This window comes from Cytobacillus purgationiresistens (genome assembly GCF_030813235.1).
Lineage (GTDB): Bacteria > Bacillota > Bacilli > Bacillales > Cytobacillaceae > Cytobacillus > Cytobacillus purgationiresistens.
The window spans coordinates 57,672-173,014 of the sequence record NZ_JAUSUB010000006.1 but is presented as its reverse complement, the minus strand read 5'-3'; the positions used below and the strand labels follow the sequence as shown (position 1 = coordinate 173,014).

Below are 115,343 nucleotides of genomic sequence, written 5' to 3'. Positions count from 1 at the left end.
AAACATGGGAATAACGTGGTAGTTGTTGTCTCAGCAATGGGGAAAACGACAGATAAGCTAGTAGGTATGGCAAGGGAGCTATCTTCCAATCCAAGTCGCAGAGAAATGGATATGCTTTTATCAACGGGGGAACAAGTAACCATTTCATTATTAACGATTGCTCTAAATGCAAAGGGATATGATGCGACCTCATTCACAGGCTGGCAGGCAGGAATTAAAACAGAACCGATTCATGGAAATGCAAGAATCACAGATATCGATACTTCAATCGTTGCGGCTGAGCTTGAAAAAGAAAAAATTGTCATTGTAGCAGGGTTTCAAGGATTAGCTGAAGGAGGAGTCATTACTACACTCGGCAGAGGAGGTTCCGATACAACGGCAGTAGCCCTTGCAGCAGCTTTAAAGGCTGATAAATGTGATATATATACTGATGTAACTGGTGTTTTTACTACGGATCCACGGTATGTGGACAACGCGAGAAAGCTGAGTGCCATCTCATATGATGAGATGTTGGAGCTGGCAAACTTAGGAGCAGGCGTGCTTCACCCAAGAGCAGTGGAGTTTGCAAAAAACTATGGTGTGTCCCTAGAAGTGCGATCAAGTATGGAAAAAGAATCGGGAACAGTCATCGAGGAGGATGTAGAGATGGAGCAAAATCTAGTTGTACGTGGCGTGGCATTTGAAGATGAAATTATAAGGGTGACCATAATAGGACTGTCCAATTCTCTAACTGGATTATCCTCTATCTTTTCTCTATTGGCAAAGAATCAAATCAATGTGGATATTATTATTCAAAGCATAACTGAGGGACAGCCTGCTAGTCTTTCATTCTCAATTAAAAACGAGGATTTGACAGATACAATTAAAATATTAGAAAAAAATCGTGAAGCACTGGAATACGACCGGATTGAATGGGAATCTGAATTAGCGAAGATTTCAATTGTTGGTTCTGGAATGATTTCTAATCCTGGCGTTGCAGCAGAGATGTTTAATGTCCTTGCTTTAAATGACATTGTCGTCAAAATGGTTAGTACATCAGAAATTAAGGTTTCTGCTGTAATTGATCAAGAAAAAATGCTGGAAGCAGCAAAGATTCTTCATGAAGCATTCCAATTGTCAGGGAATTTAGTAAGTCATAAGCATTCTCTTTGAAACCAAACAAAAAGCTTTCTGTTTTGAAAGCTTTTTGTTTGGGCCCATGATTATACAATTGCATCTTTTTTATCCCATTTTACTGTGAATAAAACCTTGCCGCCTTTTTTGCGAGGATGCTCGAAGGCTTCACAAACAACATCTTTTTTCTGTTCTATTTGCTGGGCAATAAAGCCGGCTTCAAGCTGAAAAGTTGCTTGAGCATTTTTTTTGCATCTTTCTGTAATCATTGAGCTTGTTAATTCAAACTCAATTTCTTTTTGGTTTTCACTTAATTTGCTTAAGTTTCCCCAACCGGCCTGTTGGAAGAATTCTCCTAGTGCTTCAGAGGATGTAATGGGATATTTACGGGCAAGTCTTTTTCCTGCCCAATACAATATGTCAGATGTATCTTTTCCTAAAAGGTCGGTTAAAAGCTCTTCGCGAATTAATTCATAGCCAAAAGAAGGCACTGTATCTGCTGTAATTTCTGTTAAATCTTCCGAAGATGGCATTGTAGTCATGTCTCCCCTCTTTCTATGAGTCTATTATATACAATTTACTTGTAATTTACTCATTCGTACAGTAAAAAGGGTAAGAATATTTTTGAGAAGGGTTATTGCTATTTTGATATATTGGGAGAACAATAAAATTCTGGAAAAAAAGACAGAAAGACAGGATTTGTCTGATATCTATATATTTAAAAAATTTTCGTAATATCGACAAAAACATGTATCCGTTTTCTTGACGCTCTATAATCTTGAGAGTAAAATGGACATGTCATATAAATGTAAGAAAATGATTTGCATTTTCTATTTGATGTGAGGGATATCACAAACTTTAACATCCAATGCATCATGCTACAAAATCAAGGGGGTAAACTTATGGCGGGTAATCGAGAGTTTTTTAATCGCAAACTGCATTCATTGCTTGGGGTAATACCTGTTGGTGTGTTTTTAATTCAGCACTTAGTAGTGAACCATTTTGCAACAAGGGGAGAAGAGGCATTTAATAGTGCATCACATTTCATGGAAAGTCTGCCTTTTAGATATTTACTTGAAATATTCGTTATCTTCTTACCGTTGCTTTACCATGCAATTTATGGACTTTATATTGCTTTTACTGCAAAGAACAATACGAGCAAATATAGCTATTTCCGTAACTGGATGTTTTATATTCAGCGTATCACAGGTGTAATTACGTTGATATTCCTAGTATGGCATGTTTGGGAAACACGTATACAAGCCGCTATGGGAGCAGATGTGAACTTCCAAATGATGGAGAATATTTTAGCTAATCCATTCATGCTTGCTTTCTACATTATTGGTGTTCTTTCAGCTATTTTCCATTTTGCGAACGGATTATGGTCATTCATGGTTAGCTGGGGAATCACTGTCTCTCCAAGATCGCAAGTTATTTCAACATATGTAACATTGGGTATTTTTGTTGCCTTATCAATTGTAGGTATTCGTGCAATTTTCGCATTTGTTTAAGAAACAGAATACATACATTTTTTAACGTTCGGATGATTTAGTTTTACTAGTATTAAGGGAGTGAACCTATATGGGTAAAGGAAAGGTAATCGTTGTCGGTGGCGGATTAGCCGGCTTAATGGCAACAGTTAAAATTGCAGAAGCGGGTAATCAGGTTGAGTTATTTTCTTTAGTGCCAGTTAAACGTTCTCACTCTGTTTGTGCCCAAGGCGGCATTAACGGAGCAGTTAATACAAAAGGTGAAGGAGATTCCCCTTGGATTCATTTTGATGACTCGATTTATGGCGGAGATTTCCTTGCCAATCAGCCTCCAGTAAAAGCAATGGCTGAAGCTGCACCAGGAATCATTCACTTGTTTGACCGTATGGGTGTAATGTTCAACCGAACACCTGAAGGATTGCTAGACTTCAGACGCTTTGGGGGAACACAGCATCACCGTACTGCATTTGCAGGTGCGACGACAGGTCAACAGTTATTGTATGCACTGGATGAACAAGTTCGTCGTTTTGAAGTTGCTGGTTTAGTAACAAAATATGAAGGCTGGGAATTCTTAGGATCTACTCTTGATGATGAAGGCATTTGCCGCGGTGTTGTTGCACAAAACTTAACAACAATGGAGATCCAATCATTCTCTTCTGATGCAGTTATTATGGCATCTGGCGGACCTGGAATCATCTTTGGTAAATCAACTAACTCTATTATCAACACTGGTTCAGCCGCTTCAATCGTATATCAGCAAGGAGCTTACTATGCGAATGGCGAATTCATTCAAATTCACCCAACTGCGATTCCAGGAGATGATAAGCTTCGTCTGATGAGTGAATCTGCACGTGGTGAAGGCGGACGTGTTTGGACGTATAAAGATGGTAAGCCATGGTACTTCCTGGAAGAGAAGTATCCTGCCTATGGAAACCTTGTACCTCGTGATATTGCTACTCGTGAAATTTTCGATGTTTGTGTGAATCAAAAATTAGGGATTAACGGTGAAAACATGGTTTACCTTGATTTATCACACAAAGATCCAAAAGAGCTTGATATCAAACTAGGCGGAATTATTGAAATTTATGAGAAATTCCAAGGTGAAGATCCTCGTAAAGTTCCAATGAAAATTTTCCCAGCGGTTCACTATTCAATGGGTGGATTATGGGTAGATTATGACCAAATGACAAATATTCCTGGGTTGTTTGCAGCTGGTGAGTGTGATTATTCACAGCATGGTGGAAACAGATTGGGAGCTAACTCCTTGTTGTCAGCTATTTATGGCGGAATGGTTGCTGGACCAAAAGCACTTGAATATATCCGTGGCCTTGAAAAGAGCTGTGAAGATATTTCTTCTTCTGTATTTGATCGTTCTGTTCAACAAGAACAGGAAAAATGGAACCATATCATGTCTCTTAATGGAACAGAGAATGCATATGTTCTTCATAAAGAGCTTGGCGAATGGATGACTGATAATGTAACAGTTGTTCGTCATAATGACAGATTATTAAAAACGGATGCAAAAATTGTTGAATTGTTAGAGAGATTTGAAAACATCAACATTAACGATACAGCTAAATGGAGCAATCAAGGTGCTGCATTCACTCGTCAGTTGCAAAACATGCTTCAATTAGCGCGTGTAATTACAATTGGTGCTTATAATCGTAATGAAAGCCGTGGAGCTCATTATAAACCGGAATTCCCTGAACGTAACGACGAAGATTTCTTGAAAACTACAATGGCGAAGTTTGTTGATAGCAAATCAGCTCCGGAATTCCATTATGAAGAAGTTGATATTAGCTTAATCAAGCCTCGTAAACGTGACTATACTAAGAAACATTAAGAAGAATTAAGAGAAAGGGGAGTAATTAGACATGTCAGAAGCAGCAGTTAAATCTAAAACAGTAAGATTCAGTGTGACGCGTCAGGATTCTCCAGATTCAGCCCCTTATCAGGAAGAATTTGAGGTAGAATACCGCCCGAATATGAACGTCATTTCTGCATTAATGGAAATTCGTCGTAACCCAGTTAATACAAAGGGTGAAAACACAACGCCAATCAATTGGGATATGAACTGTCTTGAAGAAGTTTGTGGAGCTTGCTCAATGGTTATTAACGGGAAGCCTCGTCAGTCTTGTACAGCGCTCATTGATCAATTGGAACAACCGATTCGTTTAGAGCCAATGCGTACATTCCCTGTTGTTCGTGACCTGCAAGTGGATCGCAGCCGTATGTTCGATTCACTTAAAAAGGTAAAAGCATGGATTCCTATTGATGGAACGTACGATTTAGGACCAGGGCCGCGTATGCCTGAGAAAAAACGTCAATGGGCATATGAATTATCAAAATGTATGACTTGCGGTGTATGTTTGGAAGCATGTCCAAATGTAAACAGCAAATCAGACTTTATCGGTCCAGCACCATTATCACAAGTTCGTTTATTCAACTCTCATCCAACTGGGGAAATGAACAAAGCAGAACGTCTTGAAGAGATTATGGGTGATGGCGGATTAGCTAACTGTGGTAACTCACAAAACTGTGTGCAATCATGTCCTAAAGGAATTCCTTTAACAACATCCATCGCAGCATTAAACCGTGACACTACATTACAATCTTTTAAAAACTTCTTTGGAAGTGACAGAGTTTAAACTTTACCAAGAGCAAGTCCTGCAATGGACCTGCTCTTATTTTTTTACCCTTTTTTACTGGTTTTTTGTCGATGAACCATGACTATTGTCCCTTTCATCCTTTTTGATAGCCCGAATTTTACTATATTGTTAAAAAAAGTAACTGATTCTATTTTCTTATTTTTGGAATTTTTCGTTAAATATCGCCAAAAAATGCACCACCAAATAGAAAAAACTGTTATAGTTCAAATGTTAAAAGATTCAAAAGTAATAGAAGGCGATTGGGGAAATTATAAAAATTGAGGAGGAGCAGAATGAAGCTCGCAAAAAATCGAATCATTGCTTTTTTGACTGTGTTTATGTTGGTTTTTTCAAGTTTTGGTCCGTTAATTGGACATGCATCAAATGATGTAAAAACTGTTGAGGATGCGATTGCAAATAACCAAGGGACAGCAACGGTTGAGGGGTACATAGTAGCACACACGGTTTCAACTAAATCTTATAAATTTAGCCCGCCCTTTAACAATGATTTTAATATAGCGATAGCAGATCATGCAGATGAGACGGATCCAGCAAAAATCTTGCCGGTACAACTCCCAGCTGATTTTCGCGCGGATTTTGGATTGCAAACAAACCCGGATATTATTGGTGAAAAAGTCACTATAACTGGGAAATTAGAAAGTTATTTTACTGTTCCAGGATTGAAAAACCCATCTGCAATGACATTTACAGAGGGAGAACCCGGGGATGGAAATGATGACCCCTTTGAAGGAATTGAAGGGTTGCGCATCCATGATATTCAAGGAGAAGGACATCAGTCGCCTTACGCAGATCAAAATGTGAAGGCTGTACAAGGCGTCGTTACTAAAGTGGTAGATTCTCGGAATTTTTATATGCAGGAACTAGAGCCTGATGATAATCCCAATACATCTGAAGGAGTTCTCATCTATAAGCCAACCCATAATATTCGTGTTGGAGATAAAGTTGAAATAGATGGAACGGTGAAGGAATGGGTATTGGATGGTTACGCTGAGAAACTGGAAACAGACTTGGCAATGACTGAAATCAATGCACAAAATGGCAACCTTCGTGTCCTTTCATCAGGAAACGAGCTGCCAGCGCCAATTATTCTTGGCAAAGATGTGCCTATTCCGAGTCAAGTGATTGATAATGATCAGTTCTCTATTTTTGACCCGGAAGAAGACGGAATTGATTTATACGAAAGCGTAGAAGGCATGAGGGTAGCAGTGGAAAACCCTCAGGTTGTAGCCCCGCAAAAATATGGTGAGGTTCCTGTTATAGCAGGCCAGGTAGAAGGTAAAACCTATTCTGAGCAAGGTGGAGTATTGATTTCAGAGGATAATCAAAACCCTGAAAGATTACATTTGCTCTTGGATAATACAAGCTTTGTTGCGAAAACAGGAGATAGCTTTCAAGGAACAGTTACTGGTGTAATGACTTATGGTTACAGCAACTATAAAATTCTTACAGACATGGATACTCTTCCAGCTTTAAATGAACGCGAAATTACTCCTATTAAAACAGAATTAGGCAATGATGATAGCAAGCTTACTGTTGCCTCTTATAATATTGAAAATTACTTTGAAGGCACAAGTCAGGATAAAACAAATAAGATTGCTTTATCTATGATTAATGAATTGAATACACCAGATATTATCGGACTTGTTGAAGTTCAGGACGATAATGGCCCAACAGATAATGGGACGACTACAGCTGAAAGAAGCTATAAAAAGCTTATTGATGCAATTGCGTCTAATGGAGGTCCAACCTATGAATGGACTGATATCGCTCCGTTAGATAAACAAGATGGCGGGCAGCCTGGAGGAAATATACGTGTGGGTTATATATATAACCCTGAAAGAGTGTCATTAAAAGACGCACCTAAAGGCGGCGCTACTGATAAGGTTTCATATGAAAATGGAAGCCTGACATTGAACCCGGGCAGAATTGATCCGGAAAATCCAATTTTTGAATCAACTCGCAAGTCACTTGCAGCTCAATTCGAATTTAATGGAGAAGATGTTGTCGTTATTGCCAATCACTTTAATTCAAAAACAGGTGATCAGCCGTTATTTGGAAAAAACCAACCGCCTTATTTAGGCAGCGAAGCAAAACGAATTGAAATTTCTAAAGTCGTCAATGGTTTTGTGTCAGATATTCATGCAGAAAACCCGAAAGCGAATGTTGTTGTTTTAGGTGATTTAAATGATTTTGAGTTTTCAAAGCCGTTGGATGCTTTGAAGGGTGAAGAATTAACTAATATGGTTGAGACTTTACCGGAAAATGAAAGATATACTTATAATTATCAAGGCAATGCGCAAGTGCTTGATCATATTTTAGTATCGAATCATTTAGCCGGGCAAACTGAGGTAGATATCGTAAACATTAACTCTTTATATATGGAGCAGCATGGTCGGGCAAGCGATCATGATCCATTATTAGTAGAACTTTCATTAGCTGCTGCTGAGGAAGAAAATGGTCCATTCAGCTTGAGTGTTCTGCATACGAATGATACACATGCTCATTTGGAGAACGTGCCAAGACTTTTCACAGCAGTTAACCAAATGCGCAATGAAAAAGAAAATTCATTACTTTTAGATGCTGGTGATGTATTCTCTGGAACATTATTCTTTAATCAATATCTTGGACAAGCAGATTTAGAGTTTATGAATCGTTTAGGCTATGATGCGATGACTTTTGGTAATCATGAATTTGATAAAGATTCCGAAGTATTAGCAGCATTTATCGAAAAGGCAGCATTCCCGTTTGTCAGCGCAAATGTGAATGTTTCCAATGAGCCGATCCTAAATAATCTGAAGGATGATCAAATTGGTAAACCAGGGGAAGCTGGGACAATCTATCCTGCGATTATTAAGGAAATTGATGGTGAAAAGGTAGGAATCTTTGGATTAACGACAGAGGATACATCCTTTTTAGCTAACCCTAGCGAGAATATTGTATTTGAGGATGCAGTTCAAACATCTATTCAAACTGTAGAGGCTCTAGAAGCTGAAGGGGTAAATAAAATCATTGCTTTGTCCCATCTTGGATTTAATCCAGATCAGCGTTTGGCTGAAGAGGTAAGAGGAATCGATGTGATTGTTGGTGGACATTCCCATACAAAATTAGAGAGTCCTGTAGTTATCAATGAAGACGAAGAACCTGTCTTGATCGTACAGGCAAATGAGTACAATAATTACCTTGGAACCCTAGATGTGACCTTTGATGAAGAGGGAGTCCTAACTGATTGGAACGGAGAACTTATAGCACTTCTAGCTAAAAATGAAAATGGCGAATTTGTTTATGGGGAAGACCAATGGGCGAAACAGAGACTGACAGAGTTAAGTGAGCCTTTAGAGGAATTAAAGAGACAAAAAGTCGGCTATTCAGATGTCCCGCTTAATGGTGAAAGAACAGATGTAAGAACAAAGGAAACCAATCTTGGCAATATGATTGCGGATGGCATGCTTGAAAAAGCAAATGAATCTGTAAGTACGCAAATTGCTATGCAAAATGGCGGCGGAATTCGTGCGTCCATTGCACAAGGTGATATTACTCTTGGAGATGTATTAACGGTAATGCCTTTTGGCAACATGCTTGTCACGCTAGATTTAACGGGAGAAGAAATTCTTGCAGCACTTGAGCATAGTGTTGCTCAAGTCGAAAATGGTGCAGGCCAGTTTATGCAGGTTGCAGGTCTCCGCTTCAAATATGATATGGCTGAGCCTGCAGGTTCACGTGTCCATTCGGTTGAAGTGAAGATTAATGATAAGTATGAGACAATTGACAAAGCACGAAAATATACAGTAGCTACAAATGCATTCACTGCTGATGGCGGCGATGGCTATGATATGTTTAAACAAGCAAAAGACGATGGCCGGATCACAGAGTTGTTCGAAGTGGATTACGATGTATTTGCAACGTATTTAGAGAAGAACAGTCCAGTATCTCCTGAAGTCGAAGGCAGAATCATGGAAGCGTCGAAGTCTGCTCCAGAAGAACCAGGTGGCAACGCATGTAAACCAGGCAAAGATATGGACTACCATAAATGTAAAGAAGAAATAATAGACAAAGTAAAAGATAAAATAAAAGAGATAATAGACAAAATCAAAAAATGGTTGAGACCATAATAAAAATAATCCAAGTAATAAAAACAAATTAAATGCAGTATGATTCTTAAATATGTCACATGAAGAGAGGAGAAATCCTCTCTTTTAATTTGTCGAAATTTGGCGGTGACAGGCACCCTTTACAATTTAAATTATTTTCACTTTTTAAATGATTGCAAAAGTTATATAATAGAAAAAAAGACTGAACGCTCATTCATAATGAAATAGGGGGATGGCAACATGAAGAAAAATGATTATATTGAGAATATTTTCGCTTGGGAAGAGGAGTTTGATTTTTATTATCCTGTGAAGGTCCGCTTTTCTGAGACTGATATGTTCGGGCATTTAAACAATACGATTCCATTTATTTATTTTGAGGAAGCACGGATTGAATATTTTAAAAGCATTGGGTTGATGAAAGATTGGGTAAGTCCAGAAAAAGAAACAATCATTGTAGTAGCAGATTTACAATGTGATTTTGCAAAACAAGTATTCTTTGATGAGAAATTGAATATATATGTAAAAGCGAATTCCATCGGTAATTCATCAGTAGATATTCATTATATGGCCAAGCGCGAAAATGGAGGGATTTGCTTTACGGGCCGTGGTACGATCGTGCAAATTTCCAAGGAAACCGGTAAAGGATTTCCTTGGACGGACGAGATGAAACAATCATTTCAAAAAAAAATAAATGTTAGTGTCTAACTTGGACAAGAGTACAATTTTAAAATAAACATTCTCCAGATTGGTATTTTCAGTCACTCCGAGTCTTTTCCGTACATATGATATGATGACTAATATACACCCACCCCGCGATTCATGGCTGGCGAAAAGGCAAGGAGGGTTACAGTACTTGAAGGAGAATGATTATACTCACAAGCCGTTACTCACTAAACGAGAAAGAGAAGTATTCGAGCTGCTAGTACAGGATAAAACAACTAGGGAAATCGCTGGTGAACTATTTATAAGCGAAAAGACAGTTCGGAACCACATATCTAATGCCATGCAAAAGCTTGGTGTAAAGGGGCGTTCACAAGCTGTTGTAGAGCTCCTTCGTATGGGAGAGCTAGAACTTTAATCTAGACCGGCAATCCATCTGGGTTGCCGGTTAACATATTTTTTTTGGCTTTTTTTGTCCTTTGCTTACAATTCACGCTTGAATTTTCTGCGAAAAAAGGTGAAAATTAATGGACAAGGGTATGAATTGAAAGAGATTTTTTTTAGAAAGAAGATGGGAACTAATAGGAGTGTAGATGATGGATCTTGAAGAACACAAAAATAAAGATGTAAATGAAGTCGTTGCAGACATAGAGAAGGATTTACGGTACATATCGGGAATCATCAAACAAAAGGGCCGGGAAATCTTAAGCAATTATACGATAACACCACCGCAATTCGTTGCCTTGCAATGGCTGCTGGAAGATGGGGATATGACAATTGGAGAACTCTCCACTAAAATGTTCCTCGCCTTCAGCACCACGACAGATCTTGTTGACCGCATGGAAAAAAACGATCTTGTCAAAAGGGTAAAAGATCCGAATGATCGACGAGTGGTGCGCATTCACCTTCTGGATGAAGGCGAAAGAATTATTGAAGAAGTAATTGATAAAAGGCAGCTTTATTTACATGAGGTCTTGAAACATTTTTCGAGTGATGAGGTTTTGCATCTTCGGGAGAATTTAAAACGATTGCATCAAGATATGCGGATAGAATGAGGCGGTAGATGTGAAACAACCAATAGGAATTATTGACTCTGGAGTCGGAGGCTTGACGGTAGCTAAAGAGATAATCAGACAGCTACCAAATGAAAATATTATTTATCTAGGCGATACGGCACGATGTCCATATGGTCCAAGGACAGGAGAAGAGGTTAAAGCCTTTACTTGGGAAATGACTGAGTTTTTACTTTCAAAAAATATTAAAATGCTTATTATTGCATGCAATACTGCTACAGCTGTGGCATTAGAGGAAATTCAAAGTGAACTTCCCATTCCAGTGATTGGTGTGATCTATCCAGGTGCAAGAACCGCAATTAAAGTTACGGACAATCATGTCGTTGGTATTATTGGTACGGTTGGCACGATTAAAAGTAAAGCATATGAAGTGGCATTGAAGGAAATCAATAACCGCACCGTCGTGCATAGTTTAGCGTGTCCTAAATTTGTCCCATTAGTAGAGAGTGGTGAGTACGAAAGCGTTTTAGCTAAGAAAATCGTCTTTGAAACACTTGCGCCTTTAACCAATCTTGGACTTGATACGCTTATTTTAGGCTGTACCCATTACCCTCTGCTGGAAAAGCTCGTGAAAAATGTGATGGGTAAAAAAGTGAAGGTTATTAGTTCTGGTGATGAAACAGCAAGGGAAGCAAGTACGATTCTTCATCATCGCGGTTACACAAATACAAGAGGAGAAAAGCCTCTGTATCAATTTTATACAACAGGTTCGACAGCTATTTTTTCGAAAATTGCTTCTAAATGGTTAGAGAGAAGAATTGATCATGTCGAAAGAATACAACTTGGAAAATAACTTGCTATCTGTTCAAAAGAAAAACACCATAGATGGACACGGTGTTTTTCTTTTTACACCTAATTAAACGGTCGCATAGTAATATTATTTATTAAATAAAAGAGGTGAGAATCATTGTTAGCAGAAGCTGAAAACTATTTACAGCAATATTTTGGATATACATCCTTCCGCCCTGGGCAAAAAGAAATCATTGGCAACTTACTTAATCAAAAAAACACATTAGGAATTTTGCCTACAGGTGGAGGTAAGTCACTTTGTTTCCAAATCCCCGCATTAGTAAACGAAGGCACAGCCATCGTTATTTCTCCACTTATCTCCCTTATGAAAGATCAAGTAGATGCGCTAACCACAGCCGGAATCCCTGCAGCTTTCATTAATAGCTCATTAAAAGATAAGGAATATGAAGAAACAATCAAAGCGATTCGACGCGGCGAGTATAAGCTTGTTTATGCGGCTCCTGAAAGATTTGAATCAAGCAGTTTCCTCCATTTATTGAATTCAATTCAAGTCTCGATGATTGTATTTGACGAAGCGCATTGTATTTCACAATGGGGTCATGATTTTAGGCCAAGCTATAGGTCAATCGTCAATAATCTTGATTCACTGCGGCAAAAACCAGTGGTAGCAGCGTTGACTGCTACAGCGACAAAGGATGTAGAGGAGGATATTTGCCGATTATTAAATATTAATGGAGATGATACTTTTATTACTGGCTTTGCCCGTGACAACCTTTCGTTCAAGGTGGTAAAGGGTATGAACAAGCGTGACTTCATTCAGCAATATATTAGAAAATATTCGCAGGAATCTGGCATTATATATACTTCAAGCCGAAAAGAAGCAGACCAGCTTTATAATTTCTTAAAAGCAGGGAAGCATTCTGTTTCCAAATACCATGCAGGACTATCTGAAAAGGCACGAAAACAAGCTCAAAATGAATTTGTTTATGATGAAGCTCAGATCATGATTGCAACGAATGCATTTGGCATGGGGATAGACAAATCGAATGTAAGATATGTTATTCATTACAATATGCCGCGTAATATCGAGGCTTATTATCAGGAAGCCGGACGTGCCGGACGTGATGGTGAGGAAAGCGAGTGCAGTTTACTATACTCGCCGCAGGATGTACAGCTGCAAAAATTTCTGATAGAAGAAACGAATCTAAATCAAGCCCTGCGAGACCAAGAGTACGCGAAGTTAAAGCAAATGGTGAATTATTGCCATACAGAAAAGTGCCTGCAAACCTATATTGTTGAGTACTTTGATGGAACAACTGTAGAAGTAGCATGCGGTAAGTGTTCAAATTGTGTGGATGATCGTGAATCCGTTGATATTACCAATGATGCGCTTATGGTATTTTCGTGCATTAAACGAATGGGCGAACGTTTCGGTGTCACATTGACAGCTCAAGTTTTAAAAGGTTCGAATAATAAGAGAATCCGGGAGCTTAGCTTTGATGGATTATCCACATATGGCTTAATGAAGCAACGGAAGGAAAAAGAAATCGTTTCAATGATTAACTACTTGCTTGCTGAAGGATATTTACAGTTAACGGATGGTAAGTATCCAGTTGTAAAGCTATCAGCAGCCTCTATACCTGTGTTAAAGGGTGAAGAAAAGCTCTTTATGAAGATGGCTGTGGAAGAGCAAGCGGTTAAGACAGAGAACAATGATGATTTATTTTCCATACTTCGTCAGTTGCGCAAGCAGTTGGCTGATGAAGGAAACGTACCGCCTTACGTCGTTTTTGCCGATACAGCTCTTAAGGAAATGAGCACTTATTTTCCTGTGAGCAAAGAGTCCATGCTGCGAATAAAAGGTGTCGGACAAATGAAATACGAAAAATATGGCGAGGCTTTTCTTGAGAAGATTCAAATCTTCGTAGAAGAGAATCAAATTGAAGTGGAGCCTGTGAAGCTGCAGGAGCGGGAAGTGAAGCCAGTTTCAAAATTAGATACACCCAGCTACATCCTTTCATATAAAGCATTTATCGAAGGAATGGATGTGAAAGAAATCGCAAAGCAGCGTGATTTTTCTCCAATTACAGTACAAAATCATATATTAAGAGCTGCCCAAGAAGGAAATCATCTTGATTGGGATACGATTTTTAATCCAAGTGTGGAACAGAGTGTACTAGAAACGGCAGAAAAAGTCGGAACAGATAAACTTAAGCCGATAAAGGAACAATTGGATGATGAAATTGATTATTTTATGATAAAAGCGGTGCTAGTCAAAAATGAAATAGGCTAGAAGGAATGTGTTTGTCCAAATTTGTCAAAAATCACTTCTGATTTTTCTTTCCAAAGGCGGTCTAATTTTTAAAAAGGCTCGTATACATGTAGTACAAACTGTCTTAGGAGGGAAAAGTCATGTCTATAAATAAAAAAGCAACGATTGTGTCAGCTGTGCTCGTATCATCAGCATTATTATCGGGGTGCGGTTTATTCGGGGGCGAGGATAAAAAAGAAAAAATCGACCCTCCGCAAACCGTTTCTTATGAAGAAGAGGATGTCGTGACGGAAGAATCAGCTGAGCTTGAGAATAAAGGTAAAGAAGAAGCAGAAGAAACGACAGCTAAAACAGATGTTTACTTAATTGATAGCAGCGGATACGTTGTATCGCAAACCTTGGAGCTTCCAAAAACGAATTCTGTGGCAAAGCAGGCGCTTGAGTATTTAGTAGTAGATGGTCCTGTTACTAATATGTTGCCAAACGACTTCCGTGCTGTGCTTCCAGCTGGGACAAAGGTATCAGTCAATATAAAAGACAATGTTGCCAATGTAGATTTCTCTAAAGAATTTAGCGAGTATAAGGCTGAAGATGAAATGAGGATTCTTCAAGCCGTTACTTGGACGCTCACGCAATTTGATTCTGTGGAAAAAGTGAAAATGACCTTAAATGGGAATGAAATGAAGGAAATGCCTGTGGAAGGAACACCAATTGGAGAAACTTCAAGCAGGGCAAGCGGGATTAATATTGATACATCTATGGTGACAGATATCACGAATACGAAGCCAGTTACAGTATATTACTTGGGCGGAGAACAAGACAGCTATTACTATGTACCGGTGACAAAGCGTGTATCAAATAAGCTGCAGGACAATGTTGAAGCGGTTGTGAAAGAGTTGGCAAAAGGACCAGGCATGGGATCGAAGCTATCCTCTTTACTTCAAAAAGATGCAGCGCTGATTGGCAAACCAGAAATGAAAGATGGAGTAGTTACACTTGATTTCAATGAATCGGTTTATAGCAGCTTCGAAGAAAAAATAGTTTCTGAGAATTTAATAAAGGCATTAGCGCTTTCATTAACTGAACAGGAAGGAATTGAAGGCGTAGCAGTTACGGTCAATGGAGAAGCCGATCTTGTAAACGAAGATGGCGAAAAAATCGAGGCTGTTACAAGACCGGAAAACGTGAATACGGGCATTTACTAATCGCAATCGATTTTTGATATACTATATAGTAATATAAACTTGAGGTTGGCTGATGCCGCCTCTTCTTTGTTGTATAGGTGAAAAGATGATGCCAATACATAATTCTCTTAGTTAAATTAGAACCAAAGGAAACAAGGCTAGAAAATAAATAATCAATTATACATAAAGGATGGTACGATCATGGCAGAAATTATTATTGCAACGAAAAACGCAGGAAAAGCAAAAGAATTCGAGCGCATGTTTAAACCGCTCGGCCATAAGGTTAAAACGCTTCTGGATTTTCCTGAGATTGCAGATGTAGAGGAAACTGGAACAACATTTGAAGGGAATGCCATTTTAAAAGCAGAGGCAGTCTCGCAGCTATTAGACAGAATCGTTATTGCCGATGATTCCGGACTTGCCATTGATGCCCTGGAAGGCCGTCCAGGCATCTATTCAGCAAGATATTCAGGTGCTGAAAAAAATGATGAAGCGAATATGGATAAAGTGTTAAATGAAATGCAAGACGTACCGGATGCCAAGCGCCAGGCTAGATTTCATTGTGCGCTGGCAGTAGCGATTCCCGGCGAGCAAACCTATACCGTTCACGGGATATGTGAAGGCGAGATCTTGCGCGAAAAACAAGGCAGCTATGGTTTTGGCTACGACCCGATTTTCTTTTGCACAGCAAAAGGGAAGGCAATGGCAGAATTAGAGCCTGAGGAAAAGAGCCAAATCAGTCATCGCGCCAATGCATTAAGAAAGTTAGAAGAGGATTTGGCTACTCTTTTTTCTGGAGAAGAACGTCCATGAAGCTTTTGATCGTCAGTGACAGCCACGGCTTGACGGAGGAGCTTGATGAGCTGAAGGCTCGGCATAAGGAAGAAGTCGATAAATGGATTCATTGCGGCGATTCAGAGCTTTCAGCTGCCGATAAGAGTATTAGCGGCTTCACGACAGTGCGCGGAAACTGTGATGCGGAAGAGAGTTTTCCAAATGATGTTGTAAAAAACGCTGGGGATTATAAATTACTTGTAACCCACGGACACTTATATACCGTAAAATCGACACTGATGAAGCTCTCCTACAGAGCGAGGGAGCTCCAAGCCAACATCGTTTGTTTTGGCCATTCCCATCTCCTTGGTGCCGAACGAATCGATAACACCTTATTTCTTAACCCAGGCAGCCTAAGATTGCCGAGGGGGAGGAAAGAAAAAACTTATATGATCCTGCATCTTGAGAAAGATACAGCAACCGTATATGTACATCAAAAAGATGGAAGAGAATTAGAGGATCTTCGAAGTACCTTTTCACTTCTAAAACGGGCATAGCTGCAGTATAATGTAAGGGGGGATGATTCCCCCTTCAAACAGAAAATATTCATGTTTGTTTATTGACTTTGCATCATTCTGTTAGTATAATAAATCTTGTCTTTGAAAATATACTAAACTGTCCCAGTAGCTCAGCAGGATAGAGCAACGGCCTTCTAAGCCGTCGGTCGGGAGTTCGAATCTCTCCTGGGACGTCAATTAATCGGCTATAAAGCCCGCTACATCAATCTCTTATATCGTTTAGTGAAACGGTCAGTATAACGGTCATGTAAGAAATTACACCGTATATCGACTTACTAACGATATAGGAGGTTTTTTGTATGACCAAAAGAAAAGGTTTGTTTGAAGTCGATGTTGATGTAAGAAGTTATTAGAGAATTTGTCTGTTTCTAGTTCAACCGCTTCAAAACCAAAACCAACAGTTGGATACTCTGAGGATCTTAGTGACTCAATTTTGATTTCACAGGCTCTAGACGTTATTACAAGGCAAATGAAGGTAAGCGGTAATAGAAGCCGTACAATAAGTGATTATGTCCTTCATGTAGAGCATTTTCGAAAAAGATGATAGTTCAAACAGGAAGTTAAGTCACGTCCAGATTTTGGCTTTATCTTCCTGCATTTATCTGCAGTTTATGAGTAATTCAAGTCCTTATCAACACAAGGGTTATAACCAGTCTAACTAGTCTTTTATTGTTTCCAAGAATAAGCTATTGATTGTGAAAGAATATACTTAATAACGGGGAAGTTTAGTTGAACAACAGATTGCATTAGTAATCGTTAAGTAGTAAATGAGGTCATTTGAAGTACAAAAAGGATAGATAAAGCTATTAGTCCGCTTTACCTACCCTTAAATCATTTGTTAATTAGAATCCCCGTCTTCTTCTTCTCTCAAATTCAAAACGTCTTCTTCTCTCAAGTTCGAATTCAAATTCAAAACGTCTTCTTCTCTCAAATTCGATTTCAAAGGGGAAAAAACGTCTTCTTCTAAAATCGTCCCGAAAAAACAAGTCTCTTCGACCAAATTCAAAAAATGGCATTTACTTCACTCTCCTTTCATTTCCGAAGTCTTAATGAAAAAGAGCAGTTAAACTAAACCTGCCCCTTGTTCCGTACAATTTAGTAGCCGCTCATAAAAGAAGCTCCTACAATGATGAGTAGAATGAACAACACAACGATTAAAGCAAAAGGGTTTCTTTCTCGATGTTCGTGTCTAAATTCTCCCATGTATAACACCTCCAGTACTTGATAATAAAGGACTCAACTCGTTCAAATCAAACGGTTTCGTTTATTAAACGAAGCTGGTCAGTACGATAATTAACAGAATGAACAATACTACGACTAATACAAAGGTGCTGCCGCCATAACCACCGCCATAGCCTCCGTCATATCCATATCCCATATTTTCACCACCTATTTATTCGAATATTTCATAGGAAAAGCACTCCTACAATGTATATATATTTTTTAAGACAAGTATTGATTGGACAAACATCATCGTGTTAGGGAAAAACCAGCGATTTCCTTAAATAATTTCTAAATATAAAAAAAAGCGTCTGCAATATATGCAAACGCCTTTTCTGAGGTAATTATATAAGTCTGGCGGCTTAATAATAACATATGCACTCAGAATAAAGCTGAATGGGACAAGTGATGATTAAAAGTAAATTTAAATAGAGAATTGACAAAACAGCCATATTTTTATTTTTTGTACAAGTGTCCACACTCGGAACAAAATCAATCATAATTTATCTAGAAGAGTTGAAAAGAGAGGAGGAAGAACTAATTGGCGGAGAATGATAATCAACAAAAACAAAAGCCAAATGGAGAAATTGACCATTTTTCACGATTCTTTTTTGGAAACAGTAAACATAGAGAAACTTACAAAAAAGGCGAAAATGATTCACAAGAATTGCCCGAACAAAAAGAGCAATCGTCTTACGATAGCAGATATAATCGGAACAATGATTGGTTTTTTGGCGTTAAGAGAAAAGAACATACACCAAGTCCTCAGACCAATCAAAATCATATAGAAAATATTCTTAACAATGTGGATTTTGAATTGCTTATGGAAACTTTCGATATGCTTGTTACAACAACTGAACCATTAAAACCATTAATTAAAGAAATAACCCCTTTTTTTCATCGATTTAGTAAGAAATTCAAATCCAACTAAAATGCCTAGTGTTGAGAAGATAATTGTCGTGTGAACAATAGTAAAATGAGGAGTATGACTATACCGTATACCGCCAATAAAATAACAAACAAGAATACACTTACAAATAGGCAAATATCTATTCCTCTTTGAAAAGGGACACATACACTATTTTTGAAACAATTTGAGGAGGGGATATATAATGGAAAGACAATTCTTTGGTGGCGGTATGGGTTATGGAGGTACTCCTTTCCATCATTATGGTTTCCATCACGGATACTGTTGTTATTCAACTACCATGAAAATAAACTTCTGTAACTGATAAAAAAACAATACCAAAGAGGACCCATCTCATTCGTTTAAAAAAATGAGGAGAGCGACCAATTCATAAAGACCTATGATTAAATTGACTGGATTAAGATCAGTGTTGACAGTTCCGTATATTTTCCTTAATGGTGAAACGCTGATTTTTGCGTTTCATGGGTGGTTAACGGTTAGCGAATTTATATAGGAGTTTTCACGGGACAGCTCCTTTTCTTATTGAGCTAACGATGTAGATTAATGCAATAAGAATAGGAATATGAAATGTTTGGAGTATAACAATAAAATGGGTTAGAAGTGGACCAGATGTTTCTTTTGTGGCAATAAAATTTAAATTAGGTTCATGAACTAGTGCAAACATAACTCCTCGTACATAGTCTAATAATGTGAAATAACTAAGTTGAAAGGGGGAAATATATGAACCTTTTTAAGCGAAACTCAGGGAGGGATTGTGGAACAACTTATTGCCCACCATCCAAGACTTTGATAAGCATTATCAACGATATATGAATCGTGAAGTATCAAAGTCTCAACTTGCAAAAGAACTAGGTATATCAAGACCAACATTAGATAAGTTAATCAAAGAGCAACAACAAGTGAGTTAATAAGGGATGCTTAAAGGGGTCTAATGTCATTTGCAATTAATGATATAGAAAAGGTGAAGTAGTTTATACCACCTCACCTAATACAGTATCATTCAATTGTAATGATGTATCGGGGTACAAAAGCACAAATTGACGGTACTTTTACAGCGGTTTCGACCGAGGTAGCTACTCGCACGTACCATCAAAAATTTCGATTCCTTCCATTCGAACCCTATCGAATCTCCAAGAAACCTTGATCGACAGGAGAATCGAAAAGTAGCATATTAACACTCGCTATGGCTATTTCGCATTTTAATCATTCAATTTTATCGATACTCTCACGTATTCCAACACGTTTACTAGGGATGAGGAAGGGATAACCCCATAGTAGGTTCATCCACACACCTATTACTTTTTAAAAGCATCGATACAATAATGTTTGCATATTATGGTTGTATTACAAAGCCTAAGTAACTATAATAGAAGTTAATCGGTCTAAGTTCGAAAAATGACCGCTGTACTGAATCAAAGAAAACTAAGCTATATAAGAGACTCAGCTGGATAGAGCATACGCCTTCTAAGCGTACGGTCGGGAGTTCGAATCTCTCCTGGCACGCCATTTATCTACATATCTATCTACCAACACTTTAACCTTTATTTTTAAGCCGAGCGCTTAAAGGTAAAGGTTTTTTTATTTCTAATTCCCCTTGATCAGAAATCTTAGGGTTTTTCTTTCTCCTGCTTATCAGTCTGATTATACTGGAAAAATTCTTCTTAAAATATCCCCGCAATTATTTTGTAAAAAAAGTAATATATGTCTGAAATAACGTTGAAAAATAATTTCTCACAACCACAATTACCCAACAAAGACAGAATTCTATCAACCCGAATTTTGATGTTCTATTTATCTATTGAATGTAAATAAATGGATTGTGAATAAAGCGATATCGAGATAAAAAACATATCCATTCATCCAAAAAGATAAAAAAAAATAATTTTTTTGTCCACAAAGAATGTGAATATATCAACAATGTAAGCGTATACAATAAAACTGACTAATCTAAATTATCTAATAATTCATAAAAAGGGTGTTGACGGAGGTGGGAAATGGGCGTAAGATAGTCCTCAACAAAGCAAACAACTTAGAAACGTATAAAAAACAAAAAAAGATTTTACAAGGCAGCTTAGAAAACTGATGCCATTCTTTTATTTAAAATTTTAGTGGTTTAAAGCGTGAATGTGAAAACGATTCTAAAACGTAGATGAGGATAAGTAGTTTTATAAGATGGGATTGACAGAGAGCCGGGAAAGCTGAAATCCGGTAGTTCCAGTATAAAATGAACTCACCTCGGAGTGCACTCTTGAAAGATTTCATTCTAGTAGAGCGTGCCGGGTGGCAAACCACCCGTTATCAAAAAGTAACAGTGACTTGCTGTTTATGAGTGCACGCTTTTTAAAGCGTGAATCAGGGTGGTACCGTGGAACAGGTTCTCGAAGCCTTTTCATCCCTTGGCCTAATCAATAGGCTATTGGGGATGGAGAGGCTTTTTATATTGTATTTAAAATAAGGAGGTTATAGTGCGATGGTGCGGGAAGCTGCCTTGACTGAAATGAAGACTGATACACTTACAGGTGCAGATCTGCTGATATCCGCCTTGGAAAAAGAAAAGGTGGAAGTGATTTTTGGATACCCAGGAGGTGCTGTTCTACCGATTTACGACAAAATTTATGATTCGAAATTTTTGCATATTCTGCCTCGGCATGAACAAGGAGGCATTCATGCAGCAGAAGGATATGCACGTATTTCTGGCAAGCCGGGAGTGGTGATTGCGACTTCAGGGCCTGGGGCAACAAATATTGTAACAGGACTTGCTGATGCGATGATGGATTCATTGCCAATCGTTGCCTTTACCGGTCAAGTGGCCACAAGCGTGATTGGGTCAGATGCCTTTCAAGAAGCCGATATATTAGGGATAACAACGCCAATTACAAAATATAATTTTCAAATTCGCAAGTTGGAGGATATTCCTCGAGTCATTAAAGAAGCTTTTTACATTGCTTCAAGTGGAAGACCAGGTCCAGTATTGATTGATTTTCCAAAAGATATTGCGTCGAGCTTAACGAAGCAGCCGGAAGAACAAGAAATGAATTTGCCTGGCTACCAGCCAACAGTCAAGCCTAACTTTTTACAAATTAGAAAGCTTGCTGAAGCAGTTTCAAGAGCAAGGAAGCCCGTCATTCTCGCTGGAGCAGGCGTCTTGCATGCCAAAGCATCTCATGAGCTTCTGCAATATGCAGAACAACAGCAAATTCCAGTCATTCATACGCTTTTGGGACTTGGCGGTTTTCCAGCAAACCATCCATTATTTCTCGGGTTGGCCGGAATGCATGGGTGCTACACAGCCAATATGGGCTTATCAGAATGTGATTTGCTTATCAACATTGGAGCCAGGTTTGATGATCGCCTAACTGGGAATTTAGATCACTTTGCTCCGAAGGCAATGGTTGCTCATGTTGATATTGATCCAGCAGAAATCGGGAAAAATGTTCCGACGCTTATTCCGATCGTAGCTGATGCAAAGGCTGCATTGACAGCATTGCTTACGCAAACGGATTCGCCGCCTGATCAAAAAGATTGGCTCAAGCAATTGCAGGAATGGCAGGAGAAGCATCCCTATCATTATGATGAGAAATCCGAAACGCTTAAGCCGCAGCAAGTGATGGAAATGCTTTTCTCAAAAACGAAGGGCGAAGCAATTGTCGCAACAGATGTAGGCCAGCATCAAATGTGGGCAGCGCAATACTATCGCTTCAATCAAGCGGATCGATGGGTAACCTCAGGAGGACTTGGTACGATGGGCTTTGGTTTACCTGCAAGTATTGGAGCGCAGCTTGCAGAACCGGGTGCATGTGTGATTGCGGTTGTTGGTGATGCTGGATTCCAAATGTCAACACAGGAACTGGCAGTTATCCAAGAGCTTAATCTTCCAATTAAAATAGCGATATTTAATAATCAATCATTGGGCATGGTAAGACAATGGCAGGAATTTTTCTATGAATCTCGTTTTTCCCATAGCAAAATACCTGTTCAGCCATCCTTTGTCAAACTGGCTGAAGCATACGATATCAAGGGATATACAATAACGAATGCAGAGGAAGCACATGAGATATTAGATGAGGTGCTTCATAATCGGGAGCCTGTCCTGCTAGATTTTAGAGTGGATGCAGAGGAGAATGTGTATCCGATGATTGCTCCTGGCAAAGGGCTGCATGAGATGGTAGGTGTGAAAGAGTGAAAAGGATTATCTCCTTAACAGTGATGAATAGACCAGGTGTGTTAAATAGGATTACCAATCTTTTTTCTAAAAGAAATTACAATATTGAGAGCATTTCAGTAGGGTTATCCGAGCATGAAGGCATGTCAAGAATCACTTGTGTCATTCACGTGGAAAATGAAAAGTTAAGCGAACAAATAACCAAGCAGTTAAATAAGCAAATTGACATTATTAAAGTGACAGATATTACGGATCAAGCGATTGTGGCAAGGGAGCTTGCACTTATTAAGGTCCAATCCAACCCGCAAACACGAAATGAAATTTACTCATTGATTGAACCATTCAGAGCGTCTGTCATCGATGTCAGCAAAGATAGCATCGTCATACAAATAACTGGCGAGTTTGAGAAAATTGAGGCTTTCGTTGAGCTGATTAAGCCTTATGGCATAAAGGAAATGGCTAGAACAGGTACAACGGCATTTCCAAGAGGAACACAGCGACATGTAAATCAAAAAACTTTTTCAATCGTTTAATCCAATAACCATATGAGAAGAGGAGAATGAAAAATGGCAAAAATGTACTATAACGGGGATGCAAACTTAGAATATTTAAATGGAAAAACGGTAGCAGTAATCGGGTATGGCTCTCAGGGCCATGCGCATTCACAAAATATGAGAGACAGCGGAGTAGATGTAATCATCGGTTTAAGAAAAGGAAAGTCTTGGGATCAAGCGTTAGAGGATGGCTTCAATGTTTATTCAGTTGCTGAAGCGACTGAAAAAGCTGATGTGGTTATGATTCTCTTACCAGATGAAATGCAAACGAAAGTATATAAGGAAGAAATCGAACCTAATTTATCGAATCAGGCTCTTATGTTCGCACACGGTTTCAATATTCATTTCAACCAAATTGTTCCTCCGAAGGAAAGCGATGTGCTGCTCGTTGCCCCTAAAGGACCAGGGCATTTAGTAAGAAGAACATATGAAGAAGGTGCAGGTGTTCCAGCATTATTCGCTGTACATCAAGATGTATCAGGTGAGGCGAGAGAACTTGCATTAGCTTATGCCAGAGCAATTGGTTCTTTAAGAGCAGGCGGACTTGAAACAACCTTTAAGGAAGAGACAGAAACAGATTTATTCGGTGAACAAGCGGTTCTATGCGGAGGATTAACATCCCTTGTAAAAGCTGGTTTTGAAACTTTAACTGAAGCTGGCTATCAGCCTGAACTCGCATACTTTGAGTGTCTTCATGAGCTCAAACTCATCGTTGACCTGATGTATGAAGGCGGACTTGAAGGAATGAGGTATTCCATCTCTGATACTGCGCAATGGGGCGACTTTGTCAGCGGACCTCGCGTAGTGGATGAGCGTGTAAAAGCAGAAATGAAAGAAATCTTAAAAGATATCCAAGAAGGGCAATTTGCCAAAGGCTGGATCATGGAGAACCAGGTGAATCGCCCAGTGTTCAATGCCATTAACTCACGAGAAAGCGAGCATCAAATCGAAAGGGTTGGCCGAGAGCTGCGCAAGATGATGCCGTTTGTCCAAAATAATAAAAAGAAAGAAGTGGTGATCAGTGCAAACCATTAATATATTCGATACGACTTTGAGAGATGGAGAACAATCAGCTGGCGTCAATCTCAATTTTTCGGAAAAATTAGAAATTGCTAAACAGCTTGAGCGCCTGAATGTGAATATCATTGAAGCGGGATTTCCCGCAGCTTCTAAAGGTGATTTCTCCTCTGTGAAAAGCATTGCTGAAACGGTGAATAATGCTTCAGTAACTGGATTGGCAAGGGCGGTATTAACCGATATCGATGCGGCATGGGATGCGTTGAAGGGAGGAGCAGAGCCAAGATTACATACTTTCTTGGCAACCTCTCCTATCCATAGAGACTACAAGTTAAAAATGTCAAAAGAGCAAGTAATTGAAACAGCAGTAGAAACGGTCAAGTATGCAGCGCAAAGATTTCCTATCGTTCAATGGTCAGCAGAAGATGCTTCGCGGACGGAGCTGCCTTACCTTGCTGAAATCGTAGAAAAAGTGATTCAAGCAGGTGCACGGGTAATTAACATACCAGATACGGTTGGGTATGCTACGCCAGCGGAATATGGAGCTATTTTTAAATATTTAAAAGAAAATGTTCCTTCTATTAATAAGGTTTCACTTTCTGCACATTGTCATGATGATCTAGGAATGGCAACAGCCAACTCGCTTGCAGCGATTGAAAATGGCGCAACCCAAATTGAAGGAACAATCAATGGTATCGGTGAAAGAGCCGGGAATGCTGCTCTAGAAGAAATCGCTGTCGCTCTCTATATTAGGAACGATTTTTATCAAGCCAGTACTAGATTGAACTTAAGCGAGATTAGCCGCACGAGCAGCCTTGTAAGTAAATTAACTGGAATGCCGGTACCAGCTAATAAAGCGGTTATAGGCGCAAATGCATACGCGCATGAATCTGGGATACATCAAGATGGTGTGCTGAAAGAAAAAACCACGTATGAAATTATCTCACCTCAATTAGTGGGTGTCCAAACCAACTCTTTAGTACTTGGCAAGCATTCCGGCCGACATGCATTCAAAAATAGATTAGAAGAACTTGGTCTGGATGTACCAGAAAGGGACATTAAAAATCTATTTACCGTATTTAAGGATTTAGCTGATCGCAAGAAAGAAATGACAGATGAAGATTTAGCAGCTATTGTCTTAGAGGAAAAACTATCAAAAGATGAGCGGTTCTATGAACTCATTCAAATTCAAATCCAATACGGAACAAATCAAGTGCCGACAGCAACAGTCACTTTGTCAGGCAGAGAGAATGAAGTCATCCAGCAGGCCGGTACAGGTGCAGGAAGCATTGAAGCACTTTATAACACATTGGAAACGTGTGTGAATGGTCCAATTAGTTTATTAGACTATCGCATCCAATCGGTTGGCGCCGGCAGAGATGCACTCGCACAAGTTTATGTAAAGCTAACTTATCAAGATATGGAGACAAGCGGTCGCGGCCTTGCTCAAGATGTGCTTGAAGCCTCAGCAAAAGCATATTTAAATGCTATCAACCGTGTTATATATATGAGGGAAAAATCAACACCAGTGATGCAAAGTCATTAAAATACTTATAAAAAAATGAACCGGAGGGATAGAAATGAATAAACGTATCGCAGTACTTCCAGGAGACGGAATCGGTAAAGAGGTAGCAAAAGGAGCGGTAGAAATCCTTCAAGCAGTTGGAGAGCGCTTCGGTCATCAATTTAGTTTTGCATATGGGAAAATTGGCGGAGAATCAATTGATGAGTTTGGTACACCACTTCCAGATGAAACCATTCAACTTTGCAAAGAAAGCGATGCGATTTTACTCGGAGCAGTAGGTGGGCCAAAATGGGATCAGACACCAGCTCATATTCGTCCGGAAAAAGGGTTACTTAAGCTTCGCAAGGATTTAAATTTATATGCTAATTTACGCCCGACTATGTATTATGAGAGTCTTGCTGATTCTTCACCACTCAGAAAAGAGGTCATTCAAGAAGTCGATATGTTAATTGTAAGAGAGTTAACTGGAGGGCTTTATTTCGGGAAGCCGAGTGAACGTGTACAGCACAATGGTGAGGATGCAGTTGTAGATACTTTATACTACGAAAAAGCAGAAATGTATCGTGTGATCAAACTAGCATTCGAGCTTGCAAGAGACCGCAATAAAAGAGTTACATCTATTGATAAAGCAAATGTATTAGAATCAAGCCGAATGTGGAGAGAAATTGCTGAGGAAGTAGCAAAAGACTTCCCTGATGTAAAACTTGACCATATGCTGGTTGATAATGCAGCAATGCAGATGGTGATGAATCCGAAGCGGTTTGATGTTGTTGTGACAGAGAATATGTTCGGTGACATTCTTAGCGATGAAGCGTCTGTATTAACTGGCTCTTTAGGCATGCTGCCTTCAGCTAGTCTTTCGGAAAATGGACCTTTTCTTTATGAACCGATCCATGGCTCTGCTCCAGATATTGCAGGGAAAAACATGGCGAATCCATTAGCGATGATTCTGTCAGCGGCCATGATGCTTCGCGTATCATTTGGTCTGGAAGAGGAAGCGAATGAGGTTGAACGAGCGGTGAATCAAGTATTGGATGCTGGTATTAGAACGAGTGATATTGCTTCCTTTGGCAGCCCTCATACTTCAACTTCGAAAATGATTGATGAAGTGAAAGCTGTGTTGTTGGATAATGAAGCGATCATGCATATCATGAGCGCTTATGCATAAACCAATATGTCGAAATAAAACAAAAAAGACACGGCCGACTGGTCGTGTTCCTTTTAAAAAAACATGTGTATAAATTTTTCAATTAGGAAATTGTCTAGCTCAAGCGTCCTATCGCCTATCAAACTTCAGGTCTTCTCTCTAAGATAAGTCAACATTGGTTCGCTCTCGCTCACCGTGTTTCCTTTATCGAAGGAACAAGCTCTTCTTAGTGTGATAGAGCAAGGCGCTTGTGCTTTTCTTGAAAGGTGTGAATTCAATGGGAAAATCGATTATAGAAAAAATATGGGAAAGGCATTTGGTTCATCAGGAGGACGGGAAACCTGACTTGCTCTATATTGACCTGCATTTGGTTCATGAAGTCACGTCACCACAAGCCTTTTCTGGATTAAGAGTGAAAAATAGAAAGGTCAGGCGTCCAGATCGTACATTTGCAACGATGGATCATAATATTCCGACAGATAATCGCAATGTCATCAATGACAAAGTCGCCTTGAATCAAATGACAACATTAGAGAAAAACTGCCGTGATTTTGAAGTCCCACTTGCAGGGATAGATAGTCCTGATCAAGGGATTGTCCATGTCATTGGACCTGAGCTAGGGTTAACACAGCCTGGTATGACTATTGTTTGTGGGGATAGTCATACATCAACACATGGGGCGTTTGGCTCACTGGCTTTTGGCATTGGTACAAGTGAAGTTGAACACGTATTAGCTACGCAAACATTATGGCGTACAAAACCTAAAACATTAAAAATTGATATAAAAGGAGAAAGGCAGAAGGGTGTCTCTGCCAAGGATATTATTTTATATATTCTAGCTAATTATGGTTTTGATTTTGGTACGGGTTATGTCATTGAATATAGTGGTGAAGCGATTCGTGAAATGACAATGGAAGAGAGAATGACAATTTGCAATATGTCGATTGAAGGCGGGGCAAGAGCAGGGCTTATTAGTCCGGATGAAACGACTTTTTCCTATTTAGAAAATCGGAAATATGCACCAAAAGATGAAGCATTCAATACTGCAGTTGAAGATTGGAGAGCATTAGCGTCTGATGAAGATGCTGCTTATGATCGTGTGATTTCGATTGACACGAATGATGTTGCGCCGATGGTTAGCTGGGGAACAAATCCGGCAATGACTTCTAAGGTTCATGAGAGCATTCCGAAACTTGCTGATTGTGAAACAGAGATAGATAAAAAGTCGCTAGAAAGAGCATTAACATATATGGGATTGCAAGAAGGGCAAAAAATCGAAGACATTGAAATTCAGCATGTATTTATCGGTTCATGTACAAATTCCCGCTTGGAGGATTTAAGACAAGCGGCTGATATTGTTAAGGGGCGGCAAGTACATCCAAATGTAAGAGCGCTTGTCGTGCCGGGCTCACAGCAAGTTAAATGGCAGGCCGAGCAAGAGGGAATTGATCTTATATTCAAAGAAGCTGGCTTCCAATGGAGAGAATCTGGGTGCAGCATGTGCCTAAGCATGAATAATGATATTGTACCAAGCGGTGAACATTGTGCCTCCACGTCTAATCGGAATTTCGAAGGACGTCAAGGCTCAGGTGCAAGAACACATCTTGTTAGCCCGACCATGGCAGCAGCAGCAGCTATTCATGGCCATATTGTTGATGCGCGTAAGTTAATGGCAGCAGAAACGGTTCAATAAGGGGAGGGAACGAATATGAGCGGTTTTAAGACGTTAATGGCTAAGGCGATTGCATTTGACCGTGCGAATGTAGATACTGATCAAATCATTCCTAAGCAGTTTCTAAAAAGAATAGAAAAAACGGGATTTGGCAAATTTTTATTTAATGATTGGCGTTATCAGGCAGACGGAAATCTTAACCCTGATTTTGAATTAAATAAAGAAGAGAATCAGCAGGCTGCAATACTCATTGCTAATGAAAACTTTGGCTGCGGTTCATCAAGGGAGCATGCACCTTGGGCGTTGATGGATTATGGATTTAAAGTAATTATTGCGCCAACATTTGCTGATATTTTTCATCAAAACTGTTTGAAAAACGGATTATTGCCAATCGCACTGCCAAAAGACCAGGTGCGATATTTATTAGATAGTGCAAAGGTACAGCCATATCAATTAACAATCGATCTTGCAGAAGAGAAGGTTACAGATAATAAGGGGTTTTCCACTGAATTTACGATTGATCAGTATTGGAAGTCGATGCTTGTGAATGGCTGGGATGAGATTGAGATTACCATGCAATTAGACGATAAAATTACTGAATATGAATATGCGATACGATGAAAACCAAGAGGATTCATGGCTTTTAAGCTGTGAATCTTTTTGATTTTTTCTAGTTTCATGCTAAACTAGCTTCAAACTAAGAATAAGGACGGAATACATATGAGAAAACGGGAGAAACACAAGCGCGAAGATAAGGTCATACGGTTTCCCGATTTAGAAAAAAGGCTGTTGGAGCGAGGCCTTGAGTCTCTGCAGGAGAAAAAGTTTAAAGATGCCATTCATTTTCTTGAAGAAGCATTAAGCATCTCTAGTGAAAATGAAGAGGCAAATATCGCCTTAGTACTAGCCTATTTTGAAACAGGCGACCTCACTCCTGCTAAAGAGCATGCAGAGAGGATGCTCCAAACAGGCATAGGTGATTATATTCAGGTGATCGATATTTATTTAATGATTCTCATCCAGCTGCATCAATACGAAGAAATTGTTACTGTAATAGAAGGTTTAATGGAGGACAAAGAGGTTCCAAAGGAGAAATTCGAGCATTTTAACCGCTTGCTTGAGTTTAGTAGAAGAATGTCTGAATCAGCAGTAAACAAGGGTGTTGAAGAGGAATTTGAAGAGGAAGATGATGCAGATCATAGCGTGTTGGATCTTCAATCTATTACCAATCAAAAGGATCAGCTAATCGTGGCAGGCCAGCTGGCGAATCGGAATATTGCCCCATTAATAGAAGATATACAGGCCTACTTAATGCTGAGTAATGGACAACCTTTTTTTAAAACCTTATTGATCAATGTCATGAAGGAGCATGCGTATAATAAGGAAGTAACTGTCGGAAAAATGGATAAAAATGATTCTTTTGTTCCTGAAGATTTGCCGGAAATTGACGAAATTCCTCAGCAGAAAAATATTGAGAATATCCTAAAAGAACAGGTAGAGAATGATGATCCTGTTTTATATGAGCATATAAGAAGCATAATCGAGCGCCATTTTTTTATGATGTTTCCGTTTAATTTGGATGGTTATGAGGATGAGGTTTGGGCAGCTTCCTATCATTTTTTAGCTGCAGAATATCTTGGCTTTGATGATTTGACAGACGAAATGGTTAATCTTTATAACATTAGTAAAGAAGAATTACATGAAGCATTGGCCTATATTAAAAAGATAGAAGAATTTTCTTATTCTAAAATATAGCATCAATGTTGAAAGCTTAAGCTGGTGTGTTATAATATAGTGGTTGTATTATGTATATAGGTATTATATTAAAATTACTCAGGTGAATTATGACTTGAATGACAAGACATATTCATTCCATTTCGTGATGAATGAAATGATAATAGATTTTGGAGGGAAATAATTGTATGTCTGCTAAATTTGAAAAGTTAGAAGGGAACCAAGGGGTTCTTACAATTGAAGTAGATGCAGAAAAGGTAAACGAAGGTTTAGACGCTGCATTCAAAAAAGTAGTTAAGCAAGTAAATGTTCCAGGTTTCCGTAAAGGGAAAATGCCGCGCAGCTTATTTGAAAAGCGTTTTGGCGTAGAATCATTATATCAAGATGCGGTTGATATCCTTCTTCCTGAAGCATATGCAAATGCAATTGATGAAACTGGAATCGAGCCAGTTGATCGTCCTGAAATCGACGTTGAACAAATTGAAAAAGGCAAAGTCCTTATTTTCAAAGCAACTGTTACTGTAAAGCCTGAAGTTACATTAGGTGACTATAAAGGTATCGAAGTTGAAAAAATCGAAACTGAAGTAACGGACGAAGATGTTCAAAACGAATTAGCTGGAATGCAAGAAAAGCAAGCTGAATTAGTAGTTAAAGAAGATGCGAAAGCTGAAAATGGCGATACAGTTGTTATGGACTTCGAAGGCTTTGTTGACGGTGAAGCATTTGAAGGCGGAAAAGGTGACAACTACTCTCTTGAACTTGGTTCAGGTCAATTCATTCCTGGATATGAAGAGAAACTAGTAGGAGTAGCTGCTGGTGAGTCTAAAGATGTAGAAGTAACTTTCCCTGAAGAGTACCATGCAGCTGAATTAGCAGGAAAATCTGCTGTATTCAAAACGACAGTTCATGAAATCAAAGGTAAGGAACTTCCTGCTTTAGATGATGAATTTGCAAAAGATGTCGATGAAGAGGTTGAGACTTTAGATGCACTTAAAGAAAAAATTAAAGCTCAATTAGTAGATAGCAAAAAACATGAAGCAGAGCACCATGTTCGTGATACTGTAGTTGAAAAAGCTGCAGAAAACGCAACAATCGAGGTACCATCTGCAATGGTGGATACTGAAATCGATCGCATGATGCAAGAATTTGAACAACGCCTGCAAATGCAAGGTATGAACCTTGAGCTTTACTTCCAATTCTCAGGCCAAGATGAAGCAGCTTTACGTGAGCAAATGCAAACGGATGCCCAGAAGCGCGTTCGTGTGAATTTAACTCTTGAAGCAATTGCTAAAGCTGAAAATATTGAGGTTTCTGAAGAAGAAGTAAATGCAGAGCTTGATAAAATGGCTGAAATGTATAACATGACTGCTGACAATATCAAAATGGCGCTTGGTGGAAGCTTTGACGGTCTTAAAACTGATGTTCAAGCGAAAAAAGCAATCGATTTACTTGTAGAAAATAGCAAAACTGTTTAAAATAAATATAATAAAGACAGGGATACCCTTCTTTAAGGTAATAAATAACAAGGCGCGATGATATCGTGCCTTGTTTTATACAATCAAGACATACATAATAGCATAAAGGTTTACCCTTAAGCTTTTTAGGAAATGAAGATATACATATTGTAAAACGGCCTTTTATCACGGCATTGTGAGAAGAGCAAAAACTTCCACTTATGGATGGTTTGTTTTCTGGTTATCCTTAATTAAGTACCTGTTTTTTTTAGCGAAAAAGTTTCTGTGAATCATGATTACATGCAAAACTACATATTCTAGTTTAGAGAAGAGTTATCATTTCCTGTCTTTTGTAAATATGTGTTACAATGCAATACATAACTGTTGGAGATTTAAAGAAAGAAAAGCGGGTAAACAGTGAATAAAAGGCTCATCCTGGAATGTATGAGTGCATTTTTATTTACACAAAAATTAAAACTTGCATGTGATTCACAGTCTATATATCGCTTAGAAGTTTGATCAAGGGGTGAAGGATTTGTTTAAATTTAATGATGAAAAAGGTCAGTTAAAGTGTTCCTTCTGTGGGAAAACTCAAGACCAAGTACGAAAATTAGTTGCCGGTCCAGGTGTCTATATTTGTGATGAATGTATCGAATTATGCACTGAAATCGTTGAAGAAGAGCTTGGCACAGAAGAAGAAGTTGAGTTCAAAGATGTACCAAAGCCGTCTGAGATTCGTGATATTCTAGACGAATATGTAATCGGTCAAGATCAGGCGAAAAAATCACTTGCTGTAGCAGTTTATAATCATTACAAACGTATTAACTCTAATAGCAAAGTGGATGAGGTTGAGCTTTCTAAGAGTAATATCGCGATGATTGGACCAACAGGAAGCGGTAAAACATTGCTAGCTCAAACCCTTGCTCGTATCTTAAATGTGCCGTTCGCGATTGCAGATGCTACATCGCTGACAGAGGCGGGTTATGTAGGTGAGGATGTTGAAAATATCCTTCTAAAATTAATTCAATCTGCTGATTATGATGTAGAGAAAGCTGAAAAAGGCATTATCTATATCGATGAAATTGATAAGGTTGCACGTAAATCTGAAAACCCATCTATTACAAGAGATGTGTCTGGAGAAGGTGTGCAGCAGGCATTATTGAAAATCCTAGAGGGAACCGTTGCGAGTGTTCCTCCACAAGGTGGAAGGAAGCATCCACATCAGGAATTCATTCAGATTGATACAACAAATATCTTATTTATCTGTGGTGGTGCGTTCGACGGAATTGAGCAAATCATTAAACGCCGCCTTGGCCAGAAAGTGATTGGCTTCGGTTCGGACAACAAGCAAAAGGATTATGAGTCAGATGAATTACTTGCAAAAGTTCTTCCTGAGGATTTGCTTAGATTTGGTCTTATCCCTGAATTCATCGGTCGTTTACCAGTAATTGCGAGCTTAACCCCGCTAGATGAAGGAGCGTTAATTGATATCTTGACTAAGCCTAAAAACGCTTTAGTTAAACAATTTCAAAAAATGCTTGAACTAGATGATGTTGAGTTGGAATTTGAAGAGGATGCCTTAACCGAGATTGCTAAAAAAGCAATTGAACGTAAAACAGGTGCTCGTGGTCTTCGATCCATTATTGAAGGAATTATGCTCGATGTTATGTTCGATCTTCCTTCACGTGATGATATTAAAAAATGTATCATTACACAAGAAACCGTCATCGAAAATGGAATGCCAAAACTTCTGCTGGAAGACGGAACAATTGTTGAAGAAGAAAGAAAAACTTCAGCTTGAAATTAAAACCAAGCCCTTAGTGGCTTGGTTTTTTTATGTTAGATAAAGTGCCTATCTGACACCTGAGAGCTAGGACCGCATCATTTATCAAAAATCAATGCCTTCATGTCAGTCAAGTGAAACAAAGGGTAATTAACTACGACTTAAATACTCTTCACAAGACAAGAGAATGAAATAAAGGTCAAATAAACACCGCATTAAAATTCCTAATTGTGCTTCAGGTAAACCCTGAAATTCCATTTCCCATTAAATAAAAAATCTTGTTTATTCCAACTTTTTGCAGGAGATACTAACTGGTAACAGCAAGAAAAAGTTCAGGAGGGAATGGAATGAGTTGGACCGGGATAGCTTTATTTATTCAATTGTTTTTTGGGATTGTTATCGGGCTTTATTTTTGGAACTTACTTAAAAATCAGCGGACACAGAAGGTTTCCATTGATCGCGAATCAAGAAAGGAAATGGATCAGCTTAAAAAAATGAGATCGATTTCTTTAACAGAGCCGCTGTCTGAAAAAGTAAGACCTGCAACATTTGATGATATTGTAGGACAAGAAGACGGAATTAAGTCACTGAAGGCAGCTCTATGTGGTCCCAATCCACAGCATGTCATTATTTACGGTCCTCCAGGTGTAGGGAAGACGGCTGCGGCACGCCTTGTGCTTGAAGAAGCTAAAAAAAATAATAAATCTCCCTTTCGGCCTGCTTCAGTATTCATTGAGCTTGATGCAACAACTGCTAGATTTGATGAAAGAGGGATTGCGGATCCTCTCATCGGTTCAGTGCATGACCCGATATATCAAGGGGCAGGAGCAATGGGACAAGCAGGAATCCCACAGCCTAAACAAGGTGCTGTGACAAACGCTCATGGCGGTGTTCTCTTCATAGATGAGATTGGAGAACTGCATTCCATGCAAATGAATAAGCTGTTAAAAGTATTAGAGGATCGGAAAGTATATTTAGAAAGTGCCTATTACAATGAAGAAAACATGCAAATTCCGACACATATTCATGATATTTTTAAAAATGGATTGCCAGCAGACTTCCGCTTAGTGGGCGCAACAACAAGGACTCCGAATGAACTTCCGCCTGCCATTCGTTCTAGATGCATGGAAGTGTTTTTTCGGGAATTGACAGAAGAAGAAATTTCTGAAGTTGCTAGAAAAGCTGCTGAAAAGGTAAACTTAAAAATCAGTGATCACGCCCTTCAAACACTGGCATCTTATGCGAGGAACGGAAGAGAATCTGTTAATATGATTCAAATTTCTGCCGGACTAGCCATTACTGAAGATCGGGATTACATAAAAGATGAGGATATTGAATGGGTGATTCAGTCCAGTCAGCTCTCTCCAAGGATGGAAAGAAAAATTGGCGACGGCGCCAAGGTGGGCTTAGTAAATGGCCTCGCTGTTCATGGTCCAAATTCAGGTGCGCTTCTGGAAATAGAAGTAACCGTGATTCCTGCAAAGGAAAAAGGCAGTATCAATATAACGGGAATTGTTGAAGAAGAGAGTATTGGTGGCCAGGGGAAATCCATCAGAAGAAAAAGTATGGCAAAAGGATCGATTGAAAATGTCATTACGGTTCTTCGCTCTATGGGTGTTCCAGCTGATGATTATGACATCCATGTAAATTTCCCCGGTGGTGTGCCTATTGATGGCCCGTCTGCAGGGATATCGATGGCAACAGGTATTTATTCTGCTATTTTTAAGCATCCTGTTGACCATACCGTTGCAATGACTGGAGAAATTAGTATCCATGGCTCAGTCAAACCTATTGGCGGTGTATATCCGAAAGTAAAAGCGGCTAAAAAGGCCGGAGTAAAAACAGTCATCATTCCACAGGAGAATATGCAATCCATTTTAAAAGAGATTGATGGAATTAATATTGTGCCTGTTTCGCATCTAACGGAGGTATTTGAACTGGCGTTACTGAAGGAATATCAAAGCGAACAACCGATTACTTCTCCGATTGAAGCCGCTTCAATAGAATTAGCGAAAAAAGAAAGCATGTAATGATATGGAAAAGAGAAACTTCGGCCAATCGCAGGTGTGCCGAAGTTTCTCTTTATAACGGACAAAAATATCCCGTATTTAAACATAATTTCTTCAAAAAGTCTCGATACTAATGGTGAATAGTAAATTTGACGCGTCTAAACAGTCGACACTATGAAGTAAATAAGATAGAATTGTACAAAGAAATTATTAGAAAAAATGGAGTAAAAAAGATATGCATTTGGAGGTGCAAGTGAATGACGAATAAGAAAGAAATCATCGTCCCCCTCCTGCCGCTTCGAGGATTGCTTGTGTATCCGACCATGGTGCTTCACTTAGATGTGGGCCGCGATAAATCGGTACAAGCACTTGAAAAAGCAATGGTAGATGACCATTTAATATTCTTGACGACACAGAAGGACATTTCAATAGATGAGCCTGAAGAAGATGAGCTGTATCATGTGGGTACACTTACCCGAGTGAAGCAAATGCTAAAACTCCCTAACGGTACGATTCGCGTACTTGTGGAAGGTTTAAAGAGAGCTGAAGTGATTGAGTTTTTAGAGGATGACAAGCATTTTTCTGTAAAAGTGAAAGTGCATGAGGAATCTGAGTCCAAAGATGTGGAAGACCAAGCATTAATGAGAACGCTGCTTGAATATTTTGAGCAATACATAAAGGTATCAAAAAAAATATCAGCAGAAACCTATTCTTCTGTCGTTGATATCGAAGAGCCTGGACGTTTAGCAGATATCGTTGCATCACATTTGCCTTTAAAGCTAAAGGAAAAGCAGGATATTCTTGAAACGATAGATATTAAAGAAAGAATGAATGAAGTAATTGAAATCATTCATAATGAAAAAGAAGTTTTAAATCTTGAGAAAAAAATCGGTCAGCGTGTGAAGAAATCAATGGAAAGAACGCAAAAGGAATACTATTTGCGTGAACAAATGAAAGCCATTCAGTCTGAGCTAGGCGAGAAAGAAGGCAAAACCGGAGAGATTGCCGAGCTAAAGGCTAAAATCGAAGAAGCGGTTATGCCGGAGCATGTAGAGGAAACAGCCTTAAAGGAATTAAGCCGCTATGAAAAGGTGCCATCAAGCTCAGCAGAAAGTGCTGTCATTCGCAATTATATTGATTGGCTTATTCAATTGCCCTGGTCAAAAGAGACAAGCGATGACTTAAATATTCAAAAGGCAGAAAAAATTCTTAATCAAGATCATTATGGATTAGAAAAAGTAAAAGAGCGTGTGCTTGAGTATTTAGCTGTGCAACAGCTGACTAATTCCTTAAAAGGACCTATTCTCTGTTTAGCGGGACCTCCTGGTGTTGGTAAAACAAGTTTGGCCAAGTCCATTGCATCCTCATTAAATAGAAATTTCGTCAGAGTTTCTCTTGGAGGTGTACGCGATGAATCCGAGATTCGCGGTCATAGAAGAACATATGTAGGAGCTATGCCTGGCCGTATTATTCAAGGAATGAAAAGGGCAGGTACGATTAATCCGGTATTTTTACTTGATGAAATCGATAAAATGTCGAATGATTTCCGTGGAGACCCTTCTTCAGCTATGCTAGAAGTATTGGATCCAGAACAAAATCATAACTTTAGTGATCATTATATTGAAGAAACATATGACTTATCTAAAGTAATGTTTATTGCAACTGCCAATAATTTAAGCACAGTCCCGGGTCCGCTTTTAGACAGGATGGAAATCATCTCAATTGCTGGTTATACAGAGCAGGAGAAGATTCATATTGCTAAAGATCATTTATTGCCGAAGCAAGTAAAAGATCATGGTATGACAAAAGCTCAGCTTCAAATAAGGGAAGATGGCTTACAATCTATTGTCCGTTATTATACTAGAGAAGCGGGTGTCAGGGGTCTGGAGCGTCAATTGGCGACTATCTGCAGGAAAACAGCAAAGATTATTGTATCAGCAGAAAAAAAACGTGTGGTAATCACGGATAAAAACATTGAGGAATTTTTAGGAAAGAAAAGATTCCGCTATGGGCAGGCTGAGCTTGAGGACCAAGTTGGCATTGCTACTGGCCTTGCTTATACGACGGTGGGTGGGGATACGCTTCAAATAGAAGTATCACTTTCACCAGGAAAAGGCAAGCTCGTGCTTACAGGTAAGCTTGGCGACGTGATGAAGGAATCAGCTCAAGCTGCGTTTAGCTATGTACGTTCAAAGGCGAAAGAGCTTCATATTGATGAAAAATTTCATGAAAAGTATGATATTCATATTCATGTACCTGAAGGAGCAGTGCCAAAAGATGGTCCTTCTGCAGGTATCACGATGACGACTGCACTTGTTTCTGCCTTAACAGGCAGGCCTATTAGAAAAGAAGTGGGTATGACTGGAGAAGTGACGTTAAGAGGCCGGGTATTACCAATTGGCGGCTTAAAAGAAAAGTCATTAAGCGCCCATCGTGCAGGCTTGAAGACAATCATTATTCCAAAGGATAATGAAAAGGATATTGATGATATCCCAGAAACAATCCGTGAGGAACTTGATTTTATTCTAGTCTCTCATGTGGATGATGTATTGAAACATGCTTTGATCGGTGGTGCGGAAGAATGAAAGTAACAAGTTCGGAAATAGTTATAAGTGCAGTTAAGCCAGCACAATATCCAGAGAGTAATTTACCTGAATTTGCGCTGGCAGGGCGATCAAATGTCGGTAAATCCTCTTTTATCAATAAAATGCTTAATCGCAGAGGTTTGGCAAGAATATCTTCAAAACCAGGCAAAACACAAACGTTAAACTTTTATATCATAAATGAGATGCTGCACTTTGTTGATGTACCAGGCTACGGCTATGCAAAGGTTTCTAAAACGGAACGAGAAGCATGGGGCAAAATGATAGAGACGTACCTAACTTCAAGAGAACAGCTGAAAGCAGTTGTACAAATTATTGATGTGAGACATCCTCCGACAAAAGACGATGTCATGATGTATGATTTTTTAAAGCATTATGGAATTCCTTGCATCATTATTGCAACAAAAGCAGATAAAATTCCAAAATCAAAATGGCAAAAACACGTAAAAGTAGTAAAAGAAACACTAGACTTGCACCCATCCGATGAAATTATTCTTTTCTCTTCCGAATTAGGAAAAGGAAAAGAAGAAGCATGGGCAGCATTAAAAGGATATATGAAATAAATAAGAAAAGCGAAAGGGCCTTGCTCAGCCCCGACAAGCTTAAGGCGCGTAAGAAATGAAGGTTGATCTTTACCTTCAAATCTTATGCGCCTTAAGACCTCGAGGGGCTAGGCCCTGTAGCTAGACAAAGAAAAGCGAAAGGGCCTCGCTCAGCCCCGACAAGCTTAAGGCGTGTAAGAAATGAAGGTTGATCTTTACCTTCAAATCTTATGCGCCTTAAGACCTCGAGGGGCTAGGCCCTGTAGCTAGACAAAGAAAAGCGCAAAGCTTAACTGGCGCTCTTAATAAACATAAAATAAAACCCCATTGCTATTTTTTCAGCAATGGGGTTTTATTTTATGGAATTAGGGAATATAGACTATAGATTCTGAATTGTTTAATTGTGATAATTTGTAAAAAGAATTTACAGAAGTTGCGGAATTACAAGGAATCTAAAGCACCGAAGAGGATAATAGCTTAATAAGGAGGATAGAAGGGACCTCTACATGAGAATCAGCCTTAGCCATTTATATCACGAATTATCATATAATATGAATTTTGAGAATAGTTTATATCAATGGTAAGGTTGATAGCGTACAACAAATAGAAAAATTAAAGGGGGATATTAGACTAGTGAAAATGTGGCTAAAAGGAATGATTGCAGCAGCATCAATAGCGGCTTTGGCAGCATGTGGATCAAATGATGCATCGGGTGATGGAACGAAGTTAGTAGACGAAGGGAAATTTACATATGCATCGTCAGGAGAATTTAATCCATTCAGTGTAATGAATGATGATGGGACGATGAGTGGATTTGATATTGAAGTAGGGGAAGCGGTCGCAGCAGAACTTGGTCTTGAGCCTGTTCAGCATCAATTTAAATTTGGTGGAATTGTAGAAGGTGTCAAATCTGGAAGATTCGATGCGGCTGTTGCTAGCCATACGATTACAAAAGAGCGTCTGGAAGCAGTGAATTTTTCAATTCCATATTACTATTCAGGCCCGCAAATCTATGTAAGACCTGATAGTGATGTTGAAACGCTGGATGACTTAAGCGGTTTAGAGGTTGCTGTAGCAAAAGGAACAACTTATGCAGAAACAGCTGCACCTGTAACGGATAATATTACTTTTTATGATAGTGATGTTGTAGCTTTAGAAGCGCTGGCTAACGGAAAGCACGATGCAGTAATCACTGACTTCGTGACAGGTAAAGAAGCAATTGGTTCAGGAATCAAAATTGAAGGGAAAGAACTTCTCGGAAAAAGTGAACAGGCAATTGCGATAGCTAAAGAGAATGAAGCGCTGTTGAAAGAAATCAATGCGGCATTGGAAAAGTTGCATGAAAACGGCACACTTACTGAAATTAGCAAAAAGTATATCGGTGAAGATATTACCGTAGAACCGGATTCTGAATAAATTCGAGGGCGAATGCACTTGATCAGGAGTGTATTCGCCTTCGAATTTCAAAGAATGTATAAATAATTACTTAGAAAAAAATAATTCTTTCACAAGGAGGGCATATGGATTTACTGACAAAGTTTATAGACACCTATCCCATTTTCCTAAAAGGGATGCTCCTAACATTTCAATTAACGATTGTATCTATATTTGTAGCAATTTTTATCGGGCTTTTCTTCGCATTTCTAAAAATTTCTAAGGTGAAAATCTTGGAATGGATTGCTGATATTTATATTTTTCTAGTAAGAGGAACGCCCCTCGTAGTCCAAATCTTCATTTTTTACTTTGGTTTAACCTCCTTAAATATTTCAGGTTTTTGGTCGGTTGTATTAGGCTTAGCCTTCCATAACGGGGCATATATAGCTGAAATCTTCAGAGGAGCTATTCAATCTGTTGATAATGGTCAAATGGAAGCTGGACGTTCCTTAGGTATGAGTGCAGCACTTTCAATGAGAAGAATCATTCTTCCGCAAGCAAGCCGCAGGGCATTGCCGCCTCTTGGAAATCAATTTATTATCGCATTGAAGGACTCATCCCTTGCGTCATTTGTTGGGGTTTACGAACTGTTTAATATTGCAACCACACAAGGCTCCATTAAGTATGACTATATGAGCTACTTATTGATCGTTGCAGTGTATTACTTAGTATTAGTACTATTCTTCTCCATAATTGTTAACTTAATTGAAAAAAGAATGGCAAGCAGCGATTGATGAAAGGAAGATTTAAATGAGTGATTCAGTGATGATTCAAGTTGATAAGCTAAATAAATCCTTTGGAGATTTACATGTTCTTAAAGATATAGATATGACAGTAAAAGAAAGTGATGTCGTTTGTTTAATTGGGGCAAGCGGTTCAGGTAAAAGTACATTGCTTCGATGCTTGAATTTTCTTGAATTAAAAGATAGCGGCATCATTACATTTGAAGGTAAACAGGTAGAAAAGGAAACTCATGATCTTAATGAAGTGAGACAAAAGGTTGGAATGGTTTTTCAACACTTTCACTTGTTCCCTCATAAAACAGTCATCGAGAATGTAATGGAGGCCCCCATCTACGTTAAAAAGCTATCAAAAAACCAAGCGGAGAAGGAGGCACTGGCTTTACTTGAGAAGGTAGGGCTATCCGACAAAAAGAATGTGTATCCTTCTAAGCTTTCAGGCGGACAAAAGCAAAGGGTAGCAATTGCAAGGGCATTAGCAATGAAGCCTGATATTATGCTATTTGATGAACCAACCTCCGCACTGGATCCAGAACTAGTAGGTGAAGTGCTAACAACAATGAAGGAATTGGCTGAGGAAGGTATGACCATGATTGTCGTCACCCATGAAATGGGCTTCGCCAGAGAAGTAGCTGATTGGGCTGTGTATATGCATGACGGTAAAATTGTTGAAGTTGGACATCCTGAAGAATTATTCAACAATCCAAAGGAACAAAGAACCAAGAATTTTCTTGATTCGGTTTTATAAAGTCAAACTGGGGAATGATAAATTTATCATTCCCCAGTTTTATATTTAATTTGTTATATTTTCGCTTCTGTTCCTATTTTCTTTTAAAAATAAGAAGATACAGACCTAAGAGAATAAAAAAAGCAGGCCAGAAACTCCATATGTATGACACACTATCACCTAAGGCACCAAGAGATGAGATGATTTTGTCATAAAAAAGCAGCATTAAGGCTAATAATAAGAAAAGAATACCTTGGAATAAGCCTGTACCCGTTTTTAGATGACGCAGTAAAAAGCCAAGAGAGATAATGAGAATAAACGAACCGATATGATCTGGCCAAATATCAAGGCGGTTAACAATTAAAAAGTGTAGGCCGAATCCAGAAAGAATGACACCAGGAAGAATTCCATCATAATCACGACCGCTATAAGCTTGAAAGAGAAAGGCCACTCCAACAATAATAAGTAGCGTCGGCCACGTGAAAAATGGCTTCAATACTTCAATGTTTGCTTGCTGCAAAAAAAAGTAGGTCCCAAACCCAATGAGGACGACACCTGGGAAAATTCGTTGATTTTTCATGTTAACACCACTTCCAGTAAGGTTCACTTGAATCTACAAGCATTTTTTGTTACTGTACATAGGGGAGTATTGTCGAAATTAATATTAATTTAAAGTTTCTATTAAGAAGTAATTTCTTAAATATAGTAACATATGTGTTCATTTTCTGTTCACAATTTTGCATTAAAGGTTATTCAGCTAATGGTATAATGTTCTTAGAAGATTATGCAATTTTATTTGGGGGGTCTATTTAAAATGCATATAGTGGTCGTTGGTATAAATTACAAAACTGCCCCTGTGGAAATACGTGAGCGGCTGACATTTGAGCCGTCACAGCTTGGTGAAGCTATGCAGGCGTTGCAAAACAAAAAAAGCATCTTAGAGAACGTCATTTTGTCTACATGTAATCGGACTGAAATTTATGCGGTTGTTGATCAGCTTCATACAGGACGTTATTATATTAAAGAATTCTTGTCTGAATGGTTTAATATAGAGCAAAGTGAGTTTTCCCCTTACTTGTTTATTTATGAGCATGAAGGCGGCATCGAGCATTTATTTAAAGTGGGCTGTGGATTAAATTCAATGGTTTTAGGTGAAACACAGATTTTAGGACAGGTCCGGACAAGCTTTTTACAAGCTCAACTGGAAAACACTACTGGAACTATTTTTAATCATTTATTTAAGCAGGCTGTTACTTTAGGAAAGCGTGCTCATTCCGAAACAGATATTGGAGCAAATGCGGTTTCAGTCAGCTACGCAGCTGTAGAGCTTGCTAAAAAAATATTTGGCTCAATCGAGAAAAAGCAGGTACTGATTCTTGGTGCAGGTAAAATGGGCGAATTAGCCATTCAGAATTTACATTCGAATGGAGCAAATGTGACCGTTATTAACCGTACTTTTGAAAAAGCCAAGGACTTGGCTGCACGTTACTCTGGTCAAGCAAAAATGCTGCAGGAGCTTCAATGCGCCTTAATTGAAGCTGACATCGTCATTAGCTCCACTGGTTCAAAGAAATTTATCGTGACTAAGGAAATGATGGCTGACGTAGAGAAATTAAGAAAAGGCAAACCATTATTTATGGTTGATATTGCTGTTCCGCGTGACCTGGATCCAGGACTTGCGGACTTGGATAGCGTTTTCCTCTATGACATCGATGACCTTGAAGGAATTGTTCAGGCAAACCTGAAGGAAAGACAGAAAGCAGCTGAGAAAATTCAGCTTCTAATTGAAGGAGAAATTGTTGAGTTCAAACAGTGGCTAAATTTATTAGGAGTCGTGCCGGTGATTTCCGCATTGCGCGAGAAAGCGCTTGCGATTCAATCTGAAACGATGACAAGTATCGAAAGAAAACTGCCGCACTTGAGTGACCGTGATAAAAAGGTATTAAGCAAGCATACAAAAAGTATCGTTAATCAGCTATTAAAAGATCCTATATTACAGGCTAAGGAACTTGCAGGTCAAAAAGATTCTGAACAAGCTTTAGATTTTTTCGTTAAAATCTTTAATATAGAAGATTTAGTTGCAGAGCAGCAGGTTGATAAAAACGAGAAGGCTACCAATCACGTTACCGCTGGGGCGCAGCAAGCTTCTTTTCAATCATAAAAGGGGCACTGTCCATGTTTGATATTTATATGACACGGCTACATGAATTTACTGTCATTCTATACGCCTTAAGTGTCTTATTATACTTTATCGACTTCCTGACAAGTAACCGGAAGGCAAATCGAATTGCCTTCTGGTTACTTGCATTTGTGTGGATATTACAAACGGTTTTTCTTATTTTATATATGATAAAATCTGGGAGGTTCCCGGTTCTTACAATTTTTGAAGGTCTGTATTTTTATGCTTGGGTGCTGATTACTTTTTCATTAATTATTAATCGCTTTTTAAAAGTGGATTTTATTGTATTTTTTACTAATGTACTTGGGTTTTTCATCATGGCATTACATACTTTTGCACCCGTGCAGTTTGAATCAAATGTATTAGCGAGTCAGCTAATGTCTGAGTTATTATTCTTTCATATTACAGTGGCTATTTTATCATATGGGGCTTTTTCGCTTTCATTCGTATTTTCCTTGTTATACTTAATTCAATATGATTTGTTGAAGCGGAAAAAATGGGGAGCAAGACTTTTAAGGATTTCCGATTTAACCAAGCTTGAGCACATGTCCTATATATTGAATATTATAGGAGTGCCGATGCTTGTAATAAGCCTCATCCTTGGTATCCAATGGGCTTATATGAAGTTACCAAATATGATCTGGCTTGATTCCAAAGTGTTGGGTTCAATTCTCGTTCTCGTGCTGTATAGCATTTATCTTTATCTGAAAGTTGGAAAGGGCATAAGCGGAAAATCACTCGCTCTATGGAATGTCGCAGCCTTCCTAGTCGTTATGATTAACTTCTTCCTCTTCGGCCAGCTATCATCCTTCCATTTTTGGTATAAATAGAAAAGCGGAAGGTCCTTCAAGAGGTGTCTGATCATTGGCGGGTAAAGACTTGTGAATGTTATTTAGCTGAAGCAAACACTATGAAATGTTAACAATTACCTTACATAAGTTTCTTTCTATCGTGGGGTTTCACTATATATCTTTTTTAATGGAGGCTGTCATGAGAAAAATCATTGTTGGTTCTAGAAGAAGTAAACTTGCATTAACGCAAACAAATTGGGTTATTGACCAATTAAAGAGCATCGATCCTTCAGTTGAATTTGAAGTGAAAGAGATAGTGACAAAAGGGGATAAAATCCTCGATGTAACCCTTTCTAAAGTTGGCGGAAAAGGTTTATTCGTTAAAGAAATCGAACAGGCAATGCTTGATAAAGAAATTGATATGGCTGTACATAGTATGAAAGATATGCCAGCTGTTTTGCCAGATGGCCTAATCATTGGCTGTATTCCTGAAAGGGAAGATCATCGTGATGCATTGATTTCCAAAAATCATGTGAAATTAGACGATTTGAAGCCAGGAGCGATTATTGGAACAAGCAGTCTAAGAAGAGGATCGCAAATTCTAGCTAGACGTCCCGATTTAGAGATTAAATGGATACGAGGTAATATTGATACGCGTTTGAGTAAATTAGAAACAGAAGAATACGATGCAATCATTTTAGCCGCTGCAGGACTTTCAAGAATGGGTTGGGCGAAGGATACGGTCACTGAATTCATTGATCCGGATATCTGTTTGCCAGCAGTTGGTCAAGGTGCATTATCTATTGAATGCCGTGAAGCGGATGAAGAGCTGCTTACATTATTAAGCAAGTTTAATTGTGAAAAAACGAGCCAAACAGTTAAAGCAGAGCGTGCCTTCTTGAATAAAATGGAAGGTGGCTGCCAAGTCCCAATTGCAGGCTACGCAACGCTGAAAAGTAATGAAGAAATCGAACTTATCGGTCTTGTCGGTTCTCCTGACGGGAAAATCATCTATAAAGAAATGGGGAGCGGTACTTCCCCTGAAGAGATTGGAAACAATACAGCAGAAAAGCTAACTCAAATGGGAGCAAAGCAATTGATCGATCGTGTGAAAGAGGAGCTTGAGGGAAAGTGAGTTCCTCCCAATCAACTCTTAAGGGAATGTCAGTTTTGGTGCCCCGGGGAAAATCACAAGCGGGGCAAGTGTCAGAACTGATCAGAGAATACGAGGGAATCCCGGAAGAAATACCACTGCTTGGTTTTAGGCCTATAAAAATGGCTACCAATCATATAAATCCAGAACTATATGATTGGATTATTTTTACGAGCAGCGTCACAGTGGATACTTTCTTTTCTGAAGAAAGACAATTTAAGCATTTTCCGAAGATCGCTGTGATCGGGATTAAAACAGAAAAAACATTAAATAAGTATGGCTATCGATCTGAATTCATGCCGGACACTTATGTGGCAGAGCATTTTGTTGAACAATTTGCTCCTTATGTTAAAAAGGGCATGAAAATCCTGATTCCTAAAGGAAGCCTTGCACGAAATTATATATTTACTGGCTTGACTGATCAGGGGGCTCATGTAGATGAACTGATTATATATGAAACCATTTTTCCGCTAGAAAGCAGAGCGCTTCTTTTAGACAAACTAATGAATAATCAATTGGATATTTTGCTTTTTACCAGCCCTTCAACGATTGATCACTTCATGCAAATTGTGAGTGAAGGAAAGTTGGAAAAGCAGATAGAACATTGTTTTATTGGCTGTATTGGTCCGGTGTCCAAAAAGCGCGCAGAAGCGTACGGCTTAACTGTCAATGTGATGCCTGAACGGTATACGGTTAATGATTTAATAAATAGCATGGTTGATTATGTCAATCATAAGAGGGGGATTTAGGATTATGGATTTGCAATTTAATCGACATAGAAGACTTCGCCAAACGGCAAATATGAGAAGTTTAGTACGTGAAACCCATTTACATGTGGATGATTTCATTTATCCGATTTTTGTAGCTGAAGGAAACGATATTAAAAGAGAGATTAAGTCCATGCCTGGGATTTACAACCTATCTTTAGATCATTTGGAAGAAGAGATGGATGAAGTTGTGTCACTGGGAATTAAATCGGTCCTTCTATTCGGTATTCCGTTAGAAAAGGACGATTGCGGATCACAAGCTTACCATGATCATGGAATTGTTCAAGAGGGAATAAGATTCATTAAAGAAAAGTATCCTGAAGTGATTATAGTTGCAGATACATGTCTTTGTGAATACACAGATCATGGTCACTGCGGATTAATCGAAAATGGAGAAGTACTAAATGATGCCTCCCTTGAATTGCTTGTTCAAACGGCTGTCAGCCAAGCGAAAGCCGGTGCGGATATCATTGCTCCATCTAATATGATGGACGGATTTACTGCGGCGATTCGTGCAGGTTTAGATGAAGCTGGGTTTGAACATATTCCTGTGATGTCTTATGCGGTGAAATATTCCTCTGCCTTTTATGGACCATTCCGTGATGCTGCCGGGAGCACTCCGCAATTCGGTGATCGTAAATCCTATCAAATGGATCCTGCTAATCGCCTAGAAGCTATGAGAGAAGCTGAATCCGATTTGATGGAAGGTGCAGACTTCCTGATTGTGAAGCCTGGTTTGTCTTATCTTGATATCGTCCGTGATGTGAAAAATAATATTAATCTTCCACTCGTTATCTACAATGTAAGTGGTGAATATTCAATGGTGAAGGCTGCTGCAGCTAACGGCTGGATCGATGAAGATAGAATCGTGCTTGAAATGCTAACAGGAATGAAACGAGCAGGCTGTGACTTAATCATTACTTACCACGCAAAAGATGCGGCCAGATGGTTAAGAGAACAACAATAACTAAAGGAAATGAGGGAGAAGCATGCGTTCCTATGCAAAATCAGCTGAAGCTTTTAAAGAAGCAGTAAAATTAATGCCAGGAGGAGTTAATTCCCCTGTTCGTGCATTTAAATCTGTCGATATGGACCCGATTTTTATGGAAAGAGGAAAAGGGTCTAAAATCTATGATATCGATGGGAATGAATATATAGATTATGTCCTATCATGGGGTCCACTCATCTTAGGTCATACGAATGATCGCGTAGTCGAAGCGATTAAAAAGGTGGCTGAGAGCGGGACAAGCTTTGGTGCACCAACATTAATGGAGAACGAATTAGCAAAGCTAGTCATCGAACGTGTGCCTTCTATCGAAATCGTTCGTATGGTTTCCTCAGGTACAGAAGCAACAATGAGTGCACTTCGTCTTGCACGCGGCTATACTGGGCGCAATAAAATCTTGAAGTTTGAAGGCTGCTATCACGGACATGGTGATTCTCTCCTGATTAAAGCAGGTTCGGGCGTTGCTACACTTGGATTGCCAGATAGTCCCGGTGTACCGGAAGGCATTGCAAAGAATACAATCACTGTGCCCTACAATGATTTAGAAAGTGTGAAGTATGCATTTGAACAATATAGCGATGATATTGCAGGAATCATTGTTGAGCCAGTGGCTGGTAATATGGGTGTTGTACCACCTCTTGAAGGCTTCCTAGAAGGCTTAAGAGAAATGACAACCGAATACGGTGCATTGCTGATATTTGATGAAGTAATGACAGGCTTCCGTGTTGGCTACAATTGTGCACAAGGCTATTTTGGAGTGACTCCAGATATAACTTGCCTAGGAAAAGTCATCGGTGGAGGACTTCCAGTCGGTGCTTATGGCGGTAAAGCGGAAATAATGGAAAGAATCGCTCCAAGTGGACCTATTTATCAAGCAGGCACCCTTTCAGGGAATCCATTGGCAATGGCTGCTGGATATGAAACATTAAGTCAGCTTACACCTGAAAGCTATGAGGAATTCATTAAAAAAGCAGATAAGCTGGAGCTTGGTTTAAGAACAGCTGCTGAAAAATATCAAATTCCGCACACAATCAATCGCGCAGGCTCTATGATTGGCATCTTCTTTACAAATGAAGATGTTACAAACTATGAAAAAGCCAAAACATCTAATCTAGACTTCTTTGCTTCTTATTACCGTGAGATGGCGAATCAAGGGGTATTCCTTCCACCATCCCAATACGAAGGCCTATTCCTATCCACCGCTCACAGTGATGAGGATATTGAGAAAACGATCCAAGCAGCAGACAAGGCGTTTTCAAAGCTTAAGTAAATCGAGAATACACTCATTCTGAGTATCGATAAAAGTAAACAAAACAACTTCCTTGGATTTGGAGAAGTGTCCGCTCGACTCCTGCGGGCGATGCGAGACAGGCGAGACCCTGCAGAAGTATAGCGACGAAGCGGCTCGGCGTTCGCCCTGCTGAAAGCGAACGGTAAGCTTCGGAACATCCTATGTCATTCTTTTTTATATAAACACTCATCCTTTGATGAGTGTTTTTTTGATTTAATTTAAACTTTTCGATGAAGAAAAATCATTTGAATTCATGAATCAAATGAATTGATTGCCTACTTCTAACATTCTCAGCCATTATTCATCCAAATTAATCATAAATAATTTATCTCATTCATAAATTGATAATGACATAGTGATTATACACGTGAAAGAAATGAGAGGAGGAGTCGCTTTGTCTCAAGGAAATCCATCGTGCTTACGATTTTCATTAGAGGAGTCAGTTTGGTTTCAAAAAGGACAGGAAGTATCTCAATTAATATCGATTTCGCTAGACCCTAATATAACAATCCAGGAAAGTGAGCAATATGTAACCATTCAAGGGGCACTGGAGCTCACGGGTGAATACCATCGTGATGAAGCTTCGGTAGATGCGAGTGGAAGTGAAACTGTTTCGACACTTAAATTTGTGCAGACGATTGAAGAAAGGGAAGAAGGAGTTTGTGAGTTTACACATTTCTTCCCAGTAGACATTACCATACCTAATAACCGAATTGCGAGCCTAAGCGATATCGATGTGGAGGTAGAATCCTTCGACTATGTTTTTCCAGAGCGCAGCTGCATGAAGCTAAATGCGAATTTAACCATCACTGGTCTTTATGGCGGTCAGCAGCATAATAGTGTTGAAGAAGAAGAAAACACGCTAGAGCTTGAACCTACCTATCGAACAGCGGATGAGGAGCAGCAGGAAGATGACGTTGAATATGAGGAAGAAACAACAGAAATCAAGCTCAGCCTTGCTCCAGATGAAAGCCAAGAATCTTTAGATTTTGAGCCATTTGAAGCTGAAGCCAGGAAACAGCCAGATGCAGTAAGTGAACCTGCCGAACCTGTCTTATCTGAGCCTGTCCTATCTCGTTCAATTCAGGAAGAGGAAGAAGAGCCGGTGAAGCTTCCTGAGATTTCATTTATTAGTCAAAGAAACGAAGAGAAACTGCCGGAAGCAAAGGAAATCTTTGAGGTTAAACCAGTAGAAGAAGAATCTCCAGTCGTTGAATACAAGCATCAGAAACAAGCAGAAGAATTTGAGTCTTCCTCTTCTCCTGAAGAAGAAGTAAAGCAAGTGAAAAAGAAGGGCAAAAATAAAAAGAAAAGCATGAGTCTGACGGAGTTTTTTGGAAGAAAAGAAGAAGAGGAAGAAGTGGCAAAGCTGAAGGTTTGCATTGTTCAGCAAGGGGATACGATTGATATCATTGCCGATCGCTATGACACTTCTGCACAAGCTTTACTCCGCGTCAATCATCTTGAAATCAATCAAGATGTATACGAGGGGCAAGCATTATACGTCCCTGCAACTGTAACGAATTAACGACCAAATGCAGTCTGAGCAGTTCGTATGGACAACTGCTCAGCTGCTTTATTGTATTTAAGTGGCTTTGCTTTGTTAAAGACAACATAAGCCTCTCGTCAATGGCCATTTTTGGAAAGAGAGTGGTTCTCATGCAGGAAGAAAACCGATTGAAGAAATATGCACCTATTTTGAAGCACTATGCAGTGGAGCCAAACTTTGTAGAAGACTTTGGGAGAGTGCAGAAAGTCTATTCAAATAAGGGGATATTTTCTTTAAAAAAAATCAAACCTCATCATGGACCTGATTTTATCAAGCATATTCAAACGCTTTATCAGAAGGGCTATAATCGAATCATACCTATCTATCCGACAGTGGATGGCAGATATGCAGTGCTCTATAATACTGAACTCTATTATTTAATGCCTTGGCTGGCGAACGAAGAAAAGGAAAATCGCTATGAACGCCACCAACAAATGTTTAGAGAGCTGGCAAGACTTCATGTTTTATCAGTAAAAGACATTCCTGTTAGTAAGGAAGATCGAGAAGAGCATTATGAAAATACTTCACTGGAATGGGAGAAACAGAAGGAATTTTTAGATGGCTTTATAGAGGAATGTGAGAGCAGAGAATATATGTCGCCATATGAACTGTTATATACGCAGTATTATAATGATATTTCACAAGCTCTAAAATACTCGACAACCAAATTAAAGGAATGGTATGAAAAAACGAAGGATAGTGAAAAGACAAGGACTGTCATTATCCATGGCAAAGTGTCAACGGAACACTTTTTATATGATGATCGGGGCTTAGGCTATTTCCTGAACTTTGAGGATGCGAGACAAAGCACCCCTATGCATGACTTGCTGCCTTTCTTATCTAGATCCTTGAAGACTTTTCCAAAAAGGTCAGAAGACGCTGTTGATTGGTTATATACTTATCTAAAGCATTTTCCTTTTAGAGAAGATGAAATGCTGTTATTTCAAAGCTATTTTACCCATCCTGGACCAGTGCTGAGTGCCGTTGAAAAATATCATAAACGTAAGAAAGGAAAAAGTGAATTAAAGCACATCCAGCATATGCAGAAGCAGTTTTGGTTGTTGAAGAACACGGAATACGTTGCGATGAGAATCGATGAAATTGAGAGGCAAAAGCAGCAAGCGCAGGCAGAGGCAGCAGCTAAAGCAGAACAAGAAGGAGCCCAAGATGGATAAACTTGTGGGCTCCTATATTAATTCCATGCGGAAAGCAAATGCGATTAAAATCAAGATTCCGAGAAAAAGAATATCAAAGGCAGTAGGCAGCAACAATGTCCTAATGCCTTGGAAGACACAAAAAGGAATAATAAATTGACCAGCAAGTCCCCGTACCGTTTTAAGCCATGATGGTAAAGTATGTGGATTAAACTTTCTCTTCAAACTCTACGCCCCCTATTGCTGTTATTATATTTATTCTATGTTTGAAAAGCCCATAAAGTGCCTAATTTTTTCCTCGAATGCCCGCGTCCAAATTTCTCTATAAGAAGACCATTCTCCTTATTTCCGTATATTATAAAAAAAATTGGTTATCCTTATTGACTATGATGGCCTTTTTTAGGTAGTATAGCTTTATATTCATACTATAGAAAATGCTTTGACAGGGAAGAGTACGATGGCTAGTTGCCAAAAGAGAGGAAAACCATTTGCTGAGAGGTTTTCCAGGCTAAACCATGGGAAGGTCGCCCTCGAGCTTCTTTTGCGAAAAGGATATCCTTAGTAGTAAAAGACGGGAAATCCGTTATCTGTTTAAGAGTCAATTAGCTGTAGTTTATTTAGTGCTGATTGAAAAAAAGGTGGTACCGCGAAGCAAACTCCATTCGTCCTTTTCAGACGAGTGGAGTTTTTTATTTTCTCAAAAAAGAAAGGATGAATAGACAATGGAAGAGACAAACCTAACAATGCCGACAAAATATGACCCGAAGTCTATTGAACAAGGACGTTATGACTGGTGGCTTAAAGGGAAGTATTTCGAAGCGAAGGATGATTTGAATAAAGAACCATACACAATTGTCATTCCTCCTCCCAATGTAACAGGCAGGCTGCATCTCGGTCATGCTTGGGATACGACTCTTCAAGATATCCTAACGCGTATGAAGCGCATGCAAGGCTATGATGTTCTATGGTTGCCGGGAATGGATCATGCAGGGATTGCAACACAGGCAAAAGTAGAACAAAAGCTAAAAGAAGAAGGCAAGAGCCGCTATGACTTAGGCAGAGAAAAATTCGTTGAAGAAACTTGGAAATGGACAAACGAATATAAAGGCCATATTAGAGAGCAATGGTCAAAACTTGGTCTTGGGCTTGATTATAATAGAGAACGCTTTACATTAGACGATGGTTTATCGAAAGCTGTTCAAGATGTTTTCGTTACACTTTATAAAAAGGGATTAATCTATCGGGGCGAATATATTATCAACTGGGATCCGTCTACTAAGACAGCTTTATCTGATATTGAGGTTATCCATAAAGATGTTCAAGGTGCGTTCTATCATATGCGTTACCCTCTAGTTGATGGTTCAGGTCATATTGAAATTGCCACGACTCGTCCAGAAACAATGCTTGGAGACACTGCTGTAGCTGTTCATCCAGAAGATGACCGCTATAAGCATTTAATTGGGAAGATGGTCAAGCTACCTATTATAGGCAGAGAAATTCCAATTGTTGCTGATGATTATGTTGATATGGAATTTGGATCTGGTGCCGTTAAGATCACTCCTGCCCATGACCCAAATGACTTCGAAATAGGAAATCGTCATAACTTAGAGCGCATTCTTGTAATGAATGAAGATGGCTCAATGAATGCGAAAGCAGGAAAATATGATGGAATGGACCGCTTTGAGTGTCGTAAGCAAATAGTGAAGGATCTGCAAGAAGATGGTGTTCTTTTCAATATTGAAGAGCATATGCATTCCGTTGGCCACTCTGAAAGAAGTGGAGCTGTTGTTGAACCATATCTTTCAACACAGTGGTTTGTAAAAATGCAGCCGTTGGCAGATGCATCAGTTACCATGCAAAGTGAAGAGGAAAAAGTGAATTTCGTTCCAGATCGTTTCGAAAAAACGTATCTGCGCTGGATGGAGAATATTAGAGATTGGTGTATTTCCCGTCAGTTATGGTGGGGGCATCGCATACCGGCTTGGTACCATAAAGAAACAGGCGAAGTATATGTAGCTGCAGAGCCGCCAAGCGACATTGAAAACTGGAAGCAGGATGAAGATGTGCTTGATACGTGGTTCAGCTCAGCTTTATGGCCGTTTTCAACACTAGGCTGGCCGGATGAATCAAGCGCTGATTACAAGCGTTATTATCCAACGGCTGCGCTAGTAACAGGCTACGATATCATTTTCTTCTGGGTATCAAGGATGATCTTCCAAGGAATCGAATTCACGGACGGAAGACCATTTAAAGATGTTCTGATTCACGGACTTGTGCGTGATGCAGAAGGACGCAAAATGAGTAAATCACTAGGCAACGGTGTTGATCCAATGGATGTAATCGAGCAATATGGAGCGGATTCACTTCGCTACTTCCTTTCAACTGGAAGCTCGCCAGGCCAAGATTTACGCTTCAGCCTGGAAAAGGTAGAATCGACTTGGAACTTTGCCAATAAAATTTGGAACGCCTCACGCTTCGCACTAATGAATATGAATGGTCTCACATATGAAGAGATTGATCTAAGCGGAGAAAAATCGGTTGCAGATAAATGGATTCTTACTCGCTTGAATGAGACGATCGAAACGGTAACAAGATTATCAGACCGCTATGAATTTGGTGAAGTTGGCCGCGTGCTATACAACTTTATTTGGGATGATTTCTGCGATTGGTATATTGAAATGGCGAAGCTTCCACTATACGGTGAAGATGAAGCGGTGAAGAAAACGACTAGATCTGTTCTCGCTCACGTGCTTGATCAAACCATGAGATTGCTTCATCCGTTCATGCCATTTATTACAGAAGAAATTTGGCAAAACCTTCCTCACGAAGGCGAGTCTATTACAATCGCTGCTTGGCCAACGGTTCGCGAGGATTTATCAGATAAAGGTGCAGCAGAAGAAATGAAGCTTCTTGTTGAAGTGATTCGCTCCGTTCGTAATATTCGAGCTGAAGTTAGTACGCCGATGAGTAAGAAAATCAATATGATGATCAAAGCAAAGGATGCGGAAACAGCTGCGATCCTTAATAAGAATCAAGGCTATATCGAACGTTTCTGCAACCCGGAAGAATTAACGATTGCAATAGAGATATCAGCTCCGGATAAAGCAATGACTGCTGTTGTTACTGGCGCAGAAATCATTCTTCCACTTGAAGGTTTAATCAATATTGAGGAAGAAATTGCCCGCCTTCAAAAAGAATGGGATAAATTAAATAAAGAAGTCGAGCGTGTGCAAAAGAAATTAGGCAACGAAGGCTTCATGAAGAAAGCCCCAGACAATGTAATTGAAGAAGAACGTGCAAAAGAAAAGGATTATGCAGAAAAAAGAGCAGCAGTAGAAGCGCGTATGAAAGAGCTTAAAGGCATATAAACAAAGACACTGTTAAGGAGGCGAGTCCCAAAAAGGGAGTCGTCTCCCTCTTTGTCCAGTGGTCAGTCGGAACATTGGAGTGTCGCATTTAGATGATAAAGGTGGCGGTTTAATCATGTTTACTACATATGAAGAAGCAATTGACTGGATTCATTCCCGATTGCGTTTAGGTGTGAAGCCAGGTTTAACTCGTATGGAATGGATGATGGAAAGATTGAATCATCCTGAAAGAAAGATCAAAACAATTCATATAGGCGGGACGAATGGAAAGGGCTCCACTCTTACCTATATTCGTTCTATTCTAGAGACTGAAGGTATTGAAGTCGGTACATTTACTTCTCCTTATATTGAACAGTTTAATGAAAGAATCTCCATAAATGGCGTCCCTATTAAGGATGAAGAAATTGTTCAGCTTTTAAACGATATCTATCCGCTTGCGATAGAGCTGGAAGGCACTGAGATTGGAGAACCGACAGAATTTGAAATCATCACGGCGATGGCTTTTCATTATTTTGCACATATTCATCCGGTTGATATAGCCCTTTTTGAAGTGGGACTTGGCGGGCGTTGGGACTCGACCAATGTGCTCCACCCGCTCCTATCCATTATTACGAGCATTGGCCTTGATCACACGAAGATTCTTGGTGATACTTATGCAGATATTGCCGGTGAGAAGGCAGGGATTATAAAGTCAGGGACACCTGTTATTTCTGGTGTGAAGCAACCTGAAGCATTACAAGTAATTAATAGAACAGCGAAAGAAAAGAGATCAACTGTCTATCAATTGGGAAAACAGTTCTCAACTTTTGGTCATACCTCAACAGGTTGTGGAGAATCGTTTGGATTGGAAAATATTTTTCACAAACGAGAAGGCTTGGAAATCTCGATGGCAGGGACACATCAGATTGAAAATGCATCTCTTGCTGTTATGGCTGCGGAATTCCTAAACCAGTACTTCTCATTTGATATTTCTGAAGAAAGTATGAAAGCTGGTCTGAAAAAAGCATACTGGCCAGGGCGGTTTGAGAGGGTATCAAATGATCCCTTAATTATTCTTGACGGGGCGCATAATCAAGAAGGCATTGAAGCACTGTGTCATGAGTTGGAAAAAAGATACCCTGAAAAGAAAAAGCAAGTTGTTTTTGCGGCACTTGCTGATAAAAAGTTGGATCAAATGATTGGCATGCTTGATCAAACAGCAAATAAAATGATTTTTGTGGATTTTGATTTTCCAAGAGCGGCTGCGGCAAAAGATTTATATAGCTTGAGTTCCAGCACGAATAAAATCGCTGATTCTGATTGGAAAGCAGTGATTCAATCGGAGAGAGATAGCCTTTCAGATGAAGTAATGCTTGTCATTACAGGCTCACTTTATTTTATTTCTGAGATTAAGCAGTGGTTGAAGGATAATTGAATGAATAAAGAGGCTCACTTTAAAAGGCAATTTCCTTTTTGATTGAGCCTCTTTTTTACTCCTGTTGAACGCATGACATTTCATGTGTTTAATGAGCAAATAAGATTTTCTTAAGTATAGTTCCTTGGTTTTTATCAAGTTGACCATATATATGACTTTCTTTATCTACCATGATAATCACTTCTTCATTTTGCCAAATTGAGTAATCAAATAATCGCTCTGGTTCATTTTTATCGTAAGTAATAAAGAACCTTGCATTGGCATCTTCTTTACGTGTCATTTCTGATTTAACATTCTCTTCCCATTCGACTCCATTTAATATCGTGCGCAGTTCTAAAAGCTGATCTTCATTTGTGATCATCCATTCTTTACTTTCATCCTTCATATCGAATCGGGTGAGCTTGTTAAAGTCTATATCAGAAGGTCCTTCGTTAGAGCAGGCGACCAAAGCAGCTGTCATACATAAAAGCAGAAATAGGTTGAAAACGTCCTTTTTCAATTCATTCACTCCCATATTATTGTTACTATAAATATTCGACATGGACAGATTCTTACCGTTTGATTACTGGAGCGGAAAATCTTTTTCAGCTTTAATAAAGTGGCTGATGTTCCTAAAGTTCACTGTGGTTCCACCGCTTGTCACATAAAAGCCATCTTTGGCAATTACAAGGCCTTCAAAGAGCGCCCCGTTGAAAGTTACCTTGCCATTTGGGGCAAATAAAACACCAGTCATTTTCTCAATCCACCTATCATCGCCGATATTGATATCACCTGTAGCTACGATGATTGCATTTTCGAAGCTGCTAATATACTTATGATTAGCGTCTTTATACGGTGTGATTGTGATGTTTTTTCCAAATAGTTTCATATTATTTGGTTTTACTGTCTGGTTATAGCTCTTTTCTGCATACCATGTATTTGATTTTACAGAAGGCATAGTAAAACTCGGTATTTTACATCCCTTGACTGCGGGCAAAGCAGCAACCTTTTGAAACTTAGATAAGATATTGCTGGACATATTTCTTGGATGGCTGAGTGTTCCCATATAGTTGATAAGGGAAACGTCACTTATGGAAGGCGTCCAATCAATTTTTGCATTTTGATGAATGTCCATATTCTTATGGATTTGTGCATCCTTAATAGAAAGATTATTTCCTATATAAACATCATCTTTAAAGGTTCCACCAATTAACTCGCCGTTTTTAAGGATAGATAGCTGCTGATGAAAGGTAGCATCTTTTAAGATTGCATTGCCATTAACGAAAACTTCTCCATAAATATTTCTTCCACCGCTTACAAGCGATAAATTGCCATTAATACATAACATCCCTGAACTTGATATTGAACCCAGGCCTGCACTACCTCCATCCATTGTCACATTCCCATCAATATAAATATTAGAAACATTATTCAAAGCGCCGCCATTTATTTGCGAACCGGATAAATCCCCTTTAATCAGCATCGTTGCTTTTGCACCGTTTACTTGACTGCCGTTAAATACAAACTTTGAACCATATACAAAGAAGTCTTCCTCTAAAAGGCATTTATAATAATTTTCATCACAGGTTTCAGGTAACCCAGGATCACCGGGTTCCTCAGGTTCAGGTTCTTCAGGTCCGGGTTCACCAAGGTTTTCAGACGTAGCTTTTTCTATGATTGTATCAATGCTATATTGATAATTTTTTTTTGTCCTGGAGCGTAAATTTAACAATCAAATCTTTTTGTTTATCAGCTAAACAGGGCGTATCCAGTTTATTTTTTTTCTCAGTATAAATACACTCATTTAAAGTGATGGTGGTAAACTGGATATCGCTTCTAGGTAATAGGTCATTTGTATTGATTTCATAGAAACGATTTTTATCTTGATCCATAGCATTTTCTTCTTGATGTATATGTCTCAATTGAGTAATAATGATATTAGCATCTTGTCTAAGATTGACATGGGATTGGATTTGTCTCCCCGTCTTTTCAGTGTTGGTAAAGACTCCATAAACCACTGAGCTGATGACTGATAGAATGGCTATAGCTGTTAATACTTCTATCAGAGTCATTCCTGTGGCATTTTTATAGTACTTTTTATCCATGACTTTTCACACTCTTTGATTATATTTTACAGAATAGAATGAAAAAGGTGAACGATGAAATTGAATAAATTTTTTCTGAACGAAAAAGGTGTAAGTTTAATAGAAATCATGTTATCGATGACCATATTAAGTATTGTTTTGGTTTCGTTTTTAGCCGTATTCTCTCAAATGATGAATCAATCTTCCAAGATTGAGGACCGATTAACAGCCATCCATATGGCGGAAAAGCTATATATAGAAAACAAGAATGGAACGGATAGGACTTTAAATGAAAAAATAAATGGAAAAGAATATGAAGCACTGATTGAAAGCTGCAAAGAAAAGGAGCTTGTTTTGAAGCGGGTACGTTTAACGGTGTTTATTAAAGGGATGGATGAACCACTAACAACTATCTTTGGCTATGAGCCAATGGGTGAGGTGACTGTAAAACCATGTCCAAATTAATGAAAGAAGAAAAGGGCTATGCCTTGATTATTGTTTTACTCATCATCGTAGTGATTGCAATCATCACACCTCCAATCGTATCAAGTATGATCAATAGTTCGAAGCAGTTTGCTGTTTCTGATGAGGTGATACAGAATGATCGATTAACAGAAATGGCAAAGAAGTTTATTCATGAAGGCAGACTAGATGGACTTTCAGATCAAAAGATCGTTGAGGAAAATAACAAAGTAAATTTATCTCCAGATCACCACATTCAAATGGATATAAATGGAGTGAAAATTAAAATCACCCCCATTTATAAGAATAAGAGCGGTGAAGCAGTTGATTATTAAAGAGAAAAGGTGGAAATTATGCTGATTGCAGCAACCATTTTAACAACTATTACACTATTTCCAATTCTATATTTTCTGAAAATTGGCTATTCATACAAGCTAAAAGCAACCATTATTGGAATGACTTTTATTGCAGTGATTTGCGGGGGAATGGTGGAGTTGAATTATCCCGTTTGGACAGCCGTTCTTTTAATGCTAGGTTTAATCTTTCTTTTTATGGTTTTAATGCAGAGAAGGTTGGATCAGGATTTATCCAAATGGCAGATAATGAAGTGATATGCTGGAGAAGGTTGCAGACTTTTATGAGAAGGAAGTTGAATACGCAACCGATCGTATAAAATCATTAATAGAGCCGGTGATGATTCTCGTACTTGCAAGCATCGTCGGTACAATTGTCATTTCCATCATCGTGCCGATGTTTGAAATTTTCAACCATATAGAATAAAAAATATTTTGCCATAATGAGGAAACCATCTATTATTTTAAAGTAGATTTAGTATAATTTACTTAGGTATAAATACCTAAAAATGATGGATGGGAAGGAAGAGTATAATGATTAATAGAATGAAACGAGTATTGAAGAATGAAAAGGGCTTGACGCTGATTGAATTGCTGGCGGTTGTCGTGATTTTAGGGATTATCGCAGCAATTGCGGTACCTAGTATTGGCGGGCTGATTGATAATAGTAAGAAGGATGCACATGTGGCGAATGCTCAGCAGATGATTAATTCGGCAAAGATTGCGGTTACGGGGGATAATTCGCTTATTCCTGTCAATGGGGAAGCAGCTAAGGAAATAAGCTTAGAGGAATTAGAAGTTGGAGGATATTTAGAAGAGGTAAGAGATCCAGATGGAGGGATTTATACACAGGATGTAAATAATTCTTACGTGGAGATATCAAATACTAAGAATAAATTATCCTATACTGAAAAATTAATAAATGATAAAAGAGGGGTCCAAAAAGGAGGAGCTGCAGTGGCAGAAAATGAATTAAAAAGAGATAGCGTTAACGACACGACTACTACTCCATGATAATAATATACATTTTCATAATCGGTCTCATCCTAGGCTCATTCTACAATGTCGTCGGACTGCGGATACCCCTCAAGCAATCCATCGTTGCTCCGCGGTCGGCGTGTCCTAGCTGTGGCCATCAGCTTCGTCCATTTGAATTAATTCCAGTTTTATCTTATCTTTTCCAAGGTGGGAAATGCAGACAATGTAAGATCGGTATTTCCCCGCTTTATCCAATTGTAGAATTGATGACAGGTGTCCTCTTTATACTCGCACCGCTTCTTTTAGGCTGGACAAGTGAACTTATCGTGGCATGGACGCTGATTTCATTATTTATGATTATCTTTGTATCAGATGTTTCTTATATGCTCATCCCGAATAAAATTTTACTCGTGTTTACGGTTATTTTTGTGGCAGAAAGATTGATTATTCCGTTAACCCCATGGTGGAATTCATTATTAGGGGCTGCCATTGGTTTTGTTCTGCTCTTATCCATTGCTGTGATAAGCAATGGCGGGATGGGCGGCGGAGATATTAAATTATTTGCGCTTCTTGGGTTTGTTGTTGGAACAAAAACGGTTCTATTATCATTTTTCCTTGCAACTTTTTATGGTGCTGCCTTTGGTGTTATGGCGATGTTAGTCGGCAAGGTAAAAAGGGGAAGTCCGATTCCATTCGGCCCTTTTATTGTCGCGGGGACATTGACAGCTTATTATTTTGGTGATGTGATACTACGTTATTATTTACAGCTATTATGAGCAATGAAGGAGACCAATGAGCATGGCTTTACCCCTAATATCTACTAGAAACCGCATATGTAATATCATCATTAATGATTATTCCATTCGTTATGTTGAGCTCAAACAAAAAAATGCCATCACACGCGTTCGTTGGCATGAGAGGATGATCCCAAACGATATTGTTCGTGATGGTAAAATCATTGACCTGCATTCGATGCAAAATATATTGGACAGCTGTGTGGATGAATGGATGCTGCGAAGGAAAGCGATGAGATTTATCGTGCCAGATCCTTTTGTCATTATTCGTAAGATTACTATACCAGGAGAAATCTCAAAGGATGAAATAAAGGGATACCTGTATATGGAGCTTGGCTCGAGCATTCATTTGCCTTTTGAAGAGCCAGTGTTCGATTATAGTATTCTCTCGGAAGATGATGATAAAAAGGAGCTGCTCCTATTTGCAGCACAAGAGGAGCCTGTTTTGCAATATGAAAGGCTTTATTCAAGTGCCAGGCTCGCACCTAAAGCAGCAGACATCTCTCCTCTAGCTTTATATCGACTATATCATTACTTAGATATGCACAAAAAGGGTGAAAGCTTAATGATGATCCAGCTCGATTTGACCACAGTGAATATTTCCATTTTAGAGAATGGGATTCCATTATTTATGCATCATATAAATTTAGGTCTCAATGAAGAAATAGGAAGAGGTGTGGAGCAATCTCATTTATATGATGGAAAAATAAATGAGTATTCACTTCCTGTCGAAGATATTTATCGAGAAATGGCGAGATTGATGGATTTTTATCGTTATTCGATTAAGCAGAATAGTCAACAGGTCACAAATATCCTAATTAACGGTGATCATCCACAGCTAGAGCTATTTGAACAAGAAATGAAGGCTCGCTTTGAGTTCCCCGTTCAGAAGCTTCAGCTTGAAGCAGCAGTAGATGAAGCGGGAAATTTGCTGCCTAGAAGCATGTATTTAGCACTGGGCCTAGCTTTAAAAGAGGTGCACTAAATGCTTGTTGACATTAATCTGCTTCCTAAAAGAGAGTCGCGGTATGCTTTCACCATCGTTTTCATCGTCATTCCATCGATTCTTTTTATCATTGGACTGTCTATTTTTCTATGGCTAGGCAATGAAATGAAATCGAAAACTGAAGCAGTACAGGAAAATCTGCATACTGTACAGATGCAGATTGCTGCTGAGGAAGAGAATGTAGAACAAAATGCGGAAATCGCATCATCCCAAAAGCTAAAAGAAGGGATTCAATGGGTAGAAAATAGTCAAATTGATACCGTACAATTATTAAACGGACTTTTACCAATGAGTGGATTTATCCATTCATTCACATATATTGAGGATGGGCGAGTGGAATTCACTGTCCAATTTGAAACGAATCGAGAAGCTGCCTATTATTTACATTCACTCTCCCAAAAAGAAGGGATGAAAGAGGCGGAAATTAAATCGCTTCATACGCAAAGTAATGGTAATAATGACACAAAAGAAGCTTTGCCTCGCTATGTTGCAAAATATGAGTTGAATATTGACAAAGCAATGTTTAGCCTCAAGGAAAAAGGAGGCAAGGAAGAATGATTGCTCAGCTGAGCAAAAAGGAGAAATATACAATATTATTTAGTATATTGTTTGTTTCCATCATGTTTGTTTCAGTTTATTTCTTTTATTTAAAGCCGCTGAAGGTAGTATTAGCAAATCATGAGCTTGAGCTTGCGTCAGAGGAGAAGCGATTAAATATCATTTTTGAACAAAAGACTCTTTCTTCTGAAAAGCCATATATTGCCGAAAGTACTAAAAAAATGCAAGGACAATTACCTGTGCAAACATTGATGGATCACTTTTTACTTGAGATCGACCGTGCCGAGACCGTTTCTGGCAGCTTTGTAAAAAGTATAGAAATGGGTAATGTTGAATCAAGCGATGAGGGTCAAATAGATATTAATACAGAGGAAGTGCCAGGAAAAAGTGAACCCCTTGCATTGGCTGAAGGATTAGAGAAGACCACAATGACCATGCAAGTGGAGGCACCAGATTATTTTACTTGGGAAATGTTTGTAGCAGCCTTGCAGTCATCTGAAAGACTGACAATGATTAATAGAATTGAGTTTAAAGATGAAGTGGAAACGGAATCTTTTGAGCAAGGAACAAGCATTCAATACGATATGACCGTTTCTATTTTTCATATGCCCGAACTCGTCGATTTAGAAGAGGAACTGCCAAAACTGCATAACAGCAGCCCTGCGAAGAAAAGAAATCCTTTCTATCAATTGCCTGACATCTATCATCATTCAAATTAATGCCATCTTTAGACATAATATTTATGAATAAAAGAATTTGACGAAAGCATTCAGTAACGAGACGACAAAAGTCTTGTTATTTTTTTTTGTCGTTATGTTAGGATGATACCAATTCGAGCATGGACAAGGAGGGAGGATGCTAGATGGACAAGCATGATGGGAAGAAAACGATCACTATTAAGATAAATGGAAATAAGCAATCATTTGAGGAAAGAGACAAAAAGAGCGAGACCGTGATCAACGAAGAGAAAGCCAAAAGGCAAAGTGAAACAGAGGAGAACGAAGAATTTGCCTCTATTGAAGCCGCTGCATCGAAGGAAACAGAGACAGGGGACAATTTCGACTGGATACTTCCTGAAGATGGAATGAGTGAAACAAATTGGGAAGAATCGGTTAAAGCTAAGCAATCTCCAATTAAGAAAACAAACAAGGGAACATTGTTGGCCAGTAAGTCAGCAAGAAAAAGTAAAAGCCACTTTAATTTTTCGATCTTTTTCACGATATTACTTGCCATCATTCTTGGAACCGGTATAGGAATCATGATGCTTAATCTCGTAAAAGCAGAGCAGGCTGGAGGAGAGGCACAGACCACTCCTGTGACCGGAATGCAGGATGAAGGTAAACAAGCAGTCGCGGCAACGGGTAAAGAAGCAGCTGATATCCAAGCAATTACAACATATGTTGTACAAGGCGGAGTGTTTAGCAATAAAGAGAGCGCGGACGGCGAGAAAAAAACATATGCGGAAAAGGGCATGCCAGCTTTAGTAAAGGATATGAACGGGAACCAGGTGATATTCATCGGGATTGCGGATAGTATCGAGAATGCAAAGGAAGTTGGAAAGCATTTGGAAAACAAGGGAGTGAATGTGTTTGCAAAGGAATATAACATTGAAGGCGGCACAGTGAGCAATCTTTCAGCTGAAGAAAAGAAAATGCTTGAACTCTTACCACAAATATTCACTGATTTAACTACAGTTGCGACTGAAGGAATGCTTAAAGGCAAGCTTGCTGATAGTACAGTAGAAAAATTGAAGGGAAATGAGGCAAGTATAAAGGGTATTAATCAAACAAAGTTAAAGAATGAAAACATTATTGCTGTAAATGAATCAATAATAAAGGCGGTTGAACAAGCGGGTGCCTTTCAAACCTCGGCTGATGCAGATGCTTTAACTCAATTACAGCAGCACTTGCTCTCGTTTTTATCTGTTTACCAAAAAATAAGTGAGGCATAATAAGAAAAAGCGCAAGCGCCTTCTTCACCCTTAGGCATAGCATAAGACAATCCTCCCTGAAAGGTGTTCTTTACCTTTCTGAGAGGATTGTCTTAGACCATAGAGGGGGTAGGCCCAAGAAAACTAGACATTTTTCTAACTCAAAAAAATTTATACTTTATCTTAAAAAAATCTTGCCCCATCGAAATGAAATTTTCCGGGAAATATGACAAATATACTTGGTCTGTTGACGAAATGTCGGCAGACTTTTTATTTTTGTCGAACGGATAAATATTTTTGGGAAACTTGTCTGCTATAAATTGTTTGAACGACAGAAATTTGGTAGGATTAGAATGTATCTCCCAATATGAACCAACAGATAAGGTAAGGTGATTGAAATGACAAACCTCATTTTAGCCTCTTCTTCTCCACGGCGAAAAGAACTTCTTGAAAATCTCCAATTAACATTCGAGGTATGCAGCAGTGATGTTGATGAAAGCTACAATCCACAATTAGCTCCAGGTGATATTGTGATGGTGCTGGCATCTCGAAAGGCACAAGCTGTATCTAGCAAACATGTAGATTCGTTTGTAATTGGTTCAGATACAGTTGTTGTATCTGAAGAAAATATATTAGGAAAACCTAAAGATTCAGATGAAGCATTTGCCATGCTGAAAAACTTATCGGGCAAAAAACATTCCGTATACACGGGCGTGTCGATTATTTCCCCTGAAAAGGAAAGGACATTTTTTGTGAAAACAGATGTGGTGTTTTGGGAGTTAACAGATGAAGAGATTCACTCTTATATTAACACCGGAGAACCCTTTGATAAGGCAGGTGCCTACGGGATTCAAGGCATTGGTGCGACGCTTGTAAAAGAAATTAGCGGAGATTATTTCGCAGTCGTTGGACTTCCATTATCAAAGACCGTTCGGGCATTGCAGGAGGCTGGATATAAGCTTTCCTATTAATTTCCTCTTCGGATGTACTCTCAGGTACAAAATATGGGAGGCGTTCTAATGGATTTAAGCAATCAAATGATAAAGGATTTTCCTCAGGATGAAAGACCGAGGGAAAGAATGATTCAAAATGGACCTGAGAGCTTATCGAACCATGAGCTTATTGCCATTCTTCTAAGAACAGGTACTAAAAACGAATCGGTAATACAGTTATCCCAGCGATTGTTGACAAAATTTGAAGGACTCAGGTTATTAAAGGACGCAAGCTTAAATGAAATGACAGAAGTGAATGGCATTGGTATGGCTAAGGCGATTCAAGTAATGGCTGCTGTTGAAATCGGTCGCAGAATTTCTAATCTAGCTTTTGATGACCGCTATGTCATCCGTTCTCCAGAAGATGCAGCCAACTATGTGATGAATGATATGAGGTTTTTATCACAAGAACATTTTGTTTGTATAAACTTCACATAAATACAAATAAAATTAATAATAAGAAACCTCTGTTACATCAACGCTTGAACCATCTTTAACGAAATGAATATTTTTAATAAACATGTTTAAAAATTGATGTTTTTCTAGTGGTTTGAGATTCAACCAGTTTAAATTAAACGTTTTTGTCAACTCTTTAACTTTTTCATAGTCAAGTTTAGATTTATTCGGTTGGATCTCAATTAAATCTTTTTCCAAGTCCAGCAACCCTTTGCTTGTTTCATTCATTCGGTCAGCAAATTCCATATCAGTCATTAGATCGTTTGACCACGCTTTTTGAAATTTTTCTCTTTGTTTTTTTATCCGGCTTATTTTACTCAATATTTTCTCTTTTTCTTCTTGAGATTCATCCTTTAATTCAGGGGTTTGATTAAATGTAGTATTCCTCATATATTGGATGAAAGCTTTTTCGATTTTGCTTTCGCTAACATTGATTGCTTTTCTTTTGTTCAATGCACATACTTGACAACGATAACGGTTGGACTCAATTAATTGATTATCCCTTTTCCGATGGTAAACTGATCGTTCACTTGTTAGGTGATTATTGCAAATAGGGCAAATTAGTTTCATTTGATAAACGAAGAATGAATTGACCTTACGCTTTTTTTTATTTTGTCTTTCATTTAGTAGAAGAAGCAAGTGATTATATTCTTCTTTTGTAATGACTCCTTCGTGTGCATTTTCAATAATCTCATCTATCCATTTTATAGCTCCGTAAAGTGCAGGATTATGTAGAATATCCAACACAGTTCTAATGTGCCATTTATACCCTCTTATTGGAGGAGTCCCACTATTGTCGAGATAATTAGCTAATTGTCTAATCGAAAAACCTTGTTTGACCTTTTCAATCATATCAAGGACTACTAATTTTTCATCAGCGTTAATGATAAGTTTTTCATTGTCATCTTTATCAAATCCGTATGGGGCCTTTGCACTGTATTTCCCTTGTCTAGCTTTTTCTATTTGCCCCATACGTACACGTTCTCCAAGGTTTTCTCGTTCCCATTGGGCCATAGCAGCAACCAGGGTAATAAACATCCTTCCCATTGCCGTAGTAGTATCATAGACTTCAGTTGCTGATTTAAATTTACAATTATGATTTTCGAATATATCTAATAACTTGTACAAGTCGAGAACAGATCGAGTTAAACGATCGAGACGATAAACCAAAACCGTATCAATTAATCCATGCTTAACATGTTCAATCATTAATTGAAGTTGAGGTCTGTTCATATCCTTAGCAGAAATACCTTCGTCTACATAAAATTTGAAGTCGGTCCAATCATGAACTTGGCAAAATGCTTTTAATTTTTCTCTTTGGGCAGATATTGAAAAACCCTCTTTCACTTGTTCTTCTGTACTTACACGAATATAAATTCCTACAGTCATGATTGATTCACCTCTTTTTCTATTTACTTTTAGAATATATGTTCTGTTTGAAGATTAAAAAAATTTAAGACCCGTATTTTCTCAATAGTGCTAATTGCTTCGGCACTCCATACATCTCTAAATCTTCTTCAGTTATAACTTCTTTATTGAAAAACAAAAACTCCAATGCGAATGTATGAGCTTCAATTTCGATTTTGATTGTCGAGAACAAAGTAAATTCACTTAAAAAAGGGGTATTTATATCTTTGTGAAGGACATGATGACCAATTTCATGAAAAAGAATAAAAATTTGCTGCAGACTATCCGCATTTTCATTTATTGTAATAACGGGAATTTGATTATGTTTAGTATAAAATCCTAAAACTTTCTTTCCGAGGTTAACGAACACCACCTCGATTTTTAATTTCTTAGCCAATTCAAATGGGCAAGCAGTTTTATGTTTTCTAATAAGATTTTTGACGATCCCTTTAATATCCATGCTACACTCCCATTATCTATATTTTTTAGGAGTGAATTTTTGTTTAGCAACTCTTTTAGCAACTTTCAATGAGTTTTCTAAAGCTGAGATTAATAATTCTTTGTCTTCTTCATCCATATCATCTAAAATTTGCCCATCAAAAGCAGCGTAACCGTCTTTTGAATTTAATCCATTAATCATTTCTTCTAACTTTATTTGAATATCCTTTTCATCTTTTTCAGTTAAATCGTAATATCTTTTCTTATCAGATCTACCAAGAAGGTAGTCAGTGGAGACATCGAAATAGTCTGCTACTTTGTTTAAAGTTTCGCTTTTAGGAGATACGTTATCCCACCTTCTAATTTGTCCATTCGATATTCCTATTTTTCTTTCTACTTCGGCAAAAGTTACTTTTTTCTCATCACAAAGTGTTTTAATTTTTTTTACCAAACTCACTGGTATCAACCTTTCAAATTACTCATGAAAAGAGATATTAACTTTTAAGTCATTTTATCGTTGACAAATAACTTTTTAGTCATTATACTGTGTTCATGAGCTACTTTATTAGCGAAAAAGACAATAAAAAATACGACCTTTGTAAATACATTTTTTCGTTGGGGAACGGGTAAAGTGTATATAAACAGGCTTTAACAGTCTTATTTAGCTATGGGTTTATGATAGCAAAAAAGTCATTTTGGGTCAATGATTTTCGCTAATAAATTAGCTTTTTATCTAATTTTGTAGAAGGTGAGGGATAAATTGTCGGTTTTAACGATCATCGGTTGTAATGGTCAACCTGTATTATATAGCCATTTAAGGAAAGGAGGGTATTTATGTCAGAGGAACTAGTAAAAGTTAGATCGGAGTTATTTAAACGTAAGATGAGACAAAAAGAGTTAGCAGAGATACTTGGTATTTCAAATGCTTACTTATCAGACATCATTAATGGGAGGAAAGATGGTCCAAAGGCACAAGGACATATAAATCACATTCGAAAAATCTTATGTTTATAAAGAGGTGAAGCAATTGCAAGTTGAAATAAAGCCTCCTGTTATTAGTGAAGAAACAAAGAAGAAAATGTTTGCTTTCTTCATGAAGACCTCTATCCCACGAATTATTGCAGCTGAATCAGAAAAGGAAAATTTCAAGTGATTAAGTAAGCCTAACCAGGCTTCCTTTTACCCACTTTGCAAAATTTGAAGAACGAAATTAGTTCTACTTGAAGGGAGGTGAGCATAGTGAGCATTCATAGTGCATTGATAAATTCGGTTGTAGACGGTGATTTTCACACTGTTGCAGATAGTATTGAGTATTCTACAAACATTCGTGAAATCGTGACTATAGGTTATATGATGGAGAATTACATTGAGGAGGATTAATCGTGAATAATGCTGCTGTTCAGCTTTTTGAGGAAAATCAAAACATTATCTTTTCAGCAATAAAAGCGCATTTTGGTGATTTTTCAAAAGCCCATCAGATTGCTGCAATAAATAATATGGAGTTAGAAGACCTTTTTCAAATAGGGCGAATGACTCTATGGAACTTGTGTCAGAACTACGACGAAACAAGGGAAAAAACCTTTAAAGGTTATATTTTTAAAAGTATTAGATGGAGGATTACTTATGAGTTGCATAAATGGGGATTACCGATGAAAATCCCAACTCAAGTATCTTCTGAAGAAAGGAGTAATTTTCATTTTACTTCTGTTGACCTACACACATGTGACAGTGTCACGAATGATTATTTTGCAGTAGACAATTCAACTGATATAGAAAGTGAAGTTGTTGAAAGGATCGAACTAGAAGAATATTTACAAGATTTAAATAGTCTTGAGAAGTTCATAATCCTGAAAAAATGCAACGGACATTCTGATCGTGAAATTGGTCAAATGCTCGGTAAGAGTTTGGATTGGGTTTATAGAAGAAAACACATTGCCATTTCAAAAATTAATCATTCAGAAAGAGAGGGAGAGTGTGGTTACGCTGCTTTAAAGGAGGTGAGCCTATGAGAATCAGCACTAAAGAGTGGAACAAAATGGATTATGCAGATCGTTACATGGCTATCCATCGCGCATTTGTAAAAAGCCAAAATAAAAGACCGGTTGCTGTAACAACAGGTCAAAAGTAAAAAACCATAATCAAAAACAGTTTAGCATAATGTTTGCTAAACAGGAAGAGGTACCATGAAAAACGGAAAAAATCCAACGGTTAAACAAAAGAAGATCATACAATCATCCGGTTTAAATCGAGAAAATTGGCTGGTTGTTAAAAATCTTCCTGAAAAACTGGTTATTGTCCATCGTAATACAAATCAAACTAAATCTATCAATCACGGAGGTTACTAAAATGAATATAACAATAGAAATCAAAGCACCTGAAATGGTCAATGCGATAAATGCTCTAGCTCAAGCAATTGGAAAGGGACAAGCTATTTCGGAAGAGCCTGTTGTGCAATTCCAAGTGCCTAACACTGTACCTGCAGCTGTTCCAACTGCACCGCCTGTGCAACAGCAACAGCAACAAACTCAACCGACTCAACCGGTTAATCCACCTTCACAGCCAGTTCAACAACCGCAACAGGCTAATCAAGGTGTTCCAACTTCTGCACCGCAGTACGACATGAATCAACTGGCTGTTGCAGCTACTCAATTAATGGATGCAGGGAAACAAAATGAATTATTAGGTTTACTTGGAGCATTTGGTGCTCAATCGCTTATGCAAGTACCTCAAGAACAATATGGGGCATTTGCCACCAAACTTCGTGAACTAGGAGCAAAAATATGAGTAAGGAAATTGCACACTCAGAGAGAGCTCATGCAGTGCTTTCTGCCAGTGCTTCCCAGCGCTGGTTGATGTGCACACCAAGTGTTCGCCTTGAGGAACAATTCCCTGATTCTACATCTGATTTTGCAAGAGAAGGCACACTGGCACACGAGATTGCGGAATTAAAGCTTCGTAAGTATTTTATAGAGCCTATGAGTCAACGCACTTTTAATACCAGGCTAAACAAGATGAAAAAGCATGAGCTGTACCAAGAGGAAATGCTTAAGCACACGGATACTTACTTAGAATACTTAAAGGGTATATCTTTAAGCTTGCCATCTGCTCCATACGTGGCTGTTGAGAAACGTATCAATTATTCAGCTTATGCACCCGATGGATTTGGGACAGTCGACTGTTTAATGGTTGGCGGGGATACACTCTACGTAACCGATTTTAAATACGGTAAGGGCGTTGCAGTAAGTGCAGACAACAATTCCCAAATGAAGCTTTATGCTTTAGGAGCTTATCTGGAATACAGTTTCCTATACCCAATTAAAACTATTAAACTAGCGATCATCCAACCTAGGTTAAATAGTATTTCCGAGTTTGATTTGACGGTTAAAGAGCTTTTGGCATGGGGCGATGAGATGAAGCCGATAGCAAAGATTGCGTTTGATGGAAATGGAGATTTTGTGCCAGGAGAACATTGTAAGTTCTGCAGGGCAAAATCTAAATGCCGAGCTCGTGCAGAGGAGTTCAGTGCATTGGCTGATTTTACGGCGATAAAACCGCCATTGCTTACCGATGAAGAAGTTGGTCAAATGCTTGAACGTGGGCAGCATGTAGAGTCTTGGGTAAAAGCTTTAAAGGATTACGCCCTAGGCCAGTGCTTAAAAGGTAATGAGATCCCTGGATGGAAAGCAGTTGAAGGAAGAGGATCACGGTCATTTGTAAACCAAGATAAAGCTTTTGCCCATTTGAAAGAAAAGGGTATCGATGAAGCGCTCCTTTTTGACCGTGTACCTTTAACAGTTTCAAAGATTGAGAAGGTTCTTAAAAAGAAAGAGTTTACCAGTTTATTAGATGAAGCAGGTCATATAGTAAAGTCGCCAGGTAAACCAACTTTGGCACCTGCAGGTGATAAGCGGAAATCAGTAAGTCCTGATGCATCTGCAGATTTCAGTTAAATCATGTACGGGATCTATAGTACAGTTTCTAAAAAATTCGTATTTGGCATAAGAGAGCTTTCTAAAAGCAAAGCGAGAAAAGCTTTAGAGAATAAGATTGGTAAAGATTCGCGCAAATGGCGCTTTGAAGTACGAAAATATAAAAACCAAAGGAGAAATGAACAAATGACAAGTCAAACAAATTCTAGCCGTATCGTAACAGGTGAAGTACGTTTTTCATATGTGAACCTTTTAAAACCTCGTGAGAATCAATATGGTGGAGAGCCAAAGTACAGCACAACTATCCTTGTACCTAAATCTGACACAGCAACAAAAGCACGCATCGACGCAGCAATTGAAGCAGCTAAGCAGTATGGGAAATCAAAAGTGTGGAATGGTGTCATCCCTCCAGTTATTGCTATTCCTGTCTATGATGGTGATGGAGTTAAGCCGAGTGATGGCATGCCGTTTGGTGAAGAGTGTAAAGGTCATTGGGTTTTCTCGGCATCTTCTAAGTTAGACCAACCACCTAAAATTGTAGATGTAAATGCTAATCCAGTCATCGATCCAACTGAAGTTTATTCGGGGATGTACGGACGAATTGCTATTAACTTCGCACCGTATGCTCAAGCTGGTAAAAAAGGTATCGGGGCATATATCAGCACGAATGTACAAAAAACACGAGATGGGGATCCTTTAGGTTCATCTGCGCCAGCTGCATCTGACGATTTTGGTGGGGGGGCGCCGCAACAGCAATATGCTCCACAGCAGCCACCACAACAAAATTACGGTCAACAACAGCAATATCAACCGCAGCAAGGATTTGGTCAACCACAGCAACAACAATACCAAGCACCACCACAGTATGGTCAACCTCAACAGGGTTTCGGTCAACCACAGCAACAACCTCAGATTGATCCTATCACTGGCCAGCCAATTAACGGTGGCGTAATGGGGATATGATTCGCTCGTTAAATATTGACATTGAGACATATAGCAGTGTAGACATCAAGAAATCAGGACTGTACAAATACGTACAGTCTCCTGATTTCGAAGTATTATTGTTCGCTTATTCTGTAAATGGTGGGCAGACAAAAATAGTGGATGTTGCTCAAAGATGGAGTTTGCCGAGGGAAATACTTCAAGCATTATTTGATCCAAAAGTAACTAAGCATGCCTATAATGCTGCCTTTGAATGGTATTGTTTATCGAAACATTTCGGTAAAGACCCTCTAACTTGGTTAGATCAGTGGCACTGCACAATGTTTCATGGGCTCTACTGTGGTTACACTGCAGGGTTAGGACCGACAGCTGTTGCACTTGGATTACCTCAAGACAAACGTAAATTAACAACTGGTAACGCTTTGATTAAACTATTTTGTACTCCTACAAAGCCGACAAATAAAAATGGACATCGCACTAGAACTTTACCTCATCATGAGCCAGAAAAGTGGGAATTGTTTATAGACTACTGTGTCCAAGACGTTGATGTGGAAAAGGCTATACATCATAAACTGATCAATTTTCCTGTTCCTGCAGTTGAGCAAAAGATGTGGGAGATTGATCAAATGATAAATGTAAAAGGTGTTGCGGTAGATCAACAGTTAATTGACGGAGCACTCTACATAAATGATTATGCAACAGCTCAATTGACGGACGAAGCAAAAAGCATCACTGGTCTTGCAAACCCAAACAGTGCAGCCCAACTGACAAAATGGTTGTCATCGAAAAATGTAGAAGTTGAAAACCTACAAAAAGAGACTGTATTCAATCTCGTTGAGACAACAGAGGGTGATGTAAAAAGGGCGTTAGAGATACGCCAGGAGTTATCCAAAACAAGCGTTAAAAAGTATCAAGCTATGGTATCAGCCGTTTGCGAGGACGGCAGAGTAAGAGGACTCTTGCAGTTTTACGGTGCAAACCGTACAGGCAGATGGGCGGGTCGTTTGGTTCAAGTTCAGAATCTTCCAAGAAACTACCTAGAAACACTTGGTAATGCTCGTGAACTTGTAAGAGAGAAAAAGATCAATGCGTTAAGGCTGATATATGGCAACGTGCCCGATACTTTATCTCAACTTATTCGTACAGCGTTTGTAGCTGCAGAGGGTAACCACTTAATCATATCTGACTTTAGTGCAATCGAGGCTCGTGTAATTGCTTGGCTTGCTGGAGAACAATGGAGATTAGATGTGTTTAACACACATGGCAGAATATACGAGGCATCAGCATCACAGATGTTTGGAGTGCCGATTGAGTTAATTAAGAAAGGTAATCCAGAATATGAGCTACGTCAAAAAGGGAAAGTATCTGAGTTAGCTTTGGGGTATCAGGGCGGGCCCGGAGCGCTTATAAGTATGGGTGCCTTAAACATGGGACTAGCTGAGGAGGAACTGCCGGATATCGTAAGACGGTGGAGGACTTCAAACAGAAGAATAGTGGATTTATGGTACTCCATTGAAAATGCAGCATTATCGGTTTTGCGTACTGGTCAACCTGCAGGTGTGAAAGGTCTTTTATTAGCAACGGAAAGTGATATTCAGAATGGTCTTAACTTTTTAACTGTGCAGCTGCCAAGCGGTCGCAAATTGTATTATGTTAAACCATTCCTAGCTGAAAATGACTTTGGCAAGGAAGCAATCCATTATTGGGGCATGAATCAAACATCAAAGAAGTGGGAAAAGATTTCCTCATACGGTGGAAAACTTGTGGAGAACATTGTTCAAGCTATCGCCAGGGACTGCCTTGCAGAGACGTTAAGGAAATTGTACATGCTTGGGATACTCCCTGTTATGCATATTCATGATGAGGTTGTACTGGATGAACCTGAAAGTGTTTCGCTAGGCATGATCACATCGATTATGGGGCAAGAGATTGTATGGGCACCTGGGCTGCCGTTAAAAGGTGATGGATTCACTACTCGATATTACATGAAAGATTAATTGAGAAACTGTCTAAGCGATATGTAAATCAGGAGGAATATAACATGCTTAAAAAATATTTAGAGAAAAGACAAAGAGAACGAGTAAAAAGAATGGAGGACAAGGTATCAAGTCTTTCAGATAAAGAGTTGAAAATTTGGTTTCAACATGCAGATTTAAACAATGAAACAAATTTACTTCATGTTATATACGAAGAACTATCTAATCGTGGTTTTACACATATGAGAGATTTTTAACGCTACACAGCAGATTGATAGTTATGCAGATAAACATTTAAGCAAAACATTAATTAGGGGAGGAAATAAGGATGAATACAGTAATTATTAAATTTGGACAAGGTACTAAGGCTTGGAAGGATATGCAGAATATAGTGAATAATTTAGGGAAACAAGGGTATTCCATTGAACCTTACGAGGAAATTGGAACTGTGAAATTAACTAAGGAAATTCATGATGATGAATAAATTAAGCAAAATGTTTCCTCACGAAGGGGTGAACTGCATTGAGCAGTAAAGTAGAAAAATTGTTAAATAGAGCAGGGTTTTGGGAAACCAAGGCGAAGCTGGCTGAAGCTAAAGGGGATTATGGCAGGGTGGGGAATTTCAGAACAAAAGCGTTTCAACTTGCAGCCGAAGCCCGTCGAATTGAAGAAAAAGCAAACAAAGCTAATTAGGGGAACTTAATGATAGATGTATTTCAAAAAAAGAAAAGCCCATACGGTGGCTTTTCTTTCAAGGAAGGTGATATGTGAAGGAATATAATCCATACATCGTATGTACGGGTTAGTATGTTTGATAGGACAAGTACATTAGTTTCTTTTGAAAATGAGAAAAGAGCCCATTCAGGCTCTAAACTCTTGGCGAAAGTAATCACTCTTCAAACGTTTAGGGTTGTTGGAGCAAGACTTTAGATAACACAAGGAGAATTATCATCTTTCCCAACAATTTTATTATATTTCTAAAAAACAAAAGTATGCATGAGTTTTGATATACAGGATAGGCAAAATGTTAATTAGGGAGTAGTCATGGATTATGAGCGTATGTGGATAAATATGAAATCTTCATATGAACAACTAAAAAAGAGCCTATTCAGGCTCTAATAAAGGGGGTCCAGAAGGTATTGGGCAAGGCAGTTTAACGTAGCCCAATTCGGAAGAGTATTCCCAATCCTTACCCAATAAAATTTATTGTACCCTAGGAATTTGATTTTATACGTAACAACTTAATTTATTTTGTTTTAAAACTTTTACGGTGTTGGTGCAAGAAGTGAAATCAAGTGAGTGAAAGAATAAACTCCTTGCCCAACAGTTCTATTATATGGATTAAAAATGAAATTATACAAAATGATAAGCCAGTAAATTAGGAGGTATTTACATGAAAGAAGTAATTAAGAAATGCCCTCGAGTGTGGACATCACAGCGCAGTGCATTGGAATAGATCATTTTGCGCGGATTGCTTAGCCAAATTATTAAGTGAAAAAGTGAAGGAGGATTCTAATAGTGAGAAGCACATTAGGAGATCTTAACAATCATTTATTTGCTCAGTTAGAGAGATTAAGTGATGAAGAGATAGTTGGTGAGAGATTAACAGAAGAAATTGAACGTGCAAAAGCAGTTACAAGGGTAGCAAAGCAAATCATTTCAAACGGCTCACTTGTGTTACAGGCTCAAAAGTTTCATACGGAATACAAGTCAAAGGATCTTCAAAAGCCTAAAATGCTGGAGGGGTAACATGAGACTTTTAACGGACAAGCAGCATGCGTACCTTATAAGCATTGCCGAAGGAAGAACAACAAATGAAATTGCAAAAATGATTAATGATAAATTTAGTCTGGTCATTACCTCACGGCAGATTCGAAATTATAAAAAGAATCATGGTCTTAAAAGCAATATATCCACAACATTCAAAAAAGGCAGCATCCCTGCAAATAAAGGTAAAAAGGGATTATACAATGTTGGAGGGAATCGTACTTCTTTTAAGCCAGGTCAAAAAGCGCGTAATTATAAACCAATCGGAAGCGAGAGGACTGATCGTGACGGTTATGTTTTGATAAAAGTCCAAGATGACGGACCTTGGCATAAGCGTTGGAGACTTAAACACACAGTAGTTTGGGAAGAAGTGAACGGCCCAGTACCTAATAGTCATTGTCTTATTTTCTTGGATCAAGACAAGCAGAATATTTCTTTGGATAACTTGCAGCTAATTACAAGAAGTCAGCTTGCTCGTTTAAATCAAAATAATCTAATTTCTGACGATCCCGATATCACCAAGACAGGTATTATTATGGCGGAGATCTATTCGAAAATAGGGGAACGTAAGAAATCACATGAAGCAAACTACGGAAGCAGTGATTGTTGATGGCGAGGAAGCGTAAACGGTCGCCTCGTTGGATGTTGTTAGTTCGTAGGGAAGAAGGACAACTTGTTTATTTGTACGAGCCCTTAAAGAAATATGAATTGCTGTCTCGGGTAAGGGATGGCTGGAAATTAATCAATTAAAGGAGGCAGATGAATCAATGAATTTAACCAAAGTTGTTATTGATGATGTGGCTAAAGAACGGGTACGGCAGAATCAAAAATGGGGAGTGCAGAGGCGCTCCGATGGTGATTGGCTTAAAATTCTTATTGAAGAAGTCGGAGAAGTTGCTCAAGCTATGCAGAACGGTAGGGAATGGAGTAAAGAGTCCGACGCATCTGACCTATATAATGAATTAATTCAAACTGCTGCAGTTGCAGTTGAAATAGCTGAACAAATTAAAGAGGAACGAATAGTAAACAATGAAATGTCCTGAATGTAGCAGTCCTAACTTGAGAATTACAGATAGCCGTTATTATGAGGTCGGATTACTAAGTAACAGTAAAAAACGTAAACGGGTGTGTGGGGAATGCTCCCACTCGTTTACATCCTTCGAGCTTTGTTATTCGAAGAAAGAAATTGAAAAAGTGTTAATAGCTCTAGATCAAAAAAGAACGAAAGCACACTGGACAAATGATGAAGATAAAACCTTAGTTGATTTATATAACAAGAGATACAGCCTTAGTTCAATTGCTGCTAACTTAGGAAGAACATACGAAGCAGTTCGAAAAAGAGTCATGATATTAGGCTTAGGAGGTAAGTGAAATGACAGAAAAAGAGCGATTAAGCTTCTTATTATCCTATCATCGAAATTTATCACTGCAGTTTACCGCGGTTCATACGGATTTTGAACGGAGGAAGCTTGGAGATGCATTAGGCAAGCTTGAAGAAGAAATTGAAGCGTTATTGTTTGTTGCTTAGGAAGGAGTCGTTATGGTGATTAAAGCTTTAAAAGAATTAGGCTCCCTAACGGGTATGCAGGAAATAAAGAAGCAAGCGGAACAAATTATCCAGCTTCACAGAATCTCAAAATTAAGGAAAAATCACGGACTGAAAAATCAATCTCAGTCACTTCATATGGTCTTTACAGGTAATCCTGGTACAGGAAAAACCACTGCAGCAAGGTTAGTGGGGAAAGCTTTTGCGGCTGCAGGGATTCTTAAAATCCCAAAAGGTAGTGATGAAATACCTTTCGTTGAAATTCATCATGCAGATGTAACTAGTAAATATGTTGGCGATGCTGAGAAAACAATTGTTGAAAAGTTCAAACAAGCAAGAGGCGGGGTTGTTTTTATAGATGAAGCATATGCCTTTACGCCCTCAAAAGACTCAGAAAAAGGCAGTGGTGAAAAGGTAGTAGCTGCAATGGTACAGATGTTGGAGGATATGAGGGACGAAGTACTTGTTATTGCTGCTGGTTACTCTCAAGAAATGGACCATTTTTTAGACTCGAATCCTGGATTGCGATCAAGGTTTTCGTCTTCTGTTCACTTTCCTGATTACTCAGTTCCAGACATGATTCAGATTGCTCAATCGATGTTGATAGATCGTGATTATTATCCAAACAATCAGTATCTTGGGGTGTTGTCCAACAGGTTATGGACAGATAAGGACAAGAAGGGGTTTGGAAACGGCAGAACTGTTAGGAATATTATTGAGGAATCTATTAGACTTCATTCCGTTAGGGTTTCTCAAATTCCTTCCCCTTCCAAAAATGACTTAACAGTATTAACAAATTTAGATATCAAGTTGCCACATCAAGAGGTTTTATCGGAAAAGGACATGCTGTATAAAGCGTTAAATCAGATACAAGGGAGATTATTAGATTTAGAACTGAAAGAACTTATTACAAAGAACTCGTAAGGTGGTTGTGCCATGCAATATGACAGAAAAATATCCATATCATCAGCTGGTAGTCGCAAGGCAACTCTTTGGCCAGCGCAGACGCTTTATTGGTCTGAGCTAGTTGAAAGGCTACGCACAGCAGTGCGTGGCACAGAAACACTAGAAGAATATTTCAAAATGCCTAAGAAACAGCAAGATGATCTAAAAGATGTTGGTGGCTTTGTTGGTGGCACGTTAGCTGGCAACCGCCGTAAGGCATCGAACGTGATTGACCGGGATATCATTACGCTTGATCTCGATAATATACCTGCAGGTGGCACAGCAGAGGTATTAAAGAAGCTAGAGGGGTTAGGTTGCTCTTACGTAGTTTATTCAACTCGTAAGCATCATGAGGGGGAACCGAGGTTACGTGTTATTGCACCTCTTAGTCGCACAGCTTCGCCTGATGAGTATGAGCCGTTATCACGTAAACTTGCATCAATTATTGGTATGTCTCTGGCTGATCCAACAACTTTTGAAGCGTCAAGGCTTATGTATTGGCCAAGTTGTTCGGCTGATAGTCAATACGTTTTTTATTACGGCGATAAACCCTTTCTTGATACTGATGGCTTGCTCTCTATGTACGGTGACTGGCGGAATATTAATGAGTGGCCAGAGGTGCCGGGTGCTGGTCAAACACATAAAAAGATGGCAGCCAAGCAGGGGAATCCTCTTGATAAGCGCGGAGTCGTTGGGGCGTTTTGTCGTCAATATGACATCCATTCAGCTATCGCGACATTTTTACCTAGTTTGTATGAGCCGACAGATGATGGCCGTTATACGTACTTAGGTGGCTCAACCGTAGGGGGAGCAGTTATCTATGATGATGGGCTTTTCCTATATTCTCATCATGCAACGGATCCCTGTAGTGCTCGATTAGTTAATGCGTTTGACCTGGTGCGCTTGCATAAGTACGGAGAGTTAGACGATGAGGCAAAGCCGGAAACACCGGTAAATAAACTACCTTCCTTTACACAGATGGCCGGCTTTGCACTGAATGATGCAGGAGTGGCAGCCATCTTAAATCAAGAACGGTATGAGCAAGCTGTACAGGATTTTGGTGATTCACCTGCAGATGCCACTCCGCCAGCTGATAATGATGTGAGTTGGATTCAAAAGTTGAAGATTAGTCCTACAACAGGACAACCTCAGAAAACGATTGAAAATATCCTAATTACTCTTGAAGGAGATTCACACTTAAAAGGCCGCATTAAGCTGGATGAATTCGCAGATTCAATTATAGGGGTTGCACCTATGCCTTGGGCTCCTCGTAGCAATGAAACTGGTGATTTTCGTTGGACTGAAAAAGATGACTCGGGCCTAATTATTTATCTTGAAAAGGTATTGGGCTTTCAATCCAAAGATAAACTTATGCATGCATTGAACCAGTGTGCAGCGAAATACGCTTTTAACCCTGTAAGAGATTATCTTAATACTTTACAGTGGGATGGTGTGAAACGGTTAGATACTTTATTTATTGATTATATGGGGGCAGCAGACATGCCGTATACAAGAGCTGTTACACGTAAATCGTTCACTGCTGCAGTGGCAAGAGCGATGACTCCTGGTGTTAAATACGATTCCATGCCTGTTTTAACTGGTCCGCAGGGTTGGGGTAAGACAACTCTAATACAAAAGATGGGCCGATCGTGGTTTACAAACAGCATTGAGAGTTTCGAAGGTAAAGAAGCAGCTGAACTTTTACAAGGTGTGTGGCTTGTAGAAATAGGGGAAATGAGCGCTTATAACAAGAGTGATGTCAATACCATTAAAGGATTCTTAAGCCGAACAGAAGACCAATATAGAGCTGCCTATGCACGTAAAACAGAAAAGCATCAAAGGAAATGTGTTTTCTTTGGCACCAGTAATAGAAGTGACTATTTAAAAGATCCGACAGGTGGCAGACGGTTTTGGCCAATAGATGTAGGAGTGCAACAACCTAATAAAAGTGTATTTGTCCATTTAGATGAAGAAGTGAATCACTTATGGGCAGAGGCAGTGATGAATTGGCGGCTGGGCGAGAGTCTGTTTTTAACTGGAGAGCTTGCAGAAGAGGCAAAGCGTCAACAGGAGAGCCATGCTGAACAAGATCCACGTGAAAGTATTATAAGAGATTTTGTAGAGAGAAAGGTACCAATTGAGTGGCAGAAGAAAGATTTAGGTACAAGGAAGATTTATTGGTCTGGGGAGTTTGGAAACTCAGAAACACAAGTAGAAGACCGAGATCGTGTGTGTGCTGCAGAAGTATGGGTGGAGTGTTTAGGCGGGGATATAAGGTTTATGAAACGACAAGATACTATGGCAATTAACGATGTTTTGGAGCAAATGGATGGATGGAAAAAGCAGAAAAATCCATATAGGTTCGGTCCATATGGAAAAGTAAGAGGTGGATATTTGAAGGCTTAAAAAGTGTCTACCTTCTTGTCTACTTTGCACTGATTTTGTCTACCTTGTAAAAATTGGAAGTGTCTACCGTGTCTACTTTGAAAATGGAGAAAGTAGACACCAAAGTAGACAGGTTAAACCCTTGGGGTATCTACATTTATTATATATTGTCTACCTTGTCTACTTTAAATATATAAGAATATAAAAATAGGTAGTATAGAGAGAATATAACATTACCTAATATACCTAATTAGCCTGATTTTAATACACATACACATATATACAAGATAAAGTTGACAGCATCCTATCGGAGGTTTGGATTATGCGAGAAAAAGACATAGAGGAGTATTTACGAAAGAAGGTTAAATCAGCAGGTGGCAAAGCTTATAAATTTGAATCACCGGGAAACGATGGTGTGCCAGATAGAATAGTGATTTTCCCGAACAATAAGATTTATTTTATCGAATTAAAGGCGCCTGGTAAGAAGCCAAGACCATTACAATTAAAACAGATTCGAGATTTACAAAGTTTTGGATGTAGAACCGATGTACTGGATAGCAAGGAACAGGTTGATAACTTTGTAGAGATGGTGAAAGAACGTGAAGTTTAAACCTCATAATTACCAAATGTACAACATCAATCGAATTTTATCGGATCCTTTTCTAGCATTGTGGTTGGATATGGGGTTAGGGAAAACGGTCATTACATTAACGGCAATAAACGATTTAAAATATAACCGGTTTGAGGTGAATAAGGTACTTGTCATTGCACCTAAGAAGGTGGCACAAGGTACCTGGACGAATGAAGCAAAGAAATGGGATCATCTGCAGCTGTTGCGATTTTCTATCGTGTTAGGATCCCAAACAAAACGAATCAAGGCTTTAAATACACCGGCTGACGTTTATATTATCAATCGAGAAAACATTCCTTGGCTGGTAGATTACTACCGAAATTCATGGCCGTTCGATATGGTTGTGATAGACGAATCGAGTAGTTTTAAGAATCACCAATCGAAAAGATTCAAATCCTTAAAAGGGATTCGGCCACATATCAAAAGACAAGTGCAGTTGACTGGTACACCTTCACCAAATGGCCTTCTTGATATCTGGGCACAGATTTATTTATTAGACGGAGGATATCGATTAGGTAAGACAATCGGCGGGTTCCGAGAGAGATATTTTGAACCGGATCAACGAAATCGAGATAGAGTATTTTCTTATGCGCCAAAAGATGGTGCTGACAATAGGATTCATAGCTTAATCGGGGATATTGTAGTTAGTATGAAGGCTGAGGATTATATCGAGCTTCCAGCTGTTACTTATAATTCTGTACCTGTTGTTTTAGATGATAAAGCAAGAAGGGCTTACGAAAAGCTAGAAAAGGAAATGCTTCTTGAAGTGGATGAAACAGAGATTACTGCAGCATCTGCAGCTGTATTAGGAAACAAGTTACTGCAGTTATGTAATGGAGCTGTTTATGACGAAGATAGAAATATTGCGGAGATACACAATAATAAAATAGAGTCATTTCTGGAATTAATCGAAGCCTTAAACGGATCACCGGCATTAGTATTCTATAATTTCCAACATGATAAAAGCCGAATTCAGAAGGCATTAGAAAAATCGAATTTAAGGATCAGGGAATTAAAAACTCCACAGGACGAATTGGATTGGAACAATAAACAGATTGATGTTCTGTTAGCACATCCGGCATCTGCAGGCTACGGATTGAATCTGCAGCAAGGTGGGAATCACATTATCTGGTTCGGACTTAACTGGAACCTGGAACTCTACCAACAAGCAAACGCACGATTGGCAAGACAAGGACAGAAGGAGAAAGTGTTCATTCACCGGTTAACGGTCCAAAGTGGAATGGACGAAAATGTAGAAGATGCTTTGAAAGGTAAAGCATCAACACAAGAAAGTCTATTGTCTGCACTGAAAGCAAGAATTGAAAAAGTTAAAGAGGGGGCTTAACAGATGCAGCTTACAGAAAAACAGTTGAAAATAATCACAGATGTAGCTTCACAGAATGCCATTAAAGCCTATCGGGAATATACGGAACAACAGCAACAGGATAAGCACGATAGGCGGTTACGGAACATAAAATTACTTCTTCGGAATTACCGTAAATTTGTAAAACACTGTGACGATGTAGAAGCAGATATAAAAAATCTGAAGGAAAAACTAGATCTTGCTGATCTCGACACGGATGAATTTAGAATTCAATCCATTATGAGGAGTAAAAAACGTACATTAGCAATGATCGAGTACATTGACAAAGCATTAAGGGTTTACGAATCCATGTGCCAAGAATCAGGAGATCCGGAAGATATAAGGCGTTATAAAGTAGTGTATGATTTATATATTTCAAAGGATAAAGTTCTGGCAAAAGATATAGCCTCAAGGCACTTCGTGCATCATCGAACGATTTATAAAGACATTGACAGTGCATGCAAAACCTTGTCAGTATTGATGTTCGGCATTGATGGGGTTAAGTTTAGGTGAAGGCATAAGCCGGGCAGTTCATATGCACTTTAAAGGTGATATAATGATAACGTGAAATAAATATAGATACATGTAAAAGCACTCACTGGCATCTAGGTCGGTAGTGCTTTTTTTATAGAAGGAGTTATATATGAGAATCGAAACCATTGAAATTAATAAGTTGATACCTGCAGATTATAATCCACGACTTGATCTTAAACCAGGTGACACAGAGTATGAAAAACTCAAAAATTCCATACATGAATTTGGCTATGTTGAGCCACTTGTATGGAATAAACGTACAGGTAATCTTGTCGGAGGCCATCAGCGATTAAAAGTATTGATGGATGAAGGATTAACAGAAGTTGAAGTTTCCGTTGTTGATATGGATATCACAAAGGAAAAAGCCTTAAATATCGCCCTAAATAAAATTAGTGGTGAGTGGGATGAAGAGAAACTAGCAGTGTTGCTGCAGGATTTATCCGATAGCCCAATAGACATTGAATTATCTGGTTTTTCTCAAGATGAGTTTGTAGAATTGATTGAGGGGCTTCCGTTGGATACAGAAATTGATGAACCAGTTGAAGAAGATAACTTCGACGTTGAAGGAGCAATTGAAAATATAAGTGAACCGGAAACAAATTACGGTGACGTCTGGAAATTAGGACGTCATCTTTTAGTTTGTGGAGATGCAACAAATGCAAAAGATATTGCAAAATTAATGGGTGAAGACCAAGCTGATCTTGTTATAACGGATCCTCCATATAATGTCGCTGTAACAAGTGATTCAAAAGTATTAAATGAATCAGGAAGAGAAAAGATACTAAATGACGATATGTCTGCAGAGGAATTCGATGTTTTTCTAGATAAGGTATTTAAAAGCTATTCTTATCTGATGAAAGATAGTGCAGCTATTTATATATTTCACGGATCATCTTATCAACGAGAATTTGAAAACTCCATGAATAAACATAATATTTTGGTTCGATCTCAATGCATATGGGTAAAGAATTACCCTTCATTCGGTTGGGCTCAGTATAGGTGGCAGCATGAACCTGTTTTTTATGCTTATAAAAAGGGAAAGTCACCTTCCTGGCACGGAGACAGAAAACAAACAACCATTTGGAGATCTGGTTTGCCTGGTGAACAACCAGATCCCTCGACTGTATGGGAAGTTGGTCGAGGTAATGTAAATGATTATGTTCACCCTACTCAAAAGCCATTAGAATTAATCGCTATTCCGTTGAAAAACAGCAGCAAGAAGAATGATATTGTTATTGATTTATTTGGGGGGAGTGGTTCTACTCTTATGACATGCGAGCAAACAGATAGAGAGTGTCGGACCATGGAACTGGATCCGGTTTTTTGTGATGTGATTAAAAAGCGTTTCTATGAAAGTACGGGAATAGAACCTGTTTTATTAAATAATTAAAAAAAGAGAGGGTGCTAGTAACACCCTCTCTCAACATTAGCGCCGAAACATCGGCAGAGATAGTGGAAAGCTGTGGCCACAGTTGAGTAATAGCCACTATCTCACTTTCATTATATTTGAAAGGTCGGTGTTAGGCAATGAAAAACGCAAACAAACGTTCTAATGAAGAACTCCTAATAGAGCATGAAGCAATGACTGTTACTGGTGTCTTGGAGTCGAAAGAGAAGTACAGAAAGATTATTCAGGCAAGTATAGCGCGCTGGGTCAAGGACTTCCAAGAAGGAAGAATTGAAATAAAATCAGTGGATGATCTAAAAAAACTAATTGAAATTGACCTAGAGCTTCAGAAAGATGATTTTTAAAAACGAACTCAAACTTAAAGAGTCGGAGGTGGGCGGTGATGTAGGTTGGCTAGACCACGAGACACTAGAAGAGATGAAGCTAAACAATTATGGCTAGAAAGCAGCAAAGAAATGAAACTTGTAGATATTGCAAAAAAAATAGGCGTTTCTGCAAGTACCATCAGAAAGTGGAAATCACAAGATAAGTGGGATAAAGAGAGCGTTCCTAAATCAAAAGGGAGCGCTCCTAATCGTTCAGGAGCTCCAAAAGGAAATAGAAATGCAAAAGGTAATAAAGGCGGTGGTGCTCCGGTTGGTAATAAAAACGCTACAGGTAACCGCGGAGGTTCACCACCATTAGGAAACAGAAATGCTGTAACTACAGGTGAATATGAAACTCTTATGTGGGACTACCTTGAAGAAGATGAAAAGCAATTGTTTGATTCTATTGAGACAGATCCGCTTTATCAAATTGATATAACGATTCGAGAATTGTCTATCCGGCAACGTCGAATGATGAAACGCATTAAACAGCTACAGAATGGATTATCCGAACCTGAAAAAAGAGTGCTGCAGGAACTGAAAAACTCGAAAGATATTCACGTTATTGAAAAAGATGGTGTTCAGGTAAAGGTTCCTGTAAAGACTTCTGCATTAGTGGTTACGGAAATTGAGGAGACGCAGTACCGTAAAATAGATGACATAATGAACATCGAGGAGGCATTGACTAGGATAACTAACCAACTGGTTAAGGCTATTAAGCAAAAACATGACATTGAGAAATCATACAGTGAGCAACCTCTAAAAGAGCAATTATTAAAAACTCAGGTCGATAAAACTCGGTTTGAAATAGCAAAAGCAAAAGGCGAGGAAGGTACAGAATACGAAGATGACGGTTTCTTAGATGCCATAAAGTCAACAACTAACATATGGAATGATGACAATGATTAAAAAGAAGCCGGCACTATTCAAATTCAAACCATTTTCAATAAAACAACTTAAAGTTTTAAATTGGTGGACTGATACATCACCGCATAAAGATAAAGACGGTATTATATGCGATGGATCTGTAAGGGCAGGAAAAACAGTTGTTATGTCTTTGTCATATGTTTTGTGGGCAATGGACACATTCCAGGACGAAAACCTTGGGATGGCAGGGAAAACGATTGGATCTTACCGTAGAAATGTGATTACTCCTTTAAAACGAATGTTAAAGTCTCGCGGTTATAAAGTGAAAGACCACAGAGCAGATAACATGCTGTCTATCACATATATGGGAGTTACAAACTACTTCTATGTATTCGGTGGTAAAGATGAAGGTTCACAGGACCTAATTCAAGGAATCACACTAGCTGGAATGTTCTTTGATGAAGTGGCGCTTATGCCGCAATCATTTGTAAATCAAGCAACTGCCCGTTGTTCCGTTGAAGGCTCAAAGTTATGGTTTAACTGTAATCCGGGAGGTCCTTATCATTGGTTCAAGACTGAATACTTAGATCAATTAGAAGAAAAGAACATGCTGCATCTCCATTTTACGATGGAGGATAATCTTTCACTTTCCGAACGTATAAAAGAGCGATTCAAACGCATGTATAGCGGTATCTTTTACCAACGTTATATATTAGGACTTTGGGTGCTTGCTGAAGGTATTATTTACGACATGTTTAACGAGAAAAAGCACTACGTTAAGACAGAACTGAGACCGTATACAAAATACTATGTATCTATCGACTACGGAACGCAGAATCCAACAGCATTTGGTTTGTGGGGGCTATTTAATGGTGTTTGGTACAAAGTGAAGGAGTATCACCATAGCGGCCGAGAACAGAGCAAACAAAAAACTGATGCTGAGTACAGCAAAGATTTGAAAGAGTTTGTGGGCGATTTAAAAATAACATCGGTCATAGTAGATCCATCCGCTGCATCATTTAAGGCTCAATTGAAACAGGATGGATGGAAAATCCAAGATGCTGATAACGACGTGATTAATGGTATTCGTAATGTTGCAACAGCTTTAGTAACTGAATTAATCAAATTCAATGATTGCTGCAAACAAACAAAAAGGGAATTTTCATCCTATATTTGGGATGCAAAAGCATCTGATCGCGGAGAGGATAAACCAGTAAAACAGAATGATCACCATATGGATAGTGACAGATATTTTGTAAATACAATCTTGTACAAAAAGCCATCCATATCTGTTTTGAAATGAGGTGAATAAATGCTAATCGAAGACCTATACCGGGCTCCCTGGCATGAAAGGATGGTGAAAGTCATAGAAGGCATGGTGAGTAGTGTTATTACAGATAATGATATGTTGGCCAAGGAAATTCAAGAGTGGGAAAACAGTGAGACTAGGAATAATATGATCACTGGCGAGCTCTATTACTTGAACAAGACCGACATATTGAAAAAAGAACAAAAGATTAAATGGAAATCGAATCAGAAGCTGGCGCATGGATTTGCTAAGAAATTAGTAGACCAAAAGATTGGGTATTTGTTATCAAAAGAGCCTACATTTGGGACTGAGAATAAGGTATACAGTAAAATTATGCAGGAGACATTTGATCGCGGTCTTTTGAAAAAGATTAAAAACGTGGGAAAAGAAGCCATCAACAAAGGAATTGCTTATTTGTACCCATACATCAATGAAAAAGGGGATTTGTCCTTCATGAAGTTTCCCTCTGAACAGATTATTCCGTTCTGGGGAGATAATGAACATATGAAATTAATCTCTTTCATACGGGTGTACGAGATTAGCATTTACATGGATGGTGAAAAGAAAAAGCAGAAAAAGGTGGAGTACTACCATTCAGGTGGTATCAAGTTTTTCGTTAAAGAAAACAATAGACTGATTCCGGATGTTCCTGCAGGTATCGAGCAGAATTTCCATTTCACCATTAATGACAAACCGTATGTGTGGGAAAATATTCCACTTATCCACTTTAAATACAATGAAGAAGAGCAGCCTTTAATCGACAGTATTAAATCATTAATAGATAACTTTAATTTGCAGGCATCCACCAATGCTGACTTGTTAGCCGATATTCCGAAATTTATTTATAAATTAATTAATTTTGGCGGGGAAGATTTATCTGAGTTTTTGTCTGATTTGAATAAATACATGGCTGTTAAGCTGGACGAAAACGGAGACGTGGACAAGCTTCAGGCAGAGATCCAGACAGATGCTGTCGAAAAGGAAATTGACCGTAACCGGAACTCAATCTATGAGTTTGGTCGGGGTGTAGATACTAGGGAAGAAAGTTTAAGAGACGCTTCAGGCGTTGCGCTTCGATTCCGTTATTCAGATTTGGATATGGATTGCAACATTCTTGAAGCTGAATTCCAATCATCCATCGAGCATATGATTTGGTTCATAAATCATTACCTGTTTATGACGGGCAAGGGTGATTTCACCAAAGAGAAAATAAATATCATCTTTAACCGAGATATTATTATTTCAGAAACAGAAGCTATTGACAGTTGTGGAAAATCTGTCGGTATTTTGGATGATAAGACTATACGAGAAAATCATCCTTGGTACACAGAGGAAGTTGAAGCCCGACTAGAAGAACAGAAAAAAGAAGAAATTGAGGGCTATCAGGATACATTCGGTAAAGATGATGTGACGGTTGATGAGTAAGAAGTATTGGGAAAGTCGTTCAGTACAACGCGAAATGGAATCCCAGCTCATTGCAAGTAAGTATTTAGCCCGAATGGACGAAAGCTTACGAGAAGCTCAGGAGGACATACTAAAGCAAATTGATACATTCTATGCGCGATATGCAAAGGATAATAAAGTTTCTTTATCAGAAGCCAGGAAGTACCTGACAGCGAAAGAGCTGAAAGACTTTAAGAATATCGATTTGAAACGGTTCCGTGAAATGTCTCTTGCAGGAAATCCGGAATATGACCGGATCTTGAATGCTACAAGTTATCGGGCCCGCATCTCACGTCTTGAAGCACTAAATATGCAAATAGAAATGAGAATGGTTGAACTTTACGGTGGTGCAAACGGGTTACAAGAATATACGTATACTGGACTAACAGATGTGTACAACAACTCGTATTACCGTACAATGCATGATTTGCATAAGACGGGAACTATTATAGGGGTAGTAGCTGCCACATCGGACAGCTCGATGAAAGAGATTCTTTCCTACAATTGGAGTGGAAAGGAATTTTCAAAGCGTATTTGGGGGCACCAGGCAGCTACAAGACAGTCAATCCAGAAAGAGTTAGAAAGAAGCTTTGCTTCAGGTCGATCATTGCAGCGAACTACCAAGTCTATTATGGATATTACGAATGTTTCCCGTTCGCGTGCTGAAGCGCTTGTCCGAACAGAATCTAATTTCTTTCACGGCCTAGCAGCTCAGAATAGTTATGTTGATGCTGGGATTGAAAGATATGAGATTTTATCAACGCTAGATAGTAGAACCTCAAATATTTGTAGAGAGCAAGACGGAAAAATCTATAAGACGAAAGATTATAAACCCGGTGAAACCGCTCCTCCGTTTCATGTGCGTTGCCGAACTACCACGATTCCTTATTTTGATGAATCAGTTTATATGGTAGGAGAGAAACGGCAATCGTCCGATGGGCTTATTGATTCAATGTCTTATGAAGAGTGGTATAATGAAAGTGTATTGAAACCAAAGCAAGAAGCTGAACGTATAGAAAATGAGAAACGGCAATCCTTAATATCACAAATTCAATCTGACATTAAGGGCGGCGAATACAAGCTGCAACATAGTCGAAATCATTTTGACAAACATAATCCAGCACATAAAAGGTATCTTGATTATGTGGAGCGAAATGCAGCTAAAGGAAAACAGAAACCGAGTCATTTAATCGTTTCATATGAAGAGGCAGATGAACTGGTTGAAAAATATGCTGGAACTGGCGAGATAAAGCTTACAAAAAGCGGAAAATGGAATAATAAAGAATTAATAATATCCCAGGAAACCATAGGAGTTCATGTTGACCAAGGGACAGGAAAAGAAACACCTACGAACGCCTTCTTTATACACTATGGGAAGTCCGGCACTCATATCATACCAACTTTAAAATAAGGAAGTGAGAAAATGAAACTTTGGGAGTTCACTCAGAAAAGAGTAAAAGTTACATTCAAAGATGGGGAAATCCTGAAAGGGTTCGTCCGAGATTATATTGACCAAGAGGATACAGATTTTGATTATGACGAATTGTCGTTCATTCCAGATGGTCAAGAAGAAATAACTATTTCTGAACTTGAAATTAATACCATTGAAATTATTGAGTAAAGGCACTTTCAACCGTGGTAGGTAGAGGGTGCTTTTTATTATGTCTCGTCTTTTTAGCATTTGCAGACGTAAAAGATTCAAAGTTGGTCGTGGACGTAACCACGTAAAAATAATCGTAACCAGGGAGGAATATTCATGAAACGTGAATTTATGGAAGGCATGGGTCTTGAAAAAGAGGCTATTGATAAAATCATGGCTGAACACGGGAAGACAGTTGAATCCCATAAAACGAAGGCAGCAGGTCTTCAATCAAACGTTGATGATCTGACTGGGCAACTGGCTAAACGTGATAAAGACCTAAAGGCATTGAAGAAGCAAGCAGAAGGCAGCGAAGATTTGCAAACGCAGCTTACTAATCTTCAAACCAAATACGACACAGATAAAAAAGATTATGAAGCAAAAATTAAGGATGCTCAACTATCCAGTGCGCTAAAACTTGCACTGAATGGAAAGGTCCATGATACAGATATGGTAATTGACCGTATTGACAAGGCTAAAATCAAATTAGATGAGAGCGGAAACGTTACCGAAGGACTTGATGAGCAGATTAAAACACTGCAAGAATCGAAGTCTTTTTTATTTGTTCCAGAAGAAAATCCAGCACCTGAGATTAAAGGAGCAAAGCCAGCTGAAGGTGACCCAGGAGGAAAAGGGGCACCAACTAGTCTTGGTGTCGATTTCGCAAAAATGGCAAACGAAAAAGGCACAAATGCAAGTACAGAAAACAACCCATGGGGTTAAAGGGAGGAAAATAATATGCCATATGTAAAAAAGGTATCAAATGCAGAACGAGTTAACTTTCTAGCGGCATCAAAGGTGCAGTCTTTTACGTATCAAGTGAGTGGTGAGGGTGTAACACCTAATGAAAACGGAAAGAAAATTGTAAAAGTAGGCACGATTCTACCTGCTAATGATGAGACAGCAGAAGGTATTTTGTATACAGACGTTGATGTATCAAATGGTCCACAACCGGGAGCTTTAATCGTAGAAGCGTATGTTTTAGAGGAACGTTTACCTGTCACACCTGATGCTGAGGCGAAAACTGCATTATCAAAAATTACATTCCGATAATTCGGATAAAGGAGGCATTTATTCATGGATGTATTAGAACTATTTAAATCAGAAACAGTATTAAATTATGTGAAGGAACGACAATATAATCCGCTTTTAGGGGAGACATTGTTCCCTGAAGTAAAGCACGACACTCTTGATTTTAGCTATTTTAAAGCTGGTAGCAAACTTGCGACAATTGCTTCTGTACACGCATTTGATACAGAGGCAGAAATCGGTTCACGCGAAGCAGCTGAACAAGCTCTCGAAGCTGCATATGTAAAACGTAAACTCCAAATTACTGAAAAGGATTTAATTGCCTTAAAGTTTCCACGTACTGAAGGTGAGAAAAAGTATTTGATGGGACAGGTTTTCAATGACATTGATATGCTTGTTGCTGGTGTTAAGGCTCGAATTGAGCTTATGCGTATGGAGGCTCTTTCTACTGGAAAAGTAACGTTGAATGAAAACGGATTGAACATGACAATTAACTATCATGTACCGTCTGAACACCAGGAAGCGTTAAGTGGAACTGGAAGATGGACAGAAGATACCGCTGATATTATTGGTGATTTAGAACGTTGGGCAGGTACGCTAGATGAAAAGCCTACACGTGCATTAACATCAAACAAGATATTAACGCAAATGTTACGTAATTCGAAAATCATCGGATACCTTTATGGTAAAGATTCTGGTCGTATCCCAACTCGGTCTGACTTAAACGCATTTCTATTGCAACACGATCTACCTCAAATTGCTGTGTATGATGCTAAATATCGTAAGCAAAATGAAAATGGTACTTACACAAAGTATCGTTATTTAGGCGAAAATAAGTTTGTAATGTTTGGAGATGGATCACTCGGAGAAACGCTATATTGTCCTACTCCTGAAGAATCACGAATGATTCTTGAAGGTGCCGATGTTTCGAATGTCGATAAGGTAATAACGATGGTGTATGAAGAAGGAAAAGACCCAATTTCAACATGGACAAAGGCAGCAGCTACTGCTATTCCTTCTTTTCCAGAATCGGAAAATGTATTCCAAGCTCAGCCGATAGCATAAAGGAGGAAAGCCGATGATAGTAGAAGTTATTGATGTTCCCGTTCGATACAATGGTAAGACGTATCGGACGGGAGAAATATTTGAAATGGAAGAGCCCCATGTGGATGAAAATATTGTTAAGGTAATATCCAAGGTAGAAAAAGAACCAAAAACCCTTGATAGTATGACTGTTACGGAATTAAAGGAGTACTCAGCCGAAAATAACATAAATCTCGGAGAAGCCAAGAAAAAAGAAGAAATTCTAGCTGTTATAAAATTGGAAGAAAATGCTGAAAATCCTCCACAAGAATAAGGTGGGCTATTATGAAAGTAATTGATATCGTAAAAGCAAAGCTTCCTGATCCAAAGCCAGAGGATGAGATTTTAAGCATGCATATTGAGGAAGTAGGCCAATCTATCCAGACATACTGCAACAGGGGGGATATCCCTCCTGAATTACGGTTTGTACATGCAAACATGGTTATTGATTTCATTAACGGAATTAAACGAAGTAATGATTCTGATGGGCAAACAACTATATCATCTATTAAAGAAGGTGACGTGCAGGTGTCCTTTGGTGCCGCACGATTGGAATCTAAAGAACGTGCAACTCAATCCCTCCTTTTTGATTATGCTAAACAGCTAAATAGATTTCGAAAGCTGAGGTGGTAACCGTGGACATAACCAGTATCATGGCCAAAGCTACCTCAGCAGTAGAATTTATGTATGACAAAAAAGCCATCATCAAGCGGTATATGTCGATTGTTAAACCAAACGGTGCGGACGGTATGGATTGGGTACCAGTTTATGAAAATGTACCTTGCCGGTTATCCAACCCAAGCTTGAATAATGCGAAACAGGGCGAAGCAAACGTCGTCCAATATGATGTTAAGCTTTTTCTTTCGAGTGACTTTAAGGTTAAAGCAGGGGACGAGATCACTGTGTATTCACTAGAAAAGGGGAAGATTGTTAATTCGAAAAACTATGAATCTGCAAAAGAACCTTTCGGTTATGTGACACATCAAGAAGTGCTGCTGTTACGAAAAGGGTATGCCTAATGGGCTTTGAATTCAGTGAGGTTGTAAGTATAAAAGCAAACTTAATTGAGTTAAATAAGGCATTTCACCGTATCCATTTAAAAGTGGCGAAACGTGTTGCGCTATTGGCCATTCGAAAAGTAAAGAAGATGACTCCGGTTGATAATAATATACTACGCCCTGCTTGGCAGTATGATGTAATTAAGAGGGGCGATACGTATATCATAGTAATCTATAACCAAACTGAGTATGCTTCCTTTGTTGAAAAAGGACACAGAATAGTCGTGGGCGGCAGAACAGTTGGTTGGGTTGAGGGGCGCTTTATGTTGGAACTAACAGGAAATGAAATGGAACGTATCGCGCCAAACATGTGGAAAATAGAAGTCGAAAAGGAGATGAGACGTATCTTTGGAAACTGAGCTAAAATCACTCATCATTCGACAAATAAAAGAAGTGTATGGTAATGAAATGAAGGTGTATGACGAACCTGTTAGACAAGGTTTAGAGACACCTTCTTTTTTAGTACTCCTTATTGAAGATCAGCAAGAACGAAAGCTTGGTTATATGTCAGAATGGGAATTTTTGGTCAATGTAACGTATTTTCCACATGATGGCTATAACGCTTATTCTGAAAATGATAGAGTAAGTCAAACATTTAAAGAAAACTTTCGATATATAGGGAATGTCTTCCACGTTAATAGATTAAAAGCTACTAAGTCTGATGGCATTTTAATCATCTCCTTCACTGTTAAAAAACAAGTAAAAGAGATACTTGACGGAACAAAAATGCAGGCGCTGCAATATGGAGGTGTAACCAGTGAGTAAAGAAAAAGAAGCAAAGAGCCAGCAGAAATATGGTAAAGAAGCGTTTTTAAAGGCTGAGAAAAACACGAATGAACGGTTGCTATTACAAGTACTGTTGGAAGATGGTAAATCTTATTCAAAAGTCGACGTTACAAAAATCGTAAAAGATTGGAAACAGAAGGAGGTTAAAGGATAATGGCAGGAGGACATTGGGAAAGTCAGAACAAAGTACGTCCAGGTGCGTATATCAATTTTGAAACAAATGATCTTGTAGCTACAGGGGTAGATGCTAGAGGGGCTGTTGCCATTCCACTTGCCCTTGATTGGGGCGCAACAGGAGTTTTTACAAAAGTTTCTCCAGGCTCGAACTTAAATCAATTGTTCGGAAGAAGCTTAAATGAATTGCTTCCGATCCGAGAGGCATTTAAAGCAACAGGAGAAGTTATTGTTTATAACTTAAGTGGTAAAGGTGAAAAAGCAAAAGCAACAAGCGACACTTTTTCCGCTACTGCTGTCCATAGCGGTAGCGATGGAAACAAAATTACAGTCACAATTTCTCTTGGCTTAGAAGGGGAAGCGACAGTGAAAACTCACTATGATGGGGTTCAGGTCGATTTACAGGAGGTTTCTTCGAGTGTTGATTTAACAACTAATGCTTACGTTACATTTAGCGGAGAATTACCTGAAGCAGATGAAACATTGACCCTTTCAGGTGGTAAGACTGAGAAGGCGACAAATGAATCATATGCCGCCTTTGCAGTCGGGCTAGATTCCCAAAACTTTAAAGTCGTGGCTATCGGCACGGAAGATGAGTCTGTGAAAGCTTTATTTGCAACAAAGGTCAAAAAGTGGCGTGAGGATGAAGGGAAAAATATCACTCTCGTTACCAATAACTACAACACAGCAGATCACGAGGGTATTGTTTCAGTTAAAAATTATGTTGTCCTAGATAGAAATGAGATTATCGAAGCTAAAGAAGCAGTGTATTGGTATGGTGCAGCTTATGCAATTGCTGGTACTAGCTCACTTACTTATGTCGAATATCCAGGAGCGATTGACTGTGAGCGCCTATCGCACGAAGATATCGTAAAAGCATTAAAAGACGGTCATATCGCGTTCACTTTCCAACAAGGTATGGATGGTGTGGATTCGGTGGTTATTGAACAGGATATCAATACATTCCGTAGCATCACTGCTAAAAAGAATCAAGATTTTAGAAAGAATAAGATTATCCGTACAATGGATTTTGTCGGAAACAATGTGCAACATATTTATTCAAGGTACTTCATTGGTCAAGTCAACAATAATGAAGATGGAAGAAACCTTTTCAAAGGTCAAATTATGACTACCGTATTGGATCCGCTTGTTCAACTGGGAGCTATAGAAGCTTATAATCCTGATGAATTCATTATAGATCAGGGGATGGAAAAAGATGCTGTAACAGCAACCCTTGGTCTTAAATTTGTAGACGCGATGGAAAAACTTTACATGACGGTAGAATGTAAATAGTGGAGGTGGAATAGATGGGACGTATTATGCGAAATAGCGATGCGATATCAGCAAAAGAAGGAACTGTATTCATTACAATTGATGGCAAAGTGCATGAATATGCGGAGCTAATCAAGTTTGAAGCTCGTGTCGATTACACGAAAGCAGAGGTCAAATCAGTAGGGAAGAGAATGAAAGGGAATAAGATTGTCGGTGCAGAAGGGGCGGGCTCGATGGAGATTCATTATCACCGACCTGAAATGCGTCGAATGGCTTTGCAATACTTAAAAACTGGTAAATCTCCTATTTTTGATGTTCAAGTTGTGAATTCCGATATTACTTCTCGTGCGGGTAAGCAGACGACACTCATCAAAAATATTGTTCCAGATGGTGCGCTACTTGCTTCACTTGACGGGGACAGCGAAGACCTTTTAAAGGATGAAACAGATTTCACATTTGACGATTTCGATTTCCTAGATCAGTTTAAAGTATTAAATGACTAATAGAAAAATAGCGGGGGGAATTCAATATGAGCAAATTTAAGGCATTTATGAAAGGCAATGTAAAAAAGGCGGAAACTGTATCACTGAAATTGGATAGATTCGATGAGCTTATTCTGCTTCAACCTTTGTCTTCTGGAGATGCTGATGCAATCAACGATGGATGTTTTAAAAATAAGCCGGGTAAAAAAGGTAAACAAGAACGAGTATTTGATGTAGTGAAGTATAACCGTGGTGTTTGTGCTGCATCTATTGTCTACCCAGATTTGAACGACGCAGAGCTACAAGAGTCTTATGGAGTCCGGGGTGCAGAGGAATTATATTCATCCTTGTTCTTGTTTGGGGAAGCTGCAGAGATTCTTGAAAAAGTGACAGAGATAAGCGGATTGTCTGCCTCTATTGAAGATGACATAGAAGAAGCAAAAAACTAATCAGTGGAGGGGAAGATGAAGTGGATGCGGAAGCAGTCTTCGCTCACTTCGCCCTCCAACGTTTACGTATTCGCCCACGGGAATTTTTTGAAATGGATCGCAAAGAAAAAGCTTTTGTTATTGCGAGTATCCAAATTCGAACGGAAGAGGAGAAGAAAGAAGCAAGTAGTATAAACCGGAAAAAGAAGTAAATAGTAATATTTTCCCCTTCTGTGGTATATTGGAGTAAAAAAAAGGGGGATATCTGGATGAAAGCTTTATTTAAAATTGTGGACGGTTTAGACTTGAAAAATCCGTATGCTCAGTTGAGGGCTAGTATCGACGGTGAATTCTTTAAGGTAGAGGAAAGAGAATTTAAGGTCTTTAGACCAGTGACAACAGCGTCTTATAAAATACATCTGAAAAACATTATTGCCAACATATCAACAAACGAGCATGAACTTATTGAGCAAAATAAAAGTGCTATTGGTCGCGGTGTTGTAGGAGGTTTGATTTTTGGGCCAGCAGGAATTATTCTAGGTGGGTTGTCAGGTGTTGGAACAAAGAAAAGTGTGAAGAAAAGGCAATATTTTATTGTTTCCTATCTTTCTTCGGATGGAGAAATTTGCAACATCACTTTTTTGACAGACTCTGTTTCCGATCCAGTTACAACAAAGTTATTTAATAAACACATGATTAAAAAGCTAGCACGAGTTAAACCAGTACCAGAAGTTGAAGAGCTTCAAGCTAAAATTAAGCAAGAAGAAAAAGAAGAGAATACCGAAACGATATTATGATATTGCAAGAACACCAGGCAGGATTGGTGTTCTTTTTATTTGTGTAAGAAAGGCAGGTAAGAACATATGTCAGGAGCACAAACAACCCTTTCGCTACAGGACAGGTTGACAGGGCCGCTTACAAAAATAATGAGGGCAATGGACAGCACTATCCGAGTCATGGAGCAGATGGACTCCTCTACCCAGCGATTGGACCAAAGAAGCCTGGCAAACGCAAGGCGGAACATTTCAAGTGCTTCGGCAGACTTGGAGCGCCTACGGAGTTCAATGGCATCAGCGGGGAGGGGGACAGAGGCAGCAGCACGCCAACAGGAAAGGTTTAATCATTCTCTTGGTGACGGTCTTTCTGTTATCAAGGATTATGCCGGTGGCTTGTTAGCGGCCATTGGGGCATATCAAGTTTTCAATGCAGCCAAAAATATGCTTTCGGATATGTTCTCCCGTGGTGTTGACTTCCACGCTTTCCGGCAATCGTCTGAAGTAGCATTTACAACTTTTTTAGGGGACGCGGAAAAAGCGAAACAATACATGGATGATATGTATGCTTTTGCTTTAAAGACTCCCTTTGCTTACCCCGATCTGCTTGAATCCAGTAGGAACTTGATCGCTTTTGGTATTGAAGCGCAAAACACCTTCCCGATCATGCAAGCAATCGGCGATGCGGTTGCAGGTATTGGTGGCGGTAATGCAGAAATGCAGAACATGGCAGATATTTTTGGCCAGATACAGTCTCAAGGAAAGCTAACGATGATGGAGGTAAATCGACTCAGTTCATACGGTGTGAATTCTATTGAAATGTTGGCAGCGGCTTCTGGTACAACAGGAGACGAGATAAGAAAGCAAATATCTTCAGGAGCCATCGGCGCAGGACAAGCCATTTCTACCCTTGTTGAAGGTATGAATGATAAATTCGGTGGTTTAATGGAGGGCGTGAAAGGGACATGGCGAGGAGCAATCGACTCCATGAACTCAGCGAGAAGGAATGCAGGAGCTGCCATGATGAAAGATTTCATGGAGCCTTTAACAAATGCCGTCGGTGTAGTTACTGATGGATTCAAGAAAGTACCTGTATACATTGGCCCAGCAGTAGCTGCTTTTATCCCTCTATTGAATATGTTCAATAAAACGTTTAGTGAGGGTCGATTTGATGGGGTTTTCTCAGGAATTGGCGCTTCATTAACTTTCCTTGCTACTCTATTGTTTTGGGTTGGTCAATCAGCTTTGTGGATAGCAGGAATTTTTGCTGATAATTGGTCTTGGATTGCTCCCATACTTACCGCTTTGGCAGCAGTTTTAGGAACAATTATTTCTATTTTATTGATTAAGTACGCAGTTCTCGGACTCATCCGATTGGCTACATTAGTCTGGGCTACGGCTCAATGGGCAGTTAACGCAGCTTATCTTGCTAACCCCATTGGTTGGGTTTTACTGGGGATTGTGGCGGTAATAGCGCTAGTTATCTATGCAATGGTAGCCTGGGGGGAACAAACAGCCGTAGTGATTGGGTGGATTGTTGGCTCTATTTACTGGCTAGGTGCTGTCTTTTATAACGTTCTTATGGGTATCGGTAATTTCGGTATCGTGGTTGCTGAATGGTTCGTGAATATTTGGAACCAAGCTGTTTTTATGGCCCAATTGGCTTGGATTGGTTTTAATCTATTCGTACGAATGGTTCTTGATGGCATAGGAAACAAGGCGTTATCCGTGGCAGAGTTCTTCATAGATACTTGGAATAATGCGACTTATTCCGTGCAGATGTTCTTTTACCATTTACAGAAATTTGCACTTACCGTTGCAGCCGCAATTGCAAGAGGGGTTGAGGGAATCATAAATAGCGCTCTCAGCGCAATCTCCAGTTTAGTAAGTGCTGCAGCAGGCAAACTGAACAGCCTCATAGGTATGGTCAATAATATACCAGGTGTAAATATTAGCGCCATCGGAAGCGTTGACTTGAAAATAAGCAATAAAGCATCTTCCGCAATCGATAGCTTTAAAAACAGCTTGGAAGCACCAACGAAGGCAGCAACTGCAAACCTCGGAAGGATGAATACTGCCGGTGAATATATGAGCAGCGTAAATCTTCCGAATGCTCCTGAGAAGGTTTCTTTCGGAAGATTAGATTATGCCAATACAGGTGCTGCTTTCGACAAAGGCTACAATGTAGGATCTAATATGTCGTTAAAAGCTTCAGATAAATTATCCAACGCAGTTGACAAAGTGACAGGAGTATTCAGCGGAAAAAATCAAGAAAACTTACTCAATGCAGGTGAAGTTCCTACTGCAGGTTTTGATCCAAACCTTGGCGGTGGAGGGAAAACAGCTCCAGGTGCTGCAGGAGGGAAAGGAAAAGGCAATAACCCGACAGGTGGTAAACTTGATTCAATTGGAAAGATTGATAATGAAATTAATATAGCTGAAGAAGACTTGAAAATACTAAGGGATTTAGCGGATATCCGTTCCATTCAGAACTTCGTCACGTTGACGCCTCAGGTCACATTCGGTGATCTTACAGTCCGCGAAGAGTCAGATATCAATAAGATCGTACGCAAGATTGAAAAAATGCTCGAGGATGAAATGGAAAACAGTGCTAAAGGGGTGTATAAGTGATGCACGGAATCTATTTAAGTGTAACAAATGATTCTGATGGGTTCCGTCTTCCAGTTAACCCTGAAAAAGTGAATGTATCTAGGGACGGAGACGGAGAAGAATTTAAGATTGCTAAACTTGGCAGTGTAAACATTCCCAAGGACGTTGAATTAACAGTGTTTGAATTGGCTTCCTTTTTTCCTGGTCAAAAATATCATTTTCTTGTAACGGAGTATAAACAACCAAAATTTTATATAGATAAACTGAATCGTTGGCAAAAGGATAAACTACCTGTGAGGTATATCTATGTCAACGGTTCTTTCGCTATTAATGAATTAGTCACTATCGAATCATTTGAATACAGTGAGGAGTACGGAAGTAAGGATGTTACCTTTACCCTGTCCTTAAAAAGATACGTAGACTTTGGTCCTAAGAAGCTAAAGGTAGCTGTTCCTAATCAAAAAGCAGTAAAGAAAACAGCGCCTTCTAGACAAAACAATAAGTCAACGCCAAAAACATATACCCTCATCAAAGGTGATAGCCTTTGGAGAGTAGCCCAAAAGTATACGGGCAAGGGTAGTAACTATCCAGCACTTGCTAAATTAAATGGAATTAAGCCTAGTCAATATAGAAAGCTACCAATAGGGTTGAAATTAAAAATCCCGCCGAGTTGGTAAAAGTGAGGTGTCTTCATGGAAGTGTTAATCGACAATAGGAATGGTACGGTCCTAGATATCCCTGTTACTTCGATTGAGTGGAAAACCGAAAGGATAGGGAAGGCAGGTTCATTTGAAGGTTCTCTTGTCTTAGAAGAGCCAACCAAATACCCGATTAATAGCGGTGCTGTATTACGGTGTATGGACGGGAAACAAAAGATTTTCTATGGCTACGTATTCGAAAGTAAATATTCAAAAAACAGCGAAGTAACAGTTAAAGCATACGACCAGCTTCGATATCTCAATAACAATGACACTTATGTAATATCGGCCACAACAGCGACAAAAGCGATAAAAAGAATTTCCACTGATCTAGGATTGAAAGTCGGAACGTTCGTCAATACAGGGTATGTGGTTCCTGGCATTGTTGAGGATGATAAATCCGCTTTTGATGTGGTGTGCAAGTATTTAGATTCTACGTTGATTGCCACGAACCAAAACTTCATAATATATGATGATTTTGGTTCCGTGGTTTTAAGAAATGTATACGATATCGCTATTCCAGCAGACGACTTCTATATAGGAGAAGACAGTCTGCTTTTTGATTTTGATTACTCTAAATCTATCGATAAAGATACAGCGAACAGGGTAAAACTGGTCCATGATAACAAAAAGACTAGTAAACGAGAGGTATATATCGTACAAGACTCAAAGAATATGGCCAAATGGGGTAGATTACAAAAGTTTAGAAAAGTAGACGAGAATATGACAGATGCCCAAATAAGAGATTTAGCAGATAAGATGATTAAGCTTTTAAACCGAGAGACGAAAACACTTGATTTAGAATGTTTAGGTAACTGGAGAGCAAGAGCTGGCCGCTTTGTTTATGTTTATTTACAAAAGATTGATATTAAACAGTATTTCCTCATCGAAGAGTGCAGCCACAAATGGTCAGAAGGTGTGCACACTATGAGTTTGAAATTGAAGGTGATATAAGGTGGGTATGTTGGAAATAGTAAAAAAAGCAGCCATTGGGGCAAATGACGCCACCAACCCTGTTAACGTGTTATTCGGAAAAGTAATAAAGGCCTCGCCTTTTGAAATTGAGATACATCAAAAACTGACACTTACTGAAGAGTTTCTTGTTGTTACTGATAAGGTAAAAGACTTATCGAATGGTGACAAAGTGGTTCTCTTACGAGTTCAAGGCGGTAATCAATTTATAGTACTTGATAAGGTGGTGGAAAGCTAATGGTGTTACCTGAAGGAGGCATAATCGTCACAGAGAATTTAGAGGTTGTAGACGAAGCTGACCTACCAACATTGACCTATAAGCTTGATTTTATCAGAGGAAGATGCGCTGGGATGGTGGGGGGACGCAGAGCAATCGAGCAGGCTATTTTCAAGATCCTTCAGACGGTCCGTTTTGCTCACCTTATCTACTCTGATGATTATGGTTTTGAGAATATGATGGGTTATGAAGAGCTGTTTGCCCGCGCGGAACTGCCAAGACGTATTGAAGAATCTCTTTTCCAAGATGAACGAATTACGGCCATAGAAAATATGAATCTCGAATTCAATAAAGATGAAGTAATGGTAACGTTTACCGCCATCACAAATTATGGAGATGTAGAGGTACTACGGGAGGGGATACCGTTTGTTTGAACACAAAACTTTTGAAAATGTATTGCAGGATATGCTTGATCGAGTAACGGATGATGTTGATAAACGAGAAGGATCCATTATCTATGATGCTCTGGCCCCTGCAGCAATGGAGCTAGCAGAAACATATACGTACATGGACTTGCTTTTGTTAAGGACATTTGCCTACACAGCGGATGGAGAGGATCTTGATAAGCGTGTTGGTGAATTCGGTGTTAATCGTGATCCTGCAACCTACGCTGTTAGAAAAGCAACAATCTCAGATGCAAATGGTAATCCCCATGATGATGTTCCGTTGGGTGCTCTTTTTCAATTAAACAGTATTAATTATGAGATCGGTGATAAAGTAAGCGCTGGGAATTATAGAGTAATAGCAAAGACTGCTGGGCAAGTAGGAAATATAGATTTTGGTGGTTTAATTCCAGTTGAACCTATAGAGCGTTTGGGACGAGCTGAACTAGGTGAAGTGATCGTACCAGGTGCAGACGAAGAAACAGATGAACACCTAAGACAACGATATTACGATACCGTAAACGAACCGGCTTTTGGTGGAAATATTGCTGATTATAAACGAAAAATAAACGCTATTGATGGAGTCGGCGGAACGAAAGTTTACCCTGTATGGCAGGGTGGTGGAACTGTTAAATGTACCTTCATAGCGAGTGATTACAGTGCTCCAACTAAAGAATTAATCAACACTGTACAAACAAATGTAGATCCAGAAGTGAATGGAGGAGTAGGTCTTGGGATAGCCCCAATTGGGCATCAAGTGACTATAACAGGTGTGCAAAGTAAATCTATTAATGTCGAGACCGTGATTGTCTTATTAACCGGCACTACTATAGGGCAGGTGCAATCTGAGATTGAAAAAGTAATCGAAGACTATTTTCTCTATTTAAGAAACGACTGGACCAATCAAACTCTAACTGTTCGAATGTCACAAATAGAGGCTCGAATAGTCACCATACAAGGGGTTGAAGATGTATTTGATACAAAACTAAACGGTTTGTCTAACAACGTAATCCTAGAAGATGAAGAAATACCGATATTAGGGACGGTGACCATAAATGGCTGAAAGAATTATGCAGCATCTTCCTGATTTTTACCGTCAAATATTAGAATTTATGGAACTTGATATAACGGAGACAATTGAACTTGAAAAGCTTGATCTGGCGTTAGAACAGGTTTATGATGATCAGTTCGTTTTATCTTCTAGTGAGGCGGCAGTTGAAAGACGCGAGAGAATGTTAGGCATTCAAGCCGACCCAACCATAGAATCCCTTGATTTCCGTAAAATGCGTATCCTTAATAGATACCAAACGAAACCACCTTTTACTATTCGATATTTACAGCAGAGATTAGACTTTCTTGTCGGGAAGGGTAGAACTACTGTAGAAGTAGATCCAGTGAATTTTATATTAACAGTAATAGCTGCCATAGACGAAGCTGCCGTATTTAAGGAAGTTGAGTACACAGTTAAAACTACAATCCCTGCAAACTTGTATTATCAGCAACAAACAGCCCTGAAGGATGTCATTAAATTAGTTGAAAACATATCGAAAAGAGAAATTACTTGGAATTATAAATTTGATGATACCTGGAAGCTTGGCGAAAAGCCTTTTGGATCACTTGGAACGGAGATGATCATTAAATGATATCTGCATCATTTAAAAATGATATTGCAAAATATACAGATCAGAGAGTATCAAAAGTAGTACTTAACGGTACTTTTTCGATTTCTAATTTTGAGGTAAAGTCTGTTAGTGATAACGTAATGGTTTTAAATTATATCGTTTTTGCCTCTGATATTTCGCTTATTACCAAGATTGAATTAGTTGATAGCCAAAATAAAATAATCAGCTCAAATGATGTGAACATCCCCGTTACAACTGATCAATTGATGATTCAAACTATAGAGATTAAGGAGGGATAAAATGGCAAAAGTAGATTGGACCTATGGCGAGGTTGTTAAACCAGATGATCTTAACGATATAGGAAGAGAAATTAATGACAAGGAAACACCAACGGGAGCACAGCAAAAGGTTGATGCACATGCTAATCTTAAAGACAACCCACATAATACTACAGCTGAACAAGTAGGTCTAGGCAATGTGACCAATATTAGACAAGCGAGCAAGGCAGAATTTGATAGCCATGCGGATAATATAGGGAATCCTCATCAAACAACTGCGACTCAAGTTGGTGCATACACTAAACAAGAAGCAGATAATAAATATGAAACAACTTCAGGAGCACAAAGTAAAGCGACAGCAGCTGAAACGGCAGCCATCAATTGGGCGAAATCTTTTGGAGTGGGTGATGTGGCTAAAGATATCCGTGACACTGATTTAAACTTACTTGATTTATCTGGATTTTATCGAGGACAAAATTTAGGTAATGCCCCAGAAGGTTCTAATTGGTATTATATTATTCACATTAAACACGCAAACACATATAAAACTCAGATCGCTATAAGAACGAGTATTAGCTCAACAAGAATCCATCATCGGAATTTAAATAATGGCAAATGGTCAAAATGGACTTCTTTAAATAACAATTATCGAACAAAGCTTTCTTCAGCTTTTGATATTTTAACATTGGAAGCAGGCCAGTATTATGCCGGGGGAAGTGCGATAACAAACGGACCATTAACAAATGATTCTTCTTGGTTCAATATTGATGTAACAGAAACAGAGGAGTCAGCTGCATTATCTGAGAAAATGAAACAATTCGTTGTTACTAGGAACTATGACGGAAGGATGTTCAAAGGATTTGTTCATTCTGATGGCGCTTTTAAAGGATGGAAAGAGATCGAGACTGTAGATGGGACACAATCGAAGGTCAACGCCCATGAGCAAAAGAATGACAATCCGCATAACACTACAAAAAATCAAGTAGGTTTAGGGAATGTTCCAAACTATGGAGCTGCTAGTCAGGCAGAAGCAGAAGCTGGGAGTAGTAATAGTGTACTAATGACAGCTCAAAGAACTAAACAAGCTATTGATAAGTTTGCTCAAACGCCTCCATTAACATTAACTAATGGAACCCCAAAAATTAGTTTATCAAATTCTTCACAAAGTTTATTACCTACTCTTATAGACTTAGGTGTAGGAATGCATACATTTTATGCTCATTCTAACGTACCTGATATTCCTGATACACTTAGAGGATTTATTCATCTTACAGGTGTAAATCCAGCTTATGGATATGTATGGGCAACTGATCATAGAAATAATTTATTTACAAATTATGTTAATAATAATGTTTGGACAGGATGGCGAAAATTAAATAATTCATCCTATGTTGTAGCAACTACACCATCAACAGGTACAAGACAAGCGTTAACAAAAGGAGCAAATAATAAACTTAACTTTTCCCGGGAATTATGTGACTCAGGTAATGATTATAATGTATCCAATATGAGATATACAGCTAGATATGATGGGCTATATCTATTCAATGCTAGTGCATTTTTTGAGTCACCATATGTCTATCAAAACTTCGAATTGAAGTTATATGTAAATGACAGTGAAAAAGCTGTCATTGGAAATGTAAGAAACAGAGCAGAAACACCTTCGACAACATACAACTTTGAACAGATTGTTAGCGGGTCAGTAGTGCTTAATCTAAAAGCCGGGGATTACGTGGAACTTTACGTATACGTTGGGCAAACTTCTCAATGGGATGAATTTGCTTTGCGTTATCATGACTCTAGATTTAACTATTTTATTGTCACCGAACTAGGGGGTAAAGATTATGACAGTTTCTTCTAATATGAACTTTGACGCAGCCATAAGAAGGTTATATCCAGATGCAGTCCCTAACGTAGATTATGTTATTACAGCAGATGTTGAAGGTAGACAGTCAATAGCACATTGGGATTATAACGACGTTCCCTTACCTACTTTGGAAGATATTCAAACAGCGTGGGAAGAAGTATTGGATAATCCACCAAAAGACCCTTTGACGCCAGCAGAGGAATTGCTGGCTGTGAAACTACAGCTAGCTTCTGTTCTAAAAATCAATGCGGAAAAGGAAATAGAGTTACAAAAACTAAAAGAGCAGAACGCTTTTTTAATAGTGAATGGCGCTCAAAAAGAAATAGAGTTGCAAAGTATAAAAGAGCAGAACGCTTCAATTTTATTAATCTTAGCGCAAAATAATCTAGTGTAGGAGGGGTATATAATGGACTGGTTTAAACCTATTAAAGGATACTATGATGAGGGATTTTACACTAAGGACGACGTAAGAATATTTGTTATAGCTTCCTGGATTACAAAGGAACAATACAAACAAATTACAGCCGTGGACTATGACCCGGCAGCATAACCTTACTGGGTCTTTGTTATAGAGGAGGGCAAGGGCATGGAGGTAAATAACTTGGATATTTGGCAGCAGAAAATCCAGAGTGATATTGAAGAAATTAAAAAACACGAAAAGAAACAAGATGAAAAAATTGAACAATTGACCAAAAGAACTGATGAGCACGAAAGAGATATCAAATATATAAAAGTTACTTTATCAGAGATTAAAGATGATACTAAATGGTTACGGCGATCGATTACAAACGCGCTTATTGCTGCGTTAATCGGTGGAGCTGTGGCCATTTTTTATGCAGCAATTAAAATTGGAGGGTGATTAATATGATTAACTGGAAAATACGATTTAAAAACCCGGTATTTATTGGGCAGCTACTTCTGTCCTTTATTATTCCGATTCTTGGTTATTTTGGAATAACAGCGCAGGACATAACAACTTGGGCGTCTTTGTTCAGTTTATTGATTGACGCTTTTTCAAATCCCTATGTTGTTTTATTGGTGATTATTAGCGTTTGGAATGCGGTAAATGACCCAACAACAAGAGGTATTCAGGATAGTAACTTAGCAAGACAATATGAATTCCTTAAAAAATAGGCTGTCCACAAGGGCGGCCTTTTCTATTGCTCTAAAGGGGGTGTTTTCAATGTAGACTCGTTTGTTCATAAAAGCTTATCTATATAAATCACAAAAAACAATGATAAAGGAGAGGTTTTATTATGGTAAAAATTTATATTGATCCAGGTCATGGCGGTACTGATCCAGGTGCAGTAGGTAATGGTTTACAGGAGAAAGCATTAACCTTACAGATTGCTACAAGAGTAAGAGATTTATTAAGAAATTATAGTAATGCTGATGTTCGTATGAGTCGCACAGGAGATCAAACTCTATCACTTGCACAAAGAACGAATGATGCTAACTCTTGGGGAGCGGACTTCTTTCTCTCCATTCACATCAATGCTGGCGGCGGTACAGGGTATGAAGATTATATTTATCCTGGTTTAGGCGCACCAACAACCACTTATCAGAACCTTATTCATGAAGAAATTTTGAAAGTAGTTGATTTCCGTGATCGCGGTAAAAAGCAAGCTAATTTCCATGTTCTAAGAGAGACAAGAATGCCAGCTCTTTTAACAGAGAATGGATTTATTGATACTGTAGCCGATGCAAACAAGTTGAAACAGTCATCCTTTATTCAAGCTATTGCTCAAGGTCATGTGAACGGCTTAGTCCGAGCATTTAATTTAACGCCATCTGGTGGAGCAGTTTACCATACTGTAGTTTCTGGTGATACAGGCTATGCATTATCACGCAGATATGGCAGCACGATTCAACAAATCCGTAACTGGAATGGGTTGGATGCTAACTATACAATTCGTGTTGGACAAGTATTAAGAGTACTATAATTGAAAATAAAGCCCTTCTCAATTGAGAGGGGCTTAAAATTAATTATCAATTAAATACTTTTCTTTGAAAATAAAATGAAGTAGCATAATTCTAACGGCTAGGGTAAACTTTTCATTCTCATTTAATTTGTTTGGGTCATTTAAAAAATCTTTAAATTTTTGGGTACTTACTTTACTGTAAATAGCCAAAGTCTCATAGCTTAATCCTAAGTTATTATGCAAAGAATCAATTATAAAATATAATCGTTCAGTTTCATCTATACTATCCATGTGGGTTAATAGAGTAGAGATTTCAATTGATTCATAGTATTCGTTGCTATCTTTTTTAGTACCAATAATTGAATCCAATAAATCATCTGACATTTTATAAATATTTTTTAATACCTCTATATTATCTTCTAATTTTATACTTTCCAATTTTCATCCTCCTAATATACTATTTACAAATAATAGGTAATTAAGTTGATATTAACGGGTAATTTCAAATAATTCATAATATGGGATAAAGGTTATTTGTATTTTGGGGATAACATTATATTTTCTCTAATAGAGTTTTTCTATCCAAAAGAATAAGTGTAATATGAAAAAACCTAAATAGTTTTATTATGATACATATCAAATTTGCAATTTGCGTAAAGTAAAAGAATTAAAGAAGCCCTTCATTTGAGGGGCTTCGGTTATTTTTCGTAGAGACCTTTATTATATTTAAATTCATCAATTGATTCATCAAACTTTCTCTTTGAGAGTTGCGACTTAGATAAATTAACTGGTAAAAGGTATGAAATAAATTCATTTTCTACAAAGTTTTTACCCTTTCCAGAATTCTTTTGAAAAACTACATTAAGAATGTTTTTTTGATGGTCAACTAAAAGTAGCATAAGTTCTTTTATATATTCAAAAATAAACTTAGCATAGGAATATGCTTCCTTCTTGCTAGGTATATACCCTTTATGGATGACTTTATTTCTGAATTCAACTTCTTGATTAGGGATTTTAGGCGGAGCTTTTGTGAATTCTGTTACGTATAAAAAATAAAAAGCGCCTATCTGTCTTTCGGATTGTTTAGAAACTAATTTCCACGTTTTTTCATACTCAGCAAAGGGAACATCATTTTTATCTATGAGTACTTTAATAAAAAATTCATAAAACCTTTCTAATGATGCAGCAAAACTTGAAACTGCTTCTCTATAATATCCGTCAAATAAAGCGAGTGCTCCCATATCATATAGAATAGAAAACTTCTCATCATAAATTGTTAAATTTGATGTATGACCATAGTTACATTCAAAAGTATAATCTCCTGTATCATTCATATCTATAGAATTCATACTATAATTCTCGGTAGTGACACACTCCTTGCATGGATAAATAAATTTCATAAGTTTTACTCCTTTTCAATTTTTATCTATGTTTATTTTGTGAATTCATTTTAAAAAACAACTTAATTTCATTTATAGTAATACCAAAACACTTTGCTTCAATAATCAACTCAACCCACTCATTATCAAGCTTTATAATTCACCACGCCCCTTATTATTAAAATTCTTCATGTAGGTCATTTGTCCTTCTTTGACATAAAAAAAATAACCCTTCTCAAAAGAGAGGAGTCTAAATTTTAGAATGAAGTTCATTATTAATTAATCTTTTTGCTTCTGCAATTGTTTCCTTAAATGTCACTCCTGTGCACTTGATTACAACTGCCCCTATTTTGGCAGTTACAGTTACTGTTTTTTTATCTGCACAGATATGGTAAGTAACACCACTTTCAATAAAGCCCAAAGGCTCGTATTTCACTTATGATTACCTCCTTTCTAACTATAATATTACTACGTTATAGTTCTAAAGTCCTTTTTGTTTAGGTAAAAATCTAATAATTCCTCACACTTATTTCTAAGTCGTGGATTGAAATAATTATGTTGTTCTTCATATCCCTTATATAGGAATGAAAACATCGTAAAAGTGTCATCATGGCTAATTTGATGAACCTTCATATTACCTTTCCTCATTTTGTCTCTTACTTCTTTTAGGTCCCGTTGCACCTTCTTCAGTGTATTTTCCACAAGAGTTAGATAAGGACGGTTAATCTTAAATGGTGCCTTTTCAATTATCTGCAAATCACGTTCAAGAATGATGACTATCATGGGTAAGTATATGGCCTGTTCAATAAGATCACGATCATTTTCCGGTATCCTAGTCATTGTCATATCCTTTCAGCAGCAATTATCTTATCGATATGTATACATTTCATTTCATAATCAGTTTGAATTTCCACCCTAATTTCTTTCTTTATCATATCCAATTTATCAACGATTACAGTCATATGATTGGAGAAACCATTCTGCCAAGTGGAAATCTTAATAGGCAGGCTGTAATCAAAAGAATCCATAATAACAATTTGTATTTCTTCCAATTGCTGCTCATCGAGCTGCGGCTTTGATGTTTTATTGGCATCAACCTCAATATCTTTAAGTATCTTCACATGTTCCGGCATAAAAAAAGCGCTCTGCCATTTCATTTTCCCACGGTCACGAATCATAATTCCATCCCCTTACGTTTATATTATATGCAAACATATGTTCCTTTATCAATTGAAATAGAACAAAAGTTCGTATATAATTTATGGTAACAAGATGAATGAGGAGTGAAGATAATGGGAGTAAAAATGCCTAAGAAGTCTAAACCTCAGCGACCTTCAAGGGATGAATTTGAATTAGAAGAATTGGGAAATGCAGTAGTTGAAGCTCATAGAGAGAAAAGTGATGTTTTGATTACTTTATGGCAAAGAGAACCCGTACAAGGGAAAATAGTTAAGCTTGATGTACAATCTCAGCTTATACATATTGAAAGTAGCTATAACACGATTAAAGTGAAGTTCATAGATATATTATCCATTCAAAGCGCTCCTCAATAAGAGGGCGCTTTTGAAATTTAAAAGAGGTTATTCTACAAAAGCCACTGTTAGTTTAAGTACATTTCTCCACAAATTGAATAAAAAGCAATGCTTATTGAACTCTAAGTTTTTTTCCTTAATATTATTCATTAAATATCTCTGAAATAGAATTTTCCTTAAAAAATACAAAAAAGGATATAAAATAAGAAAATTCTTTATTTTGTATATTTAAAAGTGGTAGAATATAATGGAAATTATATAGGTCATTTGCATTGATTTAAAAGATGAATTATTTGTTAGATTCTAGAAATGGAGGAGTTAATTATGGCTAAAAAAAAGACAGAATTAGAAGTAACTTTGGAATCGAGTAATCCAGAAGTACCTAGACCTCGATTAAGTAAACTAATAATAAAAAACTTTAGGTGTATTGGAAACAAACCGGTTGAAATTGAGTTGGATGATATAGTTGTTTTAGTTGGTTCAAATAACGCTGGGAAAAGCACTATTTTAAAAGCGTATGAAGTAATTATGTCTCAAGGCTCTAACGCAGGTAAACTGTCAATTGATGATTTTCCTAATGGAGAAATTATTAAAGGTTTTTATCCTGAAATAGAGTTGCATACTGTTGTTCATGATAATAGTCCCGGCGAGCGCTGGATTAGAGTGGACGAAGTGACGCAAGAAAAATATGTCCGTGAACAGTGGATTTGGGAAGATGTGGGTGCACCTAAAAGAAGAGGATATGATGTTGAACAAGAAGAATGGTCAGAAAATGTTCCTTGGGGTGCACCTAATGTGGCAAATTCTCAGCGGCCACAAGCCCATTTAGTAGAAGCGTTTGAAAACCCTGAAAAACAAGCAAATGAAATTACAGAAATACTATCTTCTATTATCTCAGAGCGAGTAAAAAGCATTTCAACAAATAAATCAAGAGATGAAAGTGACGAAGGAGAAACTGACTATGAAAAGTTATTAAACTCAATTCAGGAAATGCAAGAACAAATCTTATTGGATTCAAAAGAGCAAATAGTCCATGCAGAAAACGAGTTATCATCTCTAATTAATGATGTTTTCCCTGGATATGAAGTTAAATTTGATGCTAGACCTCACGAAGATCTTGAAAAAAGTATAAATTTATTTAAAGCAAAATCCCAACTATTAATGGGACCACAGGGAGGTTACCAAAGTTCAATTGCAAGGCAAGGTAGCGGAGCCAGAAGAACACTCTTATGGGCTGCACTTCGTTTTGTAAATGAGACTGAACTAAGTAAGAAAAAGAAGAGCGAAAGACCTCATGTTTTACTATTAGATGAACCGGAGCTCTGTTTACATCCTAGTGCTATTCGTGAGGCGTGTAAAAGTCTTTATGATCTTCCTAAAAATAGAAATTGGCAGGTCATGGTTACTACTCATTCGCCTGCATTTATAGATTTAGCAAGAGATAATACCACAATTGTAAGAGTGGAACGTAGTGATAGTGGAGATATAAAAGGGACAACTTTATTTAGACCAAAAAGGGCTTTACTTGATATTAATGATAAAAAAAGATTAAAACTTTTGAATATGTTTGATCCCTATGTCGCAGAATTCTTCTTTGGAGGTCATTCAATTATTGTTGAAGGAGATACTGAATATACTGCATTCAAATATATATTGGAGTCAGAACCTGAACTATTTAAGGGGGTTCACATTATTAGGGCAAGAGGAAAAGATACCATTGCATCGCTAGTGAAAATTCTAAATCACTTTGATTCATCTTATTCAGTTCTTCATGACAGCGACAGACCCTATACAAACAAGATAAAAATTAATGGTGAACCAAAGAAAAATAAGGCTTGGACATCGAATGAGAAAATAATTGAATCGATAAGAATGCATAATACTCCTGATAAAGTGCGACTTTTAGCATCTGTTCCAAATTTTGAAGAGGCATACTTTAACGAGGAAGTAAAAGGAGAAAAACCCTATAATGCATTGATGACATTGACTGAGGACACTGATGCATTCGATAGAGTTCGTCAGCTGCTTAAAGCACTTATTGACCATACAGCATCTACTCCGAATGGATGTATTGAATGGGAAACTACCTCTGAACTTTTGACCGAACTTGAAAATCGAGGAACGGATGAATTGGTTGAACCTCTTTAATCCTTCATAGATGTAAGACATATTAGTCGCTCTTAGTTTTCCTGTTGCTTCTGTCATTATTGTTGGTGCATGCTTTCTCTTTTTGATGTGTATTTCAGAGAAGGCTTGGACGGCTATCCAAAATAGTACGTTAGAGTATGTGTTGATTCAAGTTTCACCGTTGATTTTGAATGTACTTAAGCAATTGGGGAACGCTATATAAAAAAATTTTAAGCGCTCCTCAATAATGAGGGCGCTTTTTAGATTGCTTAGGTACAAAGGCATTACTGTTCGCCTTCACCTTGTTTATTCATTTCTGTTAACGTAATAATTAATCCTGTAAAGTAAATCAAGCCTGTTGAAATTGCTATGCTTTCATACCCCATGTCTACCATTAACCAAACAGTTACACCTAAAAATATAGTAACTGCTAAGATCGCAGCATGCACAATTAACTTCTCATACCATCTCAAAACTACCACTTAAACGTACCTCCATCATAAGAATTTGAAATTTATAAAGACAGAAAGGGCTATTTATAAATCTTTGTGGTAACATTCAAATTGAGGTACATATTACAATGAGAAATAAATTGTATTTACGTAAAGTATGTATGCCTCTACTTAAATACCAAGAATCAGGTATTAAGTAAGCAAACGATTTTTATTGGTAGCTTGAATGCCTCTATCGTGCATCCTAGGGAAGTGTATAAAGAAGCTTTCCGCCGATCCGCAGCTTCTATCATATGTCTTCACAATCATCCCTCCGGCGATCCAGAACCAAGTAGAGAGGATATCGATGTAACAAAACGGCTTGCTGAATGCGGTAAAATAATTGGCATTGAGATTCTCGATCATATAATAATCGGGGAAAAGAAATTTGTCAGCTTAAAGGAAAAAGGTTATTTATAACACTATGTTTTTATTTGATGATACGATATAATATTGTTTATGATTTTTTACGTAAATACTTAAAAAAAAATACTGCTTTTAAACCAAATAATAGAAAAAAGATTAGATTTTCACCTTATATATAAAATTGTATAGGTATCAGAAAGGGAGATACAAATTATGTTTGGAATCGGGACTAAAGACCTTGGAATAGATTTAGGTACAGCTAATACGCTAGTATTTGTTAAAGGAAAAGGAATTGTAGTAAGAGAACCATCTGTTGTAGCACTTCAAACAGATACGAAAAGTATTGTTGCTGTCGGTAATGATGCAAAGAATATGATTGGCCGGACTCCTGGAAATATCGTTGCATTACGTCCGATGAAAGATGGAGTAATTGCTGATTATGAAACAACAGCGGTTATGATGAAATACTATATCAAGCAAGCAAATAAAAATAATGGTATTTTTGCAGGCAAGCCTTATGTAATGGTTTGTGTTCCTTCAGGAATTACTGCAGTTGAAGAACGTGCAGTTGTTGATGCTACTCGTCAAGCAGGCGCACGTGATGCTTATACAATTGAAGAGCCATTTGCAGCTGCTATTGGCGCTAATCTTCCTGTATGGGAGCCAACTGGAA

General features: G+C 38.5%; 131 protein-coding genes, 1 tRNA gene, 4 pseudogenes and 2 other annotated features (2 of these 138 cut by a window edge). Of the genes and pseudogenes, 117 read left to right on the top strand and 19 right to left on the bottom strand.

What is annotated here, in order from left to right; translation table 11 throughout:
• Positions 1-1,152 carry the 3' portion of an aspartate kinase gene (locus J2S17_RS09325; RefSeq protein WP_307474232.1) on the top strand. It extends 90 nt beyond the left edge of the window, so 1,152 of the gene's 1,242 nt are visible here — the last part of the coding sequence; its start codon lies beyond the left edge, outside the window; it ends in the stop codon at positions 1,150-1,152.
• A gap of 50 nt (positions 1,153-1,202) precedes the next feature.
• Here J2S17_RS09325 and J2S17_RS09320 read toward each other — a convergent pair whose 3' ends face one another.
• The gene (locus J2S17_RS09320) at positions 1,203-1,655 is read right to left on the bottom strand and encodes a YslB family protein (RefSeq protein ID WP_307474099.1); all 453 of its coding nucleotides are present in this window, start codon (positions 1,653-1,655) and stop codon (positions 1,203-1,205) included.
• Positions 1,656-2,015: 360 nt separating this feature from the next.
• Between J2S17_RS09320 and J2S17_RS09315 the strand changes: the two genes are divergently transcribed.
• From J2S17_RS09315 to J2S17_RS09250, 14 genes are all read left to right on the top strand, one after another.
• Entirely contained in the window at positions 2,016-2,624 is a 609-nt protein-coding gene (locus J2S17_RS09315; protein ID WP_307474097.1) for a succinate dehydrogenase cytochrome b558 subunit, read from the top strand.
• Between the two features lie 70 nt (positions 2,625-2,694).
• Positions 2,695-4,446 carry a succinate dehydrogenase flavoprotein subunit gene (sdhA, locus tag J2S17_RS09310; RefSeq protein ID WP_307474095.1) on the top strand — a complete coding sequence of 584 codons (1,752 nt, stop codon included), beginning with the start codon at positions 2,695-2,697 and terminating at the stop codon, positions 4,444-4,446.
• A gap of 31 nt (positions 4,447-4,477) precedes the next feature.
• Positions 4,478-5,251, top strand: a complete 774-nt coding sequence (gene sdhB / locus J2S17_RS09305) for a succinate dehydrogenase iron-sulfur subunit (RefSeq protein WP_307474093.1) — start codon at positions 4,478-4,480, stop codon at positions 5,249-5,251.
• A 78-nt stretch (positions 5,252-5,329) separates the two neighbouring features.
• Entirely contained in the window at positions 5,330-5,533 is a 204-nt protein-coding gene (locus J2S17_RS09300; protein ID WP_307474091.1) for a hypothetical protein, read from the top strand.
• Between the two features lie 11 nt (positions 5,534-5,544).
• Complete coding sequence (locus J2S17_RS09295; RefSeq protein WP_307474089.1) at positions 5,545-9,381, top strand: 5'-nucleotidase C-terminal domain-containing protein; 3,837 nt, start codon at positions 5,545-5,547, stop codon at positions 9,379-9,381.
• Positions 9,382-9,600: 219 nt separating this feature from the next.
• Complete coding sequence (locus tag J2S17_RS09290; RefSeq protein ID WP_307474087.1) at positions 9,601-10,065, top strand: acyl-CoA thioesterase; 465 nt, start codon at positions 9,601-9,603, stop codon at positions 10,063-10,065.
• Between the two features lie 148 nt (positions 10,066-10,213).
• Positions 10,214-10,438 (top strand): helix-turn-helix domain-containing protein, encoded by a 225-nt coding sequence (locus J2S17_RS09285; RefSeq protein ID WP_066191568.1) that lies wholly within the window; start codon positions 10,214-10,216, stop codon positions 10,436-10,438.
• Between the two features lie 178 nt (positions 10,439-10,616).
• Positions 10,617-11,075 carry a MarR family winged helix-turn-helix transcriptional regulator gene (locus J2S17_RS09280; protein WP_307474086.1) on the top strand — a complete coding sequence of 153 codons (459 nt, stop codon included), beginning with the start codon at positions 10,617-10,619 and terminating at the stop codon, positions 11,073-11,075.
• Positions 11,076-11,085: 10 nt separating this feature from the next.
• Complete coding sequence (gene racE, locus J2S17_RS09275) at positions 11,086-11,886, top strand: glutamate racemase (protein WP_307474084.1); 801 nt, start codon at positions 11,086-11,088, stop codon at positions 11,884-11,886.
• Between the two features lie 114 nt (positions 11,887-12,000).
• On the top strand, positions 12,001-14,136 hold the full coding sequence (gene recQ, locus J2S17_RS09270; protein WP_307474082.1) for a DNA helicase RecQ: 2,136 nt from the start codon (positions 12,001-12,003) through the stop codon (positions 14,134-14,136).
• A gap of 119 nt (positions 14,137-14,255) precedes the next feature.
• Positions 14,256-15,320, top strand: a complete 1,065-nt coding sequence (locus J2S17_RS09265; RefSeq protein WP_307474080.1) for a GerMN domain-containing protein — start codon at positions 14,256-14,258, stop codon at positions 15,318-15,320.
• A gap of 180 nt (positions 15,321-15,500) precedes the next feature.
• Complete coding sequence (locus J2S17_RS09260; RefSeq protein ID WP_307474078.1) at positions 15,501-16,112, top strand: XTP/dITP diphosphatase; 612 nt, start codon at positions 15,501-15,503, stop codon at positions 16,110-16,112.
• Complete coding sequence (locus tag J2S17_RS09255; RefSeq protein ID WP_307474076.1) at positions 16,109-16,630, top strand: metallophosphoesterase family protein; 522 nt, start codon at positions 16,109-16,111, stop codon at positions 16,628-16,630. Before J2S17_RS09260 ends, J2S17_RS09255 begins: the two co-directional genes overlap by 4 nt.
• A gap of 120 nt (positions 16,631-16,750) precedes the next feature.
• Positions 16,751-16,824, top strand: a tRNA-Arg gene (locus J2S17_RS09250).
• 669 nt (positions 16,825-17,493) lie between these two features.
• Here the strand turns inward: J2S17_RS09250 and J2S17_RS09245 are convergent.
• From J2S17_RS09245 to J2S17_RS09235, 3 genes are all read right to left on the bottom strand, one after another.
• The gene (locus tag J2S17_RS09245) at positions 17,494-17,667 is read right to left on the bottom strand and encodes a hypothetical protein (RefSeq protein WP_307474074.1); all 174 of its coding nucleotides are present in this window, start codon (positions 17,665-17,667) and stop codon (positions 17,494-17,496) included.
• 79 nt (positions 17,668-17,746) lie between these two features.
• Positions 17,747-17,854: a YjcZ family sporulation protein gene (locus J2S17_RS09240; RefSeq protein WP_307474072.1), complete on the bottom strand. Its 108-nt coding sequence runs from the start codon at positions 17,852-17,854 to the stop codon at positions 17,747-17,749.
• Between the two features lie 64 nt (positions 17,855-17,918).
• On the bottom strand, positions 17,919-18,029 hold the full coding sequence (locus J2S17_RS09235) for a YjcZ family sporulation protein (protein ID WP_307474070.1): 111 nt from the start codon (positions 18,027-18,029) through the stop codon (positions 17,919-17,921).
• Positions 18,030-18,413: 384 nt separating this feature from the next.
• On the opposite strand from J2S17_RS09235, the gene J2S17_RS09230 reads away from it, so the two are divergent.
• The 18 genes from J2S17_RS09230 (at position 18,414) to J2S17_RS09145 (ending at position 41,924) form a co-directional block, all read left to right on the top strand.
• Complete coding sequence (locus tag J2S17_RS09230) at positions 18,414-18,803, top strand: hypothetical protein (RefSeq protein WP_307474068.1); 390 nt, start codon at positions 18,414-18,416, stop codon at positions 18,801-18,803.
• A gap of 764 nt (positions 18,804-19,567) precedes the next feature.
• Positions 19,568-19,708, top strand: coding sequence for a helix-turn-helix domain-containing protein (locus J2S17_RS09225; protein WP_307474066.1), 141 nt, complete (start codon positions 19,568-19,570; stop codon positions 19,706-19,708).
• A 1,229-nt stretch (positions 19,709-20,937) separates the two neighbouring features.
• Positions 20,938-21,200: a binding site (T-box leader), on the top strand.
• Between the two features lie 70 nt (positions 21,201-21,270).
• Positions 21,271-22,983 (top strand): acetolactate synthase large subunit, encoded by a 1,713-nt coding sequence (gene ilvB, locus J2S17_RS09220; protein WP_307474064.1) that lies wholly within the window; start codon positions 21,271-21,273, stop codon positions 22,981-22,983.
• A complete protein-coding gene (gene ilvN / locus J2S17_RS09215) occupies positions 22,980-23,495 on the top strand; it encodes an acetolactate synthase small subunit (protein WP_307474062.1) in 516 nt (171 codons plus the stop codon). The genes ilvB and ilvN overlap by 4 nt, the downstream gene beginning before the upstream one ends.
• Before the next feature lie 33 nt (positions 23,496-23,528).
• Complete coding sequence (gene ilvC, locus J2S17_RS09210; RefSeq protein WP_307474060.1) at positions 23,529-24,551, top strand: ketol-acid reductoisomerase; 1,023 nt, start codon at positions 23,529-23,531, stop codon at positions 24,549-24,551.
• Entirely contained in the window at positions 24,538-26,079 is a 1,542-nt protein-coding gene (locus J2S17_RS09205; protein WP_307474058.1) for a 2-isopropylmalate synthase, read from the top strand. Before ilvC ends, J2S17_RS09205 begins: the two co-directional genes overlap by 14 nt.
• Positions 26,080-26,113: 34 nt before the next feature.
• Entirely contained in the window at positions 26,114-27,226 is a 1,113-nt protein-coding gene (gene leuB, locus J2S17_RS09200; RefSeq protein WP_307474056.1) for a 3-isopropylmalate dehydrogenase, read from the top strand.
• A gap of 256 nt (positions 27,227-27,482) precedes the next feature.
• A complete protein-coding gene (gene leuC, locus J2S17_RS09195; RefSeq protein WP_307474054.1) occupies positions 27,483-28,898 on the top strand; it encodes a 3-isopropylmalate dehydratase large subunit in 1,416 nt (471 codons plus the stop codon).
• Positions 28,899-28,913: 15 nt separating this feature from the next.
• Entirely contained in the window at positions 28,914-29,498 is a 585-nt protein-coding gene (leuD, locus tag J2S17_RS09190; RefSeq protein ID WP_307474052.1) for a 3-isopropylmalate dehydratase small subunit, read from the top strand.
• A gap of 99 nt (positions 29,499-29,597) precedes the next feature.
• Positions 29,598-30,632 (top strand): tetratricopeptide repeat protein, encoded by a 1,035-nt coding sequence (locus J2S17_RS09185; RefSeq protein WP_307474051.1) that lies wholly within the window; start codon positions 29,598-29,600, stop codon positions 30,630-30,632.
• 167 nt (positions 30,633-30,799) lie between these two features.
• A complete protein-coding gene (tig, locus tag J2S17_RS09180; protein ID WP_307474049.1) occupies positions 30,800-32,086 on the top strand; it encodes a trigger factor in 1,287 nt (428 codons plus the stop codon).
• A gap of 514 nt (positions 32,087-32,600) precedes the next feature.
• Positions 32,601-33,866, top strand: coding sequence for an ATP-dependent protease ATP-binding subunit ClpX (gene clpX / locus J2S17_RS09175; protein ID WP_307474047.1), 1,266 nt, complete (start codon positions 32,601-32,603; stop codon positions 33,864-33,866).
• A gap of 329 nt (positions 33,867-34,195) precedes the next feature.
• Positions 34,196-35,878, top strand: coding sequence for an ATP-dependent protease LonB (gene lonB / locus J2S17_RS09170; RefSeq protein ID WP_307474045.1), 1,683 nt, complete (start codon positions 34,196-34,198; stop codon positions 35,876-35,878).
• 236 nt (positions 35,879-36,114) lie between these two features.
• Entirely contained in the window at positions 36,115-38,442 is a 2,328-nt protein-coding gene (gene lon, locus J2S17_RS09165; RefSeq protein ID WP_307474043.1) for an endopeptidase La, read from the top strand.
• Entirely contained in the window at positions 38,439-39,023 is a 585-nt protein-coding gene (gene yihA, locus J2S17_RS09160; protein WP_307474041.1) for a ribosome biogenesis GTP-binding protein YihA/YsxC, read from the top strand. The genes lon and yihA overlap by 4 nt, the downstream gene beginning before the upstream one ends.
• Positions 39,024-39,641: 618 nt before the next feature.
• On the top strand, positions 39,642-40,418 hold the full coding sequence (locus tag J2S17_RS09155) for a transporter substrate-binding domain-containing protein (RefSeq protein WP_370874984.1): 777 nt from the start codon (positions 39,642-39,644) through the stop codon (positions 40,416-40,418).
• A 104-nt stretch (positions 40,419-40,522) separates the two neighbouring features.
• Positions 40,523-41,170, top strand: a complete 648-nt coding sequence (locus J2S17_RS09150) for an amino acid ABC transporter permease (protein ID WP_307474036.1) — start codon at positions 40,523-40,525, stop codon at positions 41,168-41,170.
• A 16-nt stretch (positions 41,171-41,186) separates the two neighbouring features.
• The gene (locus J2S17_RS09145) at positions 41,187-41,924 is read left to right on the top strand and encodes an amino acid ABC transporter ATP-binding protein (protein ID WP_307474034.1); all 738 of its coding nucleotides are present in this window, start codon (positions 41,187-41,189) and stop codon (positions 41,922-41,924) included.
• 73 nt (positions 41,925-41,997) lie between these two features.
• On the opposite strand, the gene J2S17_RS09140 is transcribed toward J2S17_RS09145, so the two are convergent.
• The gene (locus tag J2S17_RS09140) at positions 41,998-42,483 is read right to left on the bottom strand and encodes a LiaI-LiaF-like domain-containing protein (RefSeq protein ID WP_307474033.1); all 486 of its coding nucleotides are present in this window, start codon (positions 42,481-42,483) and stop codon (positions 41,998-42,000) included.
• Positions 42,484-42,717: 234 nt separating this feature from the next.
• Between J2S17_RS09140 and hemA the strand changes: the two genes are divergently transcribed.
• The 8 genes from hemA (at position 42,718) to ysxE (ending at position 51,814) form a co-directional block, all read left to right on the top strand.
• Positions 42,718-44,064 carry a glutamyl-tRNA reductase gene (hemA, locus tag J2S17_RS09135; RefSeq protein ID WP_307474031.1) on the top strand — a complete coding sequence of 449 codons (1,347 nt, stop codon included), beginning with the start codon at positions 42,718-42,720 and terminating at the stop codon, positions 44,062-44,064.
• A 14-nt stretch (positions 44,065-44,078) separates the two neighbouring features.
• Positions 44,079-44,912 carry a cytochrome C assembly family protein gene (locus tag J2S17_RS09130; RefSeq protein WP_307474029.1) on the top strand — a complete coding sequence of 278 codons (834 nt, stop codon included), beginning with the start codon at positions 44,079-44,081 and terminating at the stop codon, positions 44,910-44,912.
• Positions 44,913-45,072: 160 nt separating this feature from the next.
• A complete protein-coding gene (hemC, locus tag J2S17_RS09125; RefSeq protein WP_307474027.1) occupies positions 45,073-46,008 on the top strand; it encodes a hydroxymethylbilane synthase in 936 nt (311 codons plus the stop codon).
• A gap of 68 nt (positions 46,009-46,076) precedes the next feature.
• Positions 46,077-46,775, top strand: a complete 699-nt coding sequence (locus tag J2S17_RS09120; protein WP_307474025.1) for a uroporphyrinogen-III synthase — start codon at positions 46,077-46,079, stop codon at positions 46,773-46,775.
• 4 nt (positions 46,776-46,779) lie between these two features.
• Positions 46,780-47,760 carry a porphobilinogen synthase gene (gene hemB / locus J2S17_RS09115; RefSeq protein ID WP_307474023.1) on the top strand — a complete coding sequence of 327 codons (981 nt, stop codon included), beginning with the start codon at positions 46,780-46,782 and terminating at the stop codon, positions 47,758-47,760.
• A gap of 22 nt (positions 47,761-47,782) precedes the next feature.
• A complete protein-coding gene (gene hemL, locus J2S17_RS09110; RefSeq protein WP_307474021.1) occupies positions 47,783-49,069 on the top strand; it encodes a glutamate-1-semialdehyde 2,1-aminomutase in 1,287 nt (428 codons plus the stop codon).
• Between the two features lie 415 nt (positions 49,070-49,484).
• Entirely contained in the window at positions 49,485-50,618 is a 1,134-nt protein-coding gene (spoVID, locus tag J2S17_RS09105) for a stage VI sporulation protein D (protein WP_307474019.1), read from the top strand.
• A 131-nt stretch (positions 50,619-50,749) separates the two neighbouring features.
• Positions 50,750-51,814 carry a spore coat protein YsxE gene (gene ysxE, locus J2S17_RS09100; RefSeq protein WP_307474229.1) on the top strand — a complete coding sequence of 355 codons (1,065 nt, stop codon included), beginning with the start codon at positions 50,750-50,752 and terminating at the stop codon, positions 51,812-51,814.
• Positions 51,815-51,826: 12 nt separating this feature from the next.
• Here ysxE and J2S17_RS09095 read toward each other — a convergent pair whose 3' ends face one another.
• A complete protein-coding gene (locus J2S17_RS09095) occupies positions 51,827-52,018 on the bottom strand; it encodes a YszA family small membrane protein (protein WP_307474017.1) in 192 nt (63 codons plus the stop codon).
• Positions 52,019-52,223: 205 nt separating this feature from the next.
• Positions 52,224-52,466: a binding site (T-box leader), on the top strand.
• Between the two features lie 49 nt (positions 52,467-52,515).
• Here J2S17_RS09095 and J2S17_RS09090 point away from each other — a divergent pair.
• Complete coding sequence (locus J2S17_RS09090) at positions 52,516-55,161, top strand: valine--tRNA ligase (protein WP_307474016.1); 2,646 nt, start codon at positions 52,516-52,518, stop codon at positions 55,159-55,161.
• A 79-nt stretch (positions 55,162-55,240) separates the two neighbouring features.
• A complete protein-coding gene (locus tag J2S17_RS09085; protein ID WP_370874983.1) occupies positions 55,241-56,575 on the top strand; it encodes a bifunctional folylpolyglutamate synthase/dihydrofolate synthase in 1,335 nt (444 codons plus the stop codon).
• An 88-nt stretch (positions 56,576-56,663) separates the two neighbouring features.
• On the opposite strand, the gene J2S17_RS09080 is transcribed toward J2S17_RS09085, so the two are convergent.
• From J2S17_RS09080 to J2S17_RS09070, 3 genes are all read right to left on the bottom strand, one after another.
• The gene (locus J2S17_RS09080; protein ID WP_307474014.1) at positions 56,664-57,074 is read right to left on the bottom strand and encodes a hypothetical protein; all 411 of its coding nucleotides are present in this window, start codon (positions 57,072-57,074) and stop codon (positions 56,664-56,666) included.
• 63 nt (positions 57,075-57,137) lie between these two features.
• Positions 57,138-58,286, bottom strand: coding sequence for a hypothetical protein (locus tag J2S17_RS09075; protein ID WP_307474012.1), 1,149 nt, complete (start codon positions 58,284-58,286; stop codon positions 57,138-57,140).
• The gene (locus tag J2S17_RS09070; protein WP_307474011.1) at positions 58,243-58,659 is read right to left on the bottom strand and encodes a PulJ/GspJ family protein; all 417 of its coding nucleotides are present in this window, start codon (positions 58,657-58,659) and stop codon (positions 58,243-58,245) included. Before J2S17_RS09070 ends, J2S17_RS09075 begins: the two co-directional genes overlap by 44 nt.
• A gap of 60 nt (positions 58,660-58,719) precedes the next feature.
• Between J2S17_RS09070 and J2S17_RS09065 the strand changes: the two genes are divergently transcribed.
• The 12 genes and pseudogenes from J2S17_RS09065 to J2S17_RS09010 all read left to right on the top strand — a co-directional run.
• Positions 58,720-59,103, top strand: a complete 384-nt coding sequence (locus J2S17_RS09065; protein ID WP_307474009.1) for a type IV pilus modification PilV family protein — start codon at positions 58,720-58,722, stop codon at positions 59,101-59,103.
• The gene (locus J2S17_RS09060) at positions 59,091-59,435 is read left to right on the top strand and encodes a hypothetical protein (RefSeq protein ID WP_307474007.1); all 345 of its coding nucleotides are present in this window, start codon (positions 59,091-59,093) and stop codon (positions 59,433-59,435) included. Before J2S17_RS09065 ends, J2S17_RS09060 begins: the two co-directional genes overlap by 13 nt.
• An 18-nt stretch (positions 59,436-59,453) precedes the next feature.
• Positions 59,454-59,711, top strand: coding sequence for a hypothetical protein (locus J2S17_RS09055; protein WP_307474005.1), 258 nt, complete (start codon positions 59,454-59,456; stop codon positions 59,709-59,711).
• Position 59,712: 1 nt separating this feature from the next.
• Positions 59,713-59,880: pseudogene (locus tag J2S17_RS09050) on the top strand (type II secretion system F family protein); the annotation flags it as partial.
• A gap of 107 nt (positions 59,881-59,987) precedes the next feature.
• Positions 59,988-60,467: a competence type IV pilus major pilin ComGC gene (locus tag J2S17_RS09045; RefSeq protein ID WP_307474003.1), complete on the top strand. Its 480-nt coding sequence runs from the start codon at positions 59,988-59,990 to the stop codon at positions 60,465-60,467.
• Complete coding sequence (locus J2S17_RS09040) at positions 60,464-61,207, top strand: prepilin peptidase (protein WP_307474001.1); 744 nt, start codon at positions 60,464-60,466, stop codon at positions 61,205-61,207. The genes J2S17_RS09045 and J2S17_RS09040 overlap by 4 nt, the downstream gene beginning before the upstream one ends.
• A 22-nt stretch (positions 61,208-61,229) precedes the next feature.
• On the top strand, positions 61,230-62,210 hold the full coding sequence (gene pilM, locus J2S17_RS09035) for a type IV pilus biogenesis protein PilM (protein ID WP_307473999.1): 981 nt from the start codon (positions 61,230-61,232) through the stop codon (positions 62,208-62,210).
• Positions 62,211-62,789, top strand: coding sequence for a PilN family protein (locus J2S17_RS09030; protein WP_307473997.1), 579 nt, complete (start codon positions 62,211-62,213; stop codon positions 62,787-62,789). It abuts the gene before it with no gap.
• On the top strand, positions 62,786-63,508 hold the full coding sequence (locus J2S17_RS09025; protein WP_307473995.1) for a hypothetical protein: 723 nt from the start codon (positions 62,786-62,788) through the stop codon (positions 63,506-63,508). Before J2S17_RS09030 ends, J2S17_RS09025 begins: the two co-directional genes overlap by 4 nt.
• A gap of 143 nt (positions 63,509-63,651) precedes the next feature.
• Positions 63,652-64,740 (top strand): SPOR domain-containing protein, encoded by a 1,089-nt coding sequence (locus J2S17_RS09020; RefSeq protein ID WP_307473993.1) that lies wholly within the window; start codon positions 63,652-63,654, stop codon positions 64,738-64,740.
• Between the two features lie 377 nt (positions 64,741-65,117).
• Positions 65,118-65,690, top strand: coding sequence for a Maf family protein (locus J2S17_RS09015; RefSeq protein WP_307473991.1), 573 nt, complete (start codon positions 65,118-65,120; stop codon positions 65,688-65,690).
• A gap of 66 nt (positions 65,691-65,756) precedes the next feature.
• Positions 65,757-66,137, top strand: a pseudogene (locus J2S17_RS09010) (UPF0758 domain-containing protein); the annotation flags it as partial.
• Between the two features lie 24 nt (positions 66,138-66,161).
• Here J2S17_RS09010 and J2S17_RS09005 read toward each other — a convergent pair.
• The 3 genes from J2S17_RS09005 to J2S17_RS08995 form a co-directional block, all read right to left on the bottom strand.
• Entirely contained in the window at positions 66,162-67,556 is a 1,395-nt protein-coding gene (locus J2S17_RS09005; RefSeq protein WP_307473990.1) for a recombinase family protein, read from the bottom strand.
• A gap of 64 nt (positions 67,557-67,620) precedes the next feature.
• Positions 67,621-68,034: an ImmA/IrrE family metallo-endopeptidase gene (locus J2S17_RS09000; protein WP_307473988.1), complete on the bottom strand. Its 414-nt coding sequence runs from the start codon at positions 68,032-68,034 to the stop codon at positions 67,621-67,623.
• Positions 68,035-68,046: 12 nt separating this feature from the next.
• On the bottom strand, positions 68,047-68,469 hold the full coding sequence (locus J2S17_RS08995) for a helix-turn-helix domain-containing protein (protein ID WP_307473985.1): 423 nt from the start codon (positions 68,467-68,469) through the stop codon (positions 68,047-68,049).
• A 377-nt stretch (positions 68,470-68,846) separates the two neighbouring features.
• Here J2S17_RS08995 and J2S17_RS08990 point away from each other — a divergent pair, with 377 nt between their 5' ends.
• The 58 genes and pseudogenes from J2S17_RS08990 to J2S17_RS08705 all read left to right on the top strand — a co-directional run bounded on the left by J2S17_RS08990 (position 68,847) and on the right by J2S17_RS08705 (position 108,796).
• Positions 68,847-69,026, top strand: a complete 180-nt coding sequence (locus J2S17_RS08990) for a helix-turn-helix domain-containing protein (RefSeq protein ID WP_307473984.1) — start codon at positions 68,847-68,849, stop codon at positions 69,024-69,026.
• Positions 69,027-69,039: 13 nt separating this feature from the next.
• The gene (locus J2S17_RS08985; RefSeq protein WP_307473982.1) at positions 69,040-69,165 is read left to right on the top strand and encodes a hypothetical protein; all 126 of its coding nucleotides are present in this window, start codon (positions 69,040-69,042) and stop codon (positions 69,163-69,165) included.
• A gap of 86 nt (positions 69,166-69,251) precedes the next feature.
• The gene (locus J2S17_RS08980; protein WP_307473981.1) at positions 69,252-69,392 is read left to right on the top strand and encodes a hypothetical protein; all 141 of its coding nucleotides are present in this window, start codon (positions 69,252-69,254) and stop codon (positions 69,390-69,392) included.
• Between the two features lie 2 nt (positions 69,393-69,394).
• Positions 69,395-70,021 (top strand): sigma-70 family RNA polymerase sigma factor, encoded by a 627-nt coding sequence (locus tag J2S17_RS08975; RefSeq protein WP_307473979.1) that lies wholly within the window; start codon positions 69,395-69,397, stop codon positions 70,019-70,021.
• On the top strand, positions 70,018-70,140 hold the full coding sequence (locus J2S17_RS08970; protein ID WP_307473978.1) for a hypothetical protein: 123 nt from the start codon (positions 70,018-70,020) through the stop codon (positions 70,138-70,140). The genes J2S17_RS08975 and J2S17_RS08970 overlap by 4 nt, the downstream gene beginning before the upstream one ends.
• Positions 70,141-70,195: 55 nt before the next feature.
• The gene (locus J2S17_RS08965) at positions 70,196-70,357 is read left to right on the top strand and encodes a DUF6906 family protein (RefSeq protein ID WP_307473975.1); all 162 of its coding nucleotides are present in this window, start codon (positions 70,196-70,198) and stop codon (positions 70,355-70,357) included.
• Between the two features lies 1 nt (position 70,358).
• Positions 70,359-70,796 (top strand): hypothetical protein, encoded by a 438-nt coding sequence (locus J2S17_RS08960; RefSeq protein WP_307473973.1) that lies wholly within the window; start codon positions 70,359-70,361, stop codon positions 70,794-70,796.
• Positions 70,793-71,962 carry a DUF2800 domain-containing protein gene (locus J2S17_RS08955; protein ID WP_307473971.1) on the top strand — a complete coding sequence of 390 codons (1,170 nt, stop codon included), beginning with the start codon at positions 70,793-70,795 and terminating at the stop codon, positions 71,960-71,962. The genes J2S17_RS08960 and J2S17_RS08955 overlap by 4 nt, the downstream gene beginning before the upstream one ends.
• 3 nt (positions 71,963-71,965) lie before the next feature.
• Entirely contained in the window at positions 71,966-72,904 is a 939-nt protein-coding gene (locus J2S17_RS08950) for a DUF2815 family protein (protein WP_307473969.1), read from the top strand.
• Positions 72,904-74,880 carry a DNA polymerase gene (locus J2S17_RS08945; protein ID WP_307474226.1) on the top strand — a complete coding sequence of 659 codons (1,977 nt, stop codon included), beginning with the start codon at positions 72,904-72,906 and terminating at the stop codon, positions 74,878-74,880. Before J2S17_RS08950 ends, J2S17_RS08945 begins: the two co-directional genes overlap by 1 nt.
• 44 nt (positions 74,881-74,924) lie before the next feature.
• Positions 74,925-75,116 carry a hypothetical protein gene (locus J2S17_RS08940; protein WP_307473967.1) on the top strand — a complete coding sequence of 64 codons (192 nt, stop codon included), beginning with the start codon at positions 74,925-74,927 and terminating at the stop codon, positions 75,114-75,116.
• A 71-nt stretch (positions 75,117-75,187) separates the two neighbouring features.
• Positions 75,188-75,337 (top strand): annotated as a pseudogene (locus J2S17_RS08935) (DUF8088 domain-containing protein); the annotation flags it as partial.
• A gap of 44 nt (positions 75,338-75,381) precedes the next feature.
• Positions 75,382-75,552 (top strand): hypothetical protein, encoded by a 171-nt coding sequence (locus tag J2S17_RS08930; protein WP_307473965.1) that lies wholly within the window; start codon positions 75,382-75,384, stop codon positions 75,550-75,552.
• 825 nt (positions 75,553-76,377) lie between these two features.
• The gene (locus J2S17_RS08925) at positions 76,378-76,608 is read left to right on the top strand and encodes a hypothetical protein (RefSeq protein WP_307473963.1); all 231 of its coding nucleotides are present in this window, start codon (positions 76,378-76,380) and stop codon (positions 76,606-76,608) included.
• Position 76,609: 1 nt separating this feature from the next.
• Entirely contained in the window at positions 76,610-77,236 is a 627-nt protein-coding gene (locus tag J2S17_RS08920) for an HNH endonuclease (RefSeq protein ID WP_307473961.1), read from the top strand.
• Positions 77,237-77,393: 157 nt separating this feature from the next.
• On the top strand, positions 77,394-77,669 hold the full coding sequence (locus tag J2S17_RS08915; RefSeq protein WP_307473958.1) for a nucleoside triphosphate pyrophosphohydrolase family protein: 276 nt from the start codon (positions 77,394-77,396) through the stop codon (positions 77,667-77,669).
• A 16-nt stretch (positions 77,670-77,685) separates the two neighbouring features.
• Entirely contained in the window at positions 77,686-77,997 is a 312-nt protein-coding gene (locus tag J2S17_RS08910) for a hypothetical protein (RefSeq protein ID WP_307473956.1), read from the top strand.
• A gap of 1 nt (position 77,998) precedes the next feature.
• Positions 77,999-78,154 carry a hypothetical protein gene (locus J2S17_RS08905; protein ID WP_307473955.1) on the top strand — a complete coding sequence of 52 codons (156 nt, stop codon included), beginning with the start codon at positions 77,999-78,001 and terminating at the stop codon, positions 78,152-78,154.
• Positions 78,155-78,169: 15 nt separating this feature from the next.
• Positions 78,170-79,096: an AAA family ATPase gene (locus J2S17_RS08900; protein ID WP_307473953.1), complete on the top strand. Its 927-nt coding sequence runs from the start codon at positions 78,170-78,172 to the stop codon at positions 79,094-79,096.
• 12 nt (positions 79,097-79,108) lie between these two features.
• On the top strand, positions 79,109-81,523 hold the full coding sequence (locus J2S17_RS08895; protein WP_307473951.1) for a virulence-associated E family protein: 2,415 nt from the start codon (positions 79,109-79,111) through the stop codon (positions 81,521-81,523).
• Positions 81,524-81,824: 301 nt separating this feature from the next.
• Positions 81,825-82,112 (top strand): VRR-NUC domain-containing protein, encoded by a 288-nt coding sequence (locus J2S17_RS08890; RefSeq protein ID WP_307473949.1) that lies wholly within the window; start codon positions 81,825-81,827, stop codon positions 82,110-82,112.
• Positions 82,102-83,478 carry a DEAD/DEAH box helicase family protein gene (locus tag J2S17_RS08885; RefSeq protein ID WP_307473947.1) on the top strand — a complete coding sequence of 459 codons (1,377 nt, stop codon included), beginning with the start codon at positions 82,102-82,104 and terminating at the stop codon, positions 83,476-83,478. Before J2S17_RS08890 ends, J2S17_RS08885 begins: the two co-directional genes overlap by 11 nt.
• 3 nt (positions 83,479-83,481) lie before the next feature.
• Entirely contained in the window at positions 83,482-84,009 is a 528-nt protein-coding gene (locus tag J2S17_RS08880; protein ID WP_307473945.1) for a hypothetical protein, read from the top strand.
• Positions 84,010-84,139: 130 nt separating this feature from the next.
• The gene (locus tag J2S17_RS08875; protein ID WP_307473944.1) at positions 84,140-85,420 is read left to right on the top strand and encodes a site-specific DNA-methyltransferase; all 1,281 of its coding nucleotides are present in this window, start codon (positions 84,140-84,142) and stop codon (positions 85,418-85,420) included.
• Between the two features lie 137 nt (positions 85,421-85,557).
• Positions 85,558-85,782 (top strand): hypothetical protein, encoded by a 225-nt coding sequence (locus tag J2S17_RS08870; protein WP_307473942.1) that lies wholly within the window; start codon positions 85,558-85,560, stop codon positions 85,780-85,782.
• Positions 85,783-85,827: 45 nt separating this feature from the next.
• Positions 85,828-86,712: a phage terminase small subunit gene (gene terS / locus J2S17_RS08865; RefSeq protein ID WP_307473940.1), complete on the top strand. Its 885-nt coding sequence runs from the start codon at positions 85,828-85,830 to the stop codon at positions 86,710-86,712.
• Entirely contained in the window at positions 86,699-87,973 is a 1,275-nt protein-coding gene (locus tag J2S17_RS08860; protein ID WP_307474224.1) for a PBSX family phage terminase large subunit, read from the top strand. Before terS ends, J2S17_RS08860 begins: the two co-directional genes overlap by 14 nt.
• A 9-nt stretch (positions 87,974-87,982) precedes the next feature.
• Positions 87,983-89,404, top strand: coding sequence for a phage portal protein (locus tag J2S17_RS08855; RefSeq protein ID WP_307473938.1), 1,422 nt, complete (start codon positions 87,983-87,985; stop codon positions 89,402-89,404).
• The gene (locus J2S17_RS08850; RefSeq protein WP_307473935.1) at positions 89,397-90,833 is read left to right on the top strand and encodes a minor capsid protein; all 1,437 of its coding nucleotides are present in this window, start codon (positions 89,397-89,399) and stop codon (positions 90,831-90,833) included. Before J2S17_RS08855 ends, J2S17_RS08850 begins: the two co-directional genes overlap by 8 nt.
• A 12-nt stretch (positions 90,834-90,845) precedes the next feature.
• Entirely contained in the window at positions 90,846-91,043 is a 198-nt protein-coding gene (locus tag J2S17_RS08845) for a hypothetical protein (protein WP_307473933.1), read from the top strand.
• Positions 91,044-91,178: 135 nt separating this feature from the next.
• Positions 91,179-91,784, top strand: a complete 606-nt coding sequence (locus J2S17_RS08840; protein WP_307473931.1) for a phage scaffolding protein — start codon at positions 91,179-91,181, stop codon at positions 91,782-91,784.
• Positions 91,785-91,799: 15 nt separating this feature from the next.
• Positions 91,800-92,114, top strand: coding sequence for a hypothetical protein (locus J2S17_RS08835; protein ID WP_307473929.1), 315 nt, complete (start codon positions 91,800-91,802; stop codon positions 92,112-92,114).
• Positions 92,115-92,138: 24 nt separating this feature from the next.
• Complete coding sequence (locus J2S17_RS08830) at positions 92,139-93,155, top strand: major capsid protein (RefSeq protein ID WP_307473927.1); 1,017 nt, start codon at positions 92,139-92,141, stop codon at positions 93,153-93,155.
• A 13-nt stretch (positions 93,156-93,168) separates the two neighbouring features.
• A complete protein-coding gene (locus tag J2S17_RS08825; RefSeq protein WP_307473926.1) occupies positions 93,169-93,447 on the top strand; it encodes a hypothetical protein in 279 nt (92 codons plus the stop codon).
• 11 nt (positions 93,448-93,458) lie between these two features.
• Positions 93,459-93,806 (top strand): head-tail connector protein, encoded by a 348-nt coding sequence (locus tag J2S17_RS08820; RefSeq protein ID WP_307473924.1) that lies wholly within the window; start codon positions 93,459-93,461, stop codon positions 93,804-93,806.
• A 2-nt stretch (positions 93,807-93,808) separates the two neighbouring features.
• Complete coding sequence (locus J2S17_RS08815) at positions 93,809-94,192, top strand: hypothetical protein (RefSeq protein ID WP_307473922.1); 384 nt, start codon at positions 93,809-93,811, stop codon at positions 94,190-94,192.
• Positions 94,192-94,590, top strand: a complete 399-nt coding sequence (locus tag J2S17_RS08810) for an HK97 gp10 family phage protein (RefSeq protein ID WP_307473920.1) — start codon at positions 94,192-94,194, stop codon at positions 94,588-94,590. Before J2S17_RS08815 ends, J2S17_RS08810 begins: the two co-directional genes overlap by 1 nt.
• A complete protein-coding gene (locus tag J2S17_RS08805; RefSeq protein WP_307473918.1) occupies positions 94,580-94,996 on the top strand; it encodes a phage tail terminator family protein in 417 nt (138 codons plus the stop codon). The genes J2S17_RS08810 and J2S17_RS08805 overlap by 11 nt, the downstream gene beginning before the upstream one ends.
• On the top strand, positions 94,989-95,171 hold the full coding sequence (locus J2S17_RS08800; RefSeq protein WP_307473916.1) for a hypothetical protein: 183 nt from the start codon (positions 94,989-94,991) through the stop codon (positions 95,169-95,171). The genes J2S17_RS08805 and J2S17_RS08800 overlap by 8 nt, the downstream gene beginning before the upstream one ends.
• Positions 95,171-96,484, top strand: a complete 1,314-nt coding sequence (locus tag J2S17_RS08795) for a phage tail sheath C-terminal domain-containing protein (RefSeq protein ID WP_307473914.1) — start codon at positions 95,171-95,173, stop codon at positions 96,482-96,484. Before J2S17_RS08800 ends, J2S17_RS08795 begins: the two co-directional genes overlap by 1 nt.
• A gap of 14 nt (positions 96,485-96,498) precedes the next feature.
• Positions 96,499-96,966, top strand: coding sequence for a phage tail tube protein (locus tag J2S17_RS08790; RefSeq protein ID WP_307473912.1), 468 nt, complete (start codon positions 96,499-96,501; stop codon positions 96,964-96,966).
• A gap of 26 nt (positions 96,967-96,992) precedes the next feature.
• Complete coding sequence (locus tag J2S17_RS08785; RefSeq protein WP_307473910.1) at positions 96,993-97,394, top strand: phage tail assembly chaperone; 402 nt, start codon at positions 96,993-96,995, stop codon at positions 97,392-97,394.
• Positions 97,395-97,414: 20 nt separating this feature from the next.
• Positions 97,415-97,585, top strand: coding sequence for a hypothetical protein (locus tag J2S17_RS08780; RefSeq protein WP_307473908.1), 171 nt, complete (start codon positions 97,415-97,417; stop codon positions 97,583-97,585).
• 57 nt (positions 97,586-97,642) lie between these two features.
• Positions 97,643-98,170: a hypothetical protein gene (locus J2S17_RS08775; RefSeq protein ID WP_307473906.1), complete on the top strand. Its 528-nt coding sequence runs from the start codon at positions 97,643-97,645 to the stop codon at positions 98,168-98,170.
• A 66-nt stretch (positions 98,171-98,236) separates the two neighbouring features.
• Positions 98,237-100,777, top strand: coding sequence for a tape measure protein (locus tag J2S17_RS08770; RefSeq protein ID WP_307473904.1), 2,541 nt, complete (start codon positions 98,237-98,239; stop codon positions 100,775-100,777).
• Positions 100,777-101,433, top strand: a complete 657-nt coding sequence (locus J2S17_RS08765; protein ID WP_307473903.1) for a LysM peptidoglycan-binding domain-containing protein — start codon at positions 100,777-100,779, stop codon at positions 101,431-101,433. Before J2S17_RS08770 ends, J2S17_RS08765 begins: the two co-directional genes overlap by 1 nt.
• A 15-nt stretch (positions 101,434-101,448) precedes the next feature.
• Complete coding sequence (locus J2S17_RS08760; RefSeq protein ID WP_307473901.1) at positions 101,449-102,408, top strand: XkdQ/YqbQ family protein; 960 nt, start codon at positions 101,449-101,451, stop codon at positions 102,406-102,408.
• 7 nt (positions 102,409-102,415) lie between these two features.
• Entirely contained in the window at positions 102,416-102,664 is a 249-nt protein-coding gene (locus tag J2S17_RS08755) for a DUF2577 domain-containing protein (RefSeq protein WP_307473899.1), read from the top strand.
• Complete coding sequence (locus J2S17_RS08750; RefSeq protein WP_307473897.1) at positions 102,664-103,077, top strand: DUF2634 domain-containing protein; 414 nt, start codon at positions 102,664-102,666, stop codon at positions 103,075-103,077. Before J2S17_RS08755 ends, J2S17_RS08750 begins: the two co-directional genes overlap by 1 nt.
• Positions 103,070-104,149, top strand: a complete 1,080-nt coding sequence (locus J2S17_RS08745) for a baseplate J/gp47 family protein (protein WP_307473896.1) — start codon at positions 103,070-103,072, stop codon at positions 104,147-104,149. Before J2S17_RS08750 ends, J2S17_RS08745 begins: the two co-directional genes overlap by 8 nt.
• Positions 104,142-104,729, top strand: coding sequence for a putative phage tail protein (locus J2S17_RS08740; protein WP_307473894.1), 588 nt, complete (start codon positions 104,142-104,144; stop codon positions 104,727-104,729). The genes J2S17_RS08745 and J2S17_RS08740 overlap by 8 nt, the downstream gene beginning before the upstream one ends.
• On the top strand, positions 104,726-105,007 hold the full coding sequence (locus J2S17_RS08735; RefSeq protein WP_307473892.1) for a ketopantoate hydroxymethyltransferase: 282 nt from the start codon (positions 104,726-104,728) through the stop codon (positions 105,005-105,007). Before J2S17_RS08740 ends, J2S17_RS08735 begins: the two co-directional genes overlap by 4 nt.
• A 1-nt stretch (position 105,008) precedes the next feature.
• Positions 105,009-106,847, top strand: coding sequence for an XkdV family phage structural protein (locus tag J2S17_RS08730; RefSeq protein WP_307473890.1), 1,839 nt, complete (start codon positions 105,009-105,011; stop codon positions 106,845-106,847).
• Complete coding sequence (locus J2S17_RS08725) at positions 106,831-107,247, top strand: XkdW family protein (RefSeq protein ID WP_307473889.1); 417 nt, start codon at positions 106,831-106,833, stop codon at positions 107,245-107,247. The genes J2S17_RS08730 and J2S17_RS08725 overlap by 17 nt, the downstream gene beginning before the upstream one ends.
• Before the next feature lie 12 nt (positions 107,248-107,259).
• Complete coding sequence (locus J2S17_RS08720) at positions 107,260-107,403, top strand: XkdX family protein (RefSeq protein ID WP_307473887.1); 144 nt, start codon at positions 107,260-107,262, stop codon at positions 107,401-107,403.
• A gap of 36 nt (positions 107,404-107,439) precedes the next feature.
• Positions 107,440-107,712: a hemolysin XhlA family protein gene (locus J2S17_RS08715; RefSeq protein WP_307473885.1), complete on the top strand. Its 273-nt coding sequence runs from the start codon at positions 107,440-107,442 to the stop codon at positions 107,710-107,712.
• Positions 107,713-107,717: 5 nt separating this feature from the next.
• Positions 107,718-107,987 carry a phage holin gene (locus J2S17_RS08710; RefSeq protein ID WP_307473883.1) on the top strand — a complete coding sequence of 90 codons (270 nt, stop codon included), beginning with the start codon at positions 107,718-107,720 and terminating at the stop codon, positions 107,985-107,987.
• A 122-nt stretch (positions 107,988-108,109) separates the two neighbouring features.
• The gene (locus J2S17_RS08705; protein WP_307473882.1) at positions 108,110-108,796 is read left to right on the top strand and encodes an N-acetylmuramoyl-L-alanine amidase family protein; all 687 of its coding nucleotides are present in this window, start codon (positions 108,110-108,112) and stop codon (positions 108,794-108,796) included.
• 39 nt (positions 108,797-108,835) lie between these two features.
• Here J2S17_RS08705 and J2S17_RS08700 read toward each other — a convergent pair whose 3' ends face one another.
• From J2S17_RS08700 to J2S17_RS08675, 6 genes are all read right to left on the bottom strand, one after another.
• The gene (locus J2S17_RS08700; RefSeq protein ID WP_307473881.1) at positions 108,836-109,213 is read right to left on the bottom strand and encodes an HTH domain-containing protein; all 378 of its coding nucleotides are present in this window, start codon (positions 109,211-109,213) and stop codon (positions 108,836-108,838) included.
• A 260-nt stretch (positions 109,214-109,473) separates the two neighbouring features.
• Complete coding sequence (locus J2S17_RS08695) at positions 109,474-110,175, bottom strand: hypothetical protein (protein WP_307473880.1); 702 nt, start codon at positions 110,173-110,175, stop codon at positions 109,474-109,476.
• 22 nt (positions 110,176-110,197) lie between these two features.
• A complete protein-coding gene (gene sinI / locus J2S17_RS08690; protein ID WP_307474222.1) occupies positions 110,198-110,311 on the bottom strand; it encodes a DNA-binding anti-repressor SinI in 114 nt (37 codons plus the stop codon).
• A 93-nt stretch (positions 110,312-110,404) separates the two neighbouring features.
• The gene (locus J2S17_RS08685; protein ID WP_307473879.1) at positions 110,405-110,590 is read right to left on the bottom strand and encodes a hypothetical protein; all 186 of its coding nucleotides are present in this window, start codon (positions 110,588-110,590) and stop codon (positions 110,405-110,407) included.
• A gap of 32 nt (positions 110,591-110,622) precedes the next feature.
• Positions 110,623-110,994 (bottom strand): YhjD family protein, encoded by a 372-nt coding sequence (locus J2S17_RS08680; RefSeq protein ID WP_307473878.1) that lies wholly within the window; start codon positions 110,992-110,994, stop codon positions 110,623-110,625.
• 2 nt (positions 110,995-110,996) lie between these two features.
• The gene (locus tag J2S17_RS08675; protein ID WP_307473877.1) at positions 110,997-111,332 is read right to left on the bottom strand and encodes a YolD-like family protein; all 336 of its coding nucleotides are present in this window, start codon (positions 111,330-111,332) and stop codon (positions 110,997-110,999) included.
• Positions 111,333-111,446: 114 nt separating this feature from the next.
• Here J2S17_RS08675 and J2S17_RS08670 point away from each other — a divergent pair, with 114 nt between their 5' ends.
• Together J2S17_RS08670 and J2S17_RS08665 are read left to right on the top strand one after the other, a co-directional pair.
• The gene (locus J2S17_RS08670; protein ID WP_307473876.1) at positions 111,447-111,707 is read left to right on the top strand and encodes a YolD-like family protein; all 261 of its coding nucleotides are present in this window, start codon (positions 111,447-111,449) and stop codon (positions 111,705-111,707) included.
• A 303-nt stretch (positions 111,708-112,010) separates the two neighbouring features.
• A complete protein-coding gene (locus tag J2S17_RS08665) occupies positions 112,011-113,834 on the top strand; it encodes an ATP-dependent nuclease (protein WP_307473875.1) in 1,824 nt (607 codons plus the stop codon).
• A 263-nt stretch (positions 113,835-114,097) separates the two neighbouring features.
• On the opposite strand, the gene J2S17_RS08660 is transcribed toward J2S17_RS08665, so the two are convergent.
• Positions 114,098-114,295: a hypothetical protein gene (locus J2S17_RS08660; protein WP_307473874.1), complete on the bottom strand. Its 198-nt coding sequence runs from the start codon at positions 114,293-114,295 to the stop codon at positions 114,098-114,100.
• 126 nt (positions 114,296-114,421) lie between these two features.
• On the opposite strand from J2S17_RS08660, the pseudogene radC reads away from it, so the two are divergent.
• Together radC and J2S17_RS08650 are read left to right on the top strand one after the other, a co-directional pair.
• Positions 114,422-114,724: pseudogene (gene radC, locus J2S17_RS08655) on the top strand (RadC family protein); the annotation flags it as partial.
• A gap of 159 nt (positions 114,725-114,883) precedes the next feature.
• Positions 114,884-115,343, top strand: partial view of a rod shape-determining protein gene (locus J2S17_RS08650; protein WP_307473871.1) — the beginning only. The gene runs 563 nt beyond the window's last position; the window shows 460 of its 1,023 coding nt (coding positions 1-460); the start codon lies at positions 114,884-114,886; the stop codon falls past the right edge of the window.

Coding starts and splice junctions, on each gene's coding strand:
- J2S17_RS08740 (WP_307473894.1), top strand. CDS start 104,142: ATGGCTGAAAGAATTATGCAGCATCTTCCTGATTTTTACCGTCAAATA.
- J2S17_RS08765 (WP_307473903.1), top strand. CDS start 100,777: ATGCACGGAATCTATTTAAGTGTAACAAATGATTCTGATGGGTTCCGT.
- J2S17_RS09045 (WP_307474003.1), top strand. CDS start 59,988: ATGATTAATAGAATGAAACGAGTATTGAAGAATGAAAAGGGCTTGACG.
- J2S17_RS08880 (WP_307473945.1), top strand. CDS start 83,482: ATGCAGCTTACAGAAAAACAGTTGAAAATAATCACAGATGTAGCTTCA.
- ysxE (WP_307474229.1), top strand. CDS start 50,750: ATGCAGGAAGAAAACCGATTGAAGAAATATGCACCTATTTTGAAGCAC.
- J2S17_RS09255 (WP_307474076.1), top strand. CDS start 16,109: ATGAAGCTTTTGATCGTCAGTGACAGCCACGGCTTGACGGAGGAGCTT.
- hemC (WP_307474027.1), top strand. CDS start 45,073: ATGAGAAAAATCATTGTTGGTTCTAGAAGAAGTAAACTTGCATTAACG.
- J2S17_RS08905 (WP_307473955.1), top strand. CDS start 77,999: ATGACAGAAAAAGAGCGATTAAGCTTCTTATTATCCTATCATCGAAAT.
- J2S17_RS09300 (WP_307474091.1), top strand. CDS start 5,330: ATGACTATTGTCCCTTTCATCCTTTTTGATAGCCCGAATTTTACTATA.
- J2S17_RS09140 (WP_307474033.1), bottom strand. CDS start 42,483: ATGAAAAATCAACGAATTTTCCCAGGTGTCGTCCTCATTGGGTTTGGG.
- leuC (WP_307474054.1), top strand. CDS start 27,483: ATGGGAAAATCGATTATAGAAAAAATATGGGAAAGGCATTTGGTTCAT.
- J2S17_RS08680 (WP_307473878.1), bottom strand. CDS start 110,994: ATGACTAGGATACCGGAAAATGATCGTGATCTTATTGAACAGGCCATA.
- J2S17_RS09130 (WP_307474029.1), top strand. CDS start 44,079: ATGTTTGATATTTATATGACACGGCTACATGAATTTACTGTCATTCTA.
- lon (WP_307474043.1), top strand. CDS start 36,115: ATGACGAATAAGAAAGAAATCATCGTCCCCCTCCTGCCGCTTCGAGGA.
- J2S17_RS08755 (WP_307473899.1), top strand. CDS start 102,416: ATGTTGGAAATAGTAAAAAAAGCAGCCATTGGGGCAAATGACGCCACC.
- J2S17_RS09240 (WP_307474072.1), bottom strand. CDS start 17,854: ATGGGAGAATTTAGACACGAACATCGAGAAAGAAACCCTTTTGCTTTA.
- sdhB (WP_307474093.1), top strand. CDS start 4,478: ATGTCAGAAGCAGCAGTTAAATCTAAAACAGTAAGATTCAGTGTGACG.
- J2S17_RS08955 (WP_307473971.1), top strand. CDS start 70,793: ATGAGTAAGGAAATTGCACACTCAGAGAGAGCTCATGCAGTGCTTTCT.
- yihA (WP_307474041.1), top strand. CDS start 38,439: ATGAAAGTAACAAGTTCGGAAATAGTTATAAGTGCAGTTAAGCCAGCA.
- J2S17_RS08730 (WP_307473890.1), top strand. CDS start 105,009: ATGGCAAAAGTAGATTGGACCTATGGCGAGGTTGTTAAACCAGATGAT.
- J2S17_RS08825 (WP_307473926.1), top strand. CDS start 93,169: ATGATAGTAGAAGTTATTGATGTTCCCGTTCGATACAATGGTAAGACG.
- J2S17_RS08820 (WP_307473924.1), top strand. CDS start 93,459: ATGAAAGTAATTGATATCGTAAAAGCAAAGCTTCCTGATCCAAAGCCA.
- J2S17_RS09295 (WP_307474089.1), top strand. CDS start 5,545: ATGAAGCTCGCAAAAAATCGAATCATTGCTTTTTTGACTGTGTTTATG.
- J2S17_RS09320 (WP_307474099.1), bottom strand. CDS start 1,655: ATGACTACAATGCCATCTTCGGAAGATTTAACAGAAATTACAGCAGAT.
- J2S17_RS08855 (WP_307473938.1), top strand. CDS start 87,983: ATGCTAATCGAAGACCTATACCGGGCTCCCTGGCATGAAAGGATGGTG.
- J2S17_RS09315 (WP_307474097.1), top strand. CDS start 2,016: ATGGCGGGTAATCGAGAGTTTTTTAATCGCAAACTGCATTCATTGCTT.
- J2S17_RS08735 (WP_307473892.1), top strand. CDS start 104,726: ATGATATCTGCATCATTTAAAAATGATATTGCAAAATATACAGATCAG.
- J2S17_RS08695 (WP_307473880.1), bottom strand. CDS start 110,175: ATGAAATTTATTTATCCATGCAAGGAGTGTGTCACTACCGAGAATTAT.
- J2S17_RS09280 (WP_307474086.1), top strand. CDS start 10,617: ATGGATCTTGAAGAACACAAAAATAAAGATGTAAATGAAGTCGTTGCA.
- J2S17_RS09090 (WP_307474016.1), top strand. CDS start 52,516: ATGGAAGAGACAAACCTAACAATGCCGACAAAATATGACCCGAAGTCT.
- J2S17_RS08830 (WP_307473927.1), top strand. CDS start 92,139: ATGGATGTATTAGAACTATTTAAATCAGAAACAGTATTAAATTATGTG.
- J2S17_RS08950 (WP_307473969.1), top strand. CDS start 71,966: ATGTACGGGATCTATAGTACAGTTTCTAAAAAATTCGTATTTGGCATA.
- J2S17_RS08970 (WP_307473978.1), top strand. CDS start 70,018: ATGAGAATCAGCACTAAAGAGTGGAACAAAATGGATTATGCAGATCGT.
- J2S17_RS08915 (WP_307473958.1), top strand. CDS start 77,394: ATGAATTTAACCAAAGTTGTTATTGATGATGTGGCTAAAGAACGGGTA.
- J2S17_RS09290 (WP_307474087.1), top strand. CDS start 9,601: ATGAAGAAAAATGATTATATTGAGAATATTTTCGCTTGGGAAGAGGAG.
- hemL (WP_307474021.1), top strand. CDS start 47,783: ATGCGTTCCTATGCAAAATCAGCTGAAGCTTTTAAAGAAGCAGTAAAA.
- hemA (WP_307474031.1), top strand. CDS start 42,718: ATGCATATAGTGGTCGTTGGTATAAATTACAAAACTGCCCCTGTGGAA.
- J2S17_RS08965 (WP_307473975.1), top strand. CDS start 70,196: ATGAAAAACGGAAAAAATCCAACGGTTAAACAAAAGAAGATCATACAA.
- J2S17_RS08875 (WP_307473944.1), top strand. CDS start 84,140: ATGAGAATCGAAACCATTGAAATTAATAAGTTGATACCTGCAGATTAT.
- J2S17_RS08790 (WP_307473912.1), top strand. CDS start 96,499: ATGGGACGTATTATGCGAAATAGCGATGCGATATCAGCAAAAGAAGGA.
- J2S17_RS08725 (WP_307473889.1), top strand. CDS start 106,831: ATGACAGTTTCTTCTAATATGAACTTTGACGCAGCCATAAGAAGGTTA.
- J2S17_RS08845 (WP_307473933.1), top strand. CDS start 90,846: ATGAAACTTTGGGAGTTCACTCAGAAAAGAGTAAAAGTTACATTCAAA.
- ilvB (WP_307474064.1), top strand. CDS start 21,271: ATGGTGCGGGAAGCTGCCTTGACTGAAATGAAGACTGATACACTTACA.
- J2S17_RS08895 (WP_307473951.1), top strand. CDS start 79,109: ATGCAATATGACAGAAAAATATCCATATCATCAGCTGGTAGTCGCAAG.
- ilvC (WP_307474060.1), top strand. CDS start 23,529: ATGGCAAAAATGTACTATAACGGGGATGCAAACTTAGAATATTTAAAT.
- J2S17_RS08890 (WP_307473949.1), top strand. CDS start 81,825: ATGCGAGAAAAAGACATAGAGGAGTATTTACGAAAGAAGGTTAAATCA.
- J2S17_RS08750 (WP_307473897.1), top strand. CDS start 102,664: ATGGTGTTACCTGAAGGAGGCATAATCGTCACAGAGAATTTAGAGGTT.
- J2S17_RS08770 (WP_307473904.1), top strand. CDS start 98,237: ATGTCAGGAGCACAAACAACCCTTTCGCTACAGGACAGGTTGACAGGG.
- J2S17_RS08870 (WP_307473942.1), top strand. CDS start 85,558: ATGAAAAACGCAAACAAACGTTCTAATGAAGAACTCCTAATAGAGCAT.
- J2S17_RS09145 (WP_307474034.1), top strand. CDS start 41,187: ATGAGTGATTCAGTGATGATTCAAGTTGATAAGCTAAATAAATCCTTT.
- J2S17_RS09260 (WP_307474078.1), top strand. CDS start 15,501: ATGGCAGAAATTATTATTGCAACGAAAAACGCAGGAAAAGCAAAAGAA.
- J2S17_RS08715 (WP_307473885.1), top strand. CDS start 107,440: ATGGAGGTAAATAACTTGGATATTTGGCAGCAGAAAATCCAGAGTGAT.
- tig (WP_307474049.1), top strand. CDS start 30,800: ATGTCTGCTAAATTTGAAAAGTTAGAAGGGAACCAAGGGGTTCTTACA.
- J2S17_RS08675 (WP_307473877.1), bottom strand. CDS start 111,332: ATGATTCGTGACCGTGGGAAAATGAAATGGCAGAGCGCTTTTTTTATG.
- pilM (WP_307473999.1), top strand. CDS start 61,230: ATGGCTTTACCCCTAATATCTACTAGAAACCGCATATGTAATATCATC.
- J2S17_RS08705 (WP_307473882.1), top strand. CDS start 108,110: ATGGTAAAAATTTATATTGATCCAGGTCATGGCGGTACTGATCCAGGT.
- J2S17_RS09025 (WP_307473995.1), top strand. CDS start 62,786: ATGATTGCTCAGCTGAGCAAAAAGGAGAAATATACAATATTATTTAGT.
- J2S17_RS09265 (WP_307474080.1), top strand. CDS start 14,256: ATGTCTATAAATAAAAAAGCAACGATTGTGTCAGCTGTGCTCGTATCA.
- sdhA (WP_307474095.1), top strand. CDS start 2,695: ATGGGTAAAGGAAAGGTAATCGTTGTCGGTGGCGGATTAGCCGGCTTA.
- J2S17_RS08920 (WP_307473961.1), top strand. CDS start 76,610: ATGAGACTTTTAACGGACAAGCAGCATGCGTACCTTATAAGCATTGCC.
- J2S17_RS08720 (WP_307473887.1), top strand. CDS start 107,260: ATGGACTGGTTTAAACCTATTAAAGGATACTATGATGAGGGATTTTAC.
- J2S17_RS08785 (WP_307473910.1), top strand. CDS start 96,993: ATGAGCAAATTTAAGGCATTTATGAAAGGCAATGTAAAAAAGGCGGAA.
- J2S17_RS08795 (WP_307473914.1), top strand. CDS start 95,171: ATGGCAGGAGGACATTGGGAAAGTCAGAACAAAGTACGTCCAGGTGCG.
- J2S17_RS09245 (WP_307474074.1), bottom strand. CDS start 17,667: ATGCCATTTTTTGAATTTGGTCGAAGAGACTTGTTTTTTCGGGACGAT.
- J2S17_RS08760 (WP_307473901.1), top strand. CDS start 101,449: ATGGAAGTGTTAATCGACAATAGGAATGGTACGGTCCTAGATATCCCT.
- J2S17_RS08665 (WP_307473875.1), top strand. CDS start 112,011: ATGGCTAAAAAAAAGACAGAATTAGAAGTAACTTTGGAATCGAGTAAT.
- J2S17_RS08710 (WP_307473883.1), top strand. CDS start 107,718: ATGATTAACTGGAAAATACGATTTAAAAACCCGGTATTTATTGGGCAG.
- J2S17_RS09235 (WP_307474070.1), bottom strand. CDS start 18,029: ATGGGATATGGATATGACGGAGGCTATGGCGGTGGTTATGGCGGCAGC.
- J2S17_RS09005 (WP_307473990.1), bottom strand. CDS start 67,556: ATGACTGTAGGAATTTATATTCGTGTAAGTACAGAAGAACAAGTGAAA.
- lonB (WP_307474045.1), top strand. CDS start 34,196: ATGAGTTGGACCGGGATAGCTTTATTTATTCAATTGTTTTTTGGGATT.
- J2S17_RS08940 (WP_307473967.1), top strand. CDS start 74,925: ATGCTTAAAAAATATTTAGAGAAAAGACAAAGAGAACGAGTAAAAAGA.
- J2S17_RS09015 (WP_307473991.1), top strand. CDS start 65,118: ATGACAAACCTCATTTTAGCCTCTTCTTCTCCACGGCGAAAAGAACTT.
- J2S17_RS09185 (WP_307474051.1), top strand. CDS start 29,598: ATGAGAAAACGGGAGAAACACAAGCGCGAAGATAAGGTCATACGGTTT.
- J2S17_RS08835 (WP_307473929.1), top strand. CDS start 91,800: ATGCCATATGTAAAAAAGGTATCAAATGCAGAACGAGTTAACTTTCTA.
- J2S17_RS08990 (WP_307473984.1), top strand. CDS start 68,847: ATGTCAGAGGAACTAGTAAAAGTTAGATCGGAGTTATTTAAACGTAAG.
- J2S17_RS08860 (WP_307474224.1), top strand. CDS start 86,699: ATGACAATGATTAAAAAGAAGCCGGCACTATTCAAATTCAAACCATTT.
- J2S17_RS09055 (WP_307474005.1), top strand. CDS start 59,454: ATGCTGATTGCAGCAACCATTTTAACAACTATTACACTATTTCCAATT.
- J2S17_RS08670 (WP_307473876.1), top strand. CDS start 111,447: ATGGGAGTAAAAATGCCTAAGAAGTCTAAACCTCAGCGACCTTCAAGG.
- J2S17_RS09070 (WP_307474011.1), bottom strand. CDS start 58,659: ATGGATAAAAAGTACTATAAAAATGCCACAGGAATGACTCTGATAGAA.
- J2S17_RS09060 (WP_307474007.1), top strand. CDS start 59,091: ATGTCCAAATTAATGAAAGAAGAAAAGGGCTATGCCTTGATTATTGTT.
- leuD (WP_307474052.1), top strand. CDS start 28,914: ATGAGCGGTTTTAAGACGTTAATGGCTAAGGCGATTGCATTTGACCGT.
- J2S17_RS09030 (WP_307473997.1), top strand. CDS start 62,211: ATGCTTGTTGACATTAATCTGCTTCCTAAAAGAGAGTCGCGGTATGCT.
- leuB (WP_307474056.1), top strand. CDS start 26,114: ATGAATAAACGTATCGCAGTACTTCCAGGAGACGGAATCGGTAAAGAG.
- J2S17_RS09155 (WP_370874984.1), top strand. CDS start 39,642: ATGTGGCTAAAAGGAATGATTGCAGCAGCATCAATAGCGGCTTTGGCA.
- J2S17_RS09020 (WP_307473993.1), top strand. CDS start 63,652: ATGGACAAGCATGATGGGAAGAAAACGATCACTATTAAGATAAATGGA.
- hemB (WP_307474023.1), top strand. CDS start 46,780: ATGGATTTGCAATTTAATCGACATAGAAGACTTCGCCAAACGGCAAAT.
- J2S17_RS09000 (WP_307473988.1), bottom strand. CDS start 68,034: ATGGATATTAAAGGGATCGTCAAAAATCTTATTAGAAAACATAAAACT.
- J2S17_RS08810 (WP_307473920.1), top strand. CDS start 94,192: ATGGGCTTTGAATTCAGTGAGGTTGTAAGTATAAAAGCAAACTTAATT.
- J2S17_RS09040 (WP_307474001.1), top strand. CDS start 60,464: ATGATAATAATATACATTTTCATAATCGGTCTCATCCTAGGCTCATTC.
- J2S17_RS08840 (WP_307473931.1), top strand. CDS start 91,179: ATGAAACGTGAATTTATGGAAGGCATGGGTCTTGAAAAAGAGGCTATT.
- J2S17_RS08775 (WP_307473906.1), top strand. CDS start 97,643: ATGAAAGCTTTATTTAAAATTGTGGACGGTTTAGACTTGAAAAATCCG.
- J2S17_RS08850 (WP_307473935.1), top strand. CDS start 89,397: ATGAGTAAGAAGTATTGGGAAAGTCGTTCAGTACAACGCGAAATGGAA.
- J2S17_RS09150 (WP_307474036.1), top strand. CDS start 40,523: ATGGATTTACTGACAAAGTTTATAGACACCTATCCCATTTTCCTAAAA.
- J2S17_RS08960 (WP_307473973.1), top strand. CDS start 70,359: ATGAATATAACAATAGAAATCAAAGCACCTGAAATGGTCAATGCGATA.